This window comes from Stenotrophomonas sp. GD03680 (genome assembly GCF_029844625.1).
Classification (GTDB): domain Bacteria; phylum Pseudomonadota; class Gammaproteobacteria; order Xanthomonadales; family Xanthomonadaceae; genus Stenotrophomonas; species Stenotrophomonas maltophilia_P.
Map to the genome: position 1 here is coordinate 1 of NZ_JAOCKC010000008.1, position 113,757 is coordinate 113,757.

At 66.5% G+C, this 113,757-nt stretch carries 104 protein-coding genes and 1 pseudogene (1 of these 105 only partly in view); 59 read left to right on the forward strand and 46 right to left on the reverse strand.

Going from position 1 to position 113,757, the window contains the following annotated elements:
- The first annotated feature begins 54 nt into the window (after positions 1–54).
- The gene (locus N5J29_RS11135) at positions 55–1,272 is read left to right on the forward strand and encodes an RNA polymerase sigma factor (RefSeq protein WP_164151808.1); all 1,218 of its coding nucleotides are present in this window, start codon (positions 55–57) and stop codon (positions 1,270–1,272) included.
- 50 nt (positions 1,273–1,322) lie between these two features.
- Here N5J29_RS11135 and N5J29_RS11140 read toward each other — a convergent pair whose 3' ends face one another.
- Positions 1,323–1,886 (reverse strand): EF-hand domain-containing protein, encoded by a 564-nt coding sequence (locus N5J29_RS11140; RefSeq protein WP_065182363.1) that lies wholly within the window; start codon positions 1,884–1,886, stop codon positions 1,323–1,325.
- A 155-nt stretch (positions 1,887–2,041) separates the two neighbouring features.
- Between N5J29_RS11140 and N5J29_RS11145 the strand changes: the two genes are divergently transcribed.
- Entirely contained in the window at positions 2,042–2,797 is a 756-nt protein-coding gene (locus tag N5J29_RS11145; protein ID WP_053516144.1) for an arginyltransferase, read from the forward strand.
- Positions 2,798–2,835: 38 nt separating this feature from the next.
- A complete protein-coding gene (locus N5J29_RS11150; RefSeq protein ID WP_164151807.1) occupies positions 2,836–4,041 on the forward strand; it encodes an endonuclease/exonuclease/phosphatase family protein in 1,206 nt (401 codons plus the stop codon).
- A 66-nt stretch (positions 4,042–4,107) separates the two neighbouring features.
- Here the strand turns inward: N5J29_RS11150 and purT are convergent, their stop codons facing one another.
- A complete protein-coding gene (gene purT / locus N5J29_RS11155) occupies positions 4,108–5,295 on the reverse strand; it encodes a formate-dependent phosphoribosylglycinamide formyltransferase (protein WP_053516148.1) in 1,188 nt (395 codons plus the stop codon).
- 130 nt (positions 5,296–5,425) lie between these two features.
- Between purT and N5J29_RS11160 the strand changes: the two genes are divergently transcribed.
- Genes N5J29_RS11160 through N5J29_RS11185 form a run of 6 tightly spaced genes read left to right on the forward strand, consistent with a single transcriptional unit; the run spans position 5,426 to position 9,409 of the window.
- Positions 5,426–6,307, forward strand: a complete 882-nt coding sequence (locus N5J29_RS11160; RefSeq protein WP_053516150.1) for an SPFH domain-containing protein — start codon at positions 5,426–5,428, stop codon at positions 6,305–6,307.
- A gap of 45 nt (positions 6,308–6,352) precedes the next feature.
- On the forward strand, positions 6,353–6,532 hold the full coding sequence (locus N5J29_RS11165; RefSeq protein WP_053516152.1) for a hypothetical protein: 180 nt from the start codon (positions 6,353–6,355) through the stop codon (positions 6,530–6,532).
- Positions 6,529–6,708 (forward strand): DUF4177 domain-containing protein, encoded by a 180-nt coding sequence (locus N5J29_RS11170; RefSeq protein WP_053516154.1) that lies wholly within the window; start codon positions 6,529–6,531, stop codon positions 6,706–6,708. Before N5J29_RS11165 ends, N5J29_RS11170 begins: the two co-directional genes overlap by 4 nt.
- 2 nt (positions 6,709–6,710) lie before the next feature.
- Positions 6,711–8,000: an alpha/beta fold hydrolase gene (locus tag N5J29_RS11175; RefSeq protein WP_164151806.1), complete on the forward strand. Its 1,290-nt coding sequence runs from the start codon at positions 6,711–6,713 to the stop codon at positions 7,998–8,000.
- Positions 7,997–8,590, forward strand: coding sequence for a PH domain-containing protein (locus N5J29_RS11180; RefSeq protein WP_065182367.1), 594 nt, complete (start codon positions 7,997–7,999; stop codon positions 8,588–8,590). Before N5J29_RS11175 ends, N5J29_RS11180 begins: the two co-directional genes overlap by 4 nt.
- 9 nt (positions 8,591–8,599) lie before the next feature.
- The gene (locus N5J29_RS11185; protein ID WP_164151805.1) at positions 8,600–9,409 is read left to right on the forward strand and encodes a M15 family metallopeptidase; all 810 of its coding nucleotides are present in this window, start codon (positions 8,600–8,602) and stop codon (positions 9,407–9,409) included.
- A gap of 19 nt (positions 9,410–9,428) precedes the next feature.
- Here N5J29_RS11185 and N5J29_RS11190 read toward each other — a convergent pair whose 3' ends face one another.
- The 4 genes from N5J29_RS11190 to N5J29_RS11205 all read right to left on the reverse strand — a co-directional run bounded on the left by N5J29_RS11190 (position 9,429) and on the right by N5J29_RS11205 (position 13,059).
- A complete protein-coding gene (locus tag N5J29_RS11190; protein WP_065182368.1) occupies positions 9,429–9,800 on the reverse strand; it encodes a DUF423 domain-containing protein in 372 nt (123 codons plus the stop codon).
- Positions 9,801–9,908: 108 nt separating this feature from the next.
- Positions 9,909–10,982: an SRPBCC family protein gene (locus N5J29_RS11195; RefSeq protein WP_065182369.1), complete on the reverse strand. Its 1,074-nt coding sequence runs from the start codon at positions 10,980–10,982 to the stop codon at positions 9,909–9,911.
- Positions 10,983–11,215: 233 nt separating this feature from the next.
- Entirely contained in the window at positions 11,216–11,857 is a 642-nt protein-coding gene (locus tag N5J29_RS11200) for a response regulator transcription factor (RefSeq protein ID WP_053516165.1), read from the reverse strand.
- Positions 11,857–13,059 carry a sensor histidine kinase gene (locus tag N5J29_RS11205; protein ID WP_053516166.1) on the reverse strand — a complete coding sequence of 401 codons (1,203 nt, stop codon included), beginning with the start codon at positions 13,057–13,059 and terminating at the stop codon, positions 11,857–11,859. Before N5J29_RS11205 ends, N5J29_RS11200 begins: the two co-directional genes overlap by 1 nt.
- Positions 13,060–13,197: 138 nt before the next feature.
- Between N5J29_RS11205 and N5J29_RS11210 the strand changes: the two genes are divergently transcribed.
- Genes N5J29_RS11210 through N5J29_RS11230 form a run of 5 tightly spaced genes read left to right on the forward strand, consistent with a single transcriptional unit; the run spans position 13,198 to position 16,225 of the window.
- Positions 13,198–13,794: a GNAT family N-acetyltransferase gene (locus N5J29_RS11210; RefSeq protein WP_053516169.1), complete on the forward strand. Its 597-nt coding sequence runs from the start codon at positions 13,198–13,200 to the stop codon at positions 13,792–13,794.
- Entirely contained in the window at positions 13,740–14,588 is an 849-nt protein-coding gene (minC, locus tag N5J29_RS11215) for a septum site-determining protein MinC (protein ID WP_164151804.1), read from the forward strand. Before N5J29_RS11210 ends, minC begins: the two co-directional genes overlap by 55 nt.
- Before the next feature lie 37 nt (positions 14,589–14,625).
- Entirely contained in the window at positions 14,626–15,435 is an 810-nt protein-coding gene (minD, locus tag N5J29_RS11220; RefSeq protein WP_053516174.1) for a septum site-determining protein MinD, read from the forward strand.
- Between the two features lie 2 nt (positions 15,436–15,437).
- A complete protein-coding gene (gene minE, locus N5J29_RS11225; protein WP_053516176.1) occupies positions 15,438–15,698 on the forward strand; it encodes a cell division topological specificity factor MinE in 261 nt (86 codons plus the stop codon).
- Positions 15,699–15,745: 47 nt separating this feature from the next.
- The gene (locus tag N5J29_RS11230; RefSeq protein WP_065182371.1) at positions 15,746–16,225 is read left to right on the forward strand and encodes a hypothetical protein; all 480 of its coding nucleotides are present in this window, start codon (positions 15,746–15,748) and stop codon (positions 16,223–16,225) included.
- A gap of 333 nt (positions 16,226–16,558) precedes the next feature.
- Here N5J29_RS11230 and N5J29_RS11235 read toward each other — a convergent pair whose 3' ends face one another.
- The 3 genes from N5J29_RS11235 to N5J29_RS11245 all read right to left on the reverse strand — a co-directional run bounded on the left by N5J29_RS11235 (position 16,559) and on the right by N5J29_RS11245 (position 22,206).
- Positions 16,559–17,803, reverse strand: a complete 1,245-nt coding sequence (locus N5J29_RS11235; RefSeq protein WP_053516181.1) for a DUF819 family protein — start codon at positions 17,801–17,803, stop codon at positions 16,559–16,561.
- A 126-nt stretch (positions 17,804–17,929) separates the two neighbouring features.
- Positions 17,930–20,008: a S9 family peptidase gene (locus tag N5J29_RS11240; RefSeq protein ID WP_164151802.1), complete on the reverse strand. Its 2,079-nt coding sequence runs from the start codon at positions 20,006–20,008 to the stop codon at positions 17,930–17,932.
- 233 nt (positions 20,009–20,241) lie between these two features.
- Complete coding sequence (locus tag N5J29_RS11245; RefSeq protein ID WP_053516183.1) at positions 20,242–22,206, reverse strand: oligopeptide transporter, OPT family; 1,965 nt, start codon at positions 22,204–22,206, stop codon at positions 20,242–20,244.
- A 200-nt stretch (positions 22,207–22,406) separates the two neighbouring features.
- On the opposite strand from N5J29_RS11245, the gene N5J29_RS11250 reads away from it, so the two are divergent.
- Both N5J29_RS11250 and N5J29_RS11255 read left to right on the forward strand, forming a co-directional pair.
- On the forward strand, positions 22,407–23,555 hold the full coding sequence (locus tag N5J29_RS11250) for a heparan-alpha-glucosaminide N-acetyltransferase domain-containing protein (protein ID WP_164151812.1): 1,149 nt from the start codon (positions 22,407–22,409) through the stop codon (positions 23,553–23,555).
- Positions 23,556–23,643: 88 nt separating this feature from the next.
- The gene (locus tag N5J29_RS11255) at positions 23,644–25,398 is read left to right on the forward strand and encodes an oligopeptide:H+ symporter (RefSeq protein WP_065174593.1); all 1,755 of its coding nucleotides are present in this window, start codon (positions 23,644–23,646) and stop codon (positions 25,396–25,398) included.
- A 45-nt stretch (positions 25,399–25,443) separates the two neighbouring features.
- Here the strand turns inward: N5J29_RS11255 and N5J29_RS11260 are convergent, their stop codons facing one another.
- Complete coding sequence (locus tag N5J29_RS11260) at positions 25,444–27,432, reverse strand: prolyl oligopeptidase family serine peptidase (RefSeq protein ID WP_164151801.1); 1,989 nt, start codon at positions 27,430–27,432, stop codon at positions 25,444–25,446.
- 163 nt (positions 27,433–27,595) lie between these two features.
- Entirely contained in the window at positions 27,596–28,231 is a 636-nt protein-coding gene (locus N5J29_RS11265) for a LysE family transporter (protein ID WP_053516190.1), read from the reverse strand.
- 138 nt (positions 28,232–28,369) lie between these two features.
- Between N5J29_RS11265 and N5J29_RS11270 the strand changes: the two genes are divergently transcribed.
- From N5J29_RS11270 to N5J29_RS11280, 3 genes are all read left to right on the forward strand, one after another.
- The gene (locus N5J29_RS11270; RefSeq protein WP_053516191.1) at positions 28,370–29,275 is read left to right on the forward strand and encodes a LysR family transcriptional regulator ArgP; all 906 of its coding nucleotides are present in this window, start codon (positions 28,370–28,372) and stop codon (positions 29,273–29,275) included.
- Between the two features lie 67 nt (positions 29,276–29,342).
- Positions 29,343–29,927: a hypothetical protein gene (locus N5J29_RS11275; RefSeq protein ID WP_053516192.1), complete on the forward strand. Its 585-nt coding sequence runs from the start codon at positions 29,343–29,345 to the stop codon at positions 29,925–29,927.
- A 44-nt stretch (positions 29,928–29,971) separates the two neighbouring features.
- A complete protein-coding gene (locus N5J29_RS11280) occupies positions 29,972–30,418 on the forward strand; it encodes a GNAT family N-acetyltransferase (protein ID WP_065182375.1) in 447 nt (148 codons plus the stop codon).
- Between the two features lie 27 nt (positions 30,419–30,445).
- Here the strand turns inward: N5J29_RS11280 and N5J29_RS11285 are convergent, their stop codons facing one another.
- Positions 30,446–30,853 carry a hypothetical protein gene (locus N5J29_RS11285; RefSeq protein ID WP_164151800.1) on the reverse strand — a complete coding sequence of 136 codons (408 nt, stop codon included), beginning with the start codon at positions 30,851–30,853 and terminating at the stop codon, positions 30,446–30,448.
- Between the two features lie 65 nt (positions 30,854–30,918).
- Entirely contained in the window at positions 30,919–32,034 is a 1,116-nt protein-coding gene (locus tag N5J29_RS11290) for a PAAR domain-containing protein (RefSeq protein WP_080375221.1), read from the reverse strand.
- Positions 32,035–32,248: 214 nt separating this feature from the next.
- Between N5J29_RS11290 and mqo the strand changes: the two genes are divergently transcribed.
- The 11 genes from mqo to N5J29_RS11345 all read left to right on the forward strand — a co-directional run bounded on the left by mqo (position 32,249) and on the right by N5J29_RS11345 (position 44,754).
- Positions 32,249–33,934, forward strand: a complete 1,686-nt coding sequence (mqo, locus tag N5J29_RS11295; protein WP_164151798.1) for a malate dehydrogenase (quinone) — start codon at positions 32,249–32,251, stop codon at positions 33,932–33,934.
- Positions 33,935–34,200: 266 nt separating this feature from the next.
- Positions 34,201–36,390, forward strand: coding sequence for a TonB-dependent siderophore receptor (locus N5J29_RS11300; RefSeq protein WP_053516245.1), 2,190 nt, complete (start codon positions 34,201–34,203; stop codon positions 36,388–36,390).
- 131 nt (positions 36,391–36,521) lie between these two features.
- On the forward strand, positions 36,522–38,165 hold the full coding sequence (gene mdcA / locus N5J29_RS11305; protein WP_164151796.1) for a malonate decarboxylase subunit alpha: 1,644 nt from the start codon (positions 36,522–36,524) through the stop codon (positions 38,163–38,165).
- 10 nt (positions 38,166–38,175) lie between these two features.
- Positions 38,176–38,496: a malonate decarboxylase acyl carrier protein gene (mdcC, locus tag N5J29_RS11310; RefSeq protein WP_053516201.1), complete on the forward strand. Its 321-nt coding sequence runs from the start codon at positions 38,176–38,178 to the stop codon at positions 38,494–38,496.
- The gene (locus N5J29_RS11315) at positions 38,493–39,401 is read left to right on the forward strand and encodes a biotin-independent malonate decarboxylase subunit beta (protein ID WP_164151795.1); all 909 of its coding nucleotides are present in this window, start codon (positions 38,493–38,495) and stop codon (positions 39,399–39,401) included. Before mdcC ends, N5J29_RS11315 begins: the two co-directional genes overlap by 4 nt.
- Positions 39,398–40,108 carry a biotin-independent malonate decarboxylase subunit gamma gene (gene mdcE / locus N5J29_RS11320; RefSeq protein ID WP_164151793.1) on the forward strand — a complete coding sequence of 237 codons (711 nt, stop codon included), beginning with the start codon at positions 39,398–39,400 and terminating at the stop codon, positions 40,106–40,108. Before N5J29_RS11315 ends, mdcE begins: the two co-directional genes overlap by 4 nt.
- The gene (mdcG, locus tag N5J29_RS11325) at positions 40,101–40,742 is read left to right on the forward strand and encodes a malonate decarboxylase holo-[acyl-carrier-protein] synthase (RefSeq protein WP_164151791.1); all 642 of its coding nucleotides are present in this window, start codon (positions 40,101–40,103) and stop codon (positions 40,740–40,742) included. Before mdcE ends, mdcG begins: the two co-directional genes overlap by 8 nt.
- A complete protein-coding gene (gene mdcB / locus N5J29_RS11330; protein WP_164151789.1) occupies positions 40,739–41,596 on the forward strand; it encodes a triphosphoribosyl-dephospho-CoA synthase MdcB in 858 nt (285 codons plus the stop codon). The genes mdcG and mdcB overlap by 4 nt, the downstream gene beginning before the upstream one ends.
- A complete protein-coding gene (mdcH, locus tag N5J29_RS11335) occupies positions 41,593–42,513 on the forward strand; it encodes a malonate decarboxylase subunit epsilon (RefSeq protein WP_164151787.1) in 921 nt (306 codons plus the stop codon). The genes mdcB and mdcH overlap by 4 nt, the downstream gene beginning before the upstream one ends.
- A 106-nt stretch (positions 42,514–42,619) precedes the next feature.
- A complete protein-coding gene (locus N5J29_RS11340) occupies positions 42,620–43,975 on the forward strand; it encodes an SLC13 family permease (RefSeq protein ID WP_053516216.1) in 1,356 nt (451 codons plus the stop codon).
- Positions 43,976–44,034: 59 nt separating this feature from the next.
- The gene (locus N5J29_RS11345) at positions 44,035–44,754 is read left to right on the forward strand and encodes a GntR family transcriptional regulator (protein WP_065174583.1); all 720 of its coding nucleotides are present in this window, start codon (positions 44,035–44,037) and stop codon (positions 44,752–44,754) included.
- A 65-nt stretch (positions 44,755–44,819) separates the two neighbouring features.
- Here N5J29_RS11345 and N5J29_RS11350 read toward each other — a convergent pair whose 3' ends face one another.
- Complete coding sequence (locus N5J29_RS11350; protein ID WP_065174582.1) at positions 44,820–45,116, reverse strand: hypothetical protein; 297 nt, start codon at positions 45,114–45,116, stop codon at positions 44,820–44,822.
- A gap of 152 nt (positions 45,117–45,268) precedes the next feature.
- Between N5J29_RS11350 and N5J29_RS11355 the strand changes: the two genes are divergently transcribed.
- Positions 45,269–46,216: a nucleoside hydrolase gene (locus tag N5J29_RS11355; RefSeq protein ID WP_164151785.1), complete on the forward strand. Its 948-nt coding sequence runs from the start codon at positions 45,269–45,271 to the stop codon at positions 46,214–46,216.
- 4 nt (positions 46,217–46,220) lie between these two features.
- Here N5J29_RS11355 and N5J29_RS11360 read toward each other — a convergent pair whose 3' ends face one another.
- The 5 genes from N5J29_RS11360 to N5J29_RS11380 form a co-directional block, all read right to left on the reverse strand.
- Positions 46,221–47,501 (reverse strand): MFS transporter, encoded by a 1,281-nt coding sequence (locus N5J29_RS11360; protein WP_065182383.1) that lies wholly within the window; start codon positions 47,499–47,501, stop codon positions 46,221–46,223.
- 115 nt (positions 47,502–47,616) lie between these two features.
- On the reverse strand, positions 47,617–48,744 hold the full coding sequence (locus N5J29_RS11365) for a metallophosphoesterase (RefSeq protein WP_065174579.1): 1,128 nt from the start codon (positions 48,742–48,744) through the stop codon (positions 47,617–47,619).
- Positions 48,745–48,855: 111 nt separating this feature from the next.
- Complete coding sequence (locus tag N5J29_RS11370; RefSeq protein WP_164151784.1) at positions 48,856–50,394, reverse strand: TerC family protein; 1,539 nt, start codon at positions 50,392–50,394, stop codon at positions 48,856–48,858.
- 44 nt (positions 50,395–50,438) lie between these two features.
- On the reverse strand, positions 50,439–50,663 hold the full coding sequence (locus tag N5J29_RS11375; protein ID WP_065174577.1) for a helix-turn-helix transcriptional regulator: 225 nt from the start codon (positions 50,661–50,663) through the stop codon (positions 50,439–50,441).
- A gap of 13 nt (positions 50,664–50,676) precedes the next feature.
- Entirely contained in the window at positions 50,677–51,144 is a 468-nt protein-coding gene (locus N5J29_RS11380; RefSeq protein ID WP_065174736.1) for a DUF2975 domain-containing protein, read from the reverse strand.
- Positions 51,145–51,403: 259 nt separating this feature from the next.
- Here N5J29_RS11380 and N5J29_RS11385 point away from each other — a divergent pair, with 259 nt between their 5' ends.
- A complete protein-coding gene (locus N5J29_RS11385; protein WP_196768758.1) occupies positions 51,404–51,721 on the forward strand; it encodes a metalloregulator ArsR/SmtB family transcription factor in 318 nt (105 codons plus the stop codon).
- An 11-nt stretch (positions 51,722–51,732) separates the two neighbouring features.
- Positions 51,733–53,127, forward strand: coding sequence for a DUF2867 domain-containing protein (locus N5J29_RS11390; protein ID WP_164151782.1), 1,395 nt, complete (start codon positions 51,733–51,735; stop codon positions 53,125–53,127).
- A gap of 69 nt (positions 53,128–53,196) precedes the next feature.
- Here the strand turns inward: N5J29_RS11390 and N5J29_RS11395 are convergent, their stop codons facing one another.
- The 5 genes from N5J29_RS11395 to N5J29_RS11415 all read right to left on the reverse strand — a co-directional run bounded on the left by N5J29_RS11395 (position 53,197) and on the right by N5J29_RS11415 (position 57,969).
- Positions 53,197–53,697 (reverse strand): GNAT family N-acetyltransferase, encoded by a 501-nt coding sequence (locus N5J29_RS11395; protein WP_164151779.1) that lies wholly within the window; start codon positions 53,695–53,697, stop codon positions 53,197–53,199.
- Positions 53,698–53,711: 14 nt separating this feature from the next.
- Positions 53,712–53,834 carry a hypothetical protein gene (locus tag N5J29_RS11400; protein WP_258391157.1) on the reverse strand — a complete coding sequence of 41 codons (123 nt, stop codon included), beginning with the start codon at positions 53,832–53,834 and terminating at the stop codon, positions 53,712–53,714.
- A gap of 127 nt (positions 53,835–53,961) precedes the next feature.
- Complete coding sequence (locus N5J29_RS11405; protein WP_164151777.1) at positions 53,962–55,692, reverse strand: GGDEF domain-containing protein; 1,731 nt, start codon at positions 55,690–55,692, stop codon at positions 53,962–53,964.
- Positions 55,693–55,793: 101 nt separating this feature from the next.
- Complete coding sequence (locus N5J29_RS11410) at positions 55,794–56,819, reverse strand: AI-2E family transporter (RefSeq protein WP_053516238.1); 1,026 nt, start codon at positions 56,817–56,819, stop codon at positions 55,794–55,796.
- A 142-nt stretch (positions 56,820–56,961) separates the two neighbouring features.
- Positions 56,962–57,969: a LacI family DNA-binding transcriptional regulator gene (locus N5J29_RS11415; protein WP_164151775.1), complete on the reverse strand. Its 1,008-nt coding sequence runs from the start codon at positions 57,967–57,969 to the stop codon at positions 56,962–56,964.
- A 95-nt stretch (positions 57,970–58,064) separates the two neighbouring features.
- Here N5J29_RS11415 and N5J29_RS11420 point away from each other — a divergent pair, with 95 nt between their 5' ends.
- The 5 genes from N5J29_RS11420 to N5J29_RS11440 are packed head-to-tail and all read left to right on the forward strand — an operon-like array spanning position 58,065 to position 62,700.
- Positions 58,065–59,117, forward strand: coding sequence for a sugar phosphate isomerase/epimerase family protein (locus N5J29_RS11420; protein ID WP_065174573.1), 1,053 nt, complete (start codon positions 58,065–58,067; stop codon positions 59,115–59,117).
- A gap of 27 nt (positions 59,118–59,144) precedes the next feature.
- Positions 59,145–60,362 carry a nucleoside permease gene (locus N5J29_RS11425; protein ID WP_164151773.1) on the forward strand — a complete coding sequence of 406 codons (1,218 nt, stop codon included), beginning with the start codon at positions 59,145–59,147 and terminating at the stop codon, positions 60,360–60,362.
- 12 nt (positions 60,363–60,374) lie between these two features.
- Positions 60,375–61,499 carry a Gfo/Idh/MocA family oxidoreductase gene (locus N5J29_RS11430; protein WP_164151772.1) on the forward strand — a complete coding sequence of 375 codons (1,125 nt, stop codon included), beginning with the start codon at positions 60,375–60,377 and terminating at the stop codon, positions 61,497–61,499.
- Positions 61,500–61,518: 19 nt separating this feature from the next.
- Positions 61,519–62,385, forward strand: coding sequence for a sugar phosphate isomerase/epimerase (locus N5J29_RS11435; protein WP_065182392.1), 867 nt, complete (start codon positions 61,519–61,521; stop codon positions 62,383–62,385).
- Between the two features lie 18 nt (positions 62,386–62,403).
- Positions 62,404–62,700: a cytochrome c gene (locus N5J29_RS11440; protein ID WP_053516691.1), complete on the forward strand. Its 297-nt coding sequence runs from the start codon at positions 62,404–62,406 to the stop codon at positions 62,698–62,700.
- A gap of 13 nt (positions 62,701–62,713) precedes the next feature.
- Here the strand turns inward: N5J29_RS11440 and N5J29_RS11445 are convergent, their stop codons facing one another.
- The 5 genes from N5J29_RS11445 to N5J29_RS11465 all read right to left on the reverse strand — a co-directional run bounded on the left by N5J29_RS11445 (position 62,714) and on the right by N5J29_RS11465 (position 67,451).
- Entirely contained in the window at positions 62,714–63,457 is a 744-nt protein-coding gene (locus N5J29_RS11445) for a DUF1080 domain-containing protein (RefSeq protein WP_065182393.1), read from the reverse strand.
- Between the two features lie 43 nt (positions 63,458–63,500).
- On the reverse strand, positions 63,501–64,076 hold the full coding sequence (locus N5J29_RS11450) for a gluconate 2-dehydrogenase subunit 3 family protein (protein ID WP_164151770.1): 576 nt from the start codon (positions 64,074–64,076) through the stop codon (positions 63,501–63,503).
- Positions 64,076–65,761 (reverse strand): GMC family oxidoreductase, encoded by a 1,686-nt coding sequence (locus tag N5J29_RS11455; RefSeq protein ID WP_164151768.1) that lies wholly within the window; start codon positions 65,759–65,761, stop codon positions 64,076–64,078. Before N5J29_RS11455 ends, N5J29_RS11450 begins: the two co-directional genes overlap by 1 nt.
- 29 nt (positions 65,762–65,790) lie before the next feature.
- Complete coding sequence (locus N5J29_RS11460) at positions 65,791–66,681, reverse strand: TIM barrel protein (RefSeq protein ID WP_181452097.1); 891 nt, start codon at positions 66,679–66,681, stop codon at positions 65,791–65,793.
- Between the two features lie 200 nt (positions 66,682–66,881).
- Positions 66,882–67,451 carry a single-stranded DNA-binding protein gene (locus N5J29_RS11465; protein ID WP_053516685.1) on the reverse strand — a complete coding sequence of 190 codons (570 nt, stop codon included), beginning with the start codon at positions 67,449–67,451 and terminating at the stop codon, positions 66,882–66,884.
- Between the two features lie 315 nt (positions 67,452–67,766).
- On the opposite strand from N5J29_RS11465, the gene N5J29_RS11470 reads away from it, so the two are divergent.
- Positions 67,767–68,798, forward strand: coding sequence for a LacI family DNA-binding transcriptional regulator (locus N5J29_RS11470; protein ID WP_053516684.1), 1,032 nt, complete (start codon positions 67,767–67,769; stop codon positions 68,796–68,798).
- Between the two features lie 101 nt (positions 68,799–68,899).
- Here N5J29_RS11470 and N5J29_RS11475 read toward each other — a convergent pair whose 3' ends face one another.
- The 4 genes from N5J29_RS11475 to N5J29_RS11490 form a co-directional block, all read right to left on the reverse strand.
- Positions 68,900–69,286: an SseB family protein gene (locus N5J29_RS11475; protein WP_164151766.1), complete on the reverse strand. Its 387-nt coding sequence runs from the start codon at positions 69,284–69,286 to the stop codon at positions 68,900–68,902.
- A gap of 151 nt (positions 69,287–69,437) precedes the next feature.
- A complete protein-coding gene (locus tag N5J29_RS11480; protein ID WP_164151810.1) occupies positions 69,438–71,153 on the reverse strand; it encodes an alpha-amylase family glycosyl hydrolase in 1,716 nt (571 codons plus the stop codon).
- Between the two features lie 5 nt (positions 71,154–71,158).
- Positions 71,159–72,646: an MFS transporter gene (locus N5J29_RS11485; protein WP_164151764.1), complete on the reverse strand. Its 1,488-nt coding sequence runs from the start codon at positions 72,644–72,646 to the stop codon at positions 71,159–71,161.
- Entirely contained in the window at positions 72,643–74,835 is a 2,193-nt protein-coding gene (locus N5J29_RS11490) for a Six-hairpin glycosidase-like protein (protein WP_164151763.1), read from the reverse strand. Before N5J29_RS11490 ends, N5J29_RS11485 begins: the two co-directional genes overlap by 4 nt.
- 237 nt (positions 74,836–75,072) lie before the next feature.
- Here N5J29_RS11490 and N5J29_RS11495 point away from each other — a divergent pair, with 237 nt between their 5' ends.
- A complete protein-coding gene (locus N5J29_RS11495) occupies positions 75,073–77,127 on the forward strand; it encodes a glycoside hydrolase family 97 protein (RefSeq protein WP_164151761.1) in 2,055 nt (684 codons plus the stop codon).
- Between the two features lie 225 nt (positions 77,128–77,352).
- Positions 77,353–80,109: a TonB-dependent receptor gene (locus N5J29_RS11500; RefSeq protein WP_065174735.1), complete on the forward strand. Its 2,757-nt coding sequence runs from the start codon at positions 77,353–77,355 to the stop codon at positions 80,107–80,109.
- Between the two features lie 248 nt (positions 80,110–80,357).
- Here N5J29_RS11500 and N5J29_RS11505 read toward each other — a convergent pair whose 3' ends face one another.
- Entirely contained in the window at positions 80,358–81,971 is a 1,614-nt protein-coding gene (locus tag N5J29_RS11505) for an alpha-glucosidase family protein (RefSeq protein ID WP_164151759.1), read from the reverse strand.
- A 215-nt stretch (positions 81,972–82,186) separates the two neighbouring features.
- Between N5J29_RS11505 and N5J29_RS11510 the strand changes: the two genes are divergently transcribed.
- Positions 82,187–83,185 (forward strand): polyprenyl synthetase family protein, encoded by a 999-nt coding sequence (locus tag N5J29_RS11510; RefSeq protein WP_065174563.1) that lies wholly within the window; start codon positions 82,187–82,189, stop codon positions 83,183–83,185.
- A 37-nt stretch (positions 83,186–83,222) separates the two neighbouring features.
- On the opposite strand, the gene N5J29_RS11515 is transcribed toward N5J29_RS11510, so the two are convergent.
- Positions 83,223–84,014, reverse strand: a complete 792-nt coding sequence (locus tag N5J29_RS11515; RefSeq protein ID WP_065174562.1) for a dienelactone hydrolase family protein — start codon at positions 84,012–84,014, stop codon at positions 83,223–83,225.
- Positions 84,015–84,141: 127 nt separating this feature from the next.
- On the opposite strand from N5J29_RS11515, the gene N5J29_RS11520 reads away from it, so the two are divergent.
- The gene (locus N5J29_RS11520; protein ID WP_164151757.1) at positions 84,142–84,732 is read left to right on the forward strand and encodes an SMI1/KNR4 family protein; all 591 of its coding nucleotides are present in this window, start codon (positions 84,142–84,144) and stop codon (positions 84,730–84,732) included.
- Positions 84,733–84,825: 93 nt separating this feature from the next.
- On the opposite strand, the gene murD is transcribed toward N5J29_RS11520, so the two are convergent.
- The 3 genes from murD to N5J29_RS11535 all read right to left on the reverse strand — a co-directional run bounded on the left by murD (position 84,826) and on the right by N5J29_RS11535 (position 90,239).
- Entirely contained in the window at positions 84,826–86,235 is a 1,410-nt protein-coding gene (murD, locus tag N5J29_RS11525) for a UDP-N-acetylmuramoyl-L-alanine--D-glutamate ligase (protein ID WP_164151756.1), read from the reverse strand.
- Positions 86,216–87,568: a UDP-N-acetyl-alpha-D-muramoyl-L-alanyl-L-glutamate epimerase gene (gene murL, locus N5J29_RS11530; protein WP_053516667.1), complete on the reverse strand. Its 1,353-nt coding sequence runs from the start codon at positions 87,566–87,568 to the stop codon at positions 86,216–86,218. The genes murD and murL overlap by 20 nt, the downstream gene beginning before the upstream one ends.
- Before the next feature lie 76 nt (positions 87,569–87,644).
- The gene (locus N5J29_RS11535) at positions 87,645–90,239 is read right to left on the reverse strand and encodes a bifunctional aspartate kinase/diaminopimelate decarboxylase (protein ID WP_053516666.1); all 2,595 of its coding nucleotides are present in this window, start codon (positions 90,237–90,239) and stop codon (positions 87,645–87,647) included.
- Positions 90,240–90,313: 74 nt separating this feature from the next.
- Here N5J29_RS11535 and N5J29_RS11540 point away from each other — a divergent pair, with 74 nt between their 5' ends.
- Together N5J29_RS11540 and N5J29_RS11545 are read left to right on the forward strand one after the other, a co-directional pair.
- Positions 90,314–91,186 (forward strand): PhzF family phenazine biosynthesis protein, encoded by an 873-nt coding sequence (locus N5J29_RS11540; RefSeq protein WP_164151755.1) that lies wholly within the window; start codon positions 90,314–90,316, stop codon positions 91,184–91,186.
- A 123-nt stretch (positions 91,187–91,309) separates the two neighbouring features.
- Positions 91,310–92,188 (forward strand): PhzF family phenazine biosynthesis protein, encoded by an 879-nt coding sequence (locus N5J29_RS11545; RefSeq protein WP_164151754.1) that lies wholly within the window; start codon positions 91,310–91,312, stop codon positions 92,186–92,188.
- Between the two features lie 46 nt (positions 92,189–92,234).
- Here N5J29_RS11545 and N5J29_RS11550 read toward each other — a convergent pair whose 3' ends face one another.
- Entirely contained in the window at positions 92,235–92,666 is a 432-nt protein-coding gene (locus tag N5J29_RS11550) for an OsmC family protein (RefSeq protein WP_053516662.1), read from the reverse strand.
- A 371-nt stretch (positions 92,667–93,037) separates the two neighbouring features.
- On the opposite strand from N5J29_RS11550, the gene N5J29_RS11555 reads away from it, so the two are divergent.
- The 4 genes from N5J29_RS11555 to N5J29_RS11570 all read left to right on the forward strand — a co-directional run bounded on the left by N5J29_RS11555 (position 93,038) and on the right by N5J29_RS11570 (position 95,313).
- Positions 93,038–93,436, forward strand: coding sequence for an HU family DNA-binding protein (locus tag N5J29_RS11555; RefSeq protein WP_053516661.1), 399 nt, complete (start codon positions 93,038–93,040; stop codon positions 93,434–93,436).
- A gap of 299 nt (positions 93,437–93,735) precedes the next feature.
- Positions 93,736–94,044 (forward strand): DUF3861 family protein, encoded by a 309-nt coding sequence (locus N5J29_RS11560; RefSeq protein ID WP_053516660.1) that lies wholly within the window; start codon positions 93,736–93,738, stop codon positions 94,042–94,044.
- A gap of 55 nt (positions 94,045–94,099) precedes the next feature.
- Entirely contained in the window at positions 94,100–94,639 is a 540-nt protein-coding gene (locus N5J29_RS11565; RefSeq protein ID WP_053516659.1) for a hypothetical protein, read from the forward strand.
- Between the two features lie 77 nt (positions 94,640–94,716).
- A complete protein-coding gene (locus N5J29_RS11570) occupies positions 94,717–95,313 on the forward strand; it encodes a DUF1439 domain-containing protein (RefSeq protein WP_065174554.1) in 597 nt (198 codons plus the stop codon).
- Positions 95,314–95,381: 68 nt separating this feature from the next.
- On the opposite strand, the gene N5J29_RS11575 is transcribed toward N5J29_RS11570, so the two are convergent.
- Positions 95,382–95,924, reverse strand: a complete 543-nt coding sequence (locus N5J29_RS11575; protein ID WP_164151753.1) for a type 1 glutamine amidotransferase domain-containing protein — start codon at positions 95,922–95,924, stop codon at positions 95,382–95,384.
- A 132-nt stretch (positions 95,925–96,056) separates the two neighbouring features.
- Entirely contained in the window at positions 96,057–96,524 is a 468-nt protein-coding gene (locus tag N5J29_RS11580; RefSeq protein ID WP_053516698.1) for an SET domain-containing protein-lysine N-methyltransferase, read from the reverse strand.
- A 214-nt stretch (positions 96,525–96,738) separates the two neighbouring features.
- On the opposite strand from N5J29_RS11580, the gene N5J29_RS11585 reads away from it, so the two are divergent.
- The 5 genes from N5J29_RS11585 (at position 96,739) to N5J29_RS11605 (ending at position 102,033) form a co-directional block, all read left to right on the forward strand.
- Entirely contained in the window at positions 96,739–97,194 is a 456-nt protein-coding gene (locus N5J29_RS11585; protein WP_053516656.1) for an SUF system Fe-S cluster assembly regulator, read from the forward strand.
- A gap of 18 nt (positions 97,195–97,212) precedes the next feature.
- Entirely contained in the window at positions 97,213–98,688 is a 1,476-nt protein-coding gene (gene sufB / locus N5J29_RS11590) for a Fe-S cluster assembly protein SufB (protein WP_065182413.1), read from the forward strand.
- Between the two features lie 65 nt (positions 98,689–98,753).
- On the forward strand, positions 98,754–99,518 hold the full coding sequence (gene sufC, locus N5J29_RS11595; protein ID WP_053516654.1) for a Fe-S cluster assembly ATPase SufC: 765 nt from the start codon (positions 98,754–98,756) through the stop codon (positions 99,516–99,518).
- Positions 99,518–100,780 (forward strand): Fe-S cluster assembly protein SufD, encoded by a 1,263-nt coding sequence (gene sufD, locus N5J29_RS11600; RefSeq protein WP_065182414.1) that lies wholly within the window; start codon positions 99,518–99,520, stop codon positions 100,778–100,780. The genes sufC and sufD overlap by 1 nt, the downstream gene beginning before the upstream one ends.
- Positions 100,777–102,033, forward strand: coding sequence for a cysteine desulfurase (locus N5J29_RS11605; RefSeq protein ID WP_164151752.1), 1,257 nt, complete (start codon positions 100,777–100,779; stop codon positions 102,031–102,033). Before sufD ends, N5J29_RS11605 begins: the two co-directional genes overlap by 4 nt.
- Before the next feature lie 176 nt (positions 102,034–102,209).
- On the opposite strand, the gene N5J29_RS11610 is transcribed toward N5J29_RS11605, so the two are convergent.
- Positions 102,210–102,512, reverse strand: coding sequence for a hypothetical protein (locus tag N5J29_RS11610; RefSeq protein ID WP_164151751.1), 303 nt, complete (start codon positions 102,510–102,512; stop codon positions 102,210–102,212).
- Between the two features lie 58 nt (positions 102,513–102,570).
- A complete protein-coding gene (locus N5J29_RS11615; RefSeq protein ID WP_279924356.1) occupies positions 102,571–102,843 on the reverse strand; it encodes a hypothetical protein in 273 nt (90 codons plus the stop codon).
- 374 nt (positions 102,844–103,217) lie between these two features.
- Between N5J29_RS11615 and N5J29_RS11620 the strand changes: the two are divergent.
- Positions 103,218–103,441, forward strand: a pseudogene (locus N5J29_RS11620) (aminotransferase class V-fold PLP-dependent enzyme); the annotation flags it as partial.
- A gap of 263 nt (positions 103,442–103,704) precedes the next feature.
- Here N5J29_RS11620 and N5J29_RS11625 read toward each other — a convergent pair.
- The 3 genes from N5J29_RS11625 to N5J29_RS11635 all read right to left on the reverse strand — a co-directional run bounded on the left by N5J29_RS11625 (position 103,705) and on the right by N5J29_RS11635 (position 111,165).
- Positions 103,705–104,178 carry a hypothetical protein gene (locus tag N5J29_RS11625; RefSeq protein ID WP_164151749.1) on the reverse strand — a complete coding sequence of 158 codons (474 nt, stop codon included), beginning with the start codon at positions 104,176–104,178 and terminating at the stop codon, positions 103,705–103,707.
- 708 nt (positions 104,179–104,886) lie between these two features.
- The gene (locus N5J29_RS11630) at positions 104,887–105,846 is read right to left on the reverse strand and encodes an RHS repeat-associated core domain-containing protein (RefSeq protein ID WP_164151748.1); all 960 of its coding nucleotides are present in this window, start codon (positions 105,844–105,846) and stop codon (positions 104,887–104,889) included.
- 3 nt (positions 105,847–105,849) lie between these two features.
- Positions 105,850–111,165, reverse strand: coding sequence for an RHS repeat domain-containing protein (locus tag N5J29_RS11635; protein WP_164151746.1), 5,316 nt, complete (start codon positions 111,163–111,165; stop codon positions 105,850–105,852).
- Positions 111,166–111,354: 189 nt separating this feature from the next.
- Here N5J29_RS11635 and N5J29_RS11640 point away from each other — a divergent pair, with 189 nt between their 5' ends.
- The 4 genes from N5J29_RS11640 to N5J29_RS11655 form a co-directional block, all read left to right on the forward strand.
- On the forward strand, positions 111,355–111,894 hold the full coding sequence (locus tag N5J29_RS11640) for a GNAT family N-acetyltransferase (RefSeq protein WP_164151744.1): 540 nt from the start codon (positions 111,355–111,357) through the stop codon (positions 111,892–111,894).
- A complete protein-coding gene (locus N5J29_RS11645; protein WP_053516647.1) occupies positions 111,891–112,223 on the forward strand; it encodes a non-heme iron oxygenase ferredoxin subunit in 333 nt (110 codons plus the stop codon). Before N5J29_RS11640 ends, N5J29_RS11645 begins: the two co-directional genes overlap by 4 nt.
- 152 nt (positions 112,224–112,375) lie before the next feature.
- Positions 112,376–112,768: a hypothetical protein gene (locus tag N5J29_RS11650; RefSeq protein ID WP_053516646.1), complete on the forward strand. Its 393-nt coding sequence runs from the start codon at positions 112,376–112,378 to the stop codon at positions 112,766–112,768.
- Between the two features lie 141 nt (positions 112,769–112,909).
- On the forward strand, positions 112,910–113,757 hold the 5' portion of the coding sequence (locus N5J29_RS11655) for a catecholate siderophore receptor Fiu (protein ID WP_164151742.1). It continues 1,477 nt past the right edge of the window; the window shows 848 of its 2,325 coding nt (coding positions 1–848); the start codon lies at positions 112,910–112,912; its stop codon lies beyond the right edge, outside the window.

Below are 113,757 nucleotides of genomic sequence, written 5' to 3' on the forward strand. Positions count from 1 at the left end.
TCACATCGGGCGCGCAGCTCCGTCTTGGGACACAATCCAGCAGGAGCTGCCGCCATGACGACTTTCGCTGCAACGATCGACGAGACGCTTGAACGCGAGCTGCCGGCGGCCAGCAGTGGCTGCCAGCACGCCTATGGGCGCATCGTGCTCGCCTGCCAGAACACCGTGACCGCCATCGCCCTGGCCATCACCGGCGATCGCCAGGCCAGCGAGGACATCGCGCAGGAAGCGTTCGTGAAGGGCTGGCAGCAGCTGCACCAGCTGCGCAGTTCCACCAGCTTCCTGCCCTGGCTGCGGCAGATCACCCGCAACCTCGCGCGCGACTGGCTGCGTGCACAGCGCGGCAGGCCCCTGAGCGGCGAGGCCGCCGAAGTTGCGCTGGGCATGGCGGCCGACCCCTCGCCGACTGCCGCCGACCGCCTGCAGCGACTGGAAGAGGAGGTTGCCGCCGAGGACATCATCTCGGCGCTGCCCACCGACAGCCGCGAAGTCCTGCTGCTTTACTACCGGGAAGGTCAGCGCTCGCAGCAGGTGGCGGACCTGCTGGGCCTGAGTGATGCGGCGGTGCGCAAGCGCCTGTCGCGGGCCCGCGCGCAGGTCCGCGAGGGACTGCTGCAGCGCTTCGGCGAATTCGCGCGCAGCAGCGCACCCAGCGCTGCCTTCGCAACCACCGTGGTCTCGATGGTGCTGATCGCTGCGCCCGGCACGGCCAGTGCCGCGATCCTGCTCGGCACCGGTGTGGGCATTGGCGGCAGCAAGCTGGGGCTGGGCGGCGCCAGCGCAGCCGGTGGTACCGCGATGGGATCGCTGACAGCGGCGCTGGGGCACCTGCATCTGGTCCCGGCCCACAACTGGGCAGCGATCGCCGGTGCCGTGCTGGGCGGCGTGCTGGGCAGCTACCTGGGCGGTCGCTTCCTGCTGTCCTACGCCGAAACGGAACCGGAGCGGGCCCAGGTCCGGCGCTTCGTCCATCTCAACACCTGGACCGTGATGGCCTGCTGCCTGTCCATACTGCTGGTCGTGCTGCTGCAGACGCCGGTATGGGTACACCTGGTGGTCATGGCCATCGGCCTGGGCGCGGTCAACTACCAGTGCCTGGGACCGCTGCAGCGCCTGATGCGGCCCTTGATCGTGCGCGACGCAGCGCGGCGCGGGCGGAAGGGCATCAACTGGAAGTACGAAGCGATGTACGGCCGCAGCGCCATCATCGCGATGAACCTGCTGGTGATCGCCCTGGTGGCCTATACGCTGCTCGACAGCGGTCGCCTGTAACGGACGACGCCGGCAGTCTGCCGGCGTCGTCGTTGAACGTTGCGCCGTGATCAGCGCTGCGGCTTCGGTGCGGCGCCGTCACGCGGGCCCCCGTGGCGCGGGCCGCCATGCATCGGGCCCTTCGCCGCATCGAATTCGGCCTTGCTCAACTGGCCGTCCTTGTTGGTGTCGGCAGCGGCGAACCAGGCGTCGCGATGCTGCTTCATGCGCAGCTCGCGATCAGCCTTGTCCAGATAGCCGTCCTTGTTGAGATCGAGCTGGTCGAAACGTGCCGCCAGGCGCGGATCGGCCTTGGCCTCTTCGCGGCTGATGCGGCCGTCCTTGTCGGTGTCCAGCCTGGCCCAGCGCTCGCCGCCATGGCCGCCACGACGACCATGCTGCCAGCGCGGCATTTCATCGCGCGACAGCCTGCCGTCCTTGTTGCGGTCCAGTTCGTCGAACTTGGCCGCCAGACGTGGGTTGGCAGCGGCCTCGCTGCGGTCGATGACACCGTCACCGTTGGTGTCCAGCTTGGCCGGACGCTGTGCCGGTGCGGTCGGGGGAGTCGCCGCCAGCGCGACACCGGAGGCGGACGTGGCAAGCAGCAGGGCCAGCAGCAGGGGGGTACGGATCATGAGGTCACTCCTGGGGATGAGGTTGCGTCGGGGTGATCACTTCACCCTCGAATGACAACAACGCCCGGCCGCGACGGCGGTTGACGCAACCGCCAGTTCCGTTCATCCGGCGGACAGTCGCGTTCATTGCGACACGCTGGGGCTATGCTGTGGCCATGGCGATCCACGGCGACAGAGACGACGAACTGCGGCTGTTCCAGACCGGCGAGCACCCCTGCGGGTACTGGCCGGACCGGGTGGCGCGCGACCTGGTGATGGATCCCCACGACCGTCGCCTGGGCGGCCTGTATCCCCTCGCACTCAGTTGGGGCTTCCGCCGCAGCGGCGACCTGGTCTATCGGCCCCACTGCGCGCAGTGCCATGCCTGCGTGGCGGTACGGATTCCGGTGGCCCGGTTCGCGCCGGACCGCAGCCAGCGTCGCTGCGCCACCCGCAACGCCGACCTGGAGGTGCGGATCACCGCCGCCACTGCGCGCGAGGATCTGTTTGCCCTCTACCACCGCTATCTGGTGCACCGCCACGCCAACGGCGGCATGGACGATCATGGCCCGCACGAGTTCGAGCAGTTCCTGATCGGCAGCTGGTCGCACACCCGCTTCCTGGAGATGCGCCTGCCGGGCCACGATGGCCGGCCCAGCCAGCTGCTCGGAGTGGCCGTCACCGATGTCACCGAGCACGGCCTTTCGGCGGTCTATACCTTCTTCGATCCAGACCACGCAGCGCGGGGACTGGGCACGTTCGCCATCCTGCAGCAGATCGAATGGGCGCGTCGCGAAGGACTGCCGCACGTCTATCTGGGCTACTGGATCCGTGAACACCAGAAAATGGACTACAAGCGCCGCTTCCGTCCGCTGGAGGCCTATGATGGCCGTCGCTGGCACGATTTCGACCGCGATCTGGACGGCCGCTGACAAACCGCTGACACCGGGCGGGGTGCACAATAGGCGGCATGAACACCCAACCCCTTATTCTTGCCCTGGCCCTGCTGTGTGGCGCTGCGGCCCCTGCTCTTGCCAGGACCCCTGCGATGACCGAAACACCGTCCGCATCGCTGCGCCTGGCCACCTACAACACGTCGCTGTACTCCGATGAGGCCGGCGGCCTGATCAGGGAGCTTGAAGGCGACAGCGCGCATGCGCGCAAGATTGCCGCCGTGCTGCAGCAGGTGCGCCCGGACCTGGTGCTGCTGAACGAATTCGATTTCGACGACGCCCATCGCGCCGCCGACCTGTTCCAGAAGCGCTACCTGGAAGTGGCGCAGCCGGGCGGCGGCGCGCCGCTGCACTTCGCCTACCGCTACCTGGCCCCGGTCAACACCGGCGTGCCCAGTGGCCTGGACCTGGACAACAACGGCGTGGTCGGCGGCGAAGGTCGCAGCCGTGGCAACGATGCCTGGGGCTACGGCCTGCACCCGGGCCAGTACGGCATGCTGGTGCTGTCGCGCTACCCGATCGATGAAGCCAGGGTACGCAGCTTCCAGCTGCTGAAGTGGAGCACGATGCCGGGCGCGATCCGTCCGGTCGATCCGCGCAGCGGGCAGAGCTTCTACAGCGACGCCGTGTGGTCGAAGCTGCGCCTGTCGTCGAAGTCGCACTGGGATGTACCGGTGCAGACCCCGGCAGGCGTGGTGCATGCGCTGGTCTCGCACCCGACGCCGCCGGTGTTCGACGGCCCGGAAAAGCGCAACGCGGCGCGCAACCACGACGAACTGCGCCTGTGGCAGGAGTATCTCACCGCGGGTGACCAGCCCTGGCTGTGCGACGACAAGGGCCAGTGCGGAGGTCTGGCGCAGGATGCACGCTTCGTGATCCTCGGCGATCTCAACAACGACCCGGTCGACGGCGATGGCCGCCACGAGGCGATCGTCGAACTGATCGAGAACGCACGCGTATTGCGCTACCCCACCCCGCGCAGCGCGGGGGGTGAGGAAACCAGCCTCGCCTATGCCGCCAAGGGCATCGTGCGCAAGGGTGCGCCCTTCCACGCCACCGGCGACTTTGGCCCGAAGTCCGGCACCCTGCGACTGGATTACGTGCTGCCTTCCACCGGGTTCCAGTACGTGGGCAGTGGCGTGTTCTGGCCAGCCAGCAACAGCCCTGAAGCGAAGATTGCCGACGGCAGCGACCACCATCTGGTGTGGGTGGATGTGAAGTGACCCCAGGCGCCAGGCGCGCTGCTCTGCCTTGCAGAAAGCCGCCGGGCGCGGCCCGGCGCTACCGGCTTACGGGCGCAGCTCGACGCCGATGGCGTCGGCGGCATCACGGGCGATCGAGCGCGCCTCGTCGATGGTGTCGGCGCGCGCCAGGGTGACGCCGACACGGCGCTGACCGTGCACGCTCGGCTTGCCGAACAGGCGCACGGCCGTATCCGGCACCTGCAGTGCGGCCGCGACGTTGTTGAAGTACGGCACGCCTTCGCCCTGCGCCAGCAATGCACAGGATGCCGACGGACCACTCTGGCGGATCACCGGAACCGGCAGGCCCAGGATGGCGCGTGCGTGCAGCGCGAACTCGCTCAGTTCCTGCGATACCAGCGTCACCAGGCCAGTGTCGTGCGGGCGCGGGGACACTTCGCTGAACCACACTTCATCGCCCTTCACGAACAGCTCCACGCCGAACAGGCCCCAGCCACCCAGGTCATCGGTGATCGCACGCGAGATCTCCTCCGCGCGCGCCAGCGCCTTGTCCGACATCGGCTGCGGCTGCCAGCTCTCGCGGTAATCGCCGTCCTTCTGCAGATGACCGATCGGCGCGCAGAACGAGGTGCCTGCCGCGTGGCGCACGGTCAGCAGAGTGATCTCGTAGTCGAAATCGATGAATCCCTCGACGATGCAGCGGCCGGCGCCCGCGCGGCCGCCGGTCTGCGCATACTCCCAGGCCGGCGCGATGTCCGCTTCGCTGCGCAGCGTGCTCTGTCCCTTGCCCGAGGAGGACATCACCGGCTTGACCACGCACGGCAGGCCGATGGCGGCCACGGCGGCGCGGTACTCCGCCTCGGTATCGACAAAGCGGTAGGGCGAGGTTGGCAGGCCCAGCGTCTCGGCGGCCAGGCGGCGGATGCCCTCACGGTCCATGGTCAGGCGTGCGGCACGCGCGGTGGGGATCACCCGCAGGCCCTGCTCCTGTTCCAGCTGTACCAGCGTCTCGGTGTGGATCGCCTCGATCTCCGGCACCACCAGATGAGGCTGTTCCTGGGCGATCAGCGCACGCAGCGCCATCGCATCCAGCATGTCGATCACGTGCGAACGATGCGCGACCTGCATGGCGGGCGCATCGGCGTAGCGGTCGGCGGCGATCACCTCCACGCCCAGCCGCTGCAGCTCGATGGCCACTTCCTTGCCGAGTTCGCCCGAGCCCAGCAGCAGCACACGGGTGGCGGAGGGCGAGAGGGGGGTTCCGAGCTTGGCCATGGAGGGGTCCGGCAGTGATGTGAAGGCGGGTGGGCATTCTAGCCGGTCCAGCGGCGGTTCCCGACGAACGGTAGTCGCCATCTGATATCAATTTGATATCGTCACCTCGAACCCTCAAGGACGTACTGCCATGAAAGAGAAGTCGCTGTCCTCCCTCAACGGCCTGGGCACTCTGGCGGGCGCATTGCTCGTCGCCGTCTTCGGCGGTGTGCTGTTCGTGCTGGGCATCGCCGCCAAGGCGTCGACCGGCTCCCCCAACCTGCTGATGATGCTGGTTGGCGCGCTGGTCGCGGTGGTGGCGCTGTTCGCGCTGGCGGGCCTGTACACCGTGCAGCCGAACCAGGCCGCGGTGGTGAGCCTGTTCGGCAAGTACGTCGGCACCGTGAAAGACAATGGCCTGCGCTGGAACAACCCCTTCTACAGCAAGCGCCACGTCAGCCAGCGCGTGCGCAATTTCGAAAGCGGCAAGCTGAAGGTCAACGAGCTCGATGGCAGCCCGATCGAGATCGCCGCAGTGATCGTCTGGCAGGTGGTCGATGCCTCCGAAGCGGTCTACAACGTGGACGACTACGAGAGCTTCGTGCACATCCAGTCCGAATCGGCGCTGCGCGCGATGGCCACCAGCTATCCCTACGACCAGCATGAAGAGGGCCAGCTGGCGCTGCGCAGCCACGCCAGCGAGATCTCCCAGCACCTGAAGAACGAGTTGGCCGAGCGCCTGGCCGACGCCGGCGTGCAGGTGATCGACGCACGCATCAGCCACCTGGCCTATGCTGCCGAAATCGCCCAGGCCATGCTGCAGCGCCAGCAGGCCAACGCGGTGATCGCGGCACGCACGCGCATCGTTGCCGGTGCGGTCGGCATGGTCGAGATGGCCCTGGGCGAACTGCAGAAGAACGGCGTGGTGCAGCTGGACGAGGAACGCAAGGCGCACATGGTCAGCAACCTGTTGACCGTGCTGTGTTCGGACCGGGGCACGCAGCCGATCGTCAACGCCGGTTCGCTGTACTGAATCACCCTCGCAACGGGGCGCCCCACCGCCCCGCCAGGAGCATCCATGAGCGAGAAGAAAGCCTATCCACTGCGCATCAACGCCGACGTCCTGGCCGCGGCGCAGCGCTGGGCCGACGACGAACTGCGCAGCCTCAACGCGCAGATCGAGTACCTGCTGCGCGACGCGCTGCGCAAGGCCGGCAGGCTGCCGCATCCCAAGCCACCTCAGGAGGAGAAGGAATGAGCAAGCGCTGGACGTACCAGACCCTGGAAGTGCCCTCGACGCTGATGGGCAGCATGAAGACCGAAGCCGTGCAGGAGGCGTTGAACAAGCAGGGCCAGCTTGGCTGGGAGCTGGTCAACATCGTGATCCCCGCGCCGATGAGCGCAGCGGTGCTGGTCTTCAAGAAGGAGCTCTGACCATGAAGACCCGCCGTTCGCTGTTCGCCCTTTCACTGGCGCTGCTGAGCGGTGGCGCATTCGCCGCCGAACCGCAGCAGGTTGCCGCCCGCTTGCTGGACCACCTGCAGGCCGGCCGCATCGCCGATGCAGAGGCGATGCTGACCCCGCAGATGGCCCGTGCCGTTCCCGCCGAGAAGCTCGACAGCGTGTGGCGGTCCCTGGGCGAACTGCAGCAGCGGGGCCAGGCCCGCAGCAGCGAGCAGCAGGGCCTGCACCTGGTGGAAGTGCCGCTGCAGTTCACCGGTGGCGCGGTGATCGCGCAGGTGGCCGTGGATGCACAGGACAAGGTCGCCGGCCTGCTGCTGCGCCCCGCCCCCGCGGCCAAGGCACCGCCGCCGCCGGCCGATGCGACCTACAGCGAAGTTGATTTCAGTGTGCCGCAGACACGCGGTGCGCTGCCCGGCACGCTGGCGCTGCCCAAGGGCAAAGGCCCGTTCCCGGCAGTGGTGCTGGTGCACGGCTCGGGCCCGCAGGACCGTGACGAAACCATCGGCGGCAACCGTCCCTTCCTCGATATCGCCCGTGGCCTCGCCGCGCACGGAATCGCGGTAATGCGCTACGACAAGCGCACTCTCGCCCGGCCCCAGGATTTCCAGAGCGGCACCTTCACTGTCGATGACGAATCCACCGACGATGCGGTGGCGGCACTGGAGGCCGTCGCCAGCGACCCGCGCATCGACGGCCGCCGCGTGTTCGTGCTCGGCCACAGCCAGGGCGGCATGCTTGCGCCACGCATCGCCAGCCGCTGGCCACAGGCGCGTGGCGCCATCCTGTGGGCCGCTCCCGCGCGCACGCTGCTGGACCTGCTGCCGGAACAGAACCGCTACCTGCTGAGCCTGGACGGCGACATCAGCGCGGCCGGTCAGGCGCTGCTGGACAAACTGGACAGCCAGATCGCCGCAGCACGTGGCAGCACGCCGGTACCCGCCAGCGAACTGCCACTCGGCGTTCCGCAGTCCTTCTGGAAGAGCATCGAAGCCGTAGATGCCCGCGCCGATGCACAGCGGCTGCGCGCACCGCTGCTGATGCTGCATGGCGGGCGCGATTTCCAGGTTCCCGATGCCGACTGGGCACTCTGGCAGAAGGCCCTCGCCCGGCGCGACGATGTGCAGTGGCGGACCTATCCGGCGCTGAACCACATCGGCATCGCTGGCAGCGGCCCGAGTTCGTTGAAGGAGTACACCCGGCCCGGCCATGTCGATGCGGGGTTGATCGATGACATCGCCCGATGGGTGGAGGCACAACGATGAGCCCCAATGAAGCCCGTCCGTTCGAGCTGGCTGGCAGTTCACCCCTGCGCGTGCTGTGGGTGCTGTTGCCGGTGCTGGCCGTGCTGGTCATCAGCGTGTACGTGCAGTTCAGCCGCACGCGTGCGCCTGCACCATGGATGGAAGTCACCCTGTCGCCGCCGTTCTTCCTGATGAACGGCAGCGCGGCATGGAGCATCGCCGTGCTGGTGCTGATCGGCGTGGGCCTGGGTACTTCGTTCTTCCGCCGCCGCGTGGAGCTGGTGGGTGGCGTGCTGGATGTGCGTTCGACGCTGTACCGACGGCGTACACCGGTGCGCGACATGCTGCTGGACCAGGCCGAGGTGGTGGACCTGGCGCAGGACCGCCGCTATGGCATCCGCTTCAAGACCAACGGCTACTCGATGCCCGGCTTCTATTCCGGGCATATGCGGCTGCAGGGCGGCGGCAAGGGCTTTGCCCTGGTCACCGACCGTCACCGCACGCTGGCGATCCCGGTGCGCGGCGGCAGCACCCTGCTGCTGAGCATGGAACGCCCACAGGCATTGCTTGACGCCCTGCGCAAGGTGGCCGCAGCCGCGCCACAGCAGTAAGCTGCGGACATGCATCGCCGACCGCTGCTGCTGCTGAACACCGAGGCCATCGAACTGTGGCCGGCCGATCTGCTGCGCGCGCGCAGCAACCTCGATGCACGCCTGCTGGCGCGGGCCCGCTGGGTGCTGCGGCGCAAGCGCGATGGCCGCTATCTGGCCGCCGTGCTGACGCAGGGCGTTCATTCGCTGGTGCCGCGCCTGCCGCACGAGCCTGGCGTGGAGGAGGCGCTGGCACTGCTGGATGCCCGCGCGTCACGCCCTTTCGCTGCGGCACTGGAGCAGCGATGGCTGCCCCTGGCGGGCTTGCAGCAACGCCTGCAGCACCTTGGCCTGGATGCACAGGGTTACGCGGATGACACCGGGCTGCCGCTGGAAGCCGAGCCGTGCCTGCTGCATTTCGCCGGCCGCGATCGCTTTTCGCGGCCCCTGTGGTTGCGCCGCGACGCGGCGCAGGGGTGGCGGCGGATGCGCCTGCACGCGGCCCGCGATGGCGTTGCCCTGGATGCCATTTCCGGCTTCCGCAGCCATGCGCACCAGTTGGGAATCTTCGAGCGGAAGCGCGGCCGCGGCCTGAGCGTGGCGGAGATCCTGAAGGTCAACGCCGCGCCGGGCTTCAGCGAACACCACAGCGGGCACGCACTGGATATCGGCACCCCGGGCGATGCACCTGCAGAGGAATCGTTCGAGCGTACCGATGCGTTCGCGTGGCTTCAGGCCCACGCCCGCGGGCATGGATTCCACCTGAGCTACCCGCGCGGCAACCCGCACGGGATCGTCTACGAGCCCTGGCACTGGTGCTGGAGACCGGCCAACGGCTGAGCCCCTCCCCGCACTGCCCTCACCGCCGCAGGGCGTCGATCGCCAGCAGCACCCATCCCACCATCAGGCTGGTGCCGCCCACAGGCGCCAGCCGGGTAGGCCACTGCCAGAGCGCGCTGCCCACCAGGCTGCCGGAGAACAGCACGACGCCCAGCAGCAGCACGTACAGCGCCAGATGTGCGATCACGCCCTGCGCGCGCCGTCCCACCGCAACCAGCACGGCACCATGGGCGAACGCATACAGCGCCGCCATGTTCAGATGCTGCTGCGCCTGCGGATCGGACACGCCATGCGAGGCATAGGCCGACAGGCCGATCGAAGCGGCCGCCAACAGCGCACCGATGCAGGCCAGCAGCGAGGGCTTACGCGCACGTCGTTCCAGATTGAACATGACTGCTCCTTGCGCGGCGCCCGCCCGGCGGCGGACGCGGGATGAAAAAAAACGCGCCGCAGGAAGCGGCGCGTTTTCGTGTCCAACACTACATGGGTCAGCCAGCGCTTACTTGACGGCCCAGTAGATGTCGTAGGTGCCTTCCTGGGTGAACGACTTGTCCACGCCGTCCTTCCACGATTCGTACGGACGGTCGATGACTTCGTTGCCCGAGGTCACTGCCCACGCACGCAGGCCGTTGCGGGCCACGTCCAGGCCGGCCATGTGACCGGTGTAGGCCGCATGCGCCGAACGATGCGGGGCGACATGCAGGTACTTTACCGGGGCACCACCGTCGATCTTGACGGTCAGCTCCTCACCGGTGGCACCTTCGGTACCCTTCTTCTTCACCGGCTGTGCGATGTCGAAGGCGTACTTCTCGGCACCGAAATCGGTGGTGATGATGCGGAACGGACCGGCGGCTTCAAGGCCATTGGCCTCCATCACGCGCTTGATCCACTCCTGGTTGTCCTTGATGGACTTGGTGATGGTGTCCTGGCCGCGGTCGACGTTGCCGGCGTTGACGACCAGCAGGTCTTCGGCCGGCACCTGCACGATACCCAGATCGGTCAGCGGCGCTTCCGGAGTGCGGTAGTCGACGTTCGGCACGGTGGCCAGCATGTTCGCCATGCGCGACAGGCCCAGCTTGATGTCGTCGCCGATCTGGCGGCTGACATACAGGCCGGCGTAGCGACCGAACAGGTCGAAGCCGTACTTCACCGAGTAGTCCTGGGTGATCTTGACGTTGCGACCACCCTTGCCGGTCGGCTCCAGATTGAAGGTGGTGACCTTGTCGTGACCCTTGGTCGGGTCTTCGATGGCGATCACAACACGCTTGTTCTCTTCGGCCTCGGTCACCTTCCAGGAACCGTTGCCCAGGTCCTTGGAGGAGAAGTCGAGGGTGGCACCGACGCCGGAGGCCGGGCCGGACAGCTTCAGTTCAACGGCGGGATCGCGCAGTACCAGCGGGTTCCAGTCCTTGAAGCGGCGCAGGCTGCTGACCGTGTCGTACACGATCGTCATCTTGCGGTTGGTCTCGATGCTTTCGGTGATGTGGCGCTCGCCCGGCAGACATACGCCAATGATGACGAACAGGCCAGCCACGATCCCCAAGGCGATCAGGAACTCGATAATACGGGTCATTCAGGAGTCTCCGGGGCCGATCCCACGGCCGGGTTGATTGAAGCGAAGCGCCAATCCTAGCAGGCTTCGCGGGCATTGTTTATCGCGATTGGCGCACCGGTTTCCCTGCCGGCTGCGTATTTGTATGGACAAAGGATTGGCAGGGTAGCGCATCCGGCCGCCCCGCATGTAGGGGGCAGCCCGTCCCGGGGCCCGGGAATGCCGGCCAAACCTTTGCCGCAGAAGGCTTTTCGTCAGACCAGCTGCAGTTCGAACGCCTTCAGCACGGCCCGCGTACGGTCGCGCACGCCCAGCTTGGACAGGATGTTGGACACATGGTTCTTGATGGTGCCCTCGGCCACGCCCAGCGAATTGGCGATCTCCTTGTTGGAGAAGCCGCTGGCCATCAGCCGCAGGATCTCCGTCTCGCGGTCGGTCAGCGGGTCCGGCCGGTCCAGGCTGACGAAATCATTGCGCATGTGTTCCAGCCCGGACAGCAACCGCTGGGTCACTGCCGGCTGCACCAGCGATCCGCCGTCAGCCACGGTGCGGATGGCGCCGACCAGCTGGTCCAGGGTCACGTCCTTGAGCAGATACCCCTTGGCGCCGGCCTTCAGGCCCGCCAGCACCAGCTGGTCGTCGTCGAAGGTGGTCAGGATGATGGTCGGCGGCAGCTGTTCCAGCCGCGACAGGACCTGCAGCGCCTCCAGCCCGGACATCACCGGCATGCGCATGTCCATCAGGACCACATCCGGACGGACCTGGGGCACCAGTTCGACCGCCTGCCGGCCGTCGCCGGCCTCGGCCACCACCTCGATGCCGTCGTCCAGCGCCAGCAGCGAGCGGATTCCCTGCCGCACCAGGGTTTGGTCGTCGACCAGGCAGACGCGAATCATCAACGCACTCCTTCAGGAACCTTGGTAAGGGCGGCCACCAGCACGGTTGCCGGCACCGTCGCACGCAGGCAGAAGCCTTCGCCGGGGCGGGTTTCCACCTGCAGCTGGCCACCGCATTGTTGCAGGCGCTCGCGCATCCCGCGCAAGCCATTGCCCACATTGACCATTTCCGCGCCGACACCGTCGTCGCGCGCCTCGACCACCACCCGGTCCGGCGCCTCACGGTACACCCGGATCCACAGATGGCGGGCCCCGGAGTGGCGCACCGTATTGGTGATGATCTCCTGGGTGCAGCGCAGCAGCACGTGGGCCCGCTGCGGATCCTCCACGTTCAGGGGGTCCTCGATGTCCAGCTGGATGTCCAGCGAGGGCACGTTCTCGGTCAGCGGGCGCAGCGCGGCAGCCAGGTCGATGGCGCTGGTCTCGCGCAGTTGGCTGACCACTTCGCGCACATTGCCCAGCAGCAGCTTGGCCAGCGTGTGCGACCGTTTCACGTGGTCCAGCGCCTTGCCTTCGGCGAGATGGCCGGCCACTTCCAGGTTCAGGGTCAGCGCGGTCAACTGATGCCCCAGCAGGTCATGCAGCTCGCGCGAGATGCGGGTGCGCTCGTTGACCCGTGCGCTCTCGGCCAGCAGGGCGCGGGTCGCCCTCAGCTCCGCATTCAGCCGGCGCTGCTCGTCGCGGGCGTCGGTCTGCTGCCGTGCGACCAGGCTGGTCACGAACATGAACATGGAGAAGCCGCCATACAGCAGCGACTGCATGAGTGCCTCGAACAACGGCATGTCGAGAATCAGATAGTAGACCGGCAGCACCGCCAGCTGGCTGAGCAGCAACCAGATCACGCCACTGCGCACGGGCAGCATCCACGGGATCACCCCGGCGGCCACCATCATCAGGATGCTGCCCAGGCCCGAACCGCTCAGGTAGCTGACGCCCAGGGCCGAGCCGGTCAGTACCACCAGCACCACCCGGTCGTACCAGGCGGCCTGGCTGCTGTCGCGCAGGCCACGGGTCAGCCAGAAGTAGCCGGCGCCGAAGAACAGGTAGGCGGCAAACAGCCACAGGGACCAGCTGTCGATACCGCTGCCGCCGTGCCGCAGCATCGACTCGTACTGGGAATACACCACGGGCAGGCCGACCATGACCCAGGTGAACAGGCCGGCCAGGCGCAGGACTCGGATTTGGCTGAGATATCCCAACATGGAGGCATCTTAGGCTGAACCAGCGCTCCTGCCCCCGGGCAGAAGTCATGGCGACGGGCGTGCCCCCGCCAGCCACCCATGCAATAATCGTGCGCAGGGTCCGTTGCAGGACCAACCGCGTTACCCCACGGAGTCACAATGTCGATTGTCATCCGCGACGTGCGCGAGCACGAGCTCGATTCCGTCCTGGCTTTGAACAACAACGCTGGCCTGGCCATCCTTCCGCTGGATGCCGCACGCCTGCGCCTGTTCTATGAAACCGCTGAGTACTTCCGCGTCGCCGAGCGCGACGGCAACCTGGCCGGGTTCCTGATCGGCTTCGGCAGCGACAGCCAGCACGACAGCAGCAACTTCGCCTGGTTCAAGCAGCAGCTGGACACCCCGTTCTTCTATATCGACCGCATCGTGGTCGCCAGCCGCCGCCGCGGTGGTGGCGTCGGCCGGGCGTTCTACGCCGATGCGCAGAGCTTCGCCGAGCTGCGCTACCCGCAGATGACCTGCGAAGTCTTCCTCGACCATGGTGCCGATGCCGCCCTGCTGTTCCACGGCAGCTTCGGCTTCCGCGAGCTGGGCCAGAACACCATGCCGCAGGTCGATGTGCGCGCCAGCATGCTGGCCAAGGAACTGTGCAGCTACCCGTGGGTACAGGAGACCTACGGCGGCAAGCTGCCGGATGTGGCATGGACACGCGACCGGCAGCTGCCGGCGCAGGCACAGCGGCCGACGGGGACCTGAGCGTGGCGGTGAATTTCGATTACGAACAGGCAGGTGAACTGAAGATCGGCCAGGTCGGCATCGCCAACCTGCGCGTGCGGACCCTCGATGTCGAACGACTCGTGCAGGAAATGCGCGAACGGGTGACCCGCGCCCCGAAACTGTTCGGCCGTGCCGCGGTGATCCTGGACTTCGGCGGCCTCAGCCAGGTACCGGACGTGGCCACCGCGCAGGCGCTGGTCGATGGCCTGCGCAGCGCCGGCGTGCTGCCGGTGGCGCTGGCCTATGGCACCAGTGCGGTCGACCAGCTCTCGCAGCAGCTCGGCCTGCCGCTGCTGGCCAAGTTCCGCGCCCAGTACGAGCGTGTCGAGACCGAGCCGGCCCCGCCGCGTGCGCCTGCGCCGGAGCCGCGCCGCGCCGCCCGCGCTGAACCGAAGCCGGCCCCGGCCGCTCCGGTGGCCAGGGTGGCCGAGGGCTCGGCACCGCAACCGGGCCGCATGCAGCTCGGCAATGTACGTTCCGGCCAGCAGCTGTACGCGGAGAACTGCGACCTGACGGTCATGGCGACCGTCGGCGCCGGTGCCGAGGTCATCGCCGACGGCAGCATCCATATCTACGGCACCCTGCGCGGCCGCGCGCTGGCGGGTGCCCAGGGCAACACCGCGGCACGCATCTTCTGCCGTGATTTCCATGCGGAACTGGTGGCCATTGCCGGCCACTACAAGGTACTGGACGATGTCCCGGACAACCTGCGCGGCAAGGCCGTGCAGGTGTGGCTGGAACAGGACCAGGTCAAGATCGCTGCGCTGGACTGACGCAGCCCCAACATCATGCAGAACCAGGAGAAGTCCTTTGGCTGAAATCATCGTAGTCACCTCCGGCAAGGGCGGCGTCGGCAAGACCACTACCAGCGCGAGCCTGGCCTGCGGCCTGGCACGGCGCGGCAAGAAGGTGGCGGTGATCGACTTCGACGTCGGCCTGCGCAACCTCGACCTGATCATGGGCTGCGAACGCCGCGTGGTGTACGACTTCGTCAACGTCGTGCACGGCGAAGCCACCCTCAAGCAGGCCCTGATCAAGGACAAGCGCTTCGACAACCTGTACGTGCTGGCTGCCTCGCAGACCCGCGACAAGGACGCGCTGACCCAGGAGGGCGTGGGCAAGGTGCTGAAGGACCTGGCCGCCGACGGTTTCGACTTCGTGATCTGCGACTCCCCGGCCGGTATCGAGAAGGGTGCCTTCCTGGCGATGTACTTCGCCGACCGCGCGGTGGTGGTGGTGAACCCGGAAGTGTCCTCGGTGCGCGACTCTGACCGCATCATCGGCCTGCTGGATTCGAAGACACACAAGGCCGAATCCGGCCAGGACGTGCCGGCCTTCCTGCTGCTGACCCGCTACAGCCCGTCGCGCGTGGAAACCGGCGAGATGCTGAGCATCGTCGACGTGGAGGAAGTGCTGGGCCTGAAGGCGATCGGCGTGATCCCCGAATCGGGTGACGTGCTGAACGCCTCCAACAAGGGCGAGCCGGTGATCCTCGATGGCGAATCGATCGCTGGCCAGGCGTATGACGATGCGGTGAGCCGCATCCTGGGCGAGGAGCGGCCGATGCGCTTCACCACCGTGGAGAAGAAGGGCTTCTTCAGCAAGCTGTTCGGAGGGTAAGCATGGGCCTGTTTGATTTCCTCAAAGCGAAGAAGACCACCGCCGAAACCGCCAAGAACCGCCTGCAGATCATCATCGCGCAGGAGCGCAGCCATCGCGGTGGCCCGGACTACCTGCCGCTGCTGCAGCGCGAGCTGCTGGAAGTGATCAAGAAGTACGTCAACATCGACGTCGACGCGGTGAAGGTCGACCTGGTCAAGGATGGCCAGCACGACGTGCTGGACATCTCCGTGGCGCTGCCGGAAGGCCCGGAAAAGCCCTGACCCCCTGCCCCGCCCGTGTCTGCATGGGCGGGGCTGCACGATTCCGCATGACTGACACGACAACCGCCGTGGACATCACCTGCGTGGGCGATATCGCCTTCGCCGATGCACAGCGCCTGCTTGCCGCGCATGGGCTGGAGCTGCACCACGTCGCCGCCGGCGAGCCGATTCCCGGCAGCTACTGGGGTGAACCTGAAGCAGGCATCATCGCCAGCAACGTGTATGTGCGCGACGACACGCCCGTGCATTCGATGCTGCACGAGGCCTGCCACCTGATCGTGCTGCCGCCGGAGCGGCGCGCGCAGGTGCATACCGATGCCACTGATTCGGTCGCCGAGGAAGATGCCACGTGCTACCTGCAGATCGTGCTGGCCGCGCAGCTGCCCGGTGTCGGCAGCGCACGGCTGATGGCCGACATGGATGCGTGGGGGTATACGTACCGGTTGGGATCGACGAGAGCGTGGTTCGAGCAGGACGCCGAAGACGCGAAGGCGTGGTTGATCGAACGCGGGTTGCCAGTGGCGTAAGGCCGCGGACGCGGTTGGCCACGGGCGCGTGGCGACGCGCCGAACTCTGCGGCGCCCCTCTTTTCACTCGGCGCGGTTCGAGCAGGACGCCGAAGACGCGAAGGCGTGGTTGATCGAACGCGGGTTGCCAGTGGCGTAAGGCCGCGGGCGCGGTTGGCCACGGGCGCGTGGCGACGCGCCGAACTCTGCGGCGCCCCTCTTTTCACTCGGCGCGGTTCGAGCAGGACGCCGAAGACGCGAGAGCCTGGCTGATCGAACGTGGATTGCCGGTAGCGTGACGCGCCGCGAAACGGGGTCAGATCCCTTTTGCGCAGCAAAAGGGATCTGACCCCCTCACCCCTGCCCTGCCAGCGCACGCAGGGTAATGCCGACGATGTACGCCAGGTAGGTCCCGGTGGCGTAGCCCATCGTTCCCAGCAGCACGCCTACCGGTGCCAATGCAGGATGGAAGGCGGCGGCCACCACGGGCGCCGAGGCCGGACCGCCGATGTTCGACTGCGAGCCGATGGCGAAATAGAAGAACGGCACCTTCAGCAACCGGCCCAGGCACCACAGCAGCACGATGTGCACGGCGATCCAGATCAGGCCGAGCAGGAACAGCCACGGACGGTCCAGCAATGCCAGCAGATCCATCTGCATGCCGATGCAGGCGATCAGGAAGTACAGCAGCAGCGACCCCAGACGTGACGCTCCCGCTCCCTCCAGCGTGCGCGCGCGGGTGAAACTCAGGCCCAGGCCCAGCGTGGTCGACAGCACCACCACCCAGACGAAGGGAGCATCCAGGCTGAACTGCGATGCCCAGCCGACATGGGCCTTGAACCAGGCCGCCAGCGGCGCGCCGATTGCATGCGCCAGACCGACGCCACCGAACGCAACGGCGACGATCAGCATCAGATCGGTCAGGCTGGGAATGCGCTCGTGTTCGGCCTGGAAGCGCGCGATGCGTTCCTTCAGTTCGTCGATGGCCGAGGTATCGGCACCGCTGCGTGCGTCGATCTTCGCGGCGCGCCCGGCGAGGAAGATCAGTACCGCCATCCAGACGTAGCCGACACCCACGTCGACCACGGCGAACTGGCCGAAGGTGGTGGCGTTGACGTCGAATACTTCGCGCATCGCCAGCATGTTGGCGCCACCGCCGATCCAGCTGCCGGCCAGTGCGGCCATGCCGGCCCAGGTGTCGCCGGCAACGGTTTCCGGGTGCAGCGCGCGCATCAGCAGGAAGGCGACCACGGCACCGAGCATGATGCTGGCGGAGGCACCCAGGTACATCAGTACCAGCTTCGGTCCCAGCCGCAGGATGCCCTTGATGTCCACGGCCAGGGTCAGCAGCACCAGCGCCGCCGGCAGCAGGATGTCACGCGCGACCGGGTTGTACAGCGCGGTGTTCTGCCCGTCGATCAGGCCGACGGTGTTGTAGATGCCAGGAATGAGATAACACAGCAGCAACGCCGGCACGAAGGTGTAGAAGCGCTTCCACGGCCCCTGCTCGCGCGAGGCGGTCCAGAACACGGCCCCCAAAGTGGCGGCGATCAGGCCGAAGACCACGATGTCGTTCTGGATCAGGGCGTTCGAAGTCATGCGGGCGCTCGGGTAGAGCCGAGCCATGCTCGGCTGCTGTTGGCGGGAAAGGAGGCACAGAGCAGCCGAGCATGGCTCGGCTCTACAAAAAGCAGAGCGCCGCCCTGGGGGCGGCGCCGGACCGGCTTATTCGCCGATATGCTGCTTCAGCCAGCCGTTGACCGTGTCATGCCACAGGATGCTGTTGTGCGGCTTGAGCACCCAGTGGTTCTCGTCCGGGAAGTACAGGAACTTCGACTCGATCCCCTGCCGCTGCGCCGCCGTGAATGCCGCCAGGCCCTGCTCGACCGGAATGCGGAAGTCCTGCTGGCCATGGATGATCAGGATCGGCTTCTTCCAGTCCGCCACGTGGTTGACCGGGTTGAACTTCTCGTAGTTCGCCGCCTTCTGGTACGGCGTGCCGCCCTGCTCCCACTCGGTGAACCACAGCTCTTCGGTGGCGTAGCCCATCATGCGCTGGTCGAACACGCCATCGTGGTTGACCAGGCACTTGAACGGGCCGTTCCAGTTGCCGGCGATCCAGTTGACCATGAAGCCGCCATAGCTGGCGCCCAGAGCACAGGCCTTGTCACCGTTGAGGAACGAATACTTCTTCAGTGCCGCGTCCCAGCCCTTCTGCAGGTCTTCCAGCGGACGATCACCCCAGTGCTGGCCGATCGCATCGGTGAATGCCTGACCGTAACCGGTGGAGCCGTGGAAATCGATCATCACCACCGCGTAGCCCTGGCCTGCGTAGGTCTGCGGATTCCAGCGATAGCTCCAGCCGTTGCCGAAGCTGCCCTGCGGACCGCCATGGATCAGGAATGCGACCGGGTAGGACTTGCCTTCCTGGTAGTTGTGCGGCTTGACCACATAGCCGTGCACGGTGTCGTTGTTCCAGCCCTTGAACGAGAACTGCTCGAAATCGCCGAAACTGACGTCCTTCAGCACGTCGCCGGCAGACGGTGTCAGCGCACGCAGCTCGCCCATCGGCTGGCCGGCGGCTGGCAGCAGGCCGACCAGTACCTGGTCGTTGCTCTTCAGGCTGTTGCGGGTGATCGCCACGCTGTTGCCGGCCACATCGACGGCGGTCACGCTGCCATCGCCGATCAGGCGGGTGGCCTTGCCGGTGGCGACATCGATCTGGAACAGCGGGTGCTCGCCCAGATCATCGGCGGTGGTGTAGATGCTGGCGCCATCGGCGGACAGCACGATGCCACCCGCCGAGCGATCCCACTGCGGGGCGATCTCACGGCTCTTGCCGCTGGCCAGATCCATCGCCATCAGGCCGAAGCGATCAGCTTCAAAGCCAGGGCGCTTCATCGCACGGTAGAACAGCGTCTTGCCATCGGCACTGAACACCGGGCCCGCATCCCATGCCGGGTTGGAGGCGGTCAGGTTCACCGGTGCCTGACGGCCGGCAGCATCGAAGCGATAGAGGTCGAAGTTGGTCGACCACGGTTCCTCGCGGCCCGCCACGCGGATGCTGGCGACCACGCTGCTGCCGTCCGGCGACCACACGAAGTCATCATTGCCACCGAATGGCTTGGACGGCGCATCGCCATCGAGGGTGGCGCTCAGCGCTGAAGCCCCCTTGACCGGGCCGGCCTGGGCGCCCGGCAGCGGCGCGACGAACAGGGTGTTGCGACGGCCGTCGTTCCAGGTATCCCAATGGCGCACGAACATCGAATCCCAGACCTGGCCACTGGCCTTGGCGTCCTTCTTCTCTTTCAGCATCTTCTCGGTGCAGGCCAGGTCCGACGCGCAGGCCTGGAACACGCCGGCGCTGAACAGCACGCGGTCGTCCTGTGGCGAGACGTGGTAGCTGTCCACATCCACCGGGAAATCGGTCAGCTGGCGCGGGGCGCCGCCGCTGATCGCCTGCGCGTACAGCTGCTGGCTGCCGTTCTTGGCACTGAGGAAGTACACCGTCTGGCCGTCCGCCGACAGCGAGGCGGAATTGACGTTCCAGCCGGCCGGGGTGATCTGCTTCGGCGGTGCCGCGTCACGCGTGCGCAGGTTGCGTGCGTACAGGGCGGTGCTGGCCTTGAGGTTGGCGTCGGTGCTGCGCTTGGCGAACACCACGGTGCCGCCATCGGCGCTCAGCACCGGCGCGGAAACGCGATCCATGGCCACCATGTCGCGGATCTCCAGGCCACGGGCAGCGGCGACGCTGGGCAGAGCGGCCAGCAGGCTCAGTGGCAGCAGGGCATGACGCAGTTTCATCGGGATCTCCGCAGGACGGCAAAAAAGCGATGGTAGGCCCCGCAGCCCGGGGCTGCCAAGGCCATCGGTCATGGCCGTGATCGGGCAGCCGCCAGAAACAGCAAACCGCGCCGTAGCGCGGTTTGTGGGTGGACCCGGGGTCGGATCCGATTCCGCAGGAATCGGCTCTGACCCCGGGCGCCTCCGGCGTGGGGTCAGAGCCCTTCCCTTCCGGGAGGGATCCGACCCATCCCTTACGCCTTGGCGTACTTGCCGGTGCGGTAGATCAGCCAGCCCACCAGGAACAGCACGGCCAGGCCGATCCACTGCGCGGCCGGCAGATGGAACGGCACGGCCAGCACGTCGGCGCGGCTGCTGACCACGATCGGAATGGCGATGGCGATGCCCATCAGCGCCTCGCCGGTGATCAGGCCGGCGGCGAACAGCACGCCCGGCTTGTGCACGCGGTCGCGGCCCTCTTCATCATCGGCACGCACCTTGTGGAAGCGCTCGACCAGGTAAGCGATCAGGCCGCCGAGGAAGATCGGCACCATCAGCTCCAGCGGCAGGTAGATGCCGATGGCGGCCGCCAGCACCGGCACCCGGAAGCGCGCGTTGCGCGCCTTCAGCCAGCTGTCGAAGGCGATGATGACGGCGCCAACCACCGCACCGATGCCGATGAAGGTCCACGGCAGCTCGCCACCGAACAGGCCCTTGGCCACCGACGCCATCAGGTTGGCCTGCGGCGCAGCCAGCGCGTTCGGGTGCAGCTCGGTCTTCACGCCGATGCCATAGGCGGTGGCCAGCAGGTTCAGCACCGGGGCCATGATCAGCGCGCAGGAGAACGCACCGATGCCCAGCATCAGCTGCTGCTTCCACGGCGTAGCGCCGACGATGTAACCGGCCTTGAGGTCCTGCAGATTGTCACCACCGACGGCGGCAGCGCAGCACACCACCGCGCCGATCATGATCGCCGCCACCGCACCCAGCGGTGCACCGCCGGTACCGACCGGCTTGAGGCCATCGGCACCCAGCAGCACGACCAGTACCGCCGAGGCGAACAGGATGGTGGAAATGGTGATGCCCGAGACCGGGTTGTTGGACGAACCGATCAGGCCGGCCAGGTAGGCCGAGACCGACACGAACAGGAAGCCGGCGACGATCATGATGATGGTCATCGGGATCGACACGTGCCACTGGCCGACGATGGCCTGGTACAGGGCCAGCAGCGGCAGCACGAAGACCACCAGGGCGACCAGCATCCACTTCATCGGCAGGTCGCGCTCGGTGTGCGCCAGCACCGGTCCGCCGCTCTTGCGGGCGGCTGCAAAACCGCTCTTGACGCCGTTGAGCAGCGACTTGCGCAGCGAAATCAGGGTCCAGATGCCACCGATCAGCATTGCGCCGACACCCAGGTAGCGCATCTTCGCGCCCCAGATGGCGAATGCGGCCTCGGTGGAGGACGCAGCGGCCACCGACGCGGCCAGGGCCGGGTCGGTGTTCATGAAGAACGCCTGGTAGAGCGGGATGGCGATGTGCCAGGTCAGGATCGAACCAGACACCACCACGATGCCGACGTTGAGGCCGACGATGTAGCCCACGCCCAGCAGCGCCGGCGACAGGTTGGTGCCGATGAACGCGGTGACCTTGGAACTGCCCACGTAGGCCGAGGTGGCCCAGGCATCGGGAATCAGGCGCATGCCGCTTTCCGCGGCCAGCTTGACGAAGGCGCCGATCACCGCCGACAGGCCCAGGATCTTCAGGCCCGGACCCGGGTTCTCACCGGCCTTGAGCACTTCCGCCGCCGCCTTGCCTTCCGGGAAGGGCAGAGGATCTTCGACGATCATCGAGCGGCGCAGCGGCACCGAGAACAGCACGCCCAGCAGGCCGCCCAGGCCGGCAATGCCCAGCACCCACCAGTACTTGAAGTCCGGCCAGTAGCCCATGATCACCAGCGCGGGGATGGTGAAGATGACACCGGCGGCGATCGAGGAACCGGCCGAGGCGCCGGTCTGCACGATGTTGTTCTCGAGGATCGAGCCACCGCCCAGCAGGCGCAGCACGCCCATGGAAATGACTGCGGCGGGAATCGCGGTGGCGATGGTCAGGCCTGCGAACAGACCGAGGTAGGCGTTGGCCGCGGACAGCACCACCGCCAGCACGATGGCCAGGGCCACTGCGCGGAAGGTGAGCTGCTTGGGCGCAGCGTCGTGGTTCATGGGAGCCCCTGCTGGCAAAAAATCCCTGCCACGCTAGCGTTCAGGGGGCGGCAAGTCCAGCACACCGCAGCATGACAAGCGCCAGCGGATCAGGCAGGACACCGATCAGGCACAGGCAGCAGACGCATCCGGCACATTCCGGCTGGGCATCCCGCAAACGATATGTTATATCTTTTCGATTGAACGACATCGCCGCCCGCATGCCCTCTCCGCCACCGGCCCGCCTCACCTCCATCGACCAGCTGCGCGGCACCGTCATGCTGTTGATGCTGCTCGACCACGTGCGCGAGACCTTTTTCCTGCAGCACCAGGTCAGCGACCCGATGGACGTATCCACGGTCTCCCCCGCGCTGTTCGCGTGCCGCCTGCTGGCCCACCTGTGCGCACCGGTGTTCGTGCTGCTGACCGGCCTGTCGGCCTGGCTGTATGGCCAGCGCCAGGCGGATCCGCGCCGGGCCACGGCCGCGTTCCTGCTCAAACGCGGGCTGTTCCTGGTGGTGCTGGAACTGACCCTGGTGAATTTCGCCTGGACCTTCCAGCTGCCTCCGGACACCGTGTACCTGCAGGTAATCTGGGCGATCGGCCTGAGCATGGTCGCGCTGGCCGGCCTGCTGTGGCTGCCTCGCGCGGCGCTGCTGGCGCTGGCGGTACTGCTGGTGGCCGGCCACAACCTGCTCGACGGCGTGCGCGTGGCAGGCGACGGTGTGCTGCCGGTGCTGTGGAAGGTGCTGCACCAGCGGGACTGGATCGAGGCCGGTGCACTCCGGCTGCGCACGTCCTATCCGGTGCTGCCGTGGATCGGGGTGATCGCGCTCGGCTATCTGATGGGGCCCTGGTTCGCGGCGGACCGCATGCCAGCGCAGCGTCACCGCTGGCTGGTGTGGGCTGGGCTGGCAGCGCTGGGCATGTTCGCCCTGCTGCGGTTCGGCAACGGCTATGGCGATACGCCCTGGCAGTTCCAGCAGGACGCGCTGCGCACCTGGATGAGCGTGTTCAACGTGACCAAGTATCCGCCATCACTGCAGTTCCTGTTGCTGACCCTGGGCGTTGGCCTGCTGTGGCTGCGCCTGTTTGAGTGGCCTGCGATGGCACGGGCGTTGAGGCCGCTGGCAGACATCGGCGCAGCACCGATGTTCTTCTACCTGCTGCATCTGTATCTGCTGAAGCTGCTGTATCTGGCGGCGCTCGGGTTCTGGGGGCCGACCCACGGCAGCCTGTACGCTCTCGATTCGGTCGCCGGCCTGATCCTGGTGGCCTGTGCATTGGCGGTGCTGCTGTACCCGCCGACGCGGGCATTCGCGCGGTTCAAGGCGCGTCGGCGCGACCTGGGCTGGCTGCGATACCTGTGACCCCGCTCGCCGGGCGCGGCCTGATGCTGCCCGCCACGGGCGCGGCGGCGGGCCTATAATCGCGCCCTTTCCGCAGTGCCCGCCGTCGATGACCGTTGCCGCTCCCGCTTCCGACGACTTCCTTGGCCACCCCAAGGGCGTCTACGTCTGCTTCTTCACCGAAATGTGGGAGCGCTTCTCCTTCTATGGCATGAAGGCGCTGCTACTGCTGTACCTGACCAAGTACCACCTGTTCGGCGACAAGGCCGGACTGGACCTGCTTGGCGCCTACGGTGGCCTGGTGTACTGCATCCCGGTGTTCGGCGGCATGCTGGCCGACCGCTGGCTGGGCATGCGCCGTGCAGTGCTGTTCGGCGGCATCCTGCTGGTGCTGGGCCATCTCGGCATGGCCTTCGAAGGCCACGCGGCATACCGGGTCAACGGTGAAGTGGTGCGCGACACCTCAGCGCTGGCGGTGACCTATCTGTCGCTGGCGCTGATCATCATGGGCGTGGGCTTCCTCAAGCCGAACATCTCCACCATCGTCGGCAAGCTGTACGCCAAGGACGATCCGCGCCGCGACTCGGGCTTCTCGCTGTTCTATGCCGGCATCAACCTCGGGGCGCTGTTCTCGTCGCTGGTGTGCGGCTTCCTCGGCGAGGCCTATGGCTGGAAGTATGGCTTCGGCGCGGCGGGCATCGGCATGCTGGCCGGGCTGGCGATGTTCCTGTGGGGGCAGAAGTACCTGCACGGGCATGCCGAGCCGCCACAGCCGGCCGCGCTGAAACAGCGGGTGCTGGGCCTGCCGCGTGAATGGCTGATCTATCTGTGCGCGGTGCTCGCGGTGCTGCCACTGGCGTGGCTGATGTGGGCCGCCGGTAACGGTGCGTTCGCTCTGGGCGGCGAAATCAGCCTGGCGTTGATGCTGATGCTGGTGGTGCTGGGAGGCGTGCTGGTCTGGTTCGCCTGGTTCACCGGCAGCCAGTGCACGCCGGTGCAGCGCCAGCAGATGATCGCGCTGATGGTGCTGATTTTCCTGGCGCTGGTGTTCTTCACCCTGTACGAGCAGTCCTATGGCTCGTGGGTGACGTTCACCGATCGCCTGCTGACCAAGGACATCGTTCCCTCGCTGGTGATCACCGACGGCACGCCGCTGCCCTGGTCGATCCTGTCGTTGCTGCTGGCGCCGCTGGGCTTCGTGGTCAGCGCGCGCCTGACCGAGCGTCGACCGGGGTCGGCCGCGCCGCGCCGGTTCTTCATTGCCATCGTCGCGCTGATGCTGGTCCTGCTGGTGCGCGACTGCCTGGTGATTCCGCAGACCGCCGGCTCCCTGACCTATCTGGGCGGACTGTTCCTGGTGCTGCTGGCGCCGGCCTTCGCCGCCCTCTGGACCTGGATGGACCGTCGCGGCTGGGAGCCGGGCAAGCCGGTCAAATCCGCCTGGGGCCTGGTGATCGGCGCGCTCTCGTTCGTCCCGCTCGCATTGGCCGCACAGCAGGTCGGCGCCACCGGCGAGATGGCCAGCGTGTGGTGGCTGGTCCTGGCCTACTTCCTGTTGGCCAGTGGTGAGATGTGCCTGTCGCCGGTGGGCCTGTCGGCCGTAACGCAGCTGGCCGTGCCGCGGGTGATGAGCCTGATGATGGGCACCTGGTTCCTGGCCACAGCGTTCTCCGAGACGCTTGCCGCGCTGTTCGGCAAGCTGGCGGCCATCGATGTGCCCGAAGGCGGCACGCTGGACATGGCGGCGGCGGCCGGTGCGTATGCGCACCTGTTCTGGCTGCTGATGTGGATCGGCCTGGGCTGCGCCCTGCTGGCCTTCATCGCCGCGCCGCTGCTGAAGCGGATGATGCACGGGGTCAGGTAACTGCACTGCGCGGCGGCGGATCGTGGATCCGCCGCCACTCTGCGTTTACGGCGCCTTGCCCTTCCCTGCCGGCGCCGATGCCTGGGCGGTCTTGCCTCCCAGGCTGCGCGACAGGAATGCGAGCAGCTTGTCGTAGTACTCGGTGCGATGGGCCAGGGTGTAGAAGCCGTGCCCCTCGGTCTTGTAGTACAGGCTTTCCACCGGCGTCCCGGCACGCTTCAGTGCCGCTTCCATGCGCTCGGTGTGCTGGATCGGCGCACGCTTGTCTTCGCCACCGGCCGCGAGGAACACCGGCACCTTGATCTGCGTGGCCAGGTTCACCGGCGAAACCGCGCCCAGCTTGGCCGGATCACCCAGCCATTCGCGCAGGAAGGTCACGCCCGAGTCGCGCTCCTGCACATCGCCGCGGGCGAACATCAGCGGCAGGTCGTACACGCCGACATAGCCGGCCGCGCACTGGTACAGCCCCTGTTCGCGGGCAGCGCCCATCATCGCGGCGTAGGCCCCGTAACTGGCACCGTAGATGCAGATGCGTCTGGCATCGGCGATCCCCTGCGCGATCGCCCAGCGGGTGGCGTCGGTGACGTCATCCTGCATCGCGGCGCCCCATTGCTGGGCGCCGGCCTGGGCATGCGCGCGGCCATAGTTCCCCGAGCCACGGAAGTTGACCTGCAGTACGGCGTAGCCGGCGGCGGCCAATATCTGCGTCTCGCGGTCGTACTGGCCATTGTCGAACACGTGGAACGGTCCACCGTGCGGCATCACCACCATCGGCAGGTTGCGTCCGTCGCTGCCGGAGGGCACGGTGAGGAAGCCGTGCAGCGGCAGGCCGTCGCGCGCCTTGAGTGCCACCGGACGCACCGTTGCACTGCGATCGATGTCGATCCAGTCGCTGCGGCTGATCAGGTGATCAGCCTTGCGGGCCTCCGTGTCGTACACATAGAAGTCGCCGGGATTGGTGCCTGACCAGGTCTCCACCAGCACCACGCGGCCATCCCGGGTACTGGAGGTGATGTAGACCGGCCCCCCGAAGGCCGCCTCCAGGCTGCGGTACAGGCGCGCCTCCGGCGACTTCTCGTCGAAGAACCGGGTCCGTGGTGTGTCGCCCATAAACAGGGCGCCCACCGGCACATGGGTGCCGGGCCGGCGGATGATGCGGTACGGATCGACCACCTCGTCGCGCAGCACGACAGCGCGCTCGCCGGTCTGCGGATTCCAGCTGACGATGGCATCCGGCCCCTGCGCCTGCTCGGCCTGCAGGTACGCCAGGCTGCCATCGGCGGAGAAGCCGATCGCGGTCTCGATGCGCGTGCTCACCGCCTCATCGTTGATCATCTTCCAGCTGTCGCCCGATCGCTCGCGGTAGTACAGCTTGTTGACATTGTCGCTGCCGGACCCGTGGACGAAACGGACTTCGCCCTGGCCATCGGTGGTGAACTCACCGCGCCGCACCGGCGAGGAGGCCATGCGCACACGCCTGCCGCTGGCCACGTCCATGCGTTCGACGCGGGTGAACGGATCCTCCGCGAACGGCCATACCGTCACCAGCACGTTGCGTTCGTCGCCGGGCAGATCATCGGCCAGGAACGCCGCGACCGCCTCGACTTTCTTCGGCTGGATGCGGGTACCCGGGCCCTTGCTTTCGACGCGGTAACCGACCAGCAGCTCGCCGCGATTGCCGTTGGCATCGATGGCGTAGAGCTCGCCGGTGGGATTGGGCTTATCCAGCGCGCCCCACTTCTCGGCCAGGCCGATCAACAGCCGTTCGTTGCTGACCCAGTCGAATTCGTAGGCGTGATTCTTCTGCGGCGGGCGGAAGCTGCCCACGAGCTGCTTGTCGGCCAGCCGCATCACCGCGATCGCGGTGCTGTCCTCCATCGGCACGGTGGCAGCGACATACTCGCCCCCCGGCGATATCTTGATGTCGGTGAAGGTCTCCTGGCGCAGGAACTGCGCCAGATCCACCGCCCATGCGCTGCCCGCGGCAACGCTACCCACGACGACCAGTGCGGCCGTCAACATCGTCCTGCGCATCCTTCCCCCTGCTCCGATGGACACCTTGTCCTGTACACGGATTCTAGGCAGGCGCCGTCTGTCCCGCCAGAGCCGGAAAAGACGACGGCACCGTTGCCGGTGCCGTCGTTGCCACTGCCTTGGAGAGAGAGTCAGGACGTGGGTTCGGGGGGCGTGCGCCGGGTCAGTGGACCCCGCGCACCGCCAGTGTGAGGGCCAGGATGCTGAGGATCACCGCGATGGTGCCGTCAAGCACACGCCAGGTGCTGGGCTTGGTGAACAGCGGCGCCAGCAGGCGTGCACCGAGGCCCTGCGCGGTCAGCCACAGGCAGCTCGCGGTGACCACGCCGGCCGCGAAGGCCATGCGTGCGTGCCCGAAGTTCTCGGCAATGGAGCCGATGACCATCATGTCCAGCCAGAAGTGCGGGTTGATCAGCGAAAAGCCGACCGCCGCCATCAGCACCGCGCGGCGGCTGCCGTCGTCGCTGTCGGCTTCACCCATGCCACCGCCACCGGCAATGGCGCGGCGCGCCGACTTCATCGCGTACCAGGCCAGGAAAGCCACGCCGGTCCACAGCACGGCCGAGGTCAGCCACGGCAGCGCCGAGGTCAACGTGCGCAGGCCGGCCACGCTGGCGAAGATGAAGAACGCATCGATGGCCGCGCAGGTGGCGACCACCGGCACGATGTGCTTGCGCAGGATGCCCTGGCGCAGGATGAAGGCGCTCTGGGCACCGACCACGGCGAACAGGCCGATGCCGGTGGCTGCACCAGAGAACCAGGCACCGAGGCCGGTGCCGGCGGAGATGACCGAAAACATGGGATTCATTGCCTTCTCTTGCTGGGGGGACGGTGCCTCGCGAAGGCGGACAGCACCGGGTACGGGCGCCATTGTCGCGCCGCAACATACAAAAGACGAGCTAAACTTCCTAAACCAACATTAGCGGAACTTAATAACATGCGCATCGACCATGCCCAGCTGCGCGCGCTCGCCGCCGTGATCCGCGAAGGCAGCTTTGATCGCGCGGCGCAGTCGCTCAATGTCACCCCCTCGGCCATCTCGCAGCGGGTCAAGGCGCTGGAGGATCGTGTCGGACGCCTTCTGGTGAAGCGTGGCGCACCCGCCACTGCCACCGCCGAAGGCCAGGTGCTTGTGCAGCTGGCCGAGCAGACGGCCCTGCTCGAGCATGACGCCCTGCACCGGATGGGCCTGGCCGATGAAGATCTGCCCCAGGCCAGCATCCCGGTGGCGGTGAACCACGACAGCCTGGAAACCTGGTTTCCGCAGGCGGCGCAGCAGTTCGCACTGGGTACCGGCACCACGCTCGACCTGCGCGTGGAAGACCAGGACCATACCGTGGAGCTGCTGCGGCAAGGCACGGTGCTCGGCGCGGTGACCACCCTGGACGAGCCGGTGCAGGGCTGCCAGATCCATGCACTCGGCAGCATCCGTTACGCGGCCACCTGCACGCCGGAGTTCCGCGAACGGCACTTCGCCAAGGGCGTGACCGCGCAGGCGCTGGCACAGGCACCGGTACTGGTGTTCAACCGCAAGGACGAAATGCAGTCGCGCTTTGCCCGGCGCATGGCCGGCGATGACCTGCCCAGCACCGCGCCGACCTGGTGGATTCCCTCCACCCGTGCCTTCGTGCAGGCCAACCTGGGCGGCATGGGCTGGACCATGAACCCCCTGCCGCTGGTCAAGCGGCACCTGGATGCCGGCCGCCTGGTCTACGTGCGACAGCGCGCGTGGGAGGACGTGCCGCTGTACTGGCAGCACTGGAAGGGCGATGTACAGACCATGGCCCTGCTGACCCGCGCGGTGCTGGAGGCATCCTCGACGCTGGTGCGGCGCAGGCGCTGACACCGTATGCATCCCCTCCACAGCGGGCATGCCTCTACTGTGCGGAATCCGATGACAGGACGGGCCGATGCAGACCGATCCGCTGTTCCTGCATATCCGCGTGGTGATGGGCATCATCCTGGGCCTGTCGATCACGACCCTGCTGAAAGGGATTGCGCAGATCATCGAGCATCCGCAGCGACGCGGCTGCTCGGCACTCCATCTGTGCTGGGTGGCATGGACGCTGGTGTCGCTGGTCACCTTCTGGTGGTGGGAGTTCCGCCTGATCGAAGTCCACCGGTGGACGTTCGAGACCTATCTGTTCGTGATCTGCTACTGCGCGACCTGGTTCCTGCTCTGCGCCCTGTTGTTCCCGGATGACCTGCGCGACTACGGCAGCTACGGCAATTACCTGATGCAGCGCCGACGCTGGATATTCGGCGTGATCGGCGCGCTGACGCTGCTGGATCTGGTGGACACCGCGATCAAGGGCACAAGCCGGTGGCATCTGCTGGGCGCGGCGTATCCGGTCCACACCCTGCTGATGCTGCTGGTGGTCCTGCTGGGCTGGAAACTGCACTCCAGCCGGGCACAGCTGCGACTGGCCGCGGCCACCCTGCTCTACCAGATCGGCTATTTCACCGCCGAATACTTCACAATCGGCAACGATTGAACGAGACGGGCAGTTCCTTCAGCGCCCGGTCACAAGGAGGTGCCATGACCATCCGTTACCGCGATGCCCACCCCGACGATGCCGCCGCCTGCATCGACCTGCGCGGGCGTACCCGCGAGAATGCCTTCAGTGCAGCGCAGCTGGCCGAGCTGGGCATCACGACGCAGAGCTGGGCCGAAGGCATCTGCAACGGAGATTTCATCGGACGCATCGCCTGCGACGGCGAGCGCATGGCCGGCTACGGGTTTGCCGACCGCGAAAGCGGCGAGGTGCTGGTTCTGGCCCTGCTGCCGGAGTACGAGAATCTGGGCATCGGCCGACGTCTGCTGCAGGATGTGGTCAGCCTGGCCCGGGATGCCGGTCACCACCGGCTGTTCCTTGCGTGCTCGGCCGACCCGCGCTCGCGCTCGCATGGCTTCTACCGCCATCTCGGCTGGTGCCCGACGGGCGAGATCGACGAAACCGGCGACGAGATTCTCGAACTGCGTTGACCCCAAGCGGAGTGCTGGCCGCTGCGGTCAGTCGACGTCGACCACGTGCAGCTGCGCCTGGACCACCTGCGCCTCGGCGCCGGTGGAACCGGGTGTCAGATTGATCGAGAACTGCAGGGTCACATCCATCGGGCGCAGGGCGAAGCGTGTCAGCTCCTGCGGCTTGATCGGGAAACCGATGCGCAGGGACTGGCCCGCGCGCAGCTCCTGCATCTGCTGCCGCAGCGCGGCCGAGGCCATGCCGCTGCGCAACGCCGTGGTCTTCTCGGAGTGGTTGTCCTTCACCCTGACCGACGGGCCACGGCTGCGGATGTACTCCAGCGGCAGCGACACAGGCTCGCTGCCGCTGTTGCGCAGTTCCAGTTCGACGTTGAGGGTGTCGCCACGGAAACGGCACTGGGCATCGTCCACGCAGCGCGCATGAAGTTCGATCATGGGAGGAAGCTCCTTGCTGTGGGCCGGCAGCGCTGCGGCAGCGGCAAAAGTGGCAATCAACGAAATCACTTGACGGTGCATGTTATCTCCCGGCCGATTTCCCGGCTCAGCAGTTCACGTACTTCCCGCGCGATGTTCCAGGCATGACGCGGCCGGGTCACCGCGCAGTCCACGGAATTCATGATGGTCGCCGCCGGATCGGTCAGCTCACGGGAATCCGGAACGGCAACCAGCACCTCCGGATCCAGAGTGCCATCGGGCTGGACGTAACGCACGGTCTCTTCGTCCGGGTCGTTATACGAATACTCGTCCGGCACGCCCAGGGTGTGGGCGAACTCGTGGGCGAATGTCCAGGCCGTGGTCGACACGGAGACATCGATATCCGGGAATTCCACCTGCTCCCGGTCATAGGTGCGATGAACGATCAGCCTGTAGTCGCTGCCGCCCTGCACCCACCGCACCTCGTAGCGGATCGGGAAGCTGCGGGTGCCGCACGCGGGATCATGGACGTCCAGCGTGAACCGGCCGTTCCAGAACTGATCGATGCCGCGCTCCATGCGCGCCTTGACCGCCGCCACCTCGGCAGCGGTGACGCCGGGCTTGGGCATCACCTGCACCTTGATCGACACCACCACCTCGCCCTGGGCCTGCAGCGGAACATCGATGCGGTAGCTGACCTGGAAAGGATAGTCATGCTTGTCGCCATTGACGTCATAGGCTTCGTAGTAGCGCCCGTCCACGTCACGGTCGATCTGCGCATCATGGTCCGCCACCCAGCACTGCGGCGCGTCCTCGTCGCGCACGGCGGTGCCGGGCGCTGCGAAGGGGGGTGTCTGCAGGGTCGGCTTCAACAACGGCGCGACGATCGCTGCGATCGCCGCCACTCCGGCGCCTGCACCTGCGCGCCCTCCACCGCCGGCCACCACGTGGGCGCGCTGCTGCTTGCCCGATACCAGTGCGCAACCGCAGCTGGCCCTGTCGCCATCGCGGGCGACCGGCTGGCCATCGATGACCAGGGTGGCATCGCCGGAAACGATCGAACCCGGACCATGGCGTGCACAGATGACACGGTCGCCGACACGCGCCACGGCGCGCCCTTCGATATCGGTATGCGGGGAACCTGTAAGGACCGAACCGCCCGTCTGCAGGGCGTCACCCACCACGATCAGCATCCGTGACATCGTTGCGCGGCCCCTCCGTGGCCGGTGGTCGTTCTGGAATCAGCCGACAAGTCTACCCCGGAGCGACCGCCGGCAGGATGATGCATTGCACAAAAACCGGACCCGTTCCGGGTAGAATCCTCTGCAAGGATGCTGCAAGGCGTTGTTTCTTCACGCCCTTCCCCTGCCCAGCGCGCATCCTGATCTCCTCCCCTCCGCCAACGATCCCGCCCCCATGAAGAAATTTGGCAAGGCCCTGCTCGCCCTGCTCGTGCTGTTCCTGCTGGCTGCCGCCGTGTTCCTGTACTGGCCGCTGACCCAGCGCTCCGTCCCCGCCGCCAGCAACGACAAGCCTGTCGACGTTGTGCTGGTCGGCGCCGGCATCATGAGCATCACCCTGGCCACCTACCTGCAGGAACTGCAGCCGGACTGGAACATCCAGGTCTATGAACGCCTCGACGGCGTCGCCGGCGAAAGCTCCGACGGCTGGAACAACGCCGGCACCGGCCACTCGGCATTCGCCGAGCTGAACTACACCCCGGAACTGCCCGACGGCAGCATCGAGACCAAGCGTGCGGTCGGCATCGCCGAATCGTTCGAGGTCTCGCGCCAGTTCTGGTCGCACCAGGTGAAGGAAGGCCGGCTCAGCGAGCCCAGCGACTTCATCAACCCCACGCCGCACATGAGCTTCGTCTGGGGCGATGACAACATCGCCTACCTGCATAAGCGCCAGCAGGCGCTGGTGAAGAACCCGCTGTTCTACGGCATGCAGTACTCGGAAGACCCGGCACAGATCCGGCAGTGGGCTCCGCTGATGATGGAAGGCCGCGATCCGAAGCAGAAGGTCGCTGCGACCTGGATGCCACTGGGTACCGACGTCAACTTCGGCGTGATCACCCGCCAGTTGACCGCCGGCCTGCAGCGCAGTCCGAACTTCAGCCTGCACCTGAACCACGAAGTCTCGGCACTGCGGCAGAACGCGGACAAGAGCTGGAACGTCACGGTGAAGGACCTCAAGGCCGGCACCGAGAGCACCACCCACGCCCGCTTCGTGTTCATCGGTGCCGGCGGCGCCGCGCTGAAGCTGCTGCAGATGTCAGGCATTCCCGAGTCAAAGGACTACGCCGGCTTCCCGGTGGGCGGCCAGTTCCTCGCCTTCCAGGGCCAGGACGTGACCTCGCGCCATGGCGTCAAGGCCTATGGCATGGCCGAGACCGGTTCGCCGCCGATGTCGGTGCCGCACCTGGATGCGCGCAAGCTGGACGGCAAGCCGGTGGTCCTGTTCGGACCGTTCGCGCTGTACAGCACCAAGTTCCTCAAGCACGGCTCGTGGTGGGACCTGTACTCGTCGGTGACCCACAACAACGTTGCGCCGATGCTGGAAGTGGGCAAGGACAACCTGGACCTGGTGCAGTACCTGATGAGCCAGGCGCGGCTGAATGATGCCGACCGCCAGGCCGAACTGGTCAAGTACTTCCCCAATGCCAAGCCGGGCGACTGGAAGCTGGTCACCGCAGGCCAGCGCGTGCAGATCATCAAGCGCGACCCGTTGAAGGGTGCGGTGCTGCAGTTCGGTACCGAGATCGTGACCGACAAGGACCACACCATCGCTGCGCTGCTGGGCGCTTCGCCCGGTGCCTCGACGTCGCCGCCGATCATGCTGGATCTGATGGCCAAGGCCTTCCCCGAGCAGATGAAGGCCGGCTGGGAAGCCCGCCTGCGTGAGATCGTGCCCTCCTACGGGCGCAAGCTCAACGACAGTGCGGCACTGGTCAACGAGATTCGTTCGATGACCAGCCAGACCCTGAAGCTGCCCTACCTGGAAGTGCCGGCCGATGCCATGGCTGCACCGGCCACACCGCCGGCGCCGACGCCGGGCAAGGAAAAGCGCAACGCCAACGAGGAACTGCAGGCGCTCTGAGCCCGGGTCTTCGATGACACCTACGGACGGCCACCTTCGGGTGGCCGTTCGCATTCAGGGAGCTCGGCTCTGCCGGGGCTCGCGGTGCGTGTCCCAGGCATCGACCAGCCCGGGCGAATTGTAATGTTGTTAAGAACGATTTACATTTGCGCCTCGCGCGGACCGCCCACGCTCACCAGGCGGACCTGACCCAGCCCGAAGCCGCCGCCCCGGGTACCGCCCGGCTGTTGCCGCCCTTCCGACTCTCCCGCATCGAGCCCACCAAGATGTCCCTGCACTCCCCTACCCGCCCGCTCCGTCGCGCGCTGCTGCCGGCCGCGCTGCTCGCATCCCTGGCCCTGTCGACACCGTCAGCGTTCGCCGCCGGCGATGCCGCAGCCGATGCCAAGACCCTGGACCGCGTCAGCGTGCGCGCCGACCAGGCTGCGCCGCCCTCAAGCAGCACCCGCCTGCCGATCACCCTGCAGGAAACGCCGCAGTCGGCCACGGCCATCAGCCTGCAGCGCCTGCAGGACGAATCGCTGTTCAGCATCAACGACGTGCTGCGCAACGTCACCGGCGTCAGCGTGTCCTTCTATGACACCCAGCGCCCGCTGTACTACGCCCGCGGCTTTGCCATCACGGACTTCCAGGTCGATGGCATTCCGACCTACAGCGGCTCCACCAACCAGGAATACGACACCGCCTTCTATGACCGCATCGAAGTGATCCGCGGTGCCAACGGCCTGCTCAGCGGCGCGGGGGTGCCTTCGGCCACGGTCAACCTGCTGCGCAAGCGCCCCGGCAAGGACTTCGACGCCTCGTTCTCGGTGAGCGCCGGCAGCTGGGACTACCGGCGCATGGAGGCCGACGTCACCGCGCCGCTGACCGCAGATGGCCGGTTCCGCAGCCGCGTGGTCGCCGCCTATACCGATCGTGATTTCTATTACGACCGCTACAAGGAGAACAAGATGGCCGGCATGGCGGTGCTGGAGGGCGACCTGACCGACAGCACCACGGTCACCCTCGGCTACCAGACCCAGGACAACAACCCGGTCGGTTCGACCTGGGGTACCGTGCCGTTCTTCGACAGCCGCGGCGACTTCGCGCACCTGCCGCGCTCAACCAACCTGGCACCGAAATGGAGCTACTGGCAGCGCGAGACCAGCACGGTGTTCGCCAACCTGGAGCAGCGCTTCGGCGAGGACTGGCTGCTGAAGATCAACACCGCCCACACCCGTGGCAATGTGCAGAACATGCGCCTGTACGGCACCGGCAATCCCGATCCGGCCACCGGTGCGGGCATCTACCTGCGCACTGCCGCTGGCGACTCCGAGGACACCCGCCGCAACATCGATGCCTACCTGACCGGCACGTTCCCGCTGTTCGGCCGCGAGCATGACGTCACCCTGGGTGCCCAGTGGTCCGACCTGGAAGGCACCACCCACACCGTTGCCCTGAACTACCCGCGCGACTGGGCCACTTGCGGCCGCGAACGCTGCTACTACATCCCCAACGTGTACGACTGGAACGGCGACATCTCCGAGGTGACCTACACTCGTACCGGCGCACGCCGCGTGCAGAAGACCACGCAGAGCGGCGTCTACCTGGCCGCGCGCCTGCGCCTGGCCGATCCGCTGTCGTTGATCGCGGGTGCGCGCCTGAGCCGCTGGGAAACCCTCAGCCGCTCCTACAGCGTGGCCGGTGCGTATACCGGGACCAGCGGGGCCTACAAGGTCAGTGATGAAGTGACCCCGTACGTGGGACTGGTCTACGACGTCACGCCGCAGTTCTCGGTCTATGCCAGCTACACCGAGATCTTCAACCCGCAGAACTTCAAGGACCGCAACGAGAACCTGCTGGCGCCGGTGCAGGGCTCGAATCTGGAAGCGGGCATCAAGACGCAGTGGTTCGATGGGCGACTGACCGCCAACGCCGCTGTGTTCGAGGCCAAGCAGGACAACTATGCCGTGCGCGACATGGGAGTGCCGGAAGGCTCGCTCAGCGATGGCACCTCGGCCTACATCGGCGTCAACGGCACCAAGTCGCGTGGCTGGGAAATGGACGTCAACGGCGAGATCCTGCCGGGCTGGACGGTCAACGCCGGCTTCACCCATGTCAAAGTGACCCGCGCCGCCACCGACCTGCTGTACGCCAACCCGCCCGAAGACCTGCTGCAGCTCAACACGCAGGTGCGCCTGCGCGGTGCACTGGAACGCCTGAGCCTGGGCGCCGGCGTGCAATGGCAGAGCAAGGTGCAGGGCTACAACATCCCCTACCCGCTGGGCGGCACGGTAACCGTGAACCAGCCGGCCTACACGCTCGTGCAGTTCAACGCCAACTACCGCATCAGCGACAACTGGACGGCAACGCTGAGCGTGCGCAACGCGCTGGACAAGACCTACTGGGCGAACCTGGACTACAACAACTACGGCGAACCGCGCTTCGTCGCCGCCAGCCTGCGCTGGAAGTTCTGAGAACGACCCGCTGAAAGCCTGCAACCTGAATGGGCCCGCCATTGGCGGGCCCTTCTTTTTGCTGCGCTGCAGGTTGCGTCGCCTTCCGTAATTATGGCGTAATTATCTCAACGCCAATCGGAAGCCGGTCGATGAACCCGAGCTGGGACACGCTGGAACGCAGCCGCCAGGCACGTCTGCAGCGGGCTGCGCCCTGGAGCAGAGGCCGTGCAGTGGCCGCCGACGATGTGGGCGAGCTGCTGCACGCCCTGCTTGAACCCGGCGACAAGGTCTGCCTCGAGGGCAACAACCAGAAGCAGGCCGACTTCCTGGCCGAATGCCTTGCCGGGCTGGACCCCGCCCGCGTGCATGATCTGCACATGGTGCAGTCGGTGCTGTCGCTGCCCTCGCATCTGGACGTGTTCGAGCGGGGCATTGCCTCGAAGCTGGACTTTTCCTTCTCAGGCCCGCAATCGGTGCGACTGGCCAACCTGGTGGCCGAAGGGCGGATCCAGATCGGGGCCATCCACACCTACCTGGAACTTTTCGGCCGCTACTTCATCGACCTCACGCCGCGCGTGGCACTGGTCGCAGCGCAGGCCGCCGACCGCGACGGCAACCTCTACACCGGGCCGAACACCGAAGACACGCCGGTGATCGTCGAGGCGACCGCCTTCCGTGGCGGCATCGTCATCGCCCAGGTCAACGAGATCTTCGACACCCTCCCCCGCGTCGATATCCCCGCCGACTGGGTCAACTTCGTCGTGCAGGCACCGCGCCCGAACCACATCGAACCCCTGTTCACCCGCGACCCGGCACAGATCTCCGAGATCCAGGTGCTGATGGCGATGATGGCGATCAAGGGTATCTACGCCGAATACGGTGTGAACCGGCTCAATCACGGCATCGGCTTCGACACGGCCGCGATCGAACTGCTGCTGCCGACCTATGCCGAATCGCTGGGCCTGAAGGGCAAGATCTGCCAGCACTGGGCGCTCAATCCGCATCCGGCGCTGATTCCCGCGATCGAGTCGGGTTTCGTGAAGTCCGTGCACTCGTTCGGTTCGGAACTGGGCATGGAGAAGTACATCGCCGCGCGCGGTGATGTGTTCTTCACCGGCGCCGATGGTTCGATGCGCTCCAACCGCGCGTTCTCGCAGACCGCCGGCCTGTATGCGTGCGACATGTTCATCGGCTCGACGCTGCAGGTCGACCTGCAGGGCAACAGCTCCACCGCCACCCGCGACCGCATCGCCGGCTTCGGTGGCGCGCCGAACATGGGCTCGGATGCGCGCGGCCGCCGTCATGCCAGCGACGCCTGGATCAAGGCCGGCCAGCAGGCCGCACGCCCGGGCGAGATGCCACGCGGGCGCAAGCTGGTGGTACAGATGGTGGAGACCTTCCGCGAACACATGGCACCCGCGTTCGTTGACCGCCTCGATGCGTGGGCGCTGGCCGAACGCGCTGGCATGCCGCTGCCACCGGTGATGATCTACGGCGATGACGTGAGCCATGTGCTGACCGAGGAAGGCATCGCCAACCTGCTGCTGTGCCGCACCGCGGAGGAGCGCGAACAGGCGATCCGCGGCGTGGCCGGTTACACCACGGTCGGTCTGGGCCGCGATCGCGCGATGGTGGAGAACCTGCGCGACCGGGGCGTGATCCGGCGGCCGGAGGATCTCGGCATTTCGGTGCGCGACGCCAGTCGTGACCTGCTGGCCGCGCGCTCGGTGAAAGACCTGGTGCGCTGGTCCGGCGGTCTCTACGACCCGCCCAAGCGCTTCCGCAACTGGTAAGGGGCACGCGATGGAAACCCTCGACTATCGATTCGACGGAAGAACCCCGGTGCGGTTCCCGCACGACGCGGTGCTGGTGGGCGTGCTGGCGTCCGGCAATCTGGAAGTCCTGCTGGAACCTGCCGCGCAGGACGGCGCAATGACCGTACATGTCGTCACCGCCGCGCAGGGCTTCGGCACCATCTGGCAGGCGGTCATCGGTGATTTCGCCCGGCGGCATCCGCTGCGCGACGTGCGCGTATCGATCAACGATGCCGGTGCCACCCCGGCGGTGGTCAGCCTGCGCCTGGACCAGGCGGTGGAGACACTGCTCGCCGGAGAACCGCGATGAATCCGATGCAACGACGCAGCTACCACGAGGCCGATGCCCGTGCCCGTATCGCCGGGCTGGTCGATGCCGGATCGTTCACCGAGTATCTCGGGCCGGCCCGGCACGCCATGAGCCCGCACTTGGCACAGCTGGACCAACCCGCCGCGTTCGACGATGGCATCGTGGTCGGTGCGGCCTCGCTGCGTGGCAGGCGTGTGCTGATTGCTGCACAGCAGGGCGAATTCATGGGGGGCGGTGTCGGCGAAGTGCATGGCGCCAAGCTGACCGGCCTGCTGCGCCGGGCCGCGCAACACAGGCCCGACGGTGTGCTGCTGCTGCTCGACACCGGCGGCGTGCGCCTGCATGAAGCCAATGCGGGCCTGATCGCCATCTCCGAGATCATGCGCGCGACCCTGGACGCGCGCGCCACCGGCGTGCCGGTGGTGGCCCTCATCGGCAGCGGCAACGGCGCCTTCGGCGGCATGGGCATCGTCGCCCGCTGCTGCACCACGGTGATCATGTCCGAGGAAGGGCGACTGTCGCTGTCCGGGCCGGAAGTGATCGAGACCGTGCGCGGCGTAGAGGAGTTCGACTCGCGTGACCGTGCCCTCGTATGGCGGGTGACAGGCGGCAAGCACCGCTACCTCATCGACCAGGCGCAGGTTCTGGTTCCCGATGCCATCGACGCATTCGCCCAGGCCGCATTCGAGGCGCTGCAGCCAGACGCCGCCAGCGCAGACGCCGATGCCGCGCTGGCCGCGCTGCAGCAGCGACATGCCGCCCTGCAGGCCCGGGCAGAGGCCTGGGGGGACTGCCGCGATGGTCTGGAGATCTGGGCACGCCAGGGAATCGATGATCCCGAGCGCCTGCCGCTGCTGGACACCGACGCGTTCCTCGCCGCCACCGCCCACAGGAAACTGCCATGACCGCGCCGCTGCAGCCCGTGCTTGACGCGCTGTTCCCGCGCGGCCACGACGTAACCGTGCACGATTCCGTGCTGACGGGAAGCGCCAGTACCGAAGATGGCGAGGTCACGGTCATCGGCACCACTGACAAGCTGGAAGTCGGTGTCGATCATGCGCTGGCACTGGCGGCAACAGTGCTCGCCAGCACCGCCGCACATCCGCAGCGACCGATCGTGATGCTGGTGGATACCGCAGGCCAACGCCTTTCGCGCCGCGACGAACTGCTCGGCATCAACGGTTACTTCGCCCACCTCGCGCAATGCCTGGACGTCGCGCGGCGACGCGGCGCACGGCTGGTGACCCTGGTCCATGGCGAGTCGGTCAGCGGTGGCTTCCTCTCGTTCGGCCTGATGGCGGACACCATTCATGCGCTGCCGGATGCCCAGGTTCGGGTGATGGACCTGCGGGCGATGGCTCGCGTAACCAAGCAACCGCTGGAAAAGCTGCAGGCGCTGAGCCTGACTTCGCCGGTGTTCGCACCCGGGGTGGAAAACTACGTGGCGATGGGTGCGGTACGGTCGCTGTGGTCGGGCGAGCTGGCGCAGGCCTTGCTGGATGCCCTGCGCGCGCCGGCCGACGGCGACCACCGTGCCGCACTGGGTGCCGAACGGGGGGGCCGCCTGCAGGCGGCTGCCGTCGCGGGCGCGGTGGCCAACGGCGATGCCTGAGCGTCTGGCCCGCCACACGCTGGTCTGGTTGTCGGCCCACGCCGACTGGCGGGCCGATGTGGCTGCGCAGGAACCGCGGCTCGCCGCATGGTTCGCGCAGGGATTGCCGGCAATGGTCGCGCGACGCGCGGCAGACGACCCCGATTCCCGCCTGCGGCTGGGTGTGCCGTTGCCACCGGGCGAAGGCAAACAGCGGCTTGCACTGCGGGTGCCGCTGCAGGATGTACAGCGTCGGCAGGCGCCGCCGGCACTGACCGACATCCTCGCGGCAGGCGTATGCCCCGCCTGGCAGGCACCGTTGCACGCTCTCGCCACGCTCACGCCGGCCCGTGTGTTCGGCGCATTCGCCTGGCAGCACGTCACTGGCCTGCCTTATGTGCATGACCGTTCCGATATCGACCTGCTCTGGGAGGTCCCGGATGCGGCAGGGGCCGATGCGCTGGTGACACGGCTGCGGGCGTGGGAAGCGCAGCATCCGCAGCGGGTCGACGGCGAGCTGTGCCTGGCCCGTGGCGCTGCGGTGAACTGGCGCGAGTACGCCGGCAGCAGCCGTCAACTGCTGGTCAAACGCCTTGACGGCGCAGCCCTGGAAGCACGCCACCGTCTATTCGAGGGCAGCGGGGTGGCCGCATGAACGCCGTCGCGCCGCGCCTTGCCGGCCGCAGCACCGCGCCCGACAGTGCACGCCTAGGCCGCATGGCGATCGTCGCGCTGCAGGCCGAGCTGGCCTGTGCGCCCAAGCCCGGCTTGGTCACGCCGTTCGACAGCGGCAGCCATGACGACATGGATGCCGGTACGTTCCTGCGCAGCCTGTTTGCCCTGCGCCACTATTTCACTGCGGTTGCCCGCGATGGCGCCGCGGAAGCGCCGTTCCATCGGCTGCGCGACCACGGCCTGGCCGCCGAAGCGGCGATGCTGCGCGCCACCGGCGGCGTCAACACCCACCGCGGAGCGATCTTCAGCCTGGGCTTGCTGGTGGCAGCGTCAGCCTCGTGCCGCACGCGTCTGGGCCGAGCCGCGACAGGTGAACAGGTATGCCAGGCGGTCTGCCAATGGGCGGACGCCTTCGCCACCTCGCCCCTGGATGTGAACAGTCCGGGGCAGCGCGCGCGCGCCCGTCACGGCGTGCCCGGCGTACGCGAGCAGGCGGCCGCTGGATATCCCCTGCTGCGTGGGCTGGCCCTGCCGGCACTGCGCCATGCGCTGGGCGCAGGGCTGCCACGCGAAGCTGCACTGGCCCATACCCTGATGCATCTGGTCGCAGAGGTCGAGGATCTGAACCTGCTGCATCGGGGCGGTGTTGCCGGACTGCGCTGGGCCCAGCAGCAGGCACGCGGATTCCTCGACGCCGGCGGTGCCTTTGCCGCCGGCTGGCGACCCCGCCTGCAGGACATCGGCGATGCCTTCGTCGCACGCCGGCTCAGCCCGGGTGGCAGCGCCGATCTGCTGGCCTGCAGCGTCTTCCTGCTGTTGCAGGAGCAGGCGTGATGCTGGCCCTGCTCTGTCCGGGACAAGGTGCCCAGCATGCTGCGATGTTCGATCACGTGCGCGACAACGACGCCGCGCATGGCGTGCTGCTCGCCGCCAGCGAGGTGCTGCAGCGCGACGTGTTCACCGCTGCTGCGGCCGAGGACCGGTTCGACAATGCGCAGGCACAACCGCTGCTGTGCGCGGCCAGTCTGGCGCAGTGGCACGCCCTGCGCGATGCATTGCCGGTGCCGACCGTGGTGGCCGGCTACAGCATCGGCGAACTGGCGGCGCATGCCATTGCCGGCACCTTCGACGCTGGCAGCTGCCTGGCCCTGTCGGCACAGCGCGCGCATCTGATGGATGGTGCCAGCGCGGCAGGCGCCGGCATGCTGGCGGTGCTGGGCCTGGATCGTACGACGTTGCAAGCGCTGTGCGATGCGCAGGGTACCCACATCGCCATCGTCAACGGCGAGGATCACTTCATTGTGGGAGGCATCCGGCACACCCTGCAGCCGCTGGCCGATGCGGCGCACGCGCTCGGTGCGCAGGTGCGTCCGTTGCCGGTCCACGTCGCCGCCCACACGCCCCTGCTGGCGGCTGCGGTGGCGCCCTTCGCCGCCGCGCTGGAGCGCTCGGGCATGCGGGCACCCCGCCTGCCGCTGCTGGCGGGCGTCGATGCACGGCCCGTGCGCGATGCCGCAACGGCGGTGCACAGCCTGTCGGCACAGCTGGCACAGACCATCGAGTGGGCACAGGTGATGCGGCAGGCCTTCGAGCGCGGCGCGCGGGTGTTCCTGCAGCTGGGCCCGGGCAATGCGCTCGCACGCATGGTCGCGCCGTCCTATCCCTGCTGCGAGTTCCGCGCGGTGGAAGAGTTCCAGGGCCTGCATGGCGCTGCGGCATGGGTCCGCAGTGCGCTGCAGCGCCTGCAGTAACGGGTTCGAGCAGTACGTATCACGCAACACTGCAGTACGTCGCCTTACCCCGGGGATGGCGGGTCTCCATCCGCGCTGTACGTGAGCCACGTGTCTGGGAGGGCGCATGAGTCCACAAATCGCAACGATCATCGGTCTGGTGATCATGTTCATCGTCGCCACCGCACTGCCGATCAACATGGGCGCAGTGGCCTTCGCACTGGCCTTCATCATCGGTGGTGTCTGGGTAGGCATGGGTGGCAAGGAAGTCCTCGCCGGCTTTCCCGGCGATCTGTTCCTGACCCTGGTCGGCATCACCTACCTGTTCGCCATCGCGCAGAAGAACGGCACCATCGACCTGCTGGTGCACTGGGCGGTACGCGCGGTGCGCGGCCACATCGTGGCCATTCCGTGGGTGATGTTCGTGGTCACCGCGGTGCTGACCGCCTTCGGCGCCCTCGGCCCGGCAGCGGTGGCGATCATCGGTCCGGTCGCGCTGCGCTTCGCCAAGCAGTACAACATCAACCCGTTGATGATGGGCCTGCTGGTCATCCACGGTGCGCAGGCCGGCGGCTTCTCGCCGATCAGCGTGTACGGCAGCATCACCAATGGCGTGGTGCAGAAGGCCGGGCTGGAGGTCACCGAGATGGCAGTGTTCCTGACCAGCCTCGGCTTCAACTTCATGATGGCGATCATCTGCTTCCTCGCCTTCGGCGGCATCGCGCTGATGCGACGTGGCTCGATCACCGCGGGCGGTGCGGAACTGGCAATGGCCGGTGGTCCGCAGGCGTCGTCGCGGCAGTTCGCCATCGAAGGCCATGGCGCGCTGGTGGCGGCCGGCGGCGGCACCCTGAGCAACGATCCGGCGGCGCTGGATGCAGTGGGTCTGACCCGGGAGCGGTTGTTCACCCTGGTCGGCCTGCTCGGCCTGGGCGTGGCGGCACTGATCTACAACCTCAACGTCGGCCTGGTGTCGATCACCGTCGCAGTGGCGCTGGCACTGCTCTCGCCGCAGAGCCAGAAGGGTGCGGTGGATGGCATCAGCTGGTCGACCGTGCTGTTGATCTGTGGCGTGGTGACCTATATCGGCGTGCTGGAGCATGCGGGCGCGGTCGACTTCATCGGCAACGGCGTCTCCAACATCGGCATTCCGCTGCTGGGCGCTCTGCTGGTGTGCTACGTCGGCGGTATCGTCTCCGCATTCGCATCATCCGCGGCGGTGCTCGGCGCAACGATTCCACTGGCGGTGCCGTTCCTGATGCAGGGGCACCTGGGTGCAGCCGGCGTGATCTGCGCACTGGCAGTGTCGTCCACCATCGTCGATGTCAGCCCCTTCTCCACCAACGGTGCACTGGTCGTGGCATCGGCGGCGAAGGAAGAACGCGAGACGCTGTTCCGCCGCTTCCTGGTCTACAGCGGCCTGGTGGTGGCATTGGGGCCGCTGCTGGCCTGGCTGGTGTTCGTGGTGCCGGGCTGGATGTAGGCGATGACCGGTCGTGCCGGCTGACGGCCGGCACTACCGCCAGCGGGTACACTCTGCCAATGGCCATCGCCCCTGCTCCACGGTCCCCGAAGAAGCGCGCCCCTCTGTACGAGGAGGTCGCCGAACATGTGCGTGAGCGCATCTATGACTATCGCCTGCCCCCCGGCGAATGGATCGACGAGCCTGCGCTGTGCAGTGAACTGGGCATCAGCCGCACCCCGCTGCGCGAGGCGTTGAAGCTGCTGGCAGCCGAAGGCTTGGTGCAGATCGACGCCGGGCGCGGCAGCCGGGTAACCCGGCTGACGCTGGAGGACCTCAACCAGCTGTTCCCGGTGATGGCCATGCTGGAGGGCCGCTGCGCGCATGAGGCGGTCAGGCATATCGATGATGCGGGCGTGGCCCAGCTGGAATCCCTGCATGCCGCGATGGAAGCGGCGGCGGCTGACGGCAACATCGCCGAGTATTACCGCAACAACTACCTCATCCACGAAACCGTGCAGCACTATGCCGGCAATCCGTGGCTGATCCGCATCACCCACGACCTGCACCGCATCCTGAAGATGCATCGCGGCCGGCAGCTGCTGACGCCCGGACGCACGGCACAGTCGCTGGCCGAGCACCGCGAGCTGATGGAGTGCTTCCGTCGCCGTGATGCCGACGCGGCAGAACGCACGATGGAACGGCACCTGCTCAGCCAGGGCCAGGCGCTGGCCGCCTACGTGGCGGCCGGGGGCCTGCTGAACGTACCGGCGCCGCTGCCGACCGAAGGCGGTGCCTGAGCGAGCTGTCGCCCCGCCGGGCGTGGCCCGCATTGCGGGCGGTGGCTGACCCTGTTCCTGTGGCGTCAATCGCCGCAGCTGCCGCCGTCGCTGCCACAGTCCGCAGAGGGGGCATTGCCCTCGTGGGCGCCATCGCTGGCCCAGATCGCGCCGTCCTGGCTGCGTGCCTGCAGTCCGAGCGGGCCCTCGGCGGCTGCCACCAGCAGGCAGACGACGGCGCCGATCAGCGGCAGCAGCCAGATCACCAGCACCTGCGCGGCCCGGTTGCCCGACGACAATTCCTGCCGACGCAGAATCACCCAGCTCGCCAGCAGATTCAGGCCCAGCACCAGCAGGACCAGCAGAAGGGTCACGATCAGCACCAGGCGTCTCCCGGCATGGATATCGACGCCATTATGGCCCGCCGCCCCGCCAATGGCCCTGCCTGTCATGAAGATGGGACAATGTAGCGCGCGCCGGCCTGCCTCCTGGCCGCCGGGCCCCCCGCACCACACGGAAGAAGAAGAACAACAACATGCTGAAAGTCATTTTCGATACCGACCCGGGCGTCGACGACGCCCTGGCCCTGCTGTACCTGCACAAGCATCCGCAGATCGACCTGATCGGCGTTACCACCACCTTCGGCAACGCCTCGGTGGAGTCCACCACCCACAACGCGCTGTACCTGAAGCAGGCCTGGGCGCTGACTGCGCCGGTCGCGCGTGGCGCCGCGGGTCCCCTGCAGCCCGATGCCACTCCGGAAGCCTGGCCGGTGCACATCCACGGCCACAATGGCCTGGGCAATCACCCGGTACCTGCACAGCTGGACGTGACCGCCGACGCTCGTCCTGCGCACCAGTTGATCATCGATCTGGTGCGGGCCCATCCAGGCGAGGTCACGCTGGTCGCGGTCGGCCGCATGACCAACCTGGCCCTGGCCCTGCAGCAGGCACCGGAGATCGCCGGCCTGGTGCGTGGCGTGGTCATCATGGGGGGCGCCTTCCACGTCAACGGCAACATCACCCCGGCCGCCGAGGCCAATATCTGGGGCGATGCGGAAGCCGCCGACGTGGTGTTCACCGCACAATGGCCGGTCACCGCGATCGGCCTGGATGTCACCACCCGCGTCGAGATGGACCGTGACGGCCTGGACAAACTGGCTGCGGTCGGGGGTACCGATGCCGAACTGGTGCGTGCGCTGTCGCAGGATTACGTGGACTTCTACCTGCAGGCCGGCCACAAGGGCATGGTCGTGCACGATTGCTGCGCCTGCATCGCGCTCACCCGCCCGGAGCTGTTCCGCTTCGAGCGCGCAAGCGTGCGCGTGGCCACCGACGGCGTCGCCCGTGGCATGACCATTCCCAAGCCTGAAGGCCTGGCATTCGGCCCCAGCGTATGGGACGGCCACGTGGTGCAGTCGATTGCCATTGGCGTGGATGCCGCCGCCGTGCTGGCCGACATCGAGCAGACGCTGAAGGTGTGACCGGCTAGGATCCGCCCTGCTTGCCAGGGCGGGTCTTCCGCGTCGATGCCGTTTCCGGCAGCGTCCACAGCACCGGCAACACCAGCAATGCGACCAGCGCGATCATCGCGCCCGGTGCCGCCGCCCAGCCGCTGCGCTCCACCCACCACTGCGCCAGCCACGGTGTCGCACCGCCGAAGACCGCCGTGGCCATGGTCACGCCCAGTGCCAGCCCGCTTACCCGGCCCTCGCCCGGAAACTGCTCGGCCGTGGCCGGTGCCGCGACCGCGCTCACGCCACCGGCCACGCAGGCCAGCAGCACCGCAGCAACGGCGATACCCAACGGCGTGGTATGCGCCATCCAGCCGAACAACGACAGCGGCAGCAACGCCGCCAGTACCGTCAGGCCCAACAGCAGCGGGCGCCGGCCGAAGCGATCGGACAACGCACCGCACAAGGGAGTGATGGCGATCACGGCCACCGCCGCGATCGTCGACAGCCACAGGGCATCGCCCTCGTCGTGCCCCTGTGCGTGCAGGAACGCGGGCACATAGGTGATGCCGACGTAGTAGGTGATCGAGCCCAGCGCGGAAATGGCGAAGGTGCGCGCTACCGCCTGCGGATGGTGGCGCAGCACGTGGCGCAGCGGCGTGGCAGGAATGCTGCCCTCGCGACGCTGCCGCTCGAACTCCGGCGATTCATGCATGCCCGAACGCGCGATCAGGATGACCAGCGCCAGTGCAGCACCGACGAAGAACGGAATGCGCCATCCCCAGCTGTCCAGTTGTACCTGCGGCAGCAGCGCGACCGTCAGTGCGGAGATCGCCACCGCCAGCAGCGCGCCCACTTCGCTGGCCGCCGAGGCCAACGAGGTCACCAGTCCACGCCGGCGTGCCGGAGCGCTTTCCAGTAGATAGGCGACTACGCCCGTGTATTCACCGCCCACCGAGAATGCCATCACGCACCGCAGCACCAGCAGCAGCACACCCGCCGTCGTGCCCGCCGTCGCGGCGGTAGGCAGCAGCGCGGTGGCCAGCATGGCTGCAGCCATCAGCGCCATCGAGGCCAGCAGCATCCAGCGCCGCCCCAAGCGGTCGCCGAGGTGACCGAAGCACAGCGCGCCGAGTGGGCGCATCAGGTAGGACACGGCAAATCCCGCAAGGGTGACCAGCATCGCCTGTTCGCCGCCGCCGAAAAACACCCGCGACAGCACCGTGGCGAAATAGAGGTACAGGGTGAAGTCGTACCACTCCACCACGGTGGACAGGCCGGCGACCCACATCGAGCGCTGCTGTGTCGCACTCATCGCCTGTTCGCCTTCGCCACCGTCGTTTCCCTGTCTGCGGTCCGTGCGCAGGGTGCCACCACGCGGGTGACGGCACAGTGGACCCGCTGCACGACGGGCGCGGACCGCAGACGGCTCAGGGTGCGCGGCGCAGGGTGATCAGGGTGATCTCCGAGGGCACGCCGATGCGTGCCGGGAAGCCGGCCCACAGTCCCGCACCGTTGCTCACATACAGTGTCATGCCATCGACGCGGTACCGTCCGGAGACGAACCCGCCGTTGGCACGCTTCACCAGCTGGTCCATGCCGAGGATCTGGCCGCCATGGGTATGGCCGGACAGCTGCAACTTGACCCCGCGTGCGGCCGCGTCCGTCGCATTGCGTGGGCGGTGGTCGAGCAGGATTACCGGGTTGGCCGGATCCGCGCCCGCCAGCGCCGCCTGCAGGTCGGGCAACGGCAGGCCATAGCGCGCGGCCACCGGATCGGTGACACCGGCGATCGTCAGCGCTGCATCCCCCCGCCGCACCTGCACGTGGCTGTTCTCCAGCACCTGCATGTGCAGCGCACGGAACGCCTGCATCCATTCGCTGTACTGGGCGTAGTACTCGTGATTGCCGGTGATGGCGATCACCCCGTCCGGCGCCCTCAGTTCACCCAGGGGCCGGAAGTCATTGCGCCGTGCCTGCACGGTGCCATCGATCAGGTCGCCGGTGATGACGACCAGGTCGGGCGCCAGGGCATTGCTTTCGGCCACGACCTGACGCACCCAGTCGCCGGTCAGCAGGCGGCTGGCGTGGATGTCGGTAAGCTGCAGTACGCGGTAACCCTCGAACGCGGCAGGCAGGCCGGCAATGGCCACCTCGATCTGTCGGGTCTTGGGCACCGCCATGCCCTGGCTCACGCCCCAGGCACTGACCAGCAGAGCCAGCAGGCCTGCGCCCGGGCGCAGCCACGGCGCGCGCAGCGCTGCGGTCACACGGGGCCTGCGCAGAACCCACGCGCCAAGCAGGCCCACGTCCATTACCAGCATCACCAGTGCCAGCAGCAGTACCGCAGTGGAGCCGGTGGCGAGCACGGCGATGGCCAGCTTGGGGATTTCCGGCGAGGCCATCGTGCCCCAGAACGTGGCCACGATCCGCAGCTGGACGGCGATGGCTACCAGCAGCAGGGACAGCAGTACCTTCAACCACACGGGCAGGCGCAGCGGCCAGAACAGGCGAAGGGCCACATACACGCCCATCAGCAAACCAATCGTACTCAGCACTGCGACGTTCCTGGACGAAGACAAGAGCCCGCCATGGTGACGGCTGCGGACAGCGTTGTGTAGAGCCGGGCCATGCCCGGCTGCTCAGTTCGCAGTCGAGCACGCTCGACGCTACGGAAGCCCGAGGCGCTCCACCCGCAGGCGGACAATGCGCCGCTTCTCCATGGCCAGTACGGTGATGCGGGCATCCGCTACTTCGACCGCATCGCCCACATCCGGCAGGCGGCCAAGCTGGTCCAGCACCAGGCCGGAGATGGTCATGTAGTCGGCACTGCGGGGCAGCGACACGCCGGCCAGCCGTTGCAGGTCATCCAGCGTCAACGCGCCGTCGGCCTCCCATTGGCCCTCGTCCAGCGCCACTACGCCGTAACGCTCGTTCTGGGTATCGACCAGATCGCCCGCGATCGCCGCCAGCAGGTCATTGGCGGTCACCAGGCCTTCCACACTGCCGTACTCGTCCACCGCTACCGCCAGCGGTACCGGGTGCAGGCGGATCAGTTCAAGCGCCTGCAACGCGCTGGCGCTGGACAGCACGTACTGCGGCTGGCGCAGGTTGGCTTCCAGCTGCAGCGGCCTGCCCTGCAGCAGGTCGGCCAGCAGGTCGCGGCTCTGCACCACACCACGCAGGCTGTCCAGATCACCCTCGCCCACGAGCAGGCGCGTGTGCGGCGACGCCACCAGGCGCGCCACCACGTCGTCCTGGCCGCGCGCCAGATCGATCCACTGCACGTCGGCGCGCACGGTCATCACACTGGACACAGGCCGGTCAGCCAGGCCCAGCACGCTGCGGATCATCTCGTGCTCGGCCGGCTGCAGGCGTTCCTCCGGATCACCGTGGTCTTCTTCGCTGGCATCATCGTGGCCATTGGCCGGACGGGCGCCCAGCAGGCGCAGCACGGCATCGGCAGTGCGCTGACGGAACGGCTGGCGACGCTCGTTGCGCTCGCGGTTGAAGCGCACCCACTGGTTGAAGGCTTCCACCAGGATCGAGAACGCGATCGCCGCGTACAGGTAGCCCTTTGGAATCTTGTAACCCAGCCCCTCGGCGACCAGGCTGAAGCCGATCATCAACAGGAAGCCCAGGCACAGCACCACCACCGTGGGATGCTTGTTGACGAAGCGGGTCAGCGGCTTGCTGGCCACCAGCATCAGTGCCATCGCGATGGTCACCGCGGCATACATCACGCCCAGGTTGTCGACCATGCCCACGGCAGTGATCACCGAGTCCAGCGAGAACACGGCGTCCAGCACTACGATCTGTGCCACCACCATGGCAAAGCTGGCGTAGACCTTCTTGCCGTCTTCCTGGTGACTGCGGCCCTCCAGCCGCTCATGCAGCTCCATGGTGCCCTTGAACAGCAGGAACAGGCCACCGCCCAGCAGGATCAGGTCGCGTCCGGAGAAGCTGTGACCGAACAGCGTGACCAGCGGCTCGGTCAGCTTCATGATCCACGCCAGCGCGGCCAGCAGCACCAGCCGCATCAGCAGCGCCAGCGTCAGGCCGATCACCCGCGCACGGTCGCGCTGGTGCGGCGGCAGTTTGTCGGCCAGGATCGCGATGAACACCAGGTTGTCGATGCCGAGCACGATCTCGAGCACTACCAGGGTTGCAAGTCCCATCCATATCGAGGGGTCAGCCAACCATTCCATTTCGGGTCCGTTTCGTCAGTAGGTCAGGGGGAAAAACAAAAGCTTCAGCCGCCATCGTGCGCCTGCGTCGGGTCGTAGCCGAGCAGGTCGCCGGGTGTGCATTGCAGCTCCCGGCAGATGGCATCCAGCGTGGAAAAGCGGATGGCGCGGGCCTTGCCGGTTTTCAGGATGGACAGATTGGCCAGCGTGATGTCGATGCGCCCCGCCAGCTCGGACAGGGTCATGCCACGCGCCTGCAGCATGCGGTCCAACGTGATCACTACGGCCATCAGGTCAGGTCCATCAGATCAGGCCATCCAGGTCGTCGCGCATCGCCGCGCCGACCGCGAACACGCGCGCCAGCACGAACAGCATCAGTACCGCGACCAGACCGGTGATGGACATGCCTCCGCCCACCTCCATCCAGGCGAAATCAGGCCCCATCCAGGCAGCGTAGAGGCCGATCACGATCGACAGCAGTTCCATCGCCAGCATCAACCAGGCCATGCGCTGCAGGCGCCGGGCATTGGCATGGGTGAAGGGGCGTTCGCGGGCAGCGGACCTCAGCATCCGCGCGAGGTGTCGAAGGAACACCAGGCACAGCACCAGCAGGGCAACGATGGTGCCCAGGCCGATGCAGAAGTGCAGGAACAGATCGCCTCCGTGGGCGGCGGCAGTACGTGCATCATGCACGGCATCCAGCAGCCAGCGGCGGTCGTAGGCGACCAGCGGCACGGCCAGCAGTGCGGCCAGGATGCCCAGCCAGCACATGGCCCGCACGGCCTGCACGGCGGTCTGGGCCAGGGTGAACAAGCCTCGCGCGGGTCTGGCGCGGGCGGGACGAGCGGTCAAGCGGCCTCCGGTATTGGGGTGGCCCTGCCGCCCCGGGGTGGATTTATCGATAAACGATATACCACATCCCGAAGTGAAAGGCTGAACGTCGGCGCTGTTGCACGCGAGCTTCGAACCCGCCTCCGCACTTGACACCCCAGTGACGATTTGATTATTAATTAACTAATTAGTTAATCACATTCTCATGGATCGCATCTTCGAAGCACTCGCCTCGACCGCCCGGCGGCAGGTCCTGGCCTATCTCAGCGCCGGTGAACTCAGTGCGGGCGAACTGTCCGAGCGCTTCGATTTCAGCAAGCCGGCACTGTCCAACCATCTGCGCATCCTTGAAGAGGCAGGTCTGATCGAACGCGAGAAGCGTGGCCAGTACGTGTACTTCCGACAGGTGCCCGACCGGCTTGCCAACACCTTGTTCTCGTGGGCTGCCGAAGTCTGCCCGGTGGGCGGCCCACTCAAGCGCGAAGCGCGCGCACGCCGCAAGTCACCCGCCCCCTGAGGAGCCGCCCGATGCCTGGACCGACCCACGACAGCCGCTCGTTTCCAGGTGTACAGCTTGCGGCTCAGGAGGGCGGCGGCCCCGTTGAAGTCACACTGATCGCACAGCTCGGCATCGGTGCCGGAGACGCGCTGGTGGCTGATGCCAGCCAGCGTCAGCGCCACCACCCCGCCTTCATCGATGCACTCGATGAGCCCTCTGCACGGCTCGGTGGCATGCATCTGCAGTACGGCGATGCGTCCTCGCTGTACAGTTTCATGGTCGGCGAAGGCGGACATCCGTTCCATCGCCACGCCGGCCCACGCATGTTCACCGCCATCGCCGGCAGCGCAGGCGCTGAGCTGCGTTTCGCGATGGCCTCCGATGCACAGCTCGCAATCGATCCCGTCGCGCTCCTGCGCTCGCTGCGTCGCGTCCAGATCCCACCGGACTGCCTTTTCACCGTTCGATTTGGCGGAGGTACCTGGCACCAGTTTGTATCGAACCATCCTGGCCACCCTGCCCTGTTCGCACTGTCTTGCCACAGCAACGAACTGGCCGGTGCGATGAGCGCCGAAACAAGAGCGCAGGTGCAATGCAACGGTGCTGATATTCCCAGCTTGACTGAGGTGCTTCCCGAGGTGCACTGGCCCACCATGGCCACGTTGGCGGCCACCCCGCTGCTGCGTCTCTCGCTGCAGGCCGCACCTCCCAGCCTGTGCGCGTCCCTGTGCGCCCGTACCCGGGCGTTGCTCGGCCCGCTGCGACGGATCAATCTGCGTCCACTGCGTGGCTTCGTCGAACGTGCCCCCCTTCCATTTACCCTCGAGTCCCGCGCGCCCAGCGATGACGGACTGCTGGGTAAAGCACTGCAGTCCAGCAACTACCATGATCTGACGGTGCTCCGGCTGGACGGTGCTCAATTGCAGCAGCCACCTGTTTCGCAGTTGCTGGCAAACGTGCTGGAAGGCTTCCTGTGCAACCCACCGGGCGGCGTCAGCCAGCTGATGGCGGTGCGCAACTGGCTGGTGGCTCCCTTGGGGCTGCGCACCGCGCGGCTGGGCTGCCCGGTCTCGTCGCTGGCATGCAGCGATCACACGCAGCTCTTTGCGGGCCGCTATCCCGTGTTGGATTCACAGGTCGATGCACATGGCCGCTATGCCGAAGTACTGCTGGGCGCCGACGATCGCCACCTGCGCTTCCGCAGCAGTGTCCGCGTGCAGCGGCATACCGACGGCCGCATCGATATCAGCCTTGGCACGCGTGTGCAGACCCGCAACATCTTCGGGCGTGTCTACATGGCGTTGATCGATGGCGTGCACCGGCATTACATCGCCCCTGCACTGCTGCGGCGCGCAGTCGAACATGCGCTCGCGCCCGAACTGGCGGTTCCCGGTGCCTGGACCGGTGAAGCCTCGCTTCGCTGAGTCCATAGAAGGCGGGATGAAACGCCATTGTCGTGTTCCGCAAACTGCCGAGGGGTTTACTGTCCGAACTCAACGCGCGTAGCGGAACACCAGATCGTCCGGATCGACGCGCACCGCGTCCGCATCCAGCACCCCGCCCAGCCGCCGGGCCACGGCCTGCGACGCGAGGTTGTCCGGCGCCATGTAGCTCACCAGCGTCGGCAACTGCAGCGATGTGAACGCCCAGTCGCGCAGGGCGGCCGCGGCCTCGCTGGCGAAGCCCTGCCCTTCGTGGCCGTCGTACAACAGCCAGCCCAGTTCCTTTTCCGGAAACAACGGGCCGTGATTGATGCCGACCTGTCCAATGCAGGCGCCGCTGTCGCTCCGTTCGATCATCAGCGCGCCGTGGCCGAACAAGGGCCAGCTGGCCAGGTCGTGACAGAACTGTCCCCAGGCCGCGACCTCACCAAATGGACCGCCCATGCCGCGCGCACGGGGCGATGCAAGAAAGCTCGCATAGGTGTTGAAATCATCCAGCCGCTGCGGGCGCAGGCGCAACCGTGCGGTATGCAGCGTGGGAATCTCCAGCATCGCCACGGCCGATCTCACTGCACAGCCACACGACCATCACCGCGGCGCCGCAGCGACGGAGGGCGTGGCGCATCGGCGTCGGTGCGCGCCAGCACGGACGCCGGCTGCGCGCTGGCCAAGGCGGGATCGACGGACATGGCGGGCTCCTGCAGTGTCAGGCTGCAAGTCTAGGCCGCGCCCTGTGCGATGCAGATGAAGTGCGGCGCAAGGCGGCATGCTGCCCCTGATGTACCGCCATGACCGGCGTCGCCAGCGCCGTGGCACTCAGCGTGCACCGGCAATCCCTACCCGATCGCGTCCCTGCGCCTTGGCCCGATACATGGCGGCATCGGCAGCACGCAGCAGGGAACGCCAGCCCAGTGCATCGGTACTGCCCTCGGCCACACCGAAACTGGCAGTGACACGCAACACGTTGCCATTGCCCAGCACGATATCCGACTGCTGCAGTGCGACGCGCAGCGATTCGGCCAACCGGCCACCCGCGCCGAGATCCCCATCCGCCACCAGCACAAGGAACTCCTCGCCACCGTAGCGGGCGATGCTGTCGGTGTGCCGCAGGTACCTGCGCAGCAGCTGCGCAACCTGCACCAGTACCTCGTCGCCTGCGGCGTGGCCATGGCCGTCGTTGATTGCCTTGAAATGATCGACGTCGAGCAGGATCACCACCGCCATGCCGTTGCCTGCGGCGTGCCGCTGCTGCACGTGTTCGTCCAGCGCGCGCCGATTGAGCAACCCGGTCAGCGCATCGGTGCCGGCCAGCTGGCGCAGTTCGCTGGTCAGTGCGGAACGCTCACGTGAGGTCTCGCGCAGCACTTCAATCGCGTCGAACAGCCGCTGCATCTCTGCCAATGGATGAGTGACGTGCTGCGCGGGGCCCGGCGCGTCGGACGCGATCTGCACCACCTGTTCCTGTGCCTGCAGCAGCGGGCGGAGGATCTGCCGGTGGGCGATGCGCAGGGCCACGCCCAGCACCGCCAGCGTGCCCAATGCGGTGGCCCACAACACGGCCAGCCGCGTGGCCTCGCGATTCCGCGCCTCTTCGAAGCGCTCGATGGACACGCTCAGGTAGCCGTCGCGCAGCGCCTCCAGCGACTGCAGCGTCGGAACGTAGCGCGCCGTGAACTCCGCGGTGTTCCACGGCGGAGGCCGTCCACGGCGACCTTCCTCGATCAGCTGTTCGATCATCGGCAGCGACTCGGCGAAGAACTGCCGGCGTGCCATGTCCCAGTGCCAGGAAAGCTCAGGATCACTGCGGAACACCGACTCGTGACTGGCTGCCAGCCGCCACAGCTCGAGCAGGCGGCCCTCGGTCTGCTGCGCCGCGCGTACCTGCCGGACGCGCCAGGCCCCGGGAACCGCCACCGGCGCCATCACATTCGACGCCAGTCGGCCGCCATGCTCGCGCAGGTCCATCAGGATCTGGCCCTGGATCGCCGGAATCGCCGCTTCGAGGCCGGTGGCCACCAGCACGTTGATCTGCGCCGAACCCAGGCGATGCAGGCGATCGGTCACCATGAACATGCTGTTGATCGCATGCTCCACGTCATCGACCGTCCGCGCGGCTGCGGGCTTTGCCACGACCCGGTCCACCGCCGCGCGCGCCTGGCGGAGCTGATGCTGGGCCTCGAACAGGGTACGGCGCTCGTCAGGCAGGGAGGGCCCGGCCAGGATCACGGCATCCATCTGCGTCATCGCCATGTCGACCCGCCTTCGCGCCTGTGACAGCCCTCCCGCCAGCCGCGCGCGTTCGTCGGTGTCGGCGCAATCGCTGCCGAGCAGGCTGTTGGCAGGCCCGCGCTCGGCCGAGGCCAGATTGGCCAGATCAAAGGTCTGTCGCAACCGGTGCAGGCTGACGAGGTTGTCTTCCGCTGCGGTGTAGCGCAGCGTGCCCTGGACCAGGGCGATGACCATCAAGGGCAGCGTGCAGACCACGAACAGCCCGGCCAGGATCCAGACCCAGGTCCGTAACCCGATCGGCGACACCTTGCGGGCCATTCACCATTCCCCTGAAGTGCGGACCACTGTAGCTTCCGGCTGGCGGCACCCACAAGCGCCCACCGTGGCCCTGCAGTGGCGCCCGCTGGCACCGGCAACTGTCAGATCCAGCGCTGGTCCACCAGTTCCCGTTTCACATAGGCATAGAACACCGGCGCAGCGACCAGCCCCGGCAGGCCGAAGGCGGCTTCCATCACCAGCATCGACAGCAGCAGTTCCCACGCACGGGCCTGGATCTCGCCACCGACGATGCGGGCATTGAGGAAGTACTCGAGTTTGTGGATCACCACCAGGTACAGCAGCGCCACCACCGCCACGTAGAACGATACCGACAGGGCAACGATGGTGATGACGGTATTGGAGATGATGTTGCCCACCACGGGCAGCAGGCCGGCGATGAACGTGATCAGTACCAGCGTCTTCGACAGGGGCAGGTGCACGCCGAACAGCGGCAGCACCCCCAGCAGGAAAATCGCGGTGAACACGGTATTGAGCAGGGAGATCTTCACCTGCGCGAACACCACCTGGCGGAATGCGGTCGCCAGGCGGCCGGTACGGCCGATCAGTTCCTGCGCCAGCGGCCCCATCGTCGGCAACGGAAGCTCGTCGTACAGCGCGATCATCGCCCCGAGCACCATACCGATCAGCACGCGCACGCCGATCTGCACCGCCGACGTGCCGGCGACGCCCAGTTGCCGTTGGTGCTCTGCCGCCCACTCGTTCAATGCCGCACGCAGTGCCGGCATGTCCTCGGGAATATAGGGCTGCAGCAGCGCCGGCACCTGGTGACGCGAGGTGTTGAGGATGTCCATCAGGCGCGCCAGCAGCGCATCCGGCCCGCCGGTTTCGGTGCGGAAGAAGGACGCCACGCCGATGCCGGCCAGCACGAGCACGCCGATGATGACGGCCGAAAGCACGATCACCGCGATCGCACGCGCGCGCCCGGGCGGCAGGCGCCCCTCCACTGTCGACGCCAGCAGGTGGGTCAACTGGAACACCAGCAGGCCCGACAGCAGCGTCACCACCAGGCCCAGCTTCAGTACCAGCCACATCCCCAGCAGCATCAATGACCAGGCCGCGATCCTTGCAACGGGAGGCCGGGGCTGGGCAACGAGGGCGTCTTGCATGGCATGAGTCCGGGCGGGGTGGCCCATGGTAGTGGAACGCTCCGGACACGGAAATGAATGGAGTTGGGGCCAGCGCTTGCGATCACAGGCAATGAAACGTCCCCGGCAGGCGCAGGCCTGCCGGGGTTCCTGCCTGCTGCCTTCACCTGTGCCCGGGCGACGCTGTCGAGCCACGCAGCATCAGACTGAAGTCCAGCGTCTGCTGAAGCGGGACATCGACACCTTCGATGATGGCGAGCAGCAGTTTGACTGCGCGGTCGCCGATCTCCCGCATGGGCTGCCGGATGGTCGTCAACGGCGGCGTGAGGTAACGCGACGACGCCAGGTCGTCGAAACCGACGATGGACAGCTCCTCGGGCACGCGGACGCCCAGTTCCCGGCAGGCCGCCAGGGTTCCCAGTGCCATCTGGTCACTGAAGCAGAAGATCGCGGTCGGCGCCGATGCGGCGGCCAGCAGTGCCGTCGCCGCCGCATGGCCGGATTCGACGGAGAAGTCACCCGGCACAACACTCAACTGGCGCAGTCGGCCGCGCGCCCTGCCCGCCGCCCGTGCCCCTTCCAGCCGCTGCTGGTGCAGGGGGTTGTCGGGGGGGCCGCCCACCAAGGCGATCCGCTCATGTCCCAGTCCGTACAGGTGCTCCATCACCGCACGCGCGGCGGCAGCGTTGTCGATGTGAACACTGGGGAGGCCCAGCGCAGGGTCGAATTCACAGCCGTTGACCACCGGCGCGGCGGCGCCCTGCTGCTCAACGATCGCGCGCGCGGTAGGCGGCAGGCGATGGCCCAGCACGATCAGGCCATCGGCCTCGTTGCGACGGAGCATCTGCGCATAGCGCTCCTCGCGGTCGGGTCGATGCTGGGTGTCGCCCAGCAGGACGGCGTAGCCGACGGCCTGGGCCGCGTCTTCGGCACCCTGCAGGATCTGTGCGAAGAACGGGTTGGCAATGTCCGGCACGGTCACCAGGATCTTGCCGCTGCGCTGCGTCTTCAGCGTGCGGGCGACCGTGTTGGGCACATAGCCCAGCGCGGCGGCGGCCTGTTCGATGCGCGTGCGCGTCGCCGGCAGCACCTTGTCCGGCCGGGACAGCGCCCGCGACACCGTACCGGCGGAGACGCCGACGTGCTTGGCGATGTCGTAGATGGTGGCCATGGCGTCAGTTCTTGTTTCCGCTGTGCAGTGCACAACAGGGTTTGCGGGAGACCCTGCTAGGGTAATGCAATCGATTGCATCGCGGGCGAACCACGTTGAAGACGCTCAAGGGTCCGGCGCTGTTCCTGGCGCAGTTCATCAGCGAAACACCTCCTTTTGATCGGCTGGACACGCTGGCCGGCTGGGCTGCGGGCCTGGGCTATTGTGGCGTACAAGTGCCGACGAACGCGCCGCATCTGTTCGATCTGGCCGAGGCCGCGCGCAGCCAGGCGTACTGCGACGACATCAGCGGCATGCTGGCCGACCATGGCCTGCAGATCACCGAGCTGTCCACCCATCTGCAGGGACAGCTGGTCGCCGTCCACCCCGCCTACGACAGCCTGTTCGACGGCTTCGCGCCGGTTGACAAGCGCGGCAACCCCGCCGCGCGCCAAGCCTGGGCGGTGGAACAGTTGAAGCTGGCCGCCCGCGCCAGCCAACGCCTGGGATTGACCGCGCATGCCACGTTCTCCGGCGCGCTGGCCTGGCCCTACTTCTATCCCTGGCCGCAACGCCCACCGGGACTGGTGGAAGAAGCCTTCGCCGAACTCGGCCGGCGCTGGCGTCCCATCCTGGAGGCGTTCGACGCCAGCGGCGTGGACCTGTGCTTCGAGATCCACCCGGGCGAGGATCTGCACGACGGTGCCACCTTCGAGCGCTTCCTCGATGTGGTGGACCACCACCCACGCGCGAAGATGCTGTACGACCCCAGCCACCTGCTGCTGCAGCAGATCGACTACCTGGGCTTCATCGACCGGTATCACGATCGCATTGGCATCTTCCACGTCAAGGACGCGGAATTCCGGCCCAGCGCGCGCAGCGGCGTCTATGGCGGCTACCAGGACTGGATCGACCGGCCGGGGCGCTTCCGCTCGCTCGGCGACGGCCAGATCGACTTCAAGGCGATCTTCTCCCGGTTCGCGCAGTACGATTTCCCGGGCTGGGCGGTCGTGGAGTGGGAGTGCTGCCTGAAGCACCCGGAGGACGGCGCACGCGAGGGAGCCGCCTTCGTCCGTGACCACATCATCCGCGTGACCGAACATGCCTTCGACGACTTCGCCGGCAGCGGCACGCCGCCGGAATCACTGCGCCGCATGCTGGGACTCTGAGCCACTACCGCCCCGGGAGGGCAAGCCATGACGCACGCCATGTCGCGCTTGGGCGCGATGATGTTCCTGCAGTTCTTCATCTGGGGCGCGTGGTTCGTGACCCTGGGGACGTATCTGGTGCAGGGCCCGCTGCAGGCCAGCGCCAGCCAGGTGGCCACCGCCTTCCTCAGCCAGTCCATCGGTGCCATCGTCGCCCCGTTCCTGGTCGGCCTGATAGCCGATCGCTACTTTGCGGCGCAGCGCATTCTCGGGGTGCTGCACCTGGCCGGTGCGGCGCTGATGTGGTTCGCATCCACGGCGACGGACTTCAACACGTTCTTCGCTTGTGTCATGGGTTACATGCTGCTGTTCATGCCGACGCTGGCCCTGGCCAACAGCGTGGCGATGCGCCATATGCAGTCGCCTGAGAAGCAGTTCCCGCTGGTGCGCGTGGCCGGCAGTGTCGGCTGGATCGTGGCCGGCGTGCTGATCGGCTGGCTGGGCTGGGAGCAGGCGCATCGGCTCGAACTGACCTTCCGCATGGCGGCGATGGCGTCGCTGGCCCTGGGTCTGTATGCCTTTACCCTGCCGCACACACCGCCGCTGGCCAGGCAGCGCGATGCGGGACTGGGGCAGATCCTGGGCCTGGACTCGCTGCGGCTGCTGAAGTCGCGCTCCTACCTGGTGTTCTTCCTCGCCTCCATCGCCATCTGCATTCCGTTGGCGTTCTACTACAACTTCACCAATCCGTATCTCAACGACCTCGGCGTGCGTGGCGCAGCCGGCCTGCAGTCGCTGGGCCAGGTTTCGGAAGTGATGCTGATGCTGGCCATGCCGTTCCTGTTCGTCCGCCTGGGGGTCAAGACGATGCTGGCGGTGGGCATGGCCGCGTGGGTGGTGCGCTATGTCATGTTCGCCTTCGGCGATGCGGGCGGTGCGTTCTCCCTGCTGGTGATCGGCATCGTGCTGCACGGCATCTGCTACGACTTCTTCTTCGTCACCGGCCAGATCTATACCGACGCACACGCCGGCCCCGACGCGCGCAGCAGCGCGCAGGGCTTCATCACCCTGGCGACGTACGGCGTAGGCATGCTGATCGGCACGTTCCTGTCCGGTGCGGTGGTGGAGCACTTCACCACGGCGGCGGGTCCGGACTGGCAGCAGATCTGGCTGTTCCCGGCCGGCGTCGCACTGGTGGTGCTGATCGCCTTCCTGCTGCTGTTCCGCGACCGCCCCGCTGTCGCGCCCGCTCCCACCGCACCCTGAGGAACCCATCGGATGTCCAAGCTTGGAATCGCCATCGTCGGCACGGGCATGATCGGTGCGGTGCATCGCCGCGCGGCACTGCTGGCCGGGGCCGAGGTCCGCGGCGTGGCGGCCTCTTCCCCGCAGCGCGCACAGGAGGTGGCGCAGGCGTGGAACGTCGCGCATGCCTACCGCGATATCGAGGAGGTGGTCAGCGATCCGCAGGTGCAGGTCGTGCATGTGTGCACGCCCAACCATCTGCACCGCGCCATGGCGCAGGCCGCGCTGGAAGCCGGCAAGCACGTGATCTGCGAGAAGCCGCTGGCCACCACCCTGGAAGACGCCCAGGCATTGGCCGCGTTGGCCGCCAGGACCGGTCTGGTCGCTACGGTCCCCTTCGTCTACCGCTATCACCCGGTGGTCCGCGAGGCACGCGCACGCATCGCGCAGGGCGAGCTGGGGCCACTGCACCTGATCCACGGCAGCTACCTGCAGGACTGGCTGCTGGATCCGGCCAGCAACAACTGGCGTGTCGACCCCTCGCTGGGCGGCACCTCGCGCGTGTTCGCCGATATCGGCTCGCACTGGTGCGACCTTGTGGAATGGGTCAGCGGCGAACGCTTCGCCGAGGTCAGTGCCGCGTTCGCCACCGTCATCGCCGAGCGCGGCGCGGTCACCGGGAAGAGCTTCACCACGCCGGCCGCCGGCGGCACGACGCAGGCTGTTTCCAGCGAGGATGTGGCCACGGCGATGTTGCGCACGAGTGCGGGTACGCTCGCCTCGTTGACGGTCAGCCAGGTTTCGGCCGGACGCCACAACCGGCTGTGGTTCGAGATTGACGGCGCCAGGGCCAGCGTGGCCTTCAACCAGGAAGATGCCGAGCGGCTGTGGATCGGCCGGCCCGACCAGCGCGAGGATAGCTTCGTGCGCGGGCCCGGTGCCGGCAGCGCCGAACAACGCAGATTGTCGGTCTTGCCGGCCGGACACGCGCAGGGCTATGGCAACTGCTTCGAAGCGTTTGTCGCCGACACCTACCGTGCCATTGCAGGCGAGCAGCCGGAGGGCCTGCCCACCTTCGATGACGGCCTGCGCTCGGCGCGGATCGTCACACGCGTCATCGCATCCGCCAGGTCACGTGCCTGGACGGCCATCGATTGAATTCCCGGAGGACTGCCTGATGAACATCCGTATCCGCAGGACCGCAAGCCTTGCACTGCTGCTACTCGTTGCCCTGCCCGCCTTCGCGCGCGATGCCACCGACCTGCACACGCCCATCGCGGTGCAGATGTACACGTTGCGCAATGCCGGCTCGCTCGACCAGCAGCTGAAGATCGTCCACGACGCCGGCGTGCGCGCCGTGGAAACAGTCGGTACGCAGAATGTCAGCGCTGCCGAACTCAAGCAGCTGCTCGACAAGTATTCGATCAAGGCGATTTCCTCGCACACGCAGCTGGCCGATCTGCGCAGTGACCTGGATGGCGTGGTCGCCTTCAACCGGGCCATCGGCAACACCACGCTGGTAGTGCCCTATCTGGCCGAGAAAGACCGCCCCACCGACGCTGCCGGCTGGACGGCGCTGGGCAAGGAACTGGGCCAGCTCTCGAAGCAGGCCCGTGCCAAGGGCATGCGCCTGGCCTATCACAACCACGACTTCGAGCTGGTCGACTTCAATGGCACGACCGGACTGGAACTGCTGTTCGCCGCGGCCGGCCCCGATCTGCAGACCGAGCTGGACCTGGCCTGGGTCGCACGGGCCGGCCATGACCCGGTGGTGATGCTGGGCAGATTCAAAGGCCGCCTGTTCGCGGTGCACGCCAAGGACAATGCCCCGAAGGGCCAGGCTGAGGATGAAGGCGGCTTCGCCGCCGTGGGCCAGGGCGTCCTGGACTGGAAAGCGATCCTGCCCGCCGCCGCCACGGCCGGCGTGCAGTGGTACATCCTCGAGCATGACCAACCCCGCGATCCAGCCACCGTCATCCGCACCGGTGCGGACTATCTGCGTGAACACCTGACTGCCCGCGTGCCTGCCGGTGCACAGCGCTAGCCCGCGAAGGAGCCTTGCTTGAAAACGATTCTGAAAGTGACTGTCGCGCTGTGCGGCACCCTGCTGGCCGCTGCGGCGTGGTGCAAGGAAGACCCTGCTGCCGGAGCGCAGCTCTACGCAACGCACTGCGTGGCCTGCCACGGTGCGGAGCGCGCCGGCGTGCCACCGACGTTCCCTGCGCTCACCGACGTCAGCAAACGGCTTCAGCCTGCGCAGATCAAGGACAAGATCAAGCAGGGCGGCGGCTTGATGCCACCCTTCCCGCAGCTGTCGCAGCAGGAGATCGACAACATCGCCAGCTACCTGGCGAAGTAGGCATGAGGGTGCGCTACAGCTCGCGCACCCAGATGTTGCGGTAGCTCACCCTGGCGTCGTGCTCCTGCAGGTACAGCGGCGCACAGGCATGTGGCGCGTAGGAAGGCGCGCCGATGTACTCGGTCTTGCCCGCCAGCACCGTGTCGTCCTGCACCAGCACACCGTTGTGCAGCACGGTGATGCGGGCCGGCGAGGTGAGCCCGCCGCCTGCCGAGAAGCGCGGGGCCTTCCAGATGATGTCGTAGGCCTGCCACTCGCCGGGCGCACGCGAGGCATTCACCAACGGAATGGCCTGCTTGTACATCGATCCGGCCTGGCCGTTGGCATAGGTCGGGTTGTTGTAGCTGTCGAGCACCTGCAGTTCGTACACCTCCTGCAGGAAGATGCCACTGTTGCCGCGGTGCTGGCCGTCAAATCCGGCGGTCGCGGTGGGCGTGCGCCACTCGACATGCAGCTGGACATCGCAGAAGCGCTGCCTGGTGCGGATGCCCTTGCTGCCGGGCACCACGGTCAGCGCGCCATCGGCAACGGTCCAGGGCACGGGTCCGCCCTGCTCCGACTCCCAGCGCGACAGATCCTTGCCATCGAACAGCACGATCGCATCGGAGGGCGCGCGGCCCGGCGGCGTCGCCACGACCGCGGGAACGGGCGTCCACACCTCGGTCTTCGCCGGATCGCGCGCAGGGTCGCCGCCGTCCTGCGCGAACACGGGTGCGGTGCCCAGCAGGCAGGCCACTGTCAGGAGAGGTCGGTTCATTTTGCTTCCGGATCAAGGTGGAGGGTCGAGGCGTGGAGGTCCATCAGCTGGTCCCCCACGCCGGCGTGCCGGGCGTATAGGCAAGATCGCCGTCATAGCGACCCGGCACCGCAACGTACTTCAGCACTTCGGTCGCACCGACCTTCGAGGTGAAGAAGCCGAAGATGACCAGCTGCTTGATCATCGTGAAGTAGTGCGGCGCAGCCTCCCCCTCTTCGGCGGTACCGGTCTCGGTGACCTCGACGACGTGCGCCCGGGCTTCCGCATCCAGGGTGCGCAACAGTTCGCTGCGGGCCTGCGAGGGAAGCGACACGAAGCGGCCACCGGCACGCTTGTCGATATCGACCAGGCCGGCGCGGAAAATCGCCTGCTGTCGGGGGGTGTAGCAATCGGTGACGAACAGCGCCATGAACGGGCCCGCGCCGGCATCCTTCGCGCCCGGCGTTGTGGTTCGCGGCAGGACGGTTTCAGCGATCTCGTCCAGCATGCTGATGTCAGCGGCAGAGAACGCGGCCTTCGATCCTGTCGTCGCGCTCTGCCCTGCGGCCAGTGCGGGCAGGCCCACCATGGCCGCGCCGGTGGCGGCGACGATCATCTTCAACAGTTCGCGACGGTCCATCACAGATTCCCCGCTTTCAGTTCGCGTACGGCATGGTCGGCGGCCCGGGCCGTCAGCGCCATGTACGTCAGCGATGGGTTCACGCAGGCGCTGGAGGTCATGCAGGCGCCATCGGTCACATAGACATTCGGCGCATCCCAGACCTGGTTGTGCTGGTTGAGCACGGAGCTTCTGCGATCGCGCCCCATGCGGGCCGTGCCCATTTCATGGATGCCCTTGCCCGGGGCGTAGTCGTTGTCGTGCATCTCCACGTCCTTGACGCCGGCTGCCTCCAGCATCTCGGCAGCGTCGGCCGCCATGTCCTTGCGCATCGCCAGTTCATTCGAGCGCATCGAGACGTCCATCGCCAGCACCGGCAGCCCCCACTTGTCCTTGCGCTGCGGATCCAGGCGGATCGTGTTGTCGTGGTGCGGCAGCATCTCGCCGAATCCGGTCATGCCGATGCGCCAGTCGCCCGGCAGGGTCAGCGCCTCCTTCAGGTCGGCACCGATGTTCAGCTCGGCGATCTCGCGCGACCACCCGGTGCGGCTGGCACCGCCCTGGTAGCCGAATCCGCGCAGGTAGCTGCGCTTGTCCGCAGCGACGTTGCGGAAGCGCGGAATGTAGAAGCCGCAGGGGCGGCGACCGAAGTAGTACTTGTCGTCGTAACCCTCGACCCGGCCGGAGGCACCGGCACCAAAATGATGGTCCATCACGTTGTGCCCCAGCTCGCCGGATGACGACCCCAGACCGCCCTCCCACACATCGGTGGCCGAGTTCATCAGCATCCAGGTCGAGTTGAAGGAGGATGCGTTGAGGAAAATGACCTTGGCCGTGTACTGATAGGTCAGCCCGGTCTCGGCATCGATGACCTCCACACCGCGCGCGCGCTTGCGGTCCTTGTCGTACAGCACTTCCTTGACGATCGAGAAGGGCCGCAATGTCAGATTGCCCGTTTTCATCGCCGCCGGCAGCGTCGCCGCCTGGGTCGAGAAGTAAGCACCGAAGGGACAGCCCAGGATGCACTTGTTGCGGTACTGGCAGTTGACGCGCCCCTGCTCGGGCATGGGCTGGGTGATGTTGGCGGTACGCGAGTGGATCATGTGCCGCGTTCCGCCAAACGCCTTCCTGATCCGCGCGGCCACATCCTTCTCGACGATGTTCAGCGGGATCGGTGGCAGAAATTCACCGTCCGGCAGCACGTCCAGTCCCTCGCGCGTACCGGCGATACCGGCGAACTTCTCCACATGGTCGTACCAGGGTGCGATGTCGGCGTAGCGGATCGGCCAGTCAGTAGCAATGCCGTCCTTGAGGTTGGCTTCGAAATCCAGATCGGAGAAGCGGTAGCTCTGCCGCCCCCACATCAGCGAACGGCCGCCTACGTGGTAGCCACGGAACCAGTCGAAGCGCTTGGTCTCGGTGTACGGTGACTCCTGCTCATTGGCCCACATCCCTTCCAGGTTCTCGGCCAGGCCGTAGTCGCGCATCAATACGGGGAAGGCGGCCTTCATCGCCTGTGTCGGCCGGTTGCGGTGCGGGAAATCCCACGCCTCCTTCATCGCATTGACGTAGTCCTTGACGTGCTCGATGTTGCGCCCGCGTTCCAGCATCAGGACCTTCAGGCCCTTCTCGGTCAGTTCCTTCGCCGCCCAACCGCCACTGATTCCCGAGCCAACAACGATGGCGTCGTAATGATTGTCTGCCATGGGTCTACTTCACCTGGGTGGATATCGTTTCAGACGTCGCAGAGGCGGATCGCCTCGCGCAGCGAGCCGACGGGATCGGGTGCCGCAGGCATGAACTCCTGCGCCAGATACCCCTCGAAGCCGGTGTCGCGGATCGCGCGACAGATGGCCGGATAATGCAGTTCCTGCTGGTCACCGATCTCGTGCCGGCCTGGCACACCTGCGGTGTGGTAGTGCTTGAAGAAGCGGTGATGCCTGCCGATGGTGGCGATGATGTCGCCCTCCATGATCTGCATGTGATAGATGTCGTACAGCAGGCCGAAATTGTCCGATCCGAGCCGCTGGCACAGCTCGACGCCCCATGCGGAGTGATCGCACAGGTAATCGGGATGATCGACCCTGGAGTTCAGCAGCTCCATCACCAGCACGACACCACGCTTCTCGGCATGGCCGAGGATGCGCTTCAGCCCGGCTTCGGCATTCTCCAGGCCTTCCCGCGGATCCATGCCGTCACGATTGCCGGAGAAGCAGATGAGGTTGCGGTAGCCGGCATCGGCCACCAGATCGATGTGCCGCGCGTAGCGCTCCACCAGTGCATCGTGATACTGGCGGCCGGCAAAGCCTTGGGTCAGGCTGATCTCGGCGCCGTTGCACATGGAGCTGTAGACGCCATGCGCCTTCAGTGTGGGCCAGTCCGCCGGCCCCACCAGATCGATGGCGGCGAAGCCGATATCCTTCACCGTCTGGCAGAGCTGGGCGACCGACTGCTGCGGGAACGTCCAGCGGGCGACGGAATGCTTCAGGTTGCCCTTGAGTGGGGCCTGGGCGGCGAACGAGGGCAGCGCGGCTGTCGCAGCCAGGCCAAGGCCGCCAGCGAACGCCATGCGCAACGCATCGCGCCGCGTAAGCCTCGATGCCGGTCCCATCGAATGGATGGACATCCATCTGCCGGCCTCCCAACCGGTATCAAACGCAACGATTCACAGCAATGCAATCGATTGCACCATAAGGGAGGAATTCTTTTTTTTGCAAGACGCGGTGCACGAAAAACCATGCTGCGCGGCACAACGCCGGCCTGCCGTGGAAAAAAGAAAAGCCCCGCATCGGCGGGGCTTTCTGTTTCCTGCGGACGCGCGTCCGATCAGAACGGAATGTCGTCGTCAGCAAAATCGTCCATCGGCGGCGCCGACTGCTGCGGCTGCGGGCGCTGGTTGCCGCCCTGGTTGCCGTAACCGCCACCCTGGTTGCCGCCCTGGTTGCCATAGCCACCGCCCTGTCCACCACGCTGGCCACCACCGCCGTACTCCTGGCGCGGTGCCTGCTGGCGCTGCGGACGATCACCGCCGTAGTTGCCGCCACCACCGCCACCGCCTTCACCGCGGCCGCCCAGCATCTGCATCTCATCGGCGACGATATCGGTGGAGTACTTCTCCACGCCGTCCTGGCCGGTGTACTTGTCGTAACGCAGGCTGCCTTCGACGTAGACCGAGCTGCCCTTGCGCAGGTACTCGCCGGCGATCTCACCGAGCTTGCCGAAGAACACCACGCGGTGCCATTCGGTGCGTTCCTGCTGGTTGCCATCCTTGTCCTTGCGGACGCTGGTGGTGGCCAGGCTGATGCGGGTGATCGCCATGCCGCTCTGGGTGTACTTCACGTCCGGGTCGTTGCCGAGATTGCCGACCAGGATGACTTTATTGATGCCGCGCGCCATAGGTACCTTCGTCCGTTGTCCAGGGGCAGTCGACCAGTGATAGCACAGCCCCGGCCGGGGGTGCAGGACACTGGGCCGCCCCCGATGAATTTGGGGGAATGCAAGAACACCGCATCTTAGCACTGCCGCCGCTCCGTGCCCGGCCAGAAGCGACGAAAGACACCGAAAGATCCTACTGAAATCCTTGTAAGGCAATGACTTAGCCATCCGGGCCGGAGCTCCCGGCGCGGCCGGCCGCAGTGACGGCCGGCGCTGCGATGGCGCCCCCATGGCATCATGCCGGGGCACCTACTCATTCGTTCGCGCGCTTCCCCCATGACCATCAAAGGCAAAGCCACCTCCCTGGACATCGCCCATCTGGCCGGCGTCTCCCAGCCGACGGTGTCGCGGGCCCTGCGCGGCAGCCCGATGGTCAATGCGGAGACCCGAGAACGCATCCTGCGCATCGCCCGCGAGCTGAACTACAAGGTGGACAAGAACGCCTCCAGCCTGCGCCTGCGCAATGCCGGCACGCTGGCCCTGCTGTTCTTCGAGGACCCGACCAACGACGATTCGCTGATCAACCCGTTCTTCCACTCCATGCTGGGTTCGATCACCCGCGCCTGCGCGTTGCACGGGCAGGATCTGCTGGTGTCGTTCCAGCAGCTGTCGACCGACTGGCAGGCCGACTACGAGGACAGCAACAAGGCCGACGGCATCATCCTGCTGGGCTATGGCGACTACCACGAATCGCGCGACCGCCTGCAGCGGCTGGTCGAACAGGGCACCCACTTCGTGCGCTGGGGTGCGGCCCTGCCCGGCCAGCCCGGGGTATCGATCGGCAGCGACAACTTCCAGGGCGGGCACGACATCACCACCCATCTTCTGCAGCAGGGCTGTCGGCGCATTGCCTTCCTCGGCCACGCCTCCAGCCATTACCCGGAATTCGAGGAGCGCTACCGCGGTCACGTGGCAGCCCTGCGCGATCACGGGCTGCATGCCGAACCGGCCCTGCAGCACGATGCCATCACCACCGAAGCGTCCGGCCAGGAAGCCTGCCAGGCGCTGCTGGCGCGAGGCGAACCGATCGATGCGATCTGCGCCGCCAGCGACCTGATCGCCATCGGTGCGATCCGTGCACTGCGCGAGGCCGGGCTGCGGGTGCCGCAGGACGTGGCGGTCACCGGGTTCGATGACATCCCGCTGGCGGCCTCGGTATCCCCTGCGCTGACCACGGTGCAGCAGGACACCAAGCAGGCCGGGCAACTGCTGGTGGAACGGCTGCTGGCCTCGATCAGCCGGCAGCCGGTGGAGAGCCAGAGCATCCCGGTGAAGCTGGTGGTGCGGGAATCATCGCTGCGCGGCTGAAACAGCGGACGTGATCGGACGGGACTACGCAGTGAACCCGGCCTGCGGGCACCGGACCGGGTGCCGCAAGGCCCGCAGGTGGACGGCCCCGTCGGGTGGCCTCAGCCCTGGGCGAAGTCCTTCAGGATCTCGCCGACGCCACTGGGCGAAATCTCGAAGCCCAGCGAGGTACCCGGGTTGATCACCACGCCGTAGCCCCCCGGCACGCGGCGCAGCACGTCCAGCATCAGCCAGCGGATCTGGTGTTCGGCCTGCTGGCTGTAGATGCCCACCCGCGATGGATCGGTGAACACGGCCACGTGCAGCGTGCCCTGCTTGTCGAACAGCAGTGGGTCGAAGCCGCTGCCGTCGGGGGTGACCAGGCTGCCCGTCAGCAGCAGCACCTCGGAGGCGACGAAGGCCTCCATGAAGGCGCGGATCGGCACCGCCCCGTCCATCGCCGCCTTCAGCAGGGTTTCGATCGGGGTCTGCGGGGCGAGGTCGGACATGGCGGTACGGCGCGGCGTGAGGGGTGCCTATTGTAGGGTCGAGCCTGCTCGAAGAGCGTGCCAACCAAGGTTGGCACCTACCAGAGCGGGAGTGCCAACCGAGGTTGGCACCCACCAGAGCGGTAGCGCCGGGCCATGCCCGGCGGCGCCCTCACCGTCCCAGACGCTGGTCCCGAGCCTTCTGGTCGGCCATCGCCCTGTCCAGCTCTGCCTGCAGCGCTGGCTGCTGCACGGAGGCATCCAGCACGTACACCTTCACGCCATGCGCGGGCACTTCGGCCTTCAGGGAGGCATCCACCTGCAACGAACCGCCGTCCAGCGCGTCGCGCCAGCGGCCCGCCTGCAGGTAGCGCTCCACCTGGAAAACCGTCGCCTTGTCGCCCTTGTTCAACAGCACCAATGCGGTCTGTGCCACATCCCCCTGCTGCAGCACACGGAAGAACACCGCCTCATTGCCACGCAGGCGCTCGTTCACCTGCAGGCCGCGCTGCAGCGCCGGGGTGGCCTGGCGCAGCTGGGCGATGCGCCGCAGGGGCGCGAAGATCGGGCTCTGCGGTGCGGCATCCACCCGCGCCTGGCCGAAGTAGGCACGGTTGCCGGCATGCTCGGCACGGCCCCGCATGAAGCCGGTTTCCGAGCCGTAGTAGACCACCGGGATACCACGGGCGGTGAACAGCCAGTTGTGTGCGTCGATGAAACCGTTGTCGCTGGCCTGCAGGCGTGGCATGTCGTGGTTGTCGTAGAAGCTCATCAGCTCGTACGGATTGGCATAGGGGCCGCCGGTCAGGTGCAGCGGCTCGGCCAGCGTCTCGAAGCCCTTGCCGGCGGTACCGAAGGTCTGTTCCAGCGCGCCACGCAGCGGGAAGTCGAGCACGCTCACGTTGGCGTTGCCCGGCCAGGTGTGCTCGGCAATCCTGCTGGCGTCGTAATCGAAGGCCTCGCCGAACATGAACATGTTCGGATGCTCGGCACGGATGCGGTTCACGAACTCGTGCCACCACGGGTGCGGCAGCCAGCCGATGGTATCGATGCGCAGTGCGTCCACGCCCTGCGCGGTCCACTGCAGGTACGCGCCGACGAGGTAGTCCATCACCGCCGGGTTGTTCTGGTTGAAGTCGGACAGCTCGGCCAGGTTGCCATCGAAGATCGAGCCTTCCTTGCTGTCGACCGGGCCGATGGTGTTGTAGAACGCGTGCAGCGGGTTGTGCTTTGGATCCAGCTTCTGCGGGGGCAGGTTCTGGTGGTCGGCGATCAGCTTTCCATCCTTGTCGAAGATCTGGCCGAACTGCGGCTGCCGCGTCGGCATGGTCCAGGCCGGCGAACCGTGGTTGCCGACGATGTCCAGCACCACCTTCAGGCCGGCACCATGCAGGCCCTTGGTCAGCCCGGCAAAGTCCAGATCCTTGCTGGGCAGGTGCTCATCGAGCGTGTAGAAGTTGATGCCCCAGTAACCGTGGTAGCCGGTCTTGCCGCGGTCGGTCAGCGTGCTGGTGCAGCTGATCGGCTTGCTGCCGGTGAACGCCTCATCCGGATTGTCGACGATCGGCGTGATCCACACCGCACCGAAGCCGAGCTGACGGATGTAGTCGGCGTTGTCGAGCACGCCCCTGAAGTCGCCGCCGAGGTAGCCGATGTTGCCGTCCACCTTGTCCGGGCAGGGCACTGGAATGTCGAACGTGCGGTGGCTGCCCCCCTGATCGCGATGATCGTTGGAAGGATCACCGTTGACGAAACGATCGGTCACCACGAAGTACACGGCATCGCTGGCGAACGGTTCGAGCGTGCCCACGTAGTCCGGGCGCGATGCGGCCTGTACCGCCGTGGCGAGCAGGGCCAGCGACAGCCCCAGCGACATTCTGGAATACACATGCATCACGCACTCTCCTGATGGGCCGGCACGCGAAGCACGCACAGCCCGGCAATGAACAGACTCACTCCACCCAGCACCAGCACGTGCAGGGGATTTCCGCCCAGCCATTCGCGCAGTGCGAAGCCCAGCGCGCTGGCGGCGACCAGCTGCGGAATGACGATGAAGAAATTGAACAGGCCCATGTAGATGCCCATCTTCGCCGCCGGCACGCTGTCGGACAGCAGGGCGTACGGCAGCGACAGGATCGAGGCCCAAGCGAAGCCGACGCCAGCCATGGACAGCAGCAGCCAGGTGGGGTCCTTGATGAACATCAGCGAGATCAGGCCCAGCCCGCCGAGCCACAGGTTCACCAGGTGGCTCCAGCGCAAGCCGATGGCGCGCACCATCGGCGGGATCAGCAAGGCGGCCAGTGCGGCGAAGCCGTTATAGGCGCCGAACAGCACACCGACCCAGTTGGCACCCTCGTTGTACGCCGCCGACTGCGGGTCGGTGGAGCCGAAATGCGTGCCGGCCACCGCTGCGGTGGTGTAGATCCACATCGCAAACAACGCAAACCACGAGAAGAACTGCACCCAGGCCAACCGGCGCATGGTCACCGGCATCGCCCGCAGATCACCCACGATCGCCGCCAGCATGTGCGCCCGCGGCAGCGTACGGGCCAGCGCAAGAAGCACACCATAGCCCGCGCAGAGACCCGCCAGCACGTAGAGCATCCTGTCGCCCTGGCGCGCGGCGATCACAGCGGCCAGCAGCACGCCCGCCCCCAGCCACAACGCCACCTGCGCCCACGGTGCGGGGCCACTCGCAGCGGCGGCGGCATGGTGCGCCGGCGGCTCGGCGTCTTCGAACCCGGCCAGTTCTGCCGGTGAATACTCGCGGGTACTGACCACGGTCCAGGTGATCGCCGCCAGCAGCACTGCCGCACCGAAATAGAACGCATAGCGCACCGTATCCGGCACCTCGCCGGCAGCGGCTGTGTTGGCCACGCCGAAGTGGGCCAGGATGAATGGCAGGAAGCTGGCGACGATGGCACCGACACCGATGAAGAAGCTCTGCATCGCGTAACCGGCCGGTCGCTGGCGCGGTGCCAGCTGGTCGCCCACGAACGCCCGGAACGGCTCCATTGATACGTTGATCGAAGCATCCAGCACCCACAACGTGCCCGCCGCGATCCACAAGGCAGGTGAGTTGGGCATGACCAGCAGGGCCAGCGTGGTCAGCACCGCACCGATCATGAAGAACGGGCGACGCCGGCCCCAGCGCGTCCACGTGCGGTCGGAGAGATAACCGATCACCGGTTGCACCAGCAGGCCGGTCAACGGTGCGGCGATCCACAGCCCGGGCACCGACTCCATGTCCGCGCCAAGCGTCTCGAAGATGCGGCTGGCATTGGCGTTCTGCAGGGCAAAACCGAACTGGATGCCGAGGAAGCCGAAACACATGTTCCAGATCTGCCAGAACGACAGCTGCGGTTTGGCAGGGCGGTTCATCGTGCGTCCTCCGCCGTGGCGACCGGCGCCAGCGTCAGCGCCTTCACCTGCGCCTGGTTGAGCACGCCTTCGCGCCCGCCCTTTCCGCCGGTGTAGTGCGCGAAATGCTGCAGCGCGCTCATGTTGACGCCTTCGTCAAGCGCGACCGTGCATGGCCCCTTGGGCACAGCGAACGTTGCCGAGGTCGAGTCCTGCACGGCCACGCTGTGCGGCATCGCAACCGTATGCCGCTGCAATGGCTGGCCCGGGCACTGCAGCACCAGTTGCTTGACCGCAGCCGTGACGCCGGTGTTGATCGGCCCGTTCGGGTTGCGGTACTGCAGGCGCAGGCGCACCTGCCCGGCCTTGGCCGAGGTGAACTGCCAGCGTTCCTCGCCCTTCAGCACCTGCTGCGGACCGACGCAGAGCATCGGGCTGTGCAGCGATTCCAACGTGCCTTCGCGCCGGGTCAGGCTGAGGCAATGCTGTAGGCCATCGTCGCTGATGCGCGCCACGCCCTTGCTGTCGGTGACCGCCTTGCCGTCCTTCCACAGCACCTGATCGGCTGCCACCGGAACGTTCCAGCCCGCGCCCTTGCGCAGGGCCTGCGGCGCAACCGGCGTGGCCGGCGCACGCACGTTGGCCTCCGCAGTCGTGGCAGCGAAGCCGGTTGCTGCCGGGGCGGCGACCAGCTGCACCGTCGTGGTGCTGCCACGCGTGGTGGTTCTGCCGGCCACCAGCAGGCCATCGCCCACGTTCTGCGGGCGCTCCAGCACATAGCGCTTGCCGTTGGCTTCCAACGTGATACGGGGATGTGTGCCGAACAGTTCCGGCACCAGCGCGGCCGGCAGCTTGGGCTGCACGCGGCCATCGTCCTGCACGCCGAACACGCCTTCGGTGACCATGGCCAGATAGCCGGCCACCGACCACAGCTGGCGCTCTGAATTGACCACCGGCCCGCTCAGCGCGCCTTCGTCCACATGCACGGACTGGCTGACCAGCTCGTAGTTTTCCATGTTGGAACCGGCCAGTGCCGCCCCCTGCATCAGCGAGCGGATCTCGGCGGCGATGCGCGGCGCGTCGTCCAGCTGTCGCGCAGCACGCAGCGAATACGCACTGACGAACGGCCAGATCGCACGGTTGTGGTAGATCGGCTGCTGCGCTTCCTGTGGCCACACCACCGGGCTGCCGGCCGGCCCCATCGGGTAGTTGGCCAGCGCGCGGCGCGCCCGCGCCTCGGGCAGCACATCGGCCAGGATGCCCAGCGACAGGCCCAGCAGGTCGACCTTGGCGTAGGGCACCGGATGCGCCGCCTCACCGATGTAGCTCATGTACTGGCCCATGTCGTCGCGCCAGAAGCGCGCATCGATCCGTGCCGCCAGTTCATCGGCCCACGCCTTGTACTGCGCACGGCGATCATCGCCCCGCTGCGCGGCCATCTGCTCTGCCAGGCGCAGTGCCTGGTAGTGCAGGACGTTGGTGGACAGCGCGTAGGAATCACCGATGAAACGCACGTTCTCCCGGGTCCAGTCTGGATACGTCTGTTCACGCCAGTCGAGGAACGAGGTTTCGCCGCGATAGAGGCCCATCTGCGGGTCGAACACCATCGCCCGGTCCTGCGCCAGCGTGCCCTGCAGCGCCTGCCAGACCTGTTCGGCAAAAGCAGGATCATCCAGCAGGTGGCGTGCGGCCAGGAACCACACCACGCGGTCGCTGCTGATCGGCCAGCTGCCGCCGGAGCCGGTATCCTGCGCGACGAACAGGCCGGGCGTGCGCCCATCACGGGCAGCCGACAACTTGAACTGAAGCGACTGACGCGTGCGCTGCGGATCCAGCCGCGCCAACGCCAGGTCGGCGGCGAAGCTGACATCGCGGGTCCACACGTAGGGCCAGCGGGCGCCGGTCTGGAAGCAGTCGCATGGCACCGGCCGTCCTTCGTCAAAGGCGGGGTCGCGGATCGCATCGACCCGGTCCTGCGCCATCTCCTGCTGGGCCAGCGCGAACAGCGCGTCGAACATCACGCTTCCGGTCTGGCTGCGCATCGGCGCGGCGGCAATCGGCACAGCGCCGTTCGGCGTGTGCAGCACGAAGCTGCCCTTGGCAGCCGCTTCGGCACGCGCATGGCGGCCGTCGAATTCCAGGTCGGCCGCATGCGCGGTCGTCCCCAGCGCTGCCCCCAGGGCAGCGGTCAGGCAAATGATCTTCAGCATCGAAGCGGCAGACCGGCTTGCGCCCGTCGACCTCCCTCCCTCTCTGCACCGTTTATAGGTCCGCGCAGCCGTGACCGGCGCGCGGGCGCGGCGCCTCCCTCAAGGTGCCTTGGGCCCATGGTAGACGCGGGGCTGTCGCCTGCGTCCAGCTGCATACGTATTCATGCGCCGACGCGCCAGTACGCCCGCCGGGCTGGCTTATGGTCCGGGTCTGCCAACGGCGCCTTGGGAGGGAAAATGCCGATGTCATCGAGTGTTGTACGTGCGGTGTTCGCGCGAATCATCGGCGTTGCGCTGCTGGGCCTGGCCGCGCTGGCGCAGGCCGCCCCGCAGATCACCAGCGTCCAATCGCCCGGCGGCGTGCTCAAGGTCAGCCTGGTGCTGGACGGTGGCACCGCCCGCTACCGGGTGGAGCGCTTCGGTGAAGCCGTAGTGGAGGATTCCAGGCTTGGCTTCGAACTGCGCGATGGCCGCCTGGACCGGGATTTCATCCTGCTCGGGCAGCAACGACGCAGCGTCGATGAGACGTGGGAACAGCCGTGGGGGGAACGCCGCCTCACCCGCAACCACTTCAACGAGCTGACCGTGCAGCTGGCCGAAACCACCGGCAGCAAGCGCCGGCTGGATGTGGTGTTCCGCGTCTACGACGACGGCCTGGGCTTCCGCTATGTGTTCCCTGAGCAACCGAACCTGCGCGAAGCGATCATCGACGACGAGCTGACCGAATTCGCCATCGCGGCAGACTCCACAGCGTGGTGGATCCCCGCCGGCGAACCGATCCACTACGAGTATCTCTACCAGCGCACGCCGCTGCGCGAGATCCCGCTGGTGCACACGCCGATGACGCTGCGCAGCCGCGATGGCCTGCACGTTGCGATCCATGAGGCTGCGCTGGTGGACTACGCCGGCATGTGGCTGCGCCGCACCGACGGCCAGCGCCTGCGCGCGCAGCTCTCGCCCTCGGCCGAAGGGTGGAAGGTGCGCCGTGCCCTGCCCTTCGTCACGCCCTGGCGCACGCTGCAGATCGCCGACCGCGCCGGCGGCCTGGTCGAGTCCGACCTGATCCTCAATCTCAACGAGCCCAATGCACTGGGCGATGTGAGCTGGGTGAAGCCGGCCAAGTACCTGGGCGTGTGGTGGTCGATGCACCTGGACAACGAAAGCTGGGCGACCGGACCGAAGCATGCGGCGACCACCGCCAAGACCAGGAAGGTGATCGATTTCGCCGCCGCGCACGGCTTCCGTGGCGTCCTGGTGGAGGGCTGGAATCCCGGCTGGGACGGCATGTGGGTGGGCAATGGCTACGACTTCGACTTCACTCGCGCCACGCCCGATTTCGACATTGAAGCGCTTTCGGCATATGGACTGAAGAAGGGCGTGCACCTGATCGGCCACCATGAAACCGGCTGTGCCATCGAACACTATGAGGCGCAGCTCGACGCCGCGCTGGACCTGTATGCGCGGCTGGGCGTGGACCAGTTCAAGACCGGCTACGTCTGCGACGACGGCCAGGTCGACCGTCGCAACCCGTCGGGTGGCCCGCTGTGGCGGGAGTGGCACGACGGCCAGTTCATGGCGCGCCACCACCTGCATGTCGTGCAGGAAGCCGCGCGCCGCCACCTGTCGGTGAATCCGCACGAGCCGATCAAGGACACCGGCCTGCGCCGCACCTATCCCAACTGGATCTCCCGCGAAGGCGCGCGCGGCATGGAGTACAACGCCTGGGGCCAGCCGCCGAACCCGCCCGAACACGAAGTCAATCTGGTGTTCACCCGGATGCTGGCCGGACCGATGGATTACACCCCCGGCATCCTCAGCCTGAAGGGCCGCCACGGCCAGGCCATCCCCAGTACCCTGGCCCGTCAGCTGGCGCTGTACGTGGTGCTGTACAGCCCGATCCAGATGGCCGCCGATCTGCCCGAACACTACCTGCAGCATCGGGAGGCGTTCCGCTTCATCGAAGACGTGGCGGTGGACTGGGAGCAGAGCCGCGTGCTCGACGGTGAAGTGGGCGACTACGTGACGATCGTGCGCCGCGACCGCAACAGCCGTGACTGGTTCCTGGGCAGCATCACCGACGAGCATGGCCGCGTGCTGCCGGTGTCGCTGGGCTTCCTGGAGCCGGGCGTGCGCTACCGCGCGGAAATCTATCGCGATGGCGACGGTGCGGACTACCGCAGCAATCCGTTCGCGTTCACGCGGCAGACGCGTGAAGTGACCAGCGCCGATGCACTGACCCTGATGCTGGCGCCGGGCGGCGGGCAGGCCATTCGGTTCACGCCATTGGAGTGATGGATGCCCCCGCGTGACGTTCGCCGGGCATGGCCCGGCGCTACCGTGGCGGGGATCTGAAAGCGATTACAACCCTGCAAACGTCATTGAATACGTATGCAGGGTGATTCCCGCGGAGAACCCGCTGCCTACCATAGCGGCGACGACAGCGGCCACCGCGTCGCACGTTCACGGCGTTGCCGGAACGACCTCGAAATGAACAACAACATTGCCTGGGAGGGGAAAATGTTGAACCACAAGCGCAGCGCGCTGAGCATCGCGCTGGCCGTTGTCCTGGCGCCGTCACTGGCGGCGGCACAGACCACGCAGAGCACCACCACGCCGGCCGGCACCGCCGCCACCAACCTGGATACGGTGCAGGTCACCGGTATCCGCCGCGGCATCGAGAACGCGATCGCGATCAAGCAGGACGCCACCTCGGTGGTGGAAGCGATCTCCGCCGAGGACATCGGCAAGCTGCCCGACGTCAGCATTGCCGAATCCATCTCGCGCCTGCCCGGCCTGGCTGCGCAGCGCGTGGCCGGTCGTGCACAGGTGATCAGCGTGCGCGGCCTGTCACCGGACTTCGCCACCACCCTGCTCAACGGCCGTGAGGTCGTCAGCACCGGCGACAACCGTGGCGTCGAGTTCGACCAGTATCCATCCGAGCTGGTCAACGGCGTGACGGTGTACAAGACGCCCGATGCGGCACTGGTCGGCCAGGGCCTGTCGGGCACCATCGACATGCAGACCGCCCGTCCGCTCAGCTTCCCCGACCGGGTGATCGCCGTCAGCGGGCGCCTGCAGAAGAGCTCGCTCGGCGATGCGGCCAACGTCGATGAGTTCGGCAACCGCTTCAGCGCCAGCTACATCGACCAGTTCTTCGACAAGACCCTGGGCATCGCCATCGGTTACGCGCACAGCGACAACCCGATCCAGGAAAACCAGGTCGGCCTGTACGAGCCGTGGACCACCCAGTACACCACGGACGGAAAACGTCCCGGCGTTGCTGCAGGCACCTATTTCTCCGACGGCATCAAGGCGCTGCGCCGTACCGGCAACAACAAGCGCGATGGCGTGATGGCCACGATCCAGTTCCGGCCCAACAACAGCTGGAGCAGCACCTTCGATGCGTTCCACACCGAAGCCGAGCAGATCGACACCGCCAACCAGTTCGAACTGAACCTCAGCAACTACAACGGCAATTACCTGCCGGGCCTGCTGATCAGCAATCCGCAGATCAACGCCGATGGCACCTTCACCGGCGGTACCGCCAGCGGCGTGTACCCGCTGGTGCGCGGCATGTACAACAAGCGCAAGGACAAGATCGACGCGTTCGGCTGGAACAACGAATTCAACTTCGGCAGCGTCAAGCTGGTCGCCGACCTGAACTACTCCAAGGCCACGCGTGACGAGCTGAACCTGGAGAACAATCTGCAGCTCACGCCCATGCCGCAGCTGGATACGGTCGGCGTGCAGATCCGCCAGAACGGCTTCTCGCAGATCAGCCCGGGGCTGAACTACTCCAATCCCGATGCCCTGTTCCTGACCAACACCATCTATGGGTCCGGCTACGGCAAGGTGCCGAAGGTGGAAGATCGCCTGAAGGGCGGCAAGCTGGCGGCGACCATCGCCCTGCCCGAAGCGATGGCGTCGTGGGCACCGGACCTGGACATCGGCGTGAACTATGCCGATCGCCGCAAGGTCAAGACCCAGTCCGAGGGCAACATCCTGCTCGGTGCCCAGGGCGATGCCAACATCGCGGCGGACCTGCAGTACGACCCGGTGAACCTGGGCTTTGCCGGCCTCGGTACCATCCCGGCCTGGAACGTGCCGGCGGCGGTCGCCCGCTACATGACCTTCGATCCGGTCGACAACCTGGACTACCTGATTCCCAAGTCGTGGACGGTGCAGGAGAAGATCACCACCGCCTGGGCGCGCCTGAACATCAACACCGACATCGGCGTGGTGGGCGTGCGTGGCAACATCGGCGTGCAGATGCAGCGCACCGATCAGAGTTCGGACTCCCGCTACTGGGACGCGTCGCAGCCCGCCGGCAGCAACGTGCAGCCCTACTCCGACGGACGCAAGTACAACGACTGGCTGCCGAGCCTGAATCTGGCCTTCATGTTCCCGCACGAACAGACCCTGCGCTTCGCGGCAGCCAAGCAGGTCGCGCGCCCACGCGTGGACCAGATGCGCGCCGGCCTGGAGTTCGGCGTGGATACCTCCACCGGTCGCCCCGGCGGCAGCGGCGGCAATCCGCGGCTGGACCCGTGGCGCGCCACCGCGCTGGATCTGTCCTATGAGAAGTACTTCGGCGAGAAGGCCTACGTCGCTGCGGCGATCTTCTACAAGGACCTGAAGAGCTACGTCTACACGCAGTCGGTGGACAACTACGACTTCAGCGGGCTGCTCGGCAACTACGTGCCGCCGCCGGGCATGGTGGTGCCCGTGCTGCCGACCGGCACCTTCTCCACGCCGGTGAACGGTGAGGGCGGTACCCTGCGCGGCCTCGAGCTGACCGGTTCGTTCCCGCTGGAGATGCTCACCGACAGCCTGCGCGGCTTCGGCGTGCAGGCCAGTGCCACGTTCAACGACAGCGACATCAAGATCCTCGACCCGGAAAGCGCCTCCAGCGTGGGTACCGATCCAATCAGCCTCCCGGGCCTGTCCAAGCGTGTGTACAACTTCACCGCGTACTTCGAGCGCAATGGTTTCGAGGCCCGCGTGAGCCAGCGCCGTCGTTCGGACTTCATCGGTGAGATCGGCAACTTCAACGGCAACCGCACCCTGCGTTATGTGGTGGGCGAGAACGTGACCGATGCGCAGATCAGCTACACCTTCAGCGACAGCAGCGCCCTGCGCGGGCTGACCCTGCTGCTGCAGGGAAGCAACCTGACCAACGAGCCTTACCGCACCTACGCCGGCACCAAGGATCGCCCGCTGGAATACATCGAGTGGGGCCGCACCTACGTGCTGGGTGTGAACTACAAGTTCTGACCCTCACCGGGCAATGCCGGCCCCAGGCCGGCAACCGCCCATCGAATGCCGGACGCTGCCCGGCAACCGCTCCATCGGTAGCGCCGGGCCATGCCCGGCGGCGAGGACCGCAGGCATGACCGGAAACCCGCTGCGCCTAAGCAGCGGGTTTTCTTTTGGGCGCGACCCGCCAGCCACGGCACCGCCCATAAAAAAGGGACGGGGCGCTTCGGCCCCGTCCCCGCAAGTACCGCCACCGGAGAAATCGATCAGCTGCGTCGTGCGCAGAACACCGCACGCGGCGGCAGCTGGAGTTCGCCACCCTGCACCGTACCCGCATCCGGGCCCGGCACATCCATCTGCTGCCAACGCCCGGCCGGCAGCGGATGGGTCACCGCCTCGCCCGACAGGTTGAAGGCCAGCAGGAGGGTTTCATCTGCAAGCATACGCTCGAACAGCAGCACTGGCTCACTGCTGTCAAGGAACCGGATGCTGCCATGCTGCAGGACGGGCTGATGGCGACGCCAGCCCAGGAATGCCCGGAAGGCCGCCAGCACCGACTGCGGGTCAGCGTCCTGCACCGCGACGGCCGCTGCCCGGTGCCCGGCCGGAATCGGCAACCACGGCTGGCCGGTAGTGAAGCCGGCCAGTGGCGCATCCGTCCACGGCATCGGAGTGCGGCAGCCATCGCGGCCCTTGAAGTTCGGCCAGAAGGTGATGCCGTAGGGATCCTGCAGCGCCTCGAACGGCACCTCGGCCTCGGCCAGGCCCAGTTCCTCGCCCTGGTACAGGCAGACCGAGCCGCGCAGGCAACTCAGCAGCGCCACCAGCATGCGCGCCAGGCGCGGATCAGCCGGATGGCCGCCCCAGCGGGTGACCGCGCGCTCCACATCGTGGTTGGACACCGCCCAGCACGGCCAGCCTTCAGTCATCGCAGCTTCCAGGCGGGATACGGTCCCGCGGATGTAGGCCGCGCTGTAATCGTCCACCAGCAGTTCGAAGCTGTAACCCATGTGCAGGCGGCCATCGCGGGTGTACTCGGCGGTGGTGGCCAGCGAATCCTCCGAGGAGATCTCGCCCAGGCTGACCGCACCGGGGTACTGGTCGAGCAGCGCGCGCAGCCGCTCCAGGAACGGCAGGTTCTCCGGCTGCGTGTTGTTGAAGTAGTGGTACTGGTATGCGTACGGGTTGTCCGGGCTGAAGCCGCGGCCAACGCGCTTGTCAGCGGGCTTGGCCGGGTTGTCGCGCAGCTGCGCGTCATGGAAGCAGAAGTTGATCGCATCCAGGCGGAAGCCATCCACGCCACGGTCCAGCCAGAACCGCACGTTGTCCAGCGTGGCCTGCTGCACCTGAGGGTTGTGGAAGTTCAGGTCCGGCTGGTCGACCAGGAAATTGTGCAGATAGTACTGTTCGCGGCGCGGTTCCCACTGCCAGGCGCAGCCGCCGAACAGCGACAGCCAGTTGTTGGGCGGCGTGCCGTCCTCACGCGGGTCGGCCCAGACGTACCAGTCGGCCTTCGGATTGCTGCGATCCTGGCGGCTCTCGCGGAACCACGCGTGCTCAATCGACGTATGGCTGAGGACCTGGTCGATCATCACCTTCAGCCCCAGGCCGTGGGCGTTGGCCAGCAGGCGGTCGAAGTCCTCCAGGCTGCCGAACAGCGGGTCGACGTCGCGGTAATCGGCGATGTCATAGCCGAAGTCGGCCATCGGCGACTTGAAGAACGGCGAGATCCAGATGGCATCCACACCCAGCGTGGCGATGTGGTCCAGGCGCTGGATGATCCCTGGCAGGTCACCGACCCCGTCGCCGTTGGCGTCAAGGAAACTGCGCGGATAGATCTGGTAGATGACGGCTCCGCGCCACCATGGATAGTGCGACATCGACAGCCCCCCTCCGGGCATGCGGGACCCGCCGGAAGCGGGCCGAAAACCAAGTCCCGCAAGCTTAGCGGTGCCTCCCCGGGGATGGCGCCACCTGCATACGTATTCACGCCAGGCAGTCACGGACGGCCGGGGCGATCAGGCCGGCAGGCCGGTTTGCGCCCGAATTCACGGGCAGCGCCTATAATCATCGACGAGCCTGAAAGCCTGATCGCATGACCATCACCGAAGACACCCGCCCCGCCCTGGGCCTGCCCCAGATCCAGTCGCTTGCTGCGGCCGACATGGCCGCCGTCGACGCCCTGATCCGGCGCCGGCTGTCCTCGGACGTCGTGCTGATCAACCAGATCGCGGACCACATCATTTCCGCCGGCGGCAAGCGCCTGCGGCCGATGCTGGTGATGCTGGCCGGTCATGCGGTCGGCCATGCCGGCCCCGAGCACCACCAGCTGGCGGCGATCATCGAGTTCATCCACACCTCAACCCTGCTGCACGATGACGTAGTGGACGAATCCAGCCTGCGGCGCGGCCGCAGCACCGCCAATGCCCTGTGGGGCAACGCACCGAGCGTGCTGGTTGGCGACTTCCTGTACTCGCGCAGTTTCCAGCTGATGGTCGAGCTGGACCGCATGCCGGTGATGCGGATCCTGGCCGACACCACCAATCGCATCGCCGAAGGCGAAGTGCTGCAGCTGCTGCACGTGCATAACCCGGATACCGACGAAGCGGCCTACCTGCGCGTGATCGAGCGCAAGACCGCCGTGCTGTTCGCTGCCGGCACCCGCCTGGGCGCGCTGGCCAGCGGCGTGGACGAAGCCACCCAGCAGGCGCTGTACGACTACGGCATGCATCTGGGCTACGCCTTCCAGATCGCCGATGACGTGCTGGATTACTCGGCCAACGCCGAGGAGCTGGGCAAGAATCTGGGCGACGACCTCGCCGAAGGCAAGGCAACGCTGCCGCTGATCCATGCCATGGCCCACTCCGACGACGCCACCCGCGAGCGCCTGCGCACCATCGTGCAGGAAGGCGATGCGTCGGCAATGCCGGAAGTGCTGGCCGCGATCCACGCCACCGGCGGCCTGGACTACAGTCGTCGCCGGGCCGAGGAATACGCAGAGCGCGCCGAGCGTGCGCTCGACGGGCTGGGCGACAATGATGCCGTCGCCGCTCTGCGTGGACTGGCCCGCTACGCGGTGCAGCGCACGCATTGACCGCGCTCGCCGGGCATGGCCCGGCGAACCCGGTGCCTCAGCGCTTCTCGAAGCGCTCCTCGAAGAATTCATCCAGTGCCTTCCACGCGCGCTTCGCCGCCCGTTCGTTGTACTGGCACCCTGGCGGATTGTTGGCATCACGCTCGGCAAAGCAATGCACGGCACCGCTGTAGTTGGTGAATTCCCAGTCGACCTTGGCGGCATTCATCTCGTTCTGGAAGCTGGCGATGTCGGCCGCGGTCACGCTCCTGTCATCGGCACCATTGAGTACCAGCACCGAGGGATGCGCTCCACCGGCCTGCGCCGGCAGCGGCGAGCCCAGCCCACCATGCAGGCTGACCACGCCGGCCAGCGGCGCGCCCGCGCGGGCCAGCTCCAGAACGGTGGTACCGCCGAAGCAGAAGCCGACCGCACCGATGCGGCTGGCATCCAGCGGCACCTTGCCGGCCTGTGCCTTGAGCACATTCACCGCCTCCAGCGCACGCGCCCGCAGCAGCGGCCGGTCGTTGCGCAACGCGGTGGCGACCGGCCCTGCCTCGGCATCGGTCTTCGGCCGCACACCCTTGCCATAGACATCGGCCACCAGCACCACGTAATCATCGCCGGCCAGCTGCTTGGCCTTCTCGACCGCCGATTCGTTCACACCCTTCCAGTTCGGCACCATCACCAGTCCGGGGCGCTTGTCACTGTCCCCGTCGTCATAGACCAGCACCCCGCTGAAGGTCGTGCCCTGGTGCGTCCACTCCACCGGCTGGGTCTTCATCGCCGCCCACGCCGGCAGCGCCGCCAGACCCAGGACCATCGCCACACCCCAACGCCATGCATTCATGCGCCTGCTCCAGAGAAAAGAAAACAGAGGGGTCGCCTGATGTCCCCCTCCCGTCCGCATTCTGCATTGGCGGCGTGACGCAGGTGTGGTTGGATACGCCCTGATTCCGCCCAGCCCCTGTTTGCGAATGAACCTTGTCGATCAATTCCTGTCCGGCCTGATGCCGCGCCTGCCCGCCGACGATGCTGCGCAATGGGCGCATGTCCAGGGCGCCAGCGCCGGAGACCTGCAACGCCTGCGTGCGCAGTGGCCGCAGGTACCTGACAGTCTGGTTGCGCTGCTGTCGCGCGTGGATGGCACGCATTTCCGCCGGTATCCCGAGGGCGAGGTCTGCGTGCTGATGCTCGGCTCGGACGTGGAAGGCGGCGGATACCCCTACTACCTGCGCTCGGTCGCACAGATCTTCGATGATCAGCGGCACTGGGACGACAGCATCCGCTCGATCTACGAAGAATGGCTGGACGACGAACCGGAGATTCTCGGCGACGGCATCGATGCCGACGTACCGATGAGCCGCCGCCTGTGGTTCTCGCACTGCATGAACAACGGCGGCACCTCGATGCTGTACCTGGATTTCGACCCGGCACCGGGTGGCTCCGTCGGCCAGGTGGTGCGCTACCTGCATGATCCGGACAGCTATGCGGTCATCGCGCCCGGCTTCGATGCGTATCTGCAGCAGTTGATTGACGGCGACTACGCGTTCATCGAGGAAGCGTAGATCCACGCCTGCGTGGAAGAATTTGCCGGTGGGTTGCCGGCCGGGATCCCGCCGGGGTCAGAACCCTTTCCTGCGGAAAGGGATCCGCCCCCCTCAGGCGATGCCCAGGCCCGGAATCGCGCTGATGCTGTCCGGATCGAATCCGGCCAGCTCGGCGAAGTGACGTCCGCGCGCAACGTAATCGCGGTAGGCCCCAAAACTTGGTGCGCCCGGCGACAACAGCACCACCCCGCCCTGCTGGCCCAGCGCAGCGCGTGCCAGCGCCATGGCCTCCGGCAGGTCGACGGCCGCATGCAGCCCGAATCGACCTGCATCGGCCAGCGGCTGCAGCATCGCGTGGATGCGCGGGCCGTTGCTGCCCATGGTCACGATCTCCACCGGCGGCACATCGTGCGCCATGTGCTGCATGAAATCGGTCCAGTCCAGGCCGCGGTCATGCCCGCCCACCAGCAGCGCGATGCGCTGGCCGCTGAAGCACTCCAGCGCCGCCAGACTGGCGTGCGGCGTGGTGCTGATCGAATCGTTCATGTAGGTCAGCCCATCGGCCACGCCGATGCGCTGCAGCCGGTTGGGCAGCGGACGGAAATCCTGCACGGCCGGCGCCAGCGCCGCCGCGTCCAGGCCCAGCGCTTCCAGCGCGGCCAGCACCGCACACAGGTTGCCGCGGTTGTGGCGGCCCGGCAGCGGCGTATTGCGTGTATCGAACACCGCCTGTTCGCCACGATGCACGATGTCGCCACGCATGTGCCAACCCAGCGGCTGGTTGAACCAGACCACCTGGCTGTGCGGCAGCGTCAGTTCCGCCAGATGCGGATCGGCGGCATTGAGCACGGCGATGCACGGAGCGGCATCGGTGACCAGCTGCAGCTTGTCCTCGATATAGCGCTGTTCGCTGCCATGCCAGTCCAGATGTTCGGGGAACAGATTCAACACCACCGCCACCTGCGGTCGCGCGCCACTGCGCGCCACTTCGCCGGTCTGGTAGCTGGACAGTTCCACCGCCCAATACTCAGGCGCCGGCTGCGGGTCCAGCACTTCCAGCAGCGGCAGGCCGATGTTGCCGACCAGGCCGGTGCGATGACCGGCCGCACGCAGCAGGTGCGCGACCAGCGCGCTGGTGGTGCTTTTGCCCTTGGTACCCGTCACGCACACGGTGTCATGGACGATGCCGTCGTCAGCGGCATGCTCGGCGAACCAGAGCGCGGTGCCCCCGATGAAACGCGTGCCCCGTGCCGCCGCGGCCACCGCGATCGGCTGGTAGGGACTGATGCCGGGTGACTTGATCACCACGTCGAACGCGGCCAGCGCCTCGGCCGAAGGCTCGCCACGCACCTCCAGTGACCCCTGCGTTTCCGCGCGCGCCGCATCGGCTTCGGCGGCCGGACAGAACAGGCTCAGCGGCAACGTCGGCAGGCGTGCACGCAGCACCGCGAATGCGGCACGGCCCTCACGCCCCCAGCCCCACAGCGCGACGCGCTTTCCTTCAAGCTGAGAAATCTTCACGCACCCGTTCCCACAGCGCAGCCGGAATGCGGTGCTCGCCCTGCAGCTGCAGCATCGGCGCCAGCTCCAGTTCGGCCGCGTCGAGCTGCGGCTGGATCTCGTTGCAGAAGCGCTTCACCAGCGCATCTTCCTTCCACTCCGGTCGCTGCGCCAGGGTCGCCATTGCTGCACGCGATTCACGACCTTCGCCCACGCACTCGAACGGCTTGTGATCCTGGAACTCCAGCAGCGCGTCGAAGCCACCGGCCTGCTCGACATCATCCAGCAGATTGCGACCGAAGATGCGCACGAGGCGGGTCTTGGGCATGAACGGCGCCAGCGCCAGAAACACGAAATGGCACTTCGGGCAGACGCCGCACCAGCGGTTCACGGGGCGCTCGCCGAGGATATGGAAGTTGCGGTTGCAGCTGGAGAAATGCGCGTCGTAGAAGTCGCTCTTGGCAAACTGGCGGGCCACCGCCAGTTCCGACATCGGTCGCAGCAGCGAGTAGTACTGCAGGTCTGCGGCCACGTGCGCCTGCACATGGCTGCCGAAGGCCTGCTCGAACGCCCAGCCCTTGGACCACTGGTGGTTCACCTCGCCGGTGCCCGGAATCTGGCTGCCGTAGCTGGCCGAGCGTTCGTTGGAGAACACCACCTGGTCCACGCCCTGCAGCAGGGCTGCCAGCACCATGATCGCCGAGTTCACCGCGGTCACCGGGATATGGCCGTTCCACGCCCCTTGGCGGTTGAGCTCGAACAGCTCCGGCGCCAGCGCGCGGCCCAGGTTCAGCGTCGGCAGGCCGGTGCGTTCGGCGCAGGCACGGATCAGCTGCGAACCGCCGATCCAGGTGACCGTCTCGTCCACACCCGCCCGTCGCAGCGCTTCGATGCTGACCAGCGAATCCTTGCCGCCACCGATGGCGACCAGCGCATGCGGCTGCAGGCCCACCTCCGGTGCCTGCACCGGCTCGCCCTGCACCGGCAGGCGGAAGCGGCCACGCAGGTTGAGGCCGTTGCGGTAGGCGAACTCGCCCAGGCCGTTGAGGTAGATCGCTTCCACCAGCGCCGCGGTATCGGCATCGATGGCGTAGCTGTCGATGCTGACGATCTCCGGCACGCCGGCCTTGTAGTAGCTGACGCCGGCGATCAGGTGCAGCAGCTGCAGCGCTCGCTGCACGGCAGCGGCGCGCGCCGGGTCGAGGACGAACGGGGCGCCGGGAACGGTGATGGTTTCCACCATCTCGGGGCCATCATCGAAGGCGTAGACCAGCCGTGCCACGCCGCTGTCCGCGGCAAATTCGCAGCGGACGAAGCGGAAACGGGAGACCTGGTGTTTGTCGAAAGCAGTCATGGTGTATCCGGTCAGGCACGGACCCGCGCGGTTGCGCGGGGCGTGTCGGTGGGCGGGTGCAGCGCGCGCAGGGCGATCACTCGATCACATCCTCGCGCGGCAGCGCCCGCTGGTTGTAGGTGTTGGACATCACGTAGCCATAGGCGCCAGCGTCAGCAATCAGCATCACGTCGTCCGGCGCGGTGGACACCGGCAGCTTGCGCCGCTTGCCGAACACATCGCTGGACTCGCAGATCGGGCCGACGACATCGAATGCCGCCTCGGCGTACCCGCCCTGGCGGCTGAGGTTCTCGATGTCGTGCCAGGCGTCGTACAGGGCCGGACGCATCAGCGTATTCATGCCGGCATCCAGGCCGACGCGGCGCACGCCGTCCTTCTCCACCACCTGGGTGGCATGGGTCAGCAGCACGCCGGACTCGGCCACCAGGTAGCGCCCCGGCTCGATGGCCAGGCGGAATGCGGGGTGCAGCGCCTTGACCTCGGCCAGGCCGGCAGCCCACGCGTCCAGATCGAAGGGCTCGTCCTCGTCGCTGTACGGAATCGGCAGGCCACCGCCGATGTCGATCGTCTGCACGCTGCCGATGCGGCGGGCGAAGCCTGCCAGCTCATCGCACATCAGGCGCCAATGCTGCGGGGTTTCCACGCCGCTGCCCAGGTGGGCGTGCAGGCCGACCACCCGGCTGCCCAGTTCGGTGGCGGCACGGACGAACTCATCGACGCGGGCGATCGGCAGGCCGAACTTGGACTCCTTGCCGCCGGTGCGGACCTTGGCGTGGTGACCTTCGCCGCGCCCCAGGTCCACGCGCAACCACAGCTCGCGGTTGCGGAACAGGTCCGGCCAGCGCTGCAGGGCTTCGACGTTGTCGACGGTGACGGTCACGCCCAGTGCGAACGCGGCCTCGTACTCACTGCGCGGGCAGAAGCTGGGGGTGAACAGCACACGCCTGGGCGAAAGTTCCGGCAGGTGCTGGAACACATGCTTCAGCTCGCCATGCGAAACGCACTCCAGGCCGAAACCCTCCGACTCCAGCAACTGCAGGATGGCCGGGTGGCTGTTGGCCTTGATCGCGTAGTAACGCTGGTCGATCGGCTTGATCGCAGCCAGCGCGCGGGCACGCGCCCGCACGGTCGGCAGGTGATAGACGTAGCGCGGGGTGCCCGCGTCGGCCAGCTGCAGCAGGTGTGCCCGCTGGCCGCGCCACCAGGGCGTGCCGCGCGGGCGAACCGTGCCGGCGATCTCGCGCCAGCGCGGGCCGAACACCTCGGTTTCCTCCACCGGCATGGCGCCGCTGTCGATCAGTTCCGCATGCAGGATCGGCAGCAGGCCATCGGCATCGGCCTCATCGATGACGAAGGTCAGGTTCAGGTCGTTGGACGACTGCGAGATCATGTGCACGCGCTCACGGCCGAACGTGGCCCACACATCCGACAGCTTGTGCAGCAGCGAGCGCATGCCCAGCCCGACCAGGGTGATCGCCGCACAGGGCACAATCACCTTGACCTTGCACACCTGCGACAGGTCGGCCGACAGCGCGGCCAGCACATCGGTGTTGACCAGGTTCTCCGACGGATCCAGCGACACGGTGACATTGGTTTCGGCCGAACCGATCAGGTCCACCGACAGGCCGTGCTTCTTGAACAGGGCGAACACATCGGCCAGGAAGCCGACCTGCTGCCACATGCCGATGCCTTCCATCGACACCAGCACGATGCCGTTGCGACGACTGATTGCCTTCACGCCCGGTACCGGCGCGGCATTGCCGTCGATGCTGGTACCTGGAAGCTCGGGGCGCTCGGTGTCGAGGATCGCCATCGGTACACCGGCATCGCGGCACGGCTTGATCGAGCGCGGATGCAGCACCTTGGCACCCGTGGTGGCGATTTCCTGCGCTTCGTAGTAATCCAGGCGGGTCAGCAGGCGCGCGTCCGGCACATCCTTGGGATTGGCGCTGAACATGCCCGGCACGTCGGTCCAGATTTCCACCCGGCTGGCACCGAGCAGCGCACCGAAGTACGCCGCCGAGGTGTCCGAACCGCCACGGCCGAGGATGGCAGTGCCACCGTCCGCGTGCCGCGAAATGAAGCCCTGGGTGATCAGAAGGCGGGTCGGCTGCGCACGGAAGCGCTGCGCCCAGTCCGCATCCGAGCGCCACTGGCAGTTCACCGACAGGCGTTGCGACCAGTCGCTCTGGTTCGGCTGCGGCGGCAGTGCATCCAGCCAGTGCCGGGCATCCATCCAGCCCATGTCCAGCCCGGACGCGCGCAGGTATGCAGCGCCCACGGTCGAGGACAGCAGTTCACCCTGGCCCAGCACGTCGGCCTGCCAGTCCAGCGGCCGGGTGGCCGCGCGCGGATCGTCCAGCAGGCCCTGCAGGGCGGCCAGACGCTCGGCCAGCACTTCGCGGCCGAGGCCCAGCTCGACCAGGAATGCCTCGTGGCGTTCGACCAGCGCGGCGACGCGATCACGGCTGTCCGCCGCACCGTCGGCGATCGCGGTCAGCTCATTGGTCACCCCGGACAGCGCCGAAACCACCACCAGCACGCGCGAGCCGGTCTCTTCCGCGCGTTTTTTCGCCAGCTTCCCGATCGTGTCCCAGCGATGGCGACGCGACACCGAGGTGCCGCCGAACTTCAGTACGATCCAACGATCGACAAGGGGGGAAGCTGACATGGATTGGCTATGTGTATTGTGGGGAAGCCGCCCCTGGGGGCGGAACCTTCGATTCTAAGCCCAATATCCCCGCCATGACCGCCTATCGTTACCTGCAGCTCGATGTCTTTGCTCCCCGTCCCGGCACGGGCAACCCACTGGGTGTCGTATTTGACGCGGACGGGCTTTCCAGCGACCGCATGCAGGCGCTGGCCGCCTGGCTGAACCTGTCCGAGACAGTGTTCTTCGTCCGCCCCACCGCGGCCGGTGCCGACTACCACGTACGCATTTTCACCCCGGGCAGCGAGCTGCCGTTCGCCGGCCACCCCAGTGTCGGTGCCGCCTGGGCAGCGGTGACCAGCGGCCTGGCCGTGCCGCGCGACGGTGCCCTGGTACAGCAGTGCGCCGCCGGGCTGTTGCCGGTGCGCGTGTCCGGCCCGGCTGCCGCACCGACGATCCAGCTCGCCAGCCCCGCAGCACGGCACCTGGATACCGCTCCCGGGGCGGTGCCGGAAGCGCTGTTGGCCCAGGCCGCCGAGGGCCATGTGGCCGAGTTGTGGGACAACGGTCCACGATGGTGGCTGCTGCCCCTGCGTGATGCCGCCAGCGTGCGCTCCCTGGCGCCGGACATGGCCGCCGTGCGCGACTGGACCAATGCCACCGGCGCCACCGGCGTGGCCGTGTTCGCACCGGAACAGGCTGCTGCGCACGCGCTCGTGGTGCGCGCTTTCTGCCCCGGCGATGCCGTGAACGTTCCCGAGGATCCAGTGACCGGCAGCGCCAATGCGCTGATTGGCGCCTGGCTGCGGCAACGCAGCACGCTGCCGGGCACGGACGCCGGCTACGTGGCCAGCCAGGGCCGCGAAGTGGGCCGCGATGGTGAGGTCCAGGTCCAGGTCGATGCGCAGGGCACGGTGTGGATCGGCGGCCAGGTGCAGCCGGTGATCGATGGGCAGATTCACTGGTAGCCCCCGCGCTACCCTATGCCGCCTTCCCGGTAGCGCCGGGCCATGCCCGGCGACTCGCCGCGCTGCGCGCTCGCGGAGCATGGCCCCGCGCCACCGTCCCATCGTTTCCTGGAGTTGTCACTGATGTCCGCACGCCGTTTCCTGCAACTGGATGTGTTCTCCCCGCGCGCCGGTGCCGGCAATCCGCTGGCCGTGGTGCTGGATGCCGACGGACTCGACGACGACACCATGCAGGCCATCGCCCGCTGGACGCGGTTGCCCGAGACAACCTTCGTGTTCCCGCCGCAGACGGCGGGAACCAGCTACCGCCTGCGCATGTTCAGTCCGCAGAAGGAAGTCCCGTTTGCCGGCCACCCCAGCGTAGGCACCGCGCATGCCGTGCTGCAGGCGGGCCTGGCGGAGGCGGTGGATGGCCTGCTGGTGCAGGACGGGATTGCCGGCGCGCTGCCGCTGCGGGTCAGCGGCGAAGGCGCGCAACAGCGCATTGCCATCCGCACCCCGCGCGCGCAGCTGGCCGAAACCGCGCGGGCGGACGATCCGCGCCTGCAGGCGGCCCTGAAGGGCTGGCCACTGGGTCGGTTGCCGCCAGCACGCATGCAGGGCGGGCGCAGCTGGTGGGTGGTCCAGGTTGCCGATGAATCGGCCCTGCGCGCGCTGCGCCCGGACTGGGACGCGGTGGCCGCGCTGGCCGAATCCACCGACAGCATGGGCGTGTTCGCCTATGCATTCGCCGACGGCAACGAAGGCTTCGATCTGGCCGTGCGCGCGTTCGTCGGCAACGGGCGCCGCTTCGAGGATGCCGCCTCCGGCGCCGCCAACGCCGTGCTGGCGGCATGGCTGGACCTGCGCGGCGCTCTGCCGCGGGGCCGCGAGGCATTCGACGTCAGCCAGGGCCGGGAGGTCGGGCATGACGCACGCCTGACCCTGCGCGTGGACGAGGCCGGCGAGGTGTGGTCCGGCGGTCAGGTGCAGACCGTGATCGCCGGCACCCTTGATTGGTGACTGGTGATTGGTGTGGGACGCCGGGCATGGCCCGGCGCTACCGACCTCAGCCCAGCTCGGCCTCCAGGCTGATGGGCACCGCGCTCAGTGCCTTGGACACCGGGCAGTTCTGCTTGGCATCGTCGGCGATGGCACGGAACTGCGTCGCATCGATCCCGGGCACCACGGCCTTCACTTTCAGCCGGATCTGCGAAAGCTGTGGGCCGCCTTCCATCGACAGATCCACCTTCGCCTCGGTATCTAGCGACGTCGGAGTGAAACCGGCCTCGCCGAGCTTGGCCGACAGCGCCATGGTGAAGCAGCCGGCGTGCGCGGCGGCGATCAGCTCTTCCGGATTGGTGCCCTTCTCCTCGCCGAAACGGCTGTTGAACCCATAGCGGGTCTTGTCCAGCAGGCCACTCTGCGGCGTGCTCAACTGTCCCTTGCCGGACTTCAGATCGCCTTCCCAGTGCGCGGTGGCGTGTCGCGAGATTCCCATTTGCTGCTCCTGTGTGGCGGTGATGAACGGTCACCCTCGCATGGCGCACGTTATGCCTGCGTCGCTCTGCCGCATTGCAGCGTGCCCGGCACGCGTGCTCCGGTTGCTTCGCGCCAGCTCCGCGCCATGCCGTTTTTCCCTTGTTTTCAGCGGTTTCGCACTTCCACCCGGCGAAAGGGCCGGCGCTTTCCTGCCCCTCCGGGTGCCCCTGCCCCCTACCGCCGGCCATGTACTGAATCGGCCTGGATATGAAAAAACATGCACTTTCCGCGCTCCGGGCTATTGGCGGCGCCCGAGAGTTGCCCTACATTGCGCTTGCCGACGGGGTTCGGCGCCGACCAAACAACCAACCGTTCACGGAACAGGAAACCATGGCAAAGACCGCTAAGAAGGCTGCCCCGAAGAAGGCAGTGAAGAAAGTCGCGACGAAGGCTGCCGCCAAGCCGGCCGCTCCGAAGCCGATCAAGGAAGTGCTGACCAAGTCCGGCCTGGTTGCACACATCGCTGAAGCCTCCGGCGTTGTCGCCAAGGACGTGCGCGCTGTGCTGGCCTCGCTGGAAGGCGCTGTCGCCTCTTCGGTGCACAAGAAGGGCGCTGGCTCCTTCACCCTGCCGGGCCTGCTGAAGATCACCACCGTCAATGTGCCGGCCAAGCCGAAGCGCAAGGGCATCAACCCGTTCACCAAGGAAGAGCAGTGGTTCGCCGCCAAGCCGGCCACCACCAAGCTGAAGGTTCGTCCGCTCAAGAAGCTGAAGGACGCCGCGCTGTAAGCGCGCGCCATTCGGCGGATGCATGACGGGACGGCCCAGGCCGTCCCGTTTTTTTTGGGCGCCCCCGGCGGTTCCGCGCAGGCAGCGACCATCTTCCGGGCACGGCGCCGGGCATCGCAACACAGCGTTGCCCCAGCAGCGCAATCGGCCTCCCAGGCCCGCCACCAAAGGCTGCGGCCACGCTTCCCCCGCACTTCGTCCAACCGGGTGGAACACTGCGTGCAGCGCCGGCCGTCGCCGCCGGCGGCGGCCTTGCCTATGGTGGGCACATTCCCCCACAGCAACGGCGAGCACCTCTCATGGCCAGCCCCTCCACCCGCTACCGGATCTCGGTGACTCCGATCGAAAAGGACGGGTTGCAGTGCACCGGGCGCTGCACCATCGAACTGGAACATCGCGCCAGTCGCGACCTGATGCGACTGCTCGAAGCGGCACCGCGCACCGCAGGGCTCAGTGGCGACGAGCGCGCCACGCTGGTGGTCGCCACCCAGTTGCTGCGCGACATCGTGCAGCGTCATGCCGACACCGACGGTCATGCACTGGCCGCACTCGCCGCCCAGGTCCTGCCGGCGCTGGATGCGCTGGATCAGCTGCCCTCCTCCCGCTGAAGGCCCCGTAGTCGATACACTGCCGTCCTCCAGGTCGCCTCGGGGAGGAGGCACCATGCGCAGGACCCTGCTGTTGCTGATGCCACTGGTGGCGCTGGGCTGTTCCCGGCCGCCCCCCGCAGTGGATATCACCGCCCCGGTCGCCACCAGACCGGATGATGCACGCCGGCAACCGACGGCTGCGGACGATGAGGCTGCACCGCTGCGGCCACCCACCGTCCTCCCGTTGCTGGCTGCAGTGGCCGACGACGCGGAGCCGCCCGGGGACATGCTCAGCCGCTACATGACCGACCTGCTCAATCGCGACCGCGCCGCGAGCGACGCTGCCTGGACCTTCCCCCCCGCCGATCCGCGGCGGGCGGATGACGCCGCGCTGCGCCAGCTGGACAACGTGCGCGCCCTGCGCCTGCGCAGCCAGACGCCGGTCGCCGTCGACGGCAAGCATCCGCCGCAGCTGCTGGAAGTTCCGGTCCAGGTCCGCGCCGTGACCGCCGACGGCACCTTCCGCTTTGGTGGCTGGTATCGCGTGCAGCCCAACGCCGACGGCAGTGCCTGGCAGATCCAGTCGGCGCAGCTGCGGCCCTCTTTGGACTGAACCGCTGCAACGGCATGCACGCTCGATTCAGCCTGCAAAGCTACTCTGTAGCCACCCCGCCCTTTCCGGTCACCGCCATGCGCCTGCGTCCCCTGATGACCCGCCTCGCCGCCGCCACCGTCCTGATCGCCGCTGCGATCGGCGCGCAGGCCGCACCTTCGATTTCCGGCCGCGAACTCTCGGTTGGCGCCAGCGACGTGCAGCAGTACCTGGACGGCAGTTTCCCGCGTACCCAGGATGCACTTGGCGGCCTGATCGCGCTGACGATGAGCCATCCGCAACTGAGCCTTCCCGCAGGCGAACGCCTGAACCTGGGCATGGACGTGGCGCTTGCGACCGCCGGCGGCAGTCCGGCCAAGCTCGGTACGGTCAAGCTCAGCAGCGGCCTGCGTTATGACGCCCAGACCCAGGGCTTCCACCTGCAGCAGCCGAGCGTGGACGATTTCACCCCGGCCAATCAGGGCGGCCGCCTCGATTCACGTACCCGTGGGCTGCTCAATGCCTGGCTGAGCGACTATGCGCAGCGTGAACCGATCTACAAGCTTGATCCGGCCGTGGCCGGCATGCTCGGTGCGCTGCAGGTGCAATCGGCACAGGTGAAGAACGGCAAGCTGGTCGTCACCTTCAACCAGAACCTCGGCAACCTGGTACCTGCGGGCCTGCTCGGCAACTGAGCCGAGCTGCAACACGGTGCCCGGCGGCGTCCAGCGGCCGGGCACGCCACGATGTCAGCTTCGAATCGTCAGGCGGCCAGCGCGCGGACGACGGCCTCGCTGAAGGCGGGAATGTCGTCGGGCTTGCGGCTGGTGATCAGATTGCCGTCCACCACCACCTCGGCATCCTGCCAGCGCGCACCGGCGTTGAGCAGATCCTGCTTCAGTGACGGCCACGAGGTGACCTCGCGGCCGTTGGCCAGATCACTGTTGATCAACAGCCAGGGGCCGTGGCAGATCGCCGCGACCGGCTTGCCGGCCGCCGCCACGTCGCGGATGAAGTCCACGGCGGCCTGATCCGTGCGAAGCGTGTCCGGATTGATCACGCCACCGGGCAACACCAGCGCATCGAACCCTGCCGCGTCGGCTTCGCTCAGGGGGATGTCCACCGCCACCGCCTCGCCCCAGTCCTTCTCTTTCCAGCCTTTGATGGTGGCTTCCTTCGCCGGCGATATCACGCTGACCCGGGCGCCTTCCGCTTCAAGCAGGCGCTTGGGTTCAATCAGTTCGGACTGCTCGAAGCCGTGGGTGGCCAGGATGGCGATCTGCCTGCCTTTGAGGCGCTGGGCCATGAGTGCACTCCCGTTGGTGAGGATGAGCACCCAGCGTGCGGCAACGTGCATTGAAGCGGAGTGACCCGCGTGTCGATGGCAGGTGCATGTCCGCGATGCGGCCGGCGATCGGCCGGCCGTACCCGGTGCCGGTCAGCGTTTGGGCTGCAGCATGGTGCCGGTGCACTTGGGGGAACCGCAGCGGCACTCCCAGATCTTCTTCAGCTTGGCCGTATGGCGCTCGGCCAGGACGATGCCGTAGTTGTAGGTCAGCTCCTCACCGGCGGCGATATCGCGCAGCGCTTCGATGAACACCTTGTCACCACGGCTGTCGCCGTCCGCATCTTCCTCGATCACCGCCTCGCAGTTGGGGTCGCAGCTGTGGTTGATCCAGCGCGCATCGTTGCCCTTGTAATTGGCATCGATCACCCAGTCGTCGTTGAGGGTGAACAGGAAGGTGTGGCCGCTTTCGACGTCACCGCTGTCATCGGCATCGACGTCGCCATGGCTGCGCAGCAGGCCCTTGTACTGGATCACGCGCTCGCCCTGCTTGATCGGGGCCACGGCGAACACACCGTTGCCATGGATGGCGGACTTGCGGGCTTGGATCTTCTTCGGCATCGGCACGGGCTGTTTGCAGCGAAAGGAACCCGGATTCTCGCCCATTCCGGGCAATTGCGAAAATCGTCCCGATGCTCCAGCATGTCGCCCCGATCGTGACTGCGGGTGAACGGCCCCGGCCAGGGTCTCCCAGCGCCGGCTGAATGCCCGGGTTGGATGCCGGCGAAGAAAAGCGTACAATTTCAGTCCGCTTTAAGAACCGCTCGCATCCCCCATGTTGCGCGTCACCAAACTCACCGATTACGCCACCGTCGTGCTGACCGTGCTCGCCGCCCGTCCGGGCGAAGTGCTCAGCGCCACCGAGCTGGCCGAATTCACCGGCCTGGAGCCGCCCACCGTCAGCAAGGTCCTCAAGCCGCTGGCACAGGCCGGCCTGGTCGAGGGCCTGCGCGGCGTCCGCGGCGGCTATCGGCTGACCCGGCCCGCCGTGGAGGTCTCGCTGTTCGAAGTGGTGGAAGCAATGGAAGGGCCGCTGGCCCTGACCGAGTGCAGCCACGACCACCACCAGTGCGGCATGGCGCCCAAGTGCGGCGCGCGCAGCAGCTGGCGGCTGATCAACGACGTGGTCTCCGAGGCCCTTCGCGATGTCAGCCTGGCGCAGATCCTGCCCCCTCTTCCCCTTGTCGATGACGAACAGCGCCGCACCATCGCTGTCGACGTCGTCTCCTGATCCGTAGGCAGCCCCCCCATGGCCACCGAAACCATCGAAACCGTCGCCCACGACGACACCCCCAACCGCGAGATCCATGAGCAGCTCGGCCGCAAGTACTCCGCCGGCTTCGTCACGGACATCGAATCGGACTCGCTGCCCCCGGGCCTGGACGAGGACACCATCCGTGCGCTGTCCGCCAAGAAGGACGAGCCGGAATGGATGACGCAGTGGCGCCTGGACGCCTACCGCCACTTCCTGACGATGCCGATGCCGAACTGGGCCAAGCTGCAGATCGCCCCGATCGACCTGCAGGCGCTCAGCTATTACTCGGCACCGAAGGGCCCGAAGTACGCCTCGCTGGATGACGTGCCCAAGGAACTGCTCGATACCTACGACAAGCTGGGCGTGCCGCTGCACGAGCGCGCCAAGCTGGCCGGCGTGGCGGTGGACGCGGTGTTCGACTCGGTCTCGGTCGGAACCACATTCCGCAAGGAACTGGCCGAGAAGGGCATCATCTTCTGTTCGATGTCCGAAGCCATCAAGGAACATCCGGAACTGGTGCGCCAGTACCTGGGCACCGTGGTGCCGGTCGGTGACAACTACTTCGCCGCGCTCAACTCGGCGGTGTTCTCCGATGGCAGCTTCGTGTTCATTCCCAGGGGCGTGCGCTGCCCGATGGAGCTGAGCACCTACTTCCGCATCAACGCCGGCCACACCGGCCAGTTCGAGCGCACCCTGATCGTGTGCGAGGACAAGGCCTACGTGTCCTACCTGGAAGGCTGCACCGCGCCGATGCGCGACGAGAACCAGCTGCACGCCGCAGTGGTCGAGCTGGTGGCGCTGGAAGATGCGGAGATCAAGTACTCCACGGTGCAGAACTGGTATCCGGGCGACGAGAACGGCGTCGGTGGCATCTACAACTTCGTCACCAAGCGCGCCGAGTGCCGCGGCGCACGCAGCAAGGTCACCTGGACCCAGGTCGAGACCGGCTCGGCGATCACCTGGAAGTATCCGTCCTGCGTGCTGCTGGGCGATGACTCGGTCGGCGAATTCCACTCCGTCGCGCTGACCCACCATCGCCAGCAGGCCGACACCGGCACCAAGATGATCCACGTCGGCAAGCGCACCAAGAGCAAGATCGTCAGCAAGGGCATCAGCGCCGGTCGTGGCCAGAACACCTACCGCGGCCTGGTCAAGGTCGACCGCAATGCCGAGGGCGCACGCAACTACACCCAGTGCGATTCGCTGCTGATCGGCAAGCAGTGCGGCGCCCACACCTTCCCCTACATCGAGGTGAAGAACCCGGGCGCCACCGTCGAGCACGAGGCCACCACCTCCAAGATTTCCGACGACCAGCTGTTCTACTGCCGCGCCCGTGGCATCAGCCAGGAAGACGCGGTGTCGATGATCGTCGACGGCTTCTGCAAGCAGGTGTTCCGCGAGCTGCCGATGGAATTCGCAGTGGAAGCCAAGAAGCTGCTGGAAGTCTCGCTGGAAGGTTCGGTGGGCTGAGCCCTGCCCTCGCAACGCATTCTTTTTATCGGCGGGCTGCGGCCCGCCTCACGGAAATTCCCACCATGCTGAAGATCGAAAACCTCCACGCCCGCATCGGCGACAAGGAAATCCTCAAGGGCCTTTCGCTGGACGTCCAGCCCGGCCAGGTGCACGCCATCATGGGCCCGAACGGCGCCGGCAAGTCCACCCTGGGCAACGTCCTGGCGGGCCGAGACGGCTATGAAGTGACCGAGGGCAGCGTCCGGTTCGACGGGGTCGATCTGCTCGACCAGGACCCGGAAGCGCGCGCCGCTGCCGGCCTGTTCCTGGCGTTCCAGTATCCGGTGGAAATCCCGGGCGTGAACAACACCTACTTCCTGCGCGCGGCACTGAACGCACAGCGCAAGGCACGCGGCGAGGACGAACTCGATTCCATGCAGTTCCTCAAGCTGGTACGGCAGAAGCTGGCCGTGCTGCACCTGAAGGACGAACTGCTGCACCGTGGCGTCAACGAAGGCTTCTCCGGTGGCGAGAAGAAACGCAACGAGATCTTCCAGCTGGCCGTGCTGGAACCGAAGCTGGCGATCCTCGACGAAACCGATTCGGGCCTGGACATCGATGCGCTGAAGAGCGTGGCCGACGGCGTCAATGCGCTGCGCGCCGCCGACCGTTCGTTCCTGGTCATCACCCACTACCAGCGCCTGCTGGACTACATCAAGCCGGACGTGGTGCACGTGCTGGCCGACGGCCGCATCGTCAAGAGCGGTGGCCCGGAACTGGCGCTGGAACTGGAAGCGCACGGCTATGACTTCCTGAAGGACCGGGTCGTGCCCGAGGCGGCGGTCTGATGAGCGCCCTGCTTGATTCCATGGCCCAGGCCTTCTGCGGCAGCGATGCGCGCCGCGAAGTGCTGGATGCGGCCCTGCGTGATGGCCTGCCGGCCGCCCGCAACGAAGCCTGGAAGTACACCTCGCTGCGCCAGCTGGAGCGCCGTGCCTTCGCCGCCGCGCCGCTGTCGCCGCCGGTGCTGGATGTGGCCGTGCTGGAAGACATCCCCGCGCCGCGCCTGGTGTTCGTCAACGGCCGCCTCAGCGACGCACTGAGCGACACCCACGGCCTGCCGGCCGGCGTGCAGCTGGAACCGCTGTCCTCGGCGCTGGCCGCCGGTGAGGATGCCGCGCGTTTCCTCGGCCGCCGCTACGAGCGCAGCGACGAAGTGTTCGCCCGCCTGAATGCCGCCCTGGCCGATGAAGGCGCGGTGCTGCGCGTGGACGACGGCGTGCAGGTCGAGGCACCGCTGCAGCTGGTGTTCGCCAGCGTCGCCGGTGACACCGATCTGGCCTGGCACCACCGCCACCTGATCGAACTGCGTGCCGGCGCCAGCCTGGGCGTGGTCGAACACCGCTTCAGCGTCGGTGACTCCGCCCACCTGGACAACACCGTGCTGCACGTCCACGTTGCGCGCGATGCCGTGCTCAAGCATGCGCGCGTGCAGGCCGGCAGTGCACGCCAGACCAGCATCCTGCGCACCGACGCGGTGCTGGCCCGTGACGCGCAGTATCACCGCGTGGACCTGGAACTGGGCGCCGCGCTCAGCCGCCATGAACTGAACGTACGGCTGGAAGGCGACAACGCGCAGCTGACCGCCAATGGCGTGCTGCTCGGCAATGGCCGCCGCCACGTCGATACCCGCCTGGGCATCGACCACATCGCCCGCGATACCCGTAGCGAGCTGCTGTGGCGCGGCGTGGCCGCCAACCGCAGCCGCGTGGTGTTCCATGGTGGCATCCAGATCCGCGAAGGCGCCGACGGCACCGACGCGAACCTGTCCAACAAGAACCTGCTGCTGTCGGCCGACGCCGAGATCGACACCCAGCCGGTGCTGGTGATCGATGCCGACGAAGTGAAAGCCGCACACGGTGCGACCGTCGGCCAGCTCGATGCGAACGCGCTGTTCTACCTGCGCTCGCGTGGCCTGCCACAGGCACAGGCGCAGGCACTGCTGAGTGCCGCGTTCTGCCATGAGCCGCTGAAGGTACTGCCGGATGCGCTGCGCGAGCAGCTGGCACGCCGCCTGGACAAGGCCCTGGCCGAGGCGGGTGTGGCATGAATCTCTCCACCCCGCGCCCGATCGAGGAACGCGCCAGCGCCCCTGACTGGGATCGCGTGCGTCTCGACTTCCCGCTGCTGATGCGTGAAGTGCATGGCAAGCCGCTGGTCTATTTCGACAACGCCAACACCGGCCAGAAACCGGTGCAGGTGATCGGCGCGGTGGATGAGTTCTATCGCCGCTACAACGCCAACGTCAGCCGCGCGGTGCATGCCCTGGGCAGTGAAGCCACCGATGCCTACGAAGGTGCGCGCAACAAACTGGCGCGCTTCCTCAACGTGCGCCCCAGCGATCTGGTGCTGTGCAGCGGCACCACCTTCGCCATCAACCTGGTGGCATACTCGTGGGCGCTGCCGCGATTGAAGTCCGGTGATGTAATCCTGGTCTCGCGCATGGAGCACCACGCCAACATCGTGCCGTGGCAGCTGGTCGCGCAGCGTACCGGCGCCACCATCCGCGTGGCCGAGATCACCCCGGATGGCGCGCTCGACCTGGATGCGCTGCGTGCGGCCATGACCCCCGAGGTCAAGCTGCTGGCGGTCACCCACGTGTCCAATGTGCTCGGCACGGTCAACCCGGTGCGCGAGATCTGCCGTGAGGCGCGCAAGCGCGGCATCATCACCGTGGTGGACGGTTCGCAGGCCGCACCACACCGCAAGGTCGACGTCGCCGCGATCGGCTGCGACTTCTATGCCATCACCGGCCACAAGATGTGCGGACCGACCGGCACCGGCGCCCTGTGGGCACGCCGCGAGCATCTGGATGCGATGCCGCCGTTCCTCGGCGGTGGCGAGATGATCAAGGAAGTCAGCTTCGACGGCACCGTGTTCAACGATGCCCCGCACAAGTTCGAGGCCGGCACTCCGAACATCGCCGGCTTCATCGGCCTGGGCGTGGCCGCCGACTACCTGCAGGACATCGGCCAGGAGCACGTGGAGGCGCGGGAAGCCGAGCTGCTCGCCCACTTCACCGAAGAGCTGCGCCGCGTCGAGGGCCTGCGCATCATCGGTGAAGCGCCGGAGAAGGCGGCCGTGGTCTCGTTCCTGATCGACGGCGCGCATGCACACGACTTGGCCACCCTGCTCGACCTGGAAGGCGTGGCCGTGCGTTCCGGCCAGCACTGCGCACATCCGTTGCTGCAGTACTTCGGTGTCGCGGCCACCTGCCGTGCCTCGCTGGCGTTCTACAACACGCACGAAGAGATCGAGCAGTTCATGATCGCGCTGACCAAGGTACGTAAGTTGCTCGGCTGAGGATTCGCCGGAGCCAGGGAAATACGGGAGCGCCGCAGGGGACTGCGGCGTTTTTTATGCGCGTGGGACGCAAGCCAGCAGAGGTCAAGCTGGGAAATGCTGAGCGATGCCAGGAACGGGCAATCTCATCGTAATGCCGAACTATTGCACCATCAGCGGCCTTGAGACACCGTCTTCTACATGCCAACAAGCATGGATACCCCGGAAGCAATCAAGAAGACGTACATCATCACGACGCCCCTCAACACCCACCGTTCACCCTGATGGAGCGCCTGCCCTTTGGACGAGAGGGCAAGCGCTGCGATACCACGCAAGCACCCAAGCCACCAATCAACTTTCATGATTTCGGCTGCAGCAAGTACTTCTGGCCGTTCGCGCTCGATCCTCAGCAACATCCTGTGAGCCACAAATGCGTTTATCCACATGGCACCTAGAATGATGGAAGCCCAAACCGGGTAACTCTCAACAAGGCTTTTCATCGCTCTTCACCTTGGCACTGCACTATAAAAATTCTCCAGACACGCTCCACCGTTCACATCAATCCGCAACTTCCGCTATACGGCAAACCCCTCCACCCACATCCGCCTCAACCTTGACATAGAGATTGTTCGTAAAATACACATCTCCACAGCAAACCACACGGGCATTATTCTCGTAGTACGTTACAACAAGCGAGGAATCAGCAGCGACCTCCGGTTTTGCAGCCCTGCTTTCGCCGACAGGAATTGCTCCCAGGTCAACCGCACCACCGCCGACCTCCAAGCTGATGCCATGGATCACGTCCCTTCCAACATTCTTTACAACAATCACAGGATCCGAAAACCAATCACAACCTTGCAGCCCCAGTGAAATGACCACAGCAGTCAGGCATGAGCAGATTCGACCACCCCATGCGACTGAGTGCCCAGCATCCAATTTGCATTTCGCCATTTCTTGCAGCCTCCGAACATGGAGAATAATCTGCACTTTCTCAAATAATGTACCGCCCCGCCCAGCGCTCCAAAGCCATCAGCCACGCGACGGTGCTCGATGATTCAGCCGCCACACTTATATCCTGCTCAAGCGGGAAGCTGACACAATTCGCGAGCGCTGATCGGCTCAGGCGGGGTAGAACGCCTGGGGCACTTCACCAGAGAGCTGCGCCGCCTCGCGGGCCCGCGCATTATCCGCGAAGCGCAGTGTAGGCCGCAGTGGCCTCGTTCCTGATCGGCGGCGAGCACGTTCCTGAACAACTGGCGCCCCTGCACGATCGGACAGAATGAAAGTGCGCTCGGACCCGCACTACGCGCGACCACTGCTCCAGTACTTCGGCGTCGCGGCCACCTCCCGCGCCTCGCTGGCGCTCTACAACACGCACGCCGAGATGGAGCGGTTCATGGCGGCATTGGCGAAGGTACAGAAGTTGCTGCGGTTAGCTTTCAGCAGCGCCCGAGGAAGACGAGAGCCCCGCGCGAGTCCGCGACATTTCTGCTTCTAACGACTGCCCAGATCCTTCCGCTGGATGACGGGCGTAAAAGTCGGCTTGCGGAGGAAAAACACAAGCACCAACCAATGCAATTCTGCCCAGAACGCCCACTAGGCGAGAACTTCCATGATGCATCATATGAGCAACGATAGATTTCGCCGACAAGGCTCGCCAAGCGCTTGGCACCAACCCACTCGACTCATTCGCTATAAACCCAAATGAACGCCTTCCATTACACCCATCCGGTCTACATCCACCGGAGCACTTGGGGATCTGGGAGCACCATCGCTATTCCATCGAAACGTGCCGGTCATCCGCAAGAATTTCTCCTCCCCACCCTCAACCGAAGGAATTTCTCGAAAGGCATCCGGACTGGATTCTGGATAGGCCACCAATGAGCTGAATGAGTCCCTTGCGTCCAGTTCATCACGCGAGGGAAAGATCAAGATCGCACCATTGACCTGATCTATCCATGCATGGAAAGAAACCACTCGCCCATCAAATTTCTCTGGCTGAGACAACAGCGCATACATCGTGGTCATGCATGTCTCAGCTCCCAACTCATTGCCATGAAATTTACAGGCGGCTGGAGCTTCCGCGGAACCTACTTCCTGCGAAGAACAAGCGCTAAGCATGAAAATCAGCGCAACAACTGCAAACCACCCGCGTCCGGAATCCATCGTTTCACCTTATAGTAATCTTCGGCCGCAATGTGCGCGCCAGGGCTCGTTCCAGCATTGACCGCGCCATTCATACCCCTGAAGTCGAATCCCATGAGGGAACCGCCAGGAGTGGCCACATAGCTGTCAGCACCTGCAGATCTTGCTCTCTCCACATCACCATGGAGATAGACCGCCTGCTTGCCCGTGCGCTCGTTGCGCTAGAAACACAATACGCCGCCGTTGTCGTAGCCGAACGAGAAGGCTTACCGCTGCGGACCGATAGGTTGCCCTGGTCGTCATAGCGCTAGTCCGGTCGCGAGTGCGCCCGCTGTGGTTTCGACCACATTGATCAGGCGATTGGTCGCTGAGGCTCAGTAGCCAATGCCCCTGAGCCAGCTGCAGGGCACTTTTACCCTCTAAATGCGTCCATTTCTCAGCTTATCAAGATGAAAGTTATAACAAAGGCAGTGAACGAGACACCCAATGAGACTCTTATCACAACGAGCTCTTTCCTAAGCTCCTGCAACTTTTCCAGTGGAGCCTTCCGTTCAAGACCCAGCGCCACAGCCAGATAGGTCATCTGTCCACGGAGTCCAAATGATTCCGGAGAGTCCAGGTCTTTCCACAATTTTGGATAAAGCGCTCGGAAACGAAATGTAAATCGATAGAAGACCACCAAGTAGATAATTCCGAATATGACTGCAACTGACAACATTACGTTTGAAATCACGGCAATTTTCCCGGCGTTAGCCCAACCTCAAATATTTCCACTCTAGCAGAAACTCCAAGCCCTCCGTTGATGCTCAACTCGAACTTTGCTGGAGGCGTGTAGCGAAAACCAGCCCCTAGGACGACGATTGCGCCCACTTCCGCTCCGACATTGAGCCCCGCATCGGCTGGAGCGAGATTCTGCGACGGAAGGAAATCGTAGCTCGCCGTGAATAAGTTCACAGTGCCAGCTGCCGTCGCTCCAAGTGCCGGAGTTATGATCGAGTAGCGATTATTGTCAGGGCCCTTCTTGAATTCGCCTTTGAAGCCAACGCCTAGTGCGGCAGCATATGTGAATGTCGCCTGCTTATCGCCCGTGAAGTAGCTTGTCATCTGCCCTTTGCCGCCCGAGTGAGCAGCACTCGGCGACTGAACGGTCGAACTCTCTGACGACAGAGAGCCTCCCGAAGGCATTGCCCCAGTGTCCAACGGGCTCCTCGCAGACGTCGCCAGCATCGCTTTGGCTACAGCACCTCCACCACAAATGTTTGAGCCAGTGACCCTCTCACAGCGACCATCGGGGTCAGTGTACTTGTAGGGACTGCTTGCAGCGTACTTGTAGCGATTGAAGAATCCGGTCGGATCGGCAAATGCGGTCATAGGGTCAGACGACAAGAACCTGCCGAGCGTGGGGTCATAATACCGCTGCTGCATATAGCTCAGCCCCGTACCTGAGTCTGTCACATGCCCCGTATACCCCGGCCCATCCTTCAGCGGCCGGTTGACCACGGCCCCATACGGCTCATACACCGTGCGCTCGATGACATTGCCGCTTGCATCGGTGATCGCCACGGGTGAACCGAGCGCATCTGTGTGGATGTACTCGACTACTTCCTGAGCTGCCGCTGGTGCTGCGCCGACCACCAGTGCACCCGACGCGAGCGCCACGCGGATCAACATCGCAGAGAATCCGTTCATGTCTTACTCCCAAAGTACGCCGCGAGTGACCGGGAAGCTTGCCGACCATTCTGAACAACCGCCGGCATTGCACGCCCGCACCCGGTAGCTGCTGGCGCAGTACGTACCATTCCTTGACTGCACATAGGTCTTGGGACCTGCATACAGAGTCTTGCCGCCGGACGCCGGCTCCAGCTGGTACTCCGTTGCGCCGGCCGAGGCGACCCAACCCACCGTGCATTGGATCTGATAAGGCGCCGTCTTGCTGCTCAGCCATTGAGCCTCAAAGAGATAGGTTGCCCCCGGTGGCAGCACCACGGACACGGTCGCCACTCCGGAGTTCAGGCTGCACCCTGCGAAGTTGCAGGCACGTACGCGATATGCGTAGCTGCCATTTCCGCGACTTGCACCAAAGCTGTTTCCGACGCCGTTATGCACCACCGTCCAGCCACCTCCGTTGGCGCTTTCCTCCAGTACGAAGCTCTCGCTGTTGGGGGGTACCGACCAGCTCAGGCTGTACTGCGGCACGTTCACCAGGCCCGGCGCACTGATTACCGGCTCGATCGCCGGCGCCCCGATCACCGCAACCGTCGCGGTGGCCGACCATGGCCCGCAGCCCGCGCCGTTGCAGGCAGCAACCCGATAGCCATAGCTGCCCACGCCGCGCGCAGCGGTGGCATAGGAGCTGGCGTTGCCGTCGAACAGCGTGACCCATCCCCCACCATTGCTGCTTTCCTGCAGGGTGTAGCGTGTGGCACCGGCCACTCCATTCCAGCCAATGCCGATACTGCCCGGTGCAGATCGCGCCGGCGCGGAGACGCTTGGCGCAGCGGCAGGTGGATACACCACTGCCACCGACGCCGTGGCGCTGTATCCGGTGCATCCCACCGGATTACATGCGCGGATCCGGTAGCTGTAACTTCCCGCGGCCTTACCACTGAATGCCTTGGACTGACCGGCTGCGTTATGAACCTGACCCCATGCACCTCCGTTGGCGCTTTCCTGCAACTCATAGCGCTCGGCGCCAGACGCTGCGGACCACCCCACGTTGTAAGTGCCATTGAAGGCTGTGGCGGGCACCGTCAGTGCGGGCACCGTGGACGGTGCCAGCGCCACAGCCACTGACGCGACGTTACTCCATCCGCCGCACACCGCACGGCAGCCGCGCACTCGGAACTGATAGGTGCCGGTAACCAGGCCAGTGCTGGTGAACGACTGCGCCGCGCCATCGAAGACCGTACTCCAGGTGCCGGTCAGCGCACGCTGCAGTTCGTAGCGGTTGGCCCCACCTGCCGGACTCCAAGTCAGGTTCACGCTGCCTTGGGTGATGTAGCCTGATGCACTCAGCGCGGGCACGCCCGGCGCCGCCGCACCATGCACCTGCGCCACCAGGCTGCCTGACAGGTACAGGTAGTCGGTCTGTTTGCCTGTGCGTTCGTTGCGCTGGAAACGCAGCACGCCGCCGTTGTCGTAGAACGAGTAGATCGCGCCGGCCCCTTCCGCCGATGCTTTCACGCGTCGACCGTGGGCATCGTATTCGTAGCTTTCCGCCGTGCCGACCGCGCGCAGGCGGTTGCCGAAGTCGAAGGTGAACGGCTGGCCATTGCGGATGGAGAGGTTGCCCTGCACGTCGTAGCCCAGGCCGGTCACCGTGGCACCACTGCCGGTCTCGACCACATTCACCAGCCGGTTGGTCGGATCAAAGTAGTGCGTGCGATCCCTGCTGCCCACCTTGGCCCGGCGCAGATTGTCCAGCGCGTCGTACTCATACAGAGCATTGCCGAATCCCGGTGCCATCACGGTGCGCAGCCGGTCCAGGCCGTCATAGGTCATGTCACGGTTCCCCGGCGCCCCCGGCAGGCCGTCGGAGATGGCCATGACATTGCCGCCAGCATCATAGTCGTAGCTGTCGTCGAGCACGGCAGCGGCGGCCGTGGCGTCACGGCTGCGGTCGGGCAGGCCGCGCGCGTTCTGGGTCATCGTATGCACGACCCCGTTGCCGTAGACGAACCGTGCCAACGCACCATTGGCGAAATAGGTGGCTTCCTTCGCATAGCCACCCACTGTTGTCGCTCTGCCCAGGGCATCGGGTGCATAGCTGACGACCCGCCCGCCGGGATAGGTGTTGCTGGCCAGGGTGCCGTTGGCATCGTAGCCATAGGCGAGGTTCAGCGTGCCCAGGTCCGGGTGCTGCAGGGTTTCGCCAGTGAGCAGGCGGCGCCGGTTGTACTGGTATCGGTTGATGACGACCGGTCGTGCCGCATCGTTCTGGGTACTGATTTCCGCCGGCAGGCCATCGGGCGTGTAGGACCATGATTGACTGCCGCGTCCATCCGGGAAAGTCAGCATCGATAGGCGATTGGCGGCGTCATAGCTGCGCTTCACCGCGCGACCACTGGCCAGTGCTTCGCTCCGGTTGCAGCCAGCGGTGCTGGTCAGCCCGGTACCGGCCGCCGACCACAGGACATTGCCTGCCGCATCATAGTCCTGCACGGTGGCGCCGGTTTCCGGCTCGATCGTCTTGCACAGTTGCTGATAGGCGTCATAGACATAGCGGCGTGTCAGCGACTGGCTGCCGTCCGCGCTGCGTCGGGTAATGGCCAGCGGCTTGCCGAGGACGTCACGCTGGATCTCGGTCACCACGCCTTCCGGATGCTGCAGTGTCAGCGGCATCTCATAGGTTGGCTGGTCATACGCCAGGTGCCGCGTGGTCGTGGACTGGCCGCGCGGGTTGGTCGCCTTCACGGAAAGATTGCCCACGTACTCGGTACGGGTCGCCAGTGTGCCCAGCTCCGAGGATTGACTCACGAGCACCGGCCGGCCCAGCGCATCGTACTGCGTGGTGGTGCCGTCCAATGCCGCGCCGATGCTGGAAAACTGCCGGGTCGGATAGGAGACGAACACCGTCCTGCCGCTGCTGTCGTAGCGGGTCACCACGGCACTGTCGCGCACGTTGTTGGCATTCTCGGTCACAAGCACCGGCCTGAACATGGCATCCAGGTAGGTATCGGTACGCCTGCCGCCCTGCGTGCGCGAATGCTTCCAGGCACCGGCCGGCACGCCGAACTGCGCGCTTCCCAGACGCTGCAGGTCCATCGTTACGCCATTCCAGTTCACCGTATCGCCGGTGGGGAACTGCTGGCTGCGCAGACGCCCCATGCTGTCGTAGCTGAAGCTGGTGGTTGCGCCGGTCTCGTCGGTCAGCGAGGTGATCCAACCGTTGTCGTCGACGGCAACAGTGCGCACCGCGCCATTTGGCGCCTCGGCTGTGGCCGGCATCCGCAGTTGCTGCGGAACACCGCGCTTCCACCCCGACAGATGGCTGGTATTGCCGCGGCCATCGGATACCGACGCCACGGTGCCGTCGGCCGCATAGGTCACCTGCTGTGCCAGACGACCGAATGCGTAGGCGCGCAAAGGCAACGCTTTGGCCGTGTCGAACTCGGTGCGGGACTGTTCAATGCCATTGACGACGCTACGCGCGGACTGACCGTTCACCCATAGCGCGGGATTGTCGTAGTAGGCCGTGGTGCTGGTGCGACTCTGTCCGGCGGAATTTGCTTCAACGACGGTGACTTCACGTGCAAATGCATCAAAGGTCTGCACGGTCCGGCTGAACTGCACACCGTCCTGCTCCACAACAGTGGACTGGACAGGGCGGTTGTAGTGCGCCTTGAGGTCATTCGCACCGTACTTGAAGTCCTTGCCGGCTTCCTTCGGGAAGGGCGCCGCGTCCAGCTGGGCATCCGGATAGTAGTTGTTGCGGTCAACGCGCACGACCGAACTACCCGATCGCGTCGTCGTCGACAGTAGAAGACCATCGTTATAGGCGACTTCCTTGCCGAATTCGTATACGCGTACGACGCCATCCGGCAGCGTCTCGGTGGTGATCTTCGGCTCTGCCTGGCCTGCAGGGATTACCGGACCGCCCAGATCCTGTGCGTAAGCCCCGTTGAGATTGGTGTACTGATAGGTCCACTGCGCGGTGGGAATGCCCGGACCACTGATGGTCTTGGCCACCAGCGACATCGCATCACGGTAGACCGGTGTGTAGTTCCAGCCTTCTGCGATGAGATGATTGTCGCCAGAGGTCTGGCAGTCCAGAGTGACGTTCTTGCGCCCATGGCGGAATGGGCGGAACAGGAACGTTCCCAGTGCACCCGATGGATGCTGGACGGTCATGGTGATTTCGCTGGGCACGATCTTGTTCACACGCGAACAGGTCGCCGGGTATTCCATGTAATCCCAGATGTTCTGCCCGGTGTACTCGGCGTACTTGTGCGTAACCGATAGCGGCGGCAGGCTGTAGGTCCACTGGGTTCCATCGGGCAGCGTCACCGTCCGCAGGATGTCGGCATCCGTATAGCCGTAAGTCCAGGTGCGCCCGGCGGCAGTTGCAGAGGCGATCAACCCGTTCGATTGGTACGCAAGGCTGATTTCGCGGCCATCGCTTGCGGTGATGCGCTGGAGTCGGGTACCGGACCATTCATAGCGCACCCAGTTTCCGAAACGATCAACAATCTGCGATGGATACAGGTGAACTCGCTTGCGCCCCAACTGGGCGTTGCTTTCCGGTCCGAACGGCTGCAGGGTCGCGGAGCTGTTGGGGCGAGCCACCATCCAGTCAAAATAGTATTTGGTCCCATCCGGTGCATGTCCCAGGAATCCTTCGCCGGCCTGTCCGCTTTTCAATGCGGCCAAGCAGGTGAATACCCAACCGCCTTTTGTATTCCATGGCGCGGGCTGTCCCAGCTGCGGCCGGGGTTGCCGCGCATCGCCATTGCCGCCCAGCAGTGGTTCGCCCCCACCTCCGGGCAGCGAAAGCCGCACGCCATCCCAATAAGTGTGTGGATTGAAGTTGACCTTCTGAGTGTTCCGGCGATTCCAGACCTCCAGCGTTGGCGGAGCACCGACGGTGGTACAGCGCGCGGCCGGCATCCAGTGCCCTTGAGCTGCAGTCTCGGGGAGATCGCCATAGACACCTGACAGCGACGGAACATCCAGATCCCAGTCGCCAAGAGGACTTTCACTGCTGCCGTCGCTGGCTGATCGGCTGCGACTGAGCGCGACCGGGAGTCCGCTGTTGCCCGGCAGCGAGATATCGGTAGCCTTGAAGCTGATCGAGCCGTCATAGAGATTGACCTGCTCGCCGAAGATCTCGCCCTTCAGCGGCTCGACGAGATCACCGTACTTCAGGCGCTTGTCGTACTCCTGCCGCCAGGTCGGGACGATCTGCGCCAGGCCCACTGAAGGAAGCCCGATCGCGGCCAGCAGCAGAAGAAGCGTCGAAAGGCCGGCCGGGCCAGACTGGCGCGGGCGGAGCGTGGCAAGAGACCGCATGGGATCCTCCTTGGATCGTCCGTTCCTTGAATGCGTGCACGTACGCGACAGTCGCAACGCTGGCCGTGCCACGCGTTATTTATGAACATGGAATGAAGGCGGCGTCAAGGCTCCGTTCACGACAGTGTTTCCATCGGCGGTTGGTCCCAGGGCGTGCGGCCTGACCCACGCCCCACCTAGAATGGCGCCATGAGCAACCTGACCTTCCGCGCCGCCACGTCGGCCGATATCCCTGCCCTGATCTCGCTGGTGACCTCCGCCTACCGGGGTGACGCCAGCCGGGTCGGCTGGACCACCGAAGCCGACCTGCTGGACGGCGCCCGCATCGATGCCGAAGGCATCCAGACCGACCTCGACCGGCCCCGCTCGACCATCCTGCTGGCGGAGCGCGAGGGCCGCCTCGTGGCCTGCGCCCACGTCGCCGATGTAGACGGCAAAGGCTACTTCGGCATGTTCTCGGTCGATCCGGCCCAGCAGGGGGGCGGCGTCGGCAAGCAGCTGATGGATGCGGCCGAAGCCCACGCCGCGCGCGAATGGGGCGTGCCGGTGATGCAGATGACCGTGATCGACGTGCGCGACGAACTGATCGCCTTCTATGAGCGCCGTGGCTACCGCCGCACCGGCATCAAGAAGCCGTTCCCCTACGGCGACGAGCGCTTCGGCATTCCCAAGCGCGACGATCTGCGCTTCGAGATCCTGGAAAAGCCGCTGGCGGGAGCCACCGCATGAGCGATGCGTGGACCTTCGTCTGCGCCGGCAGCGACCTGCTGCCGGGTGAAATGAAGAGCGTGTTCGACGAGGTTACCGGTACGCCGATCGTGGTGTTCAACCTCGATGGCGAGCTGTATGCCCTGGAAGACCAGTGCACGCACGAGGAATTCGAGTTGTCCTCCGGCGAGTTCAACACCACCGAAGGCAGCGTCGAGTGCGTGCTGCACGGTGCCCGCTTCGACGTGCGTGATGGTCGTGCCCTGTGTGCCCCCGCGTACAGCCCGGTCCCCAAGTTCCCGGTCAAGCGCGAGCACGACGCCATCTGGACTCGCGACGACCGGGACTGACCGGCAGCGACACCCGCCCCGCCCGGGAAGGCCCTGCAGGCGCCCACAGGGCCGCGAGGGGCTAGGTACAGACCTCCCGCAACACCGAAGATGCGAATCATTATCGTTGCTGTTACTCTACGTAACATCTTCGTAATGCCCATCGCCGCGCCATGGCCTCGCCCGCGCCCATCGCTACGCTCTGCCAGCTTGCCCGCACGGGCGGGCCGCTGTTGGCTGCGCTGCTGCTGGCACTGCTGCTGGGATGGTCGGCGCTGCATGAAGGGTCGCGCAGCTCGCTGGTCACCACGCCGGCGCTGCAGGCGCAGGACAGCCTGCCCGCAGCGCCTTTCGGCACGCCGCCCCGCGAGCAGGCCATGCCACGGGTGGAAGCCGAGCCCGATGACAGCCGGAGCATCAAGTCCCCGCTGCTGCGGCAGTTGTGTGGCCCGCTTCCAGTGCCGCCACCGGTGCCGGCAACCGCGCCGTCACCCTACCCGGCCCCTGCGCTCCCGTCGCGCTACCACTACCCCCCCGGCCAGGCGCCTCCGTCCCTGCTGAGCTGACGCTCTCCCCGTCCGCGCCCGGGCGTCCGGCGCTTGCCGGACCTCCACCTCCGATCCCGCTTCGAGTCCGCTTCCGATCCTGCCTGCCGCGCCGTCATCCGGCACCGGCGGATCGTTCCTGTTCCGCTACCCACCAGACCCATGAACCCGATCAAGAGCCGCAAGCACGCCTCCCCACTCCGCAACCTGCCGTTGGCGACTGCCAGTCTGGCCGCCGGCCTCGGCCTGGCCACGCTGCCGGCGCTGGCCCACGCCGATGCGACTGACAATGCCCGCACGCTGGACAAGATCGACGTGCACGCCACGCGTGGCTACAAGGCCGACAAGGTCGCCTCGCCGAAGTTCACCCAGCGCCTGCAGGACACCCCGCAGACCATCCAGGTCATCACCAGCGACCTGTTCAACCAGCAGGGTGCCACCACCCTGACCGAAGCGCTGCGCAACAGCCCGGGCGTGGGTACCTTCTATGCCGGCGAGAACGGCAACACCACCACCGGCGATGCGCTGTTCATGCGCGGCTTCGACACCTCCAACAGCCTGTTCGTCGATGGCGTGCGCGACCTCGGCTCGATCTCGCGCGACGTGTTCAACATCGAACAGGTGGAAGTGACCAAAGGGCCGGCAGGGACCGACAATGGTCGCTCGGCGCCGACCGGCGCCATCAACCTGGTGAGCAAGCAGGCCACCCTGCAGGACGCCACGTCGGCCAGCGTTTCGCTGGGCAGTGACCAGCAGCGCCGGACGACCGGTGACTGGAACCAGTCGCTGAGCGCGACCAGCGCGCTGCGCGTCAACGCGATGTGGCAGGACAGCGACCAGCCCGGCCGCGATCATGTGCAGAACAAGCGCTGGGGCCTGGCCCCGTCGCTGGCGTTCGGCCTGGGCACGGCCACCCGCTACTACCTCAACCTGCTGTACGTGAAGCAGGACAACGTGCCCGACGGCGGCGTGCCGACCCTGGGGCTGCCGGGCTGGACGCCGCAGCCGAC

Bases quoted from the DNA above. Each gene is read 5' to 3' on its own strand.
- N5J29_RS11315 (WP_164151795.1), top strand. From the start codon at position 38,493: ATGAATCCGATGCAACGACGCAGCTACCACGAGGCCGATGCCCGTGCC.
- N5J29_RS11565 (WP_053516659.1), top strand. From the start codon at position 94,100: ATGCGCAGGACCCTGCTGTTGCTGATGCCACTGGTGGCGCTGGGCTGT.
- N5J29_RS11135 (WP_164151808.1), top strand. From the start codon at position 55: ATGACGACTTTCGCTGCAACGATCGACGAGACGCTTGAACGCGAGCTG.
- N5J29_RS11635 (WP_164151746.1), bottom strand. From the start codon at position 111,165: ATGCGGTCTCTTGCCACGCTCCGCCCGCGCCAGTCTGGCCCGGCCGGC.
- N5J29_RS11190 (WP_065182368.1), bottom strand. From the start codon at position 9,800: ATGTTCAATCTGGAACGACGTGCGCGTAAGCCCTCGCTGCTGGCCTGC.
- sufD (WP_065182414.1), top strand. From the start codon at position 99,518: ATGAGCGCCCTGCTTGATTCCATGGCCCAGGCCTTCTGCGGCAGCGAT.
- N5J29_RS11255 (WP_065174593.1), top strand. From the start codon at position 23,644: ATGACCGTTGCCGCTCCCGCTTCCGACGACTTCCTTGGCCACCCCAAG.
- N5J29_RS11165 (WP_053516152.1), top strand. From the start codon at position 6,353: ATGAGCGAGAAGAAAGCCTATCCACTGCGCATCAACGCCGACGTCCTG.
- N5J29_RS11275 (WP_053516192.1), top strand. From the start codon at position 29,343: ATGCAGACCGATCCGCTGTTCCTGCATATCCGCGTGGTGATGGGCATC.
- minC (WP_164151804.1), top strand. From the start codon at position 13,740: ATGGACACGCGACCGGCAGCTGCCGGCGCAGGCACAGCGGCCGACGGG.
- N5J29_RS11650 (WP_053516646.1), top strand. From the start codon at position 112,376: ATGGCCTCGCCCGCGCCCATCGCTACGCTCTGCCAGCTTGCCCGCACG.
- N5J29_RS11520 (WP_164151757.1), top strand. From the start codon at position 84,142: ATGAACCTTGTCGATCAATTCCTGTCCGGCCTGATGCCGCGCCTGCCC.
- N5J29_RS11340 (WP_053516216.1), top strand. From the start codon at position 42,620: ATGAGTCCACAAATCGCAACGATCATCGGTCTGGTGATCATGTTCATC.
- mdcC (WP_053516201.1), top strand. From the start codon at position 38,176: ATGGAAACCCTCGACTATCGATTCGACGGAAGAACCCCGGTGCGGTTC.
- N5J29_RS11180 (WP_065182367.1), top strand. From the start codon at position 7,997: ATGAGCCCCAATGAAGCCCGTCCGTTCGAGCTGGCTGGCAGTTCACCC.
- N5J29_RS11375 (WP_065174577.1), bottom strand. From the start codon at position 50,663: ATGGCCGTAGTGATCACGTTGGACCGCATGCTGCAGGCGCGTGGCATG.
- N5J29_RS11500 (WP_065174735.1), top strand. From the start codon at position 77,353: ATGTTGAACCACAAGCGCAGCGCGCTGAGCATCGCGCTGGCCGTTGTC.
- N5J29_RS11380 (WP_065174736.1), bottom strand. From the start codon at position 51,144: ATGTGCTGGCTGGGCATCCTGGCCGCACTGCTGGCCGTGCCGCTGGTC.
- N5J29_RS11445 (WP_065182393.1), bottom strand. From the start codon at position 63,457: ATGAACCGACCTCTCCTGACAGTGGCCTGCCTGCTGGGCACCGCACCC.
- N5J29_RS11370 (WP_164151784.1), bottom strand. From the start codon at position 50,394: ATGGAATGGTTGGCTGACCCCTCGATATGGATGGGACTTGCAACCCTG.
- N5J29_RS11195 (WP_065182369.1), bottom strand. From the start codon at position 10,982: ATGACCCGTATTATCGAGTTCCTGATCGCCTTGGGGATCGTGGCTGGC.
- N5J29_RS11535 (WP_053516666.1), bottom strand. From the start codon at position 90,239: ATGTCAGCTTCCCCCCTTGTCGATCGTTGGATCGTACTGAAGTTCGGC.
- N5J29_RS11580 (WP_053516698.1), bottom strand. From the start codon at position 96,524: ATGCCGAAGAAGATCCAAGCCCGCAAGTCCGCCATCCATGGCAACGGT.
- N5J29_RS11140 (WP_065182363.1), bottom strand. From the start codon at position 1,886: ATGATCCGTACCCCCCTGCTGCTGGCCCTGCTGCTTGCCACGTCCGCC.
- N5J29_RS11345 (WP_065174583.1), top strand. From the start codon at position 44,035: ATGGCCATCGCCCCTGCTCCACGGTCCCCGAAGAAGCGCGCCCCTCTG.
- N5J29_RS11160 (WP_053516150.1), top strand. From the start codon at position 5,426: ATGAAAGAGAAGTCGCTGTCCTCCCTCAACGGCCTGGGCACTCTGGCG.
- N5J29_RS11570 (WP_065174554.1), top strand. From the start codon at position 94,717: ATGCGCCTGCGTCCCCTGATGACCCGCCTCGCCGCCGCCACCGTCCTG.
- mdcG (WP_164151791.1), top strand. From the start codon at position 40,101: ATGCCTGAGCGTCTGGCCCGCCACACGCTGGTCTGGTTGTCGGCCCAC.
- N5J29_RS11360 (WP_065182383.1), bottom strand. From the start codon at position 47,501: ATGAGTGCGACACAGCAGCGCTCGATGTGGGTCGCCGGCCTGTCCACC.
- N5J29_RS11260 (WP_164151801.1), bottom strand. From the start codon at position 27,432: ATGCGCAGGACGATGTTGACGGCCGCACTGGTCGTCGTGGGTAGCGTT.
- N5J29_RS11205 (WP_053516166.1), bottom strand. From the start codon at position 13,059: ATGTTGGGATATCTCAGCCAAATCCGAGTCCTGCGCCTGGCCGGCCTG.
- N5J29_RS11425 (WP_164151773.1), top strand. From the start codon at position 59,145: ATGACGCACGCCATGTCGCGCTTGGGCGCGATGATGTTCCTGCAGTTC.
- N5J29_RS11410 (WP_053516238.1), bottom strand. From the start codon at position 56,819: ATGCAAGACGCCCTCGTTGCCCAGCCCCGGCCTCCCGTTGCAAGGATC.
- N5J29_RS11175 (WP_164151806.1), top strand. From the start codon at position 6,711: ATGAAGACCCGCCGTTCGCTGTTCGCCCTTTCACTGGCGCTGCTGAGC.
- N5J29_RS11545 (WP_164151754.1), top strand. From the start codon at position 91,310: ATGTCCGCACGCCGTTTCCTGCAACTGGATGTGTTCTCCCCGCGCGCC.
- N5J29_RS11250 (WP_164151812.1), top strand. From the start codon at position 22,407: ATGCCCTCTCCGCCACCGGCCCGCCTCACCTCCATCGACCAGCTGCGC.
- N5J29_RS11240 (WP_164151802.1), bottom strand. From the start codon at position 20,008: ATGAAACTGCGTCATGCCCTGCTGCCACTGAGCCTGCTGGCCGCTCTG.
- N5J29_RS11435 (WP_065182392.1), top strand. From the start codon at position 61,519: ATGAACATCCGTATCCGCAGGACCGCAAGCCTTGCACTGCTGCTACTC.
- N5J29_RS11150 (WP_164151807.1), top strand. From the start codon at position 2,836: ATGAACACCCAACCCCTTATTCTTGCCCTGGCCCTGCTGTGTGGCGCT.
- N5J29_RS11390 (WP_164151782.1), top strand. From the start codon at position 51,733: ATGCCTGGACCGACCCACGACAGCCGCTCGTTTCCAGGTGTACAGCTT.
- N5J29_RS11640 (WP_164151744.1), top strand. From the start codon at position 111,355: ATGAGCAACCTGACCTTCCGCGCCGCCACGTCGGCCGATATCCCTGCC.
- mdcB (WP_164151789.1), top strand. From the start codon at position 40,739: ATGAACGCCGTCGCGCCGCGCCTTGCCGGCCGCAGCACCGCGCCCGAC.
- minE (WP_053516176.1), top strand. From the start codon at position 15,438: ATGGGCCTGTTTGATTTCCTCAAAGCGAAGAAGACCACCGCCGAAACC.
- murL (WP_053516667.1), bottom strand. From the start codon at position 87,568: ATGACTGCTTTCGACAAACACCAGGTCTCCCGTTTCCGCTTCGTCCGC.
- N5J29_RS11585 (WP_053516656.1), top strand. From the start codon at position 96,739: ATGTTGCGCGTCACCAAACTCACCGATTACGCCACCGTCGTGCTGACC.
- N5J29_RS11395 (WP_164151779.1), bottom strand. From the start codon at position 53,697: ATGCTGGAGATTCCCACGCTGCATACCGCACGGTTGCGCCTGCGCCCG.
- N5J29_RS11605 (WP_164151752.1), top strand. From the start codon at position 100,777: ATGAATCTCTCCACCCCGCGCCCGATCGAGGAACGCGCCAGCGCCCCT.
- N5J29_RS11490 (WP_164151763.1), bottom strand. From the start codon at position 74,835: ATGCTGAAGATCATTTGCCTGACCGCTGCCCTGGGGGCAGCGCTGGGG.
- N5J29_RS11210 (WP_053516169.1), top strand. From the start codon at position 13,198: ATGTCGATTGTCATCCGCGACGTGCGCGAGCACGAGCTCGATTCCGTC.
- N5J29_RS11355 (WP_164151785.1), top strand. From the start codon at position 45,269: ATGCTGAAAGTCATTTTCGATACCGACCCGGGCGTCGACGACGCCCTG.
- sufC (WP_053516654.1), top strand. From the start codon at position 98,754: ATGCTGAAGATCGAAAACCTCCACGCCCGCATCGGCGACAAGGAAATC.
- N5J29_RS11485 (WP_164151764.1), bottom strand. From the start codon at position 72,646: ATGAACCGCCCTGCCAAACCGCAGCTGTCGTTCTGGCAGATCTGGAAC.
- N5J29_RS11610 (WP_164151751.1), bottom strand. From the start codon at position 102,512: ATGAAAAGCCTTGTTGAGAGTTACCCGGTTTGGGCTTCCATCATTCTA.
- N5J29_RS11280 (WP_065182375.1), top strand. From the start codon at position 29,972: ATGACCATCCGTTACCGCGATGCCCACCCCGACGATGCCGCCGCCTGC.
- N5J29_RS11645 (WP_053516647.1), top strand. From the start codon at position 111,891: ATGAGCGATGCGTGGACCTTCGTCTGCGCCGGCAGCGACCTGCTGCCG.
- N5J29_RS11510 (WP_065174563.1), top strand. From the start codon at position 82,187: ATGACCATCACCGAAGACACCCGCCCCGCCCTGGGCCTGCCCCAGATC.
- N5J29_RS11550 (WP_053516662.1), bottom strand. From the start codon at position 92,666: ATGGGAATCTCGCGACACGCCACCGCGCACTGGGAAGGCGATCTGAAG.
- purT (WP_053516148.1), bottom strand. From the start codon at position 5,295: ATGGCCAAGCTCGGAACCCCCCTCTCGCCCTCCGCCACCCGTGTGCTG.
- N5J29_RS11290 (WP_080375221.1), bottom strand. From the start codon at position 32,034: ATGTCACGGATGCTGATCGTGGTGGGTGACGCCCTGCAGACGGGCGGT.
- N5J29_RS11470 (WP_053516684.1), top strand. From the start codon at position 67,767: ATGACCATCAAAGGCAAAGCCACCTCCCTGGACATCGCCCATCTGGCC.
- N5J29_RS11505 (WP_164151759.1), bottom strand. From the start codon at position 81,971: ATGTCGCACTATCCATGGTGGCGCGGAGCCGTCATCTACCAGATCTAT.
- N5J29_RS11540 (WP_164151755.1), top strand. From the start codon at position 90,314: ATGACCGCCTATCGTTACCTGCAGCTCGATGTCTTTGCTCCCCGTCCC.
- N5J29_RS11450 (WP_164151770.1), bottom strand. From the start codon at position 64,076: ATGGACCGTCGCGAACTGTTGAAGATGATCGTCGCCGCCACCGGCGCG.
- N5J29_RS11515 (WP_065174562.1), bottom strand. From the start codon at position 84,014: ATGAATGCATGGCGTTGGGGTGTGGCGATGGTCCTGGGTCTGGCGGCG.
- N5J29_RS11430 (WP_164151772.1), top strand. From the start codon at position 60,375: ATGTCCAAGCTTGGAATCGCCATCGTCGGCACGGGCATGATCGGTGCG.
- N5J29_RS11170 (WP_053516154.1), top strand. From the start codon at position 6,529: ATGAGCAAGCGCTGGACGTACCAGACCCTGGAAGTGCCCTCGACGCTG.
- N5J29_RS11230 (WP_065182371.1), top strand. From the start codon at position 15,746: ATGACTGACACGACAACCGCCGTGGACATCACCTGCGTGGGCGATATC.
- N5J29_RS11625 (WP_164151749.1), bottom strand. From the start codon at position 104,178: ATGGATTCCGGACGCGGGTGGTTTGCAGTTGTTGCGCTGATTTTCATG.
- N5J29_RS11630 (WP_164151748.1), bottom strand. From the start codon at position 105,846: ATGAACGGATTCTCTGCGATGTTGATCCGCGTGGCGCTCGCGTCGGGT.
- N5J29_RS11235 (WP_053516181.1), bottom strand. From the start codon at position 17,803: ATGACTTCGAACGCCCTGATCCAGAACGACATCGTGGTCTTCGGCCTG.
- N5J29_RS11555 (WP_053516661.1), top strand. From the start codon at position 93,038: ATGGCAAAGACCGCTAAGAAGGCTGCCCCGAAGAAGGCAGTGAAGAAA.
- N5J29_RS11200 (WP_053516165.1), bottom strand. From the start codon at position 11,857: ATGATTCGCGTCTGCCTGGTCGACGACCAAACCCTGGTGCGGCAGGGA.
- N5J29_RS11560 (WP_053516660.1), top strand. From the start codon at position 93,736: ATGGCCAGCCCCTCCACCCGCTACCGGATCTCGGTGACTCCGATCGAA.
- N5J29_RS11300 (WP_053516245.1), top strand. From the start codon at position 34,201: ATGTCCCTGCACTCCCCTACCCGCCCGCTCCGTCGCGCGCTGCTGCCG.
- N5J29_RS11495 (WP_164151761.1), top strand. From the start codon at position 75,073: ATGCCGATGTCATCGAGTGTTGTACGTGCGGTGTTCGCGCGAATCATC.
- N5J29_RS11245 (WP_053516183.1), bottom strand. From the start codon at position 22,206: ATGAACCACGACGCTGCGCCCAAGCAGCTCACCTTCCGCGCAGTGGCC.
- N5J29_RS11185 (WP_164151805.1), top strand. From the start codon at position 8,600: ATGCATCGCCGACCGCTGCTGCTGCTGAACACCGAGGCCATCGAACTG.
- N5J29_RS11405 (WP_164151777.1), bottom strand. From the start codon at position 55,692: ATGGCCCGCAAGGTGTCGCCGATCGGGTTACGGACCTGGGTCTGGATC.
- N5J29_RS11285 (WP_164151800.1), bottom strand. From the start codon at position 30,853: ATGATCGAACTTCATGCGCGCTGCGTGGACGATGCCCAGTGCCGTTTC.
- mdcA (WP_164151796.1), top strand. From the start codon at position 36,522: ATGAACCCGAGCTGGGACACGCTGGAACGCAGCCGCCAGGCACGTCTG.
- N5J29_RS11265 (WP_053516190.1), bottom strand. From the start codon at position 28,231: ATGTTTTCGGTCATCTCCGCCGGCACCGGCCTCGGTGCCTGGTTCTCT.
- N5J29_RS11400 (WP_258391157.1), bottom strand. From the start codon at position 53,834: ATGTCCGTCGATCCCGCCTTGGCCAGCGCGCAGCCGGCGTCCGTGCTG.
- N5J29_RS11270 (WP_053516191.1), top strand. From the start codon at position 28,370: ATGCGCATCGACCATGCCCAGCTGCGCGCGCTCGCCGCCGTGATCCGC.
- N5J29_RS11465 (WP_053516685.1), bottom strand. From the start codon at position 67,451: ATGGCGCGCGGCATCAATAAAGTCATCCTGGTCGGCAATCTCGGCAAC.
- N5J29_RS11460 (WP_181452097.1), bottom strand. From the start codon at position 66,681: ATGTCCATCCATTCGATGGGACCGGCATCGAGGCTTACGCGGCGCGAT.
- sufB (WP_065182413.1), top strand. From the start codon at position 97,213: ATGGCCACCGAAACCATCGAAACCGTCGCCCACGACGACACCCCCAAC.
- N5J29_RS11475 (WP_164151766.1), bottom strand. From the start codon at position 69,286: ATGTCCGACCTCGCCCCGCAGACCCCGATCGAAACCCTGCTGAAGGCG.
- mdcE (WP_164151793.1), top strand. From the start codon at position 39,398: ATGACCGCGCCGCTGCAGCCCGTGCTTGACGCGCTGTTCCCGCGCGGC.
- N5J29_RS11575 (WP_164151753.1), bottom strand. From the start codon at position 95,924: ATGGCCCAGCGCCTCAAAGGCAGGCAGATCGCCATCCTGGCCACCCAC.
- N5J29_RS11145 (WP_053516144.1), top strand. From the start codon at position 2,042: ATGGCGATCCACGGCGACAGAGACGACGAACTGCGGCTGTTCCAGACC.
- N5J29_RS11415 (WP_164151775.1), bottom strand. From the start codon at position 57,969: ATGGCCACCATCTACGACATCGCCAAGCACGTCGGCGTCTCCGCCGGT.
- N5J29_RS11455 (WP_164151768.1), bottom strand. From the start codon at position 65,761: ATGGCAGACAATCATTACGACGCCATCGTTGTTGGCTCGGGAATCAGT.
- mqo (WP_164151798.1), top strand. From the start codon at position 32,249: ATGAAGAAATTTGGCAAGGCCCTGCTCGCCCTGCTCGTGCTGTTCCTG.